Annotated in this window: 106 protein-coding genes, 1 pseudogene and 1 riboswitch (1 of these 108 cut by a window edge); of the genes and pseudogenes, 62 read left to right on the forward strand and 45 right to left on the reverse strand. The window is 73.0% G+C overall.

The genetic code is table 11. The features are described from left to right. Positions 1–268: 268 nt before the first annotated feature. Both AB0F62_RS08825 and AB0F62_RS08830 read left to right on the forward strand, forming a co-directional pair. Positions 269–814: a SigE family RNA polymerase sigma factor gene (locus tag AB0F62_RS08825; RefSeq protein ID WP_361794036.1), complete on the forward strand. Its 546-nt coding sequence runs from the start codon at positions 269–271 to the stop codon at positions 812–814. 16 nt (positions 815–830) lie between these two features. Continuing rightward, positions 831–1544, forward strand: a complete 714-nt coding sequence (locus AB0F62_RS08830; RefSeq protein ID WP_361794039.1) for a hypothetical protein — start codon at positions 831–833, stop codon at positions 1542–1544. Between the two features lie 147 nt (positions 1545–1691). Here the strand turns inward: AB0F62_RS08830 and AB0F62_RS08835 are convergent, their stop codons facing one another. The 5 genes from AB0F62_RS08835 to AB0F62_RS08855 all read right to left on the reverse strand — a co-directional run bounded on the left by AB0F62_RS08835 (position 1692) and on the right by AB0F62_RS08855 (position 10087). Continuing rightward, positions 1692–2798, reverse strand: coding sequence for a CU044_5270 family protein (locus AB0F62_RS08835; protein ID WP_361794042.1), 1107 nt, complete (start codon positions 2796–2798; stop codon positions 1692–1694). Then, positions 2795–3493, reverse strand: coding sequence for an RNA polymerase sigma factor (locus tag AB0F62_RS08840; protein WP_361794045.1), 699 nt, complete (start codon positions 3491–3493; stop codon positions 2795–2797). The genes AB0F62_RS08835 and AB0F62_RS08840 overlap by 4 nt, the downstream gene beginning before the upstream one ends. Positions 3494–3776: 283 nt before the next feature. After that, positions 3777–7154: a S8 family peptidase gene (locus tag AB0F62_RS08845; RefSeq protein WP_361794048.1), complete on the reverse strand. Its 3378-nt coding sequence runs from the start codon at positions 7152–7154 to the stop codon at positions 3777–3779. Positions 7155–7342: 188 nt separating this feature from the next. Next, on the reverse strand, positions 7343–9310 hold the full coding sequence (locus tag AB0F62_RS08850; protein WP_361794051.1) for an Ig-like domain repeat protein: 1968 nt from the start codon (positions 9308–9310) through the stop codon (positions 7343–7345). A gap of 252 nt (positions 9311–9562) precedes the next feature. After that, entirely contained in the window at positions 9563–10087 is a 525-nt protein-coding gene (locus tag AB0F62_RS08855) for a MarR family transcriptional regulator (protein WP_361794054.1), read from the reverse strand. Between the two features lie 160 nt (positions 10088–10247). Between AB0F62_RS08855 and AB0F62_RS08860 the strand changes: the two genes are divergently transcribed. Further along, the gene (locus AB0F62_RS08860) at positions 10248–10823 is read left to right on the forward strand and encodes a TerD family protein (protein ID WP_361794057.1); all 576 of its coding nucleotides are present in this window, start codon (positions 10248–10250) and stop codon (positions 10821–10823) included. 117 nt (positions 10824–10940) lie between these two features. Here the strand turns inward: AB0F62_RS08860 and AB0F62_RS08865 are convergent, their stop codons facing one another. Further along, positions 10941–11555 carry an NAD(P)H-dependent oxidoreductase gene (locus AB0F62_RS08865; RefSeq protein WP_361794060.1) on the reverse strand — a complete coding sequence of 205 codons (615 nt, stop codon included), beginning with the start codon at positions 11553–11555 and terminating at the stop codon, positions 10941–10943. Between the two features lie 114 nt (positions 11556–11669). Here AB0F62_RS08865 and AB0F62_RS08870 point away from each other — a divergent pair, with 114 nt between their 5' ends. Further along, a complete protein-coding gene (locus AB0F62_RS08870; protein WP_361794063.1) occupies positions 11670–12056 on the forward strand; it encodes a helix-turn-helix domain-containing protein in 387 nt (128 codons plus the stop codon). Between the two features lie 169 nt (positions 12057–12225). Here the strand turns inward: AB0F62_RS08870 and AB0F62_RS08875 are convergent, their stop codons facing one another. Together AB0F62_RS08875 and AB0F62_RS08880 are read right to left on the reverse strand one after the other, a co-directional pair. Beyond that, on the reverse strand, positions 12226–12660 hold the full coding sequence (locus AB0F62_RS08875) for a MarR family winged helix-turn-helix transcriptional regulator (protein WP_361794066.1): 435 nt from the start codon (positions 12658–12660) through the stop codon (positions 12226–12228). 56 nt (positions 12661–12716) lie between these two features. Beyond that, complete coding sequence (locus tag AB0F62_RS08880) at positions 12717–15185, reverse strand: SpoIIE family protein phosphatase (protein ID WP_361794069.1); 2469 nt, start codon at positions 15183–15185, stop codon at positions 12717–12719. 153 nt (positions 15186–15338) lie between these two features. Here AB0F62_RS08880 and AB0F62_RS08885 point away from each other — a divergent pair, with 153 nt between their 5' ends. The 3 genes from AB0F62_RS08885 (at position 15339) to AB0F62_RS08895 (ending at position 18035) form a co-directional block, all read left to right on the forward strand. Then, positions 15339–16757: a DUF2252 domain-containing protein gene (locus tag AB0F62_RS08885; protein WP_361794072.1), complete on the forward strand. Its 1419-nt coding sequence runs from the start codon at positions 15339–15341 to the stop codon at positions 16755–16757. Between the two features lie 82 nt (positions 16758–16839). Continuing rightward, positions 16840–17652: a hypothetical protein gene (locus AB0F62_RS08890; RefSeq protein WP_361794075.1), complete on the forward strand. Its 813-nt coding sequence runs from the start codon at positions 16840–16842 to the stop codon at positions 17650–17652. 50 nt (positions 17653–17702) lie between these two features. Continuing rightward, the gene (locus AB0F62_RS08895) at positions 17703–18035 is read left to right on the forward strand and encodes a rhodanese-like domain-containing protein (RefSeq protein ID WP_361794078.1); all 333 of its coding nucleotides are present in this window, start codon (positions 17703–17705) and stop codon (positions 18033–18035) included. Between the two features lie 52 nt (positions 18036–18087). On the opposite strand, the gene AB0F62_RS08900 is transcribed toward AB0F62_RS08895, so the two are convergent. Next, positions 18088–19200, reverse strand: coding sequence for an acyl-CoA dehydrogenase family protein (locus AB0F62_RS08900; protein WP_361794081.1), 1113 nt, complete (start codon positions 19198–19200; stop codon positions 18088–18090). A 211-nt stretch (positions 19201–19411) separates the two neighbouring features. On the opposite strand from AB0F62_RS08900, the gene AB0F62_RS08905 reads away from it, so the two are divergent. The 3 genes from AB0F62_RS08905 (at position 19412) to AB0F62_RS08915 (ending at position 22241) form a co-directional block, all read left to right on the forward strand. After that, positions 19412–20080: a DUF5819 family protein gene (locus AB0F62_RS08905; RefSeq protein ID WP_361794084.1), complete on the forward strand. Its 669-nt coding sequence runs from the start codon at positions 19412–19414 to the stop codon at positions 20078–20080. A 176-nt stretch (positions 20081–20256) separates the two neighbouring features. Beyond that, positions 20257–21564 carry an HTTM domain-containing protein gene (locus tag AB0F62_RS08910; RefSeq protein ID WP_361794512.1) on the forward strand — a complete coding sequence of 436 codons (1308 nt, stop codon included), beginning with the start codon at positions 20257–20259 and terminating at the stop codon, positions 21562–21564. After that, positions 21561–22241: a TrmH family RNA methyltransferase gene (locus tag AB0F62_RS08915; RefSeq protein ID WP_361794087.1), complete on the forward strand. Its 681-nt coding sequence runs from the start codon at positions 21561–21563 to the stop codon at positions 22239–22241. Before AB0F62_RS08910 ends, AB0F62_RS08915 begins: the two co-directional genes overlap by 4 nt. A 45-nt stretch (positions 22242–22286) precedes the next feature. On the opposite strand, the gene paaN is transcribed toward AB0F62_RS08915, so the two are convergent. Then, entirely contained in the window at positions 22287–23963 is a 1677-nt protein-coding gene (gene paaN / locus AB0F62_RS08920; RefSeq protein ID WP_361794090.1) for a phenylacetic acid degradation protein PaaN, read from the reverse strand. A 131-nt stretch (positions 23964–24094) separates the two neighbouring features. Here paaN and AB0F62_RS08925 point away from each other — a divergent pair, with 131 nt between their 5' ends. Genes AB0F62_RS08925 through AB0F62_RS08935 form a run of 3 tightly spaced genes read left to right on the forward strand, consistent with a single transcriptional unit; the run spans position 24095 to position 26997 of the window. Then, on the forward strand, positions 24095–25615 hold the full coding sequence (locus AB0F62_RS08925) for a 3-hydroxyacyl-CoA dehydrogenase (protein ID WP_361794093.1): 1521 nt from the start codon (positions 24095–24097) through the stop codon (positions 25613–25615). A 2-nt stretch (positions 25616–25617) separates the two neighbouring features. Next, complete coding sequence (locus AB0F62_RS08930; protein ID WP_361794096.1) at positions 25618–26235, forward strand: TetR/AcrR family transcriptional regulator; 618 nt, start codon at positions 25618–25620, stop codon at positions 26233–26235. Positions 26236–26268: 33 nt separating this feature from the next. After that, a complete protein-coding gene (locus AB0F62_RS08935) occupies positions 26269–26997 on the forward strand; it encodes a hypothetical protein (RefSeq protein WP_361794099.1) in 729 nt (242 codons plus the stop codon). 45 nt (positions 26998–27042) lie between these two features. Here the strand turns inward: AB0F62_RS08935 and AB0F62_RS08940 are convergent, their stop codons facing one another. Continuing rightward, positions 27043–27585 carry an Lrp/AsnC family transcriptional regulator gene (locus tag AB0F62_RS08940; protein ID WP_361794102.1) on the reverse strand — a complete coding sequence of 181 codons (543 nt, stop codon included), beginning with the start codon at positions 27583–27585 and terminating at the stop codon, positions 27043–27045. A gap of 149 nt (positions 27586–27734) precedes the next feature. Here AB0F62_RS08940 and pdhA (AB0F62_RS08945) point away from each other — a divergent pair, with 149 nt between their 5' ends. The 10 genes from pdhA (AB0F62_RS08945) (at position 27735) to AB0F62_RS08990 (ending at position 37376) form a co-directional block, all read left to right on the forward strand. Further along, positions 27735–28835: a pyruvate dehydrogenase (acetyl-transferring) E1 component subunit alpha gene (gene pdhA, locus AB0F62_RS08945; RefSeq protein WP_361794105.1), complete on the forward strand. Its 1101-nt coding sequence runs from the start codon at positions 27735–27737 to the stop codon at positions 28833–28835. Further along, a complete protein-coding gene (locus AB0F62_RS08950; RefSeq protein ID WP_361794108.1) occupies positions 28832–29857 on the forward strand; it encodes an alpha-ketoacid dehydrogenase subunit beta in 1026 nt (341 codons plus the stop codon). Before pdhA (AB0F62_RS08945) ends, AB0F62_RS08950 begins: the two co-directional genes overlap by 4 nt. Beyond that, positions 29857–31185, forward strand: a complete 1329-nt coding sequence (locus AB0F62_RS08955) for a dihydrolipoamide acetyltransferase family protein (RefSeq protein WP_361794111.1) — start codon at positions 29857–29859, stop codon at positions 31183–31185. Before AB0F62_RS08950 ends, AB0F62_RS08955 begins: the two co-directional genes overlap by 1 nt. 28 nt (positions 31186–31213) lie before the next feature. Next, positions 31214–32122 (forward strand): NTP transferase domain-containing protein, encoded by a 909-nt coding sequence (locus AB0F62_RS08960; protein ID WP_361794114.1) that lies wholly within the window; start codon positions 31214–31216, stop codon positions 32120–32122. Next, entirely contained in the window at positions 32119–33588 is a 1470-nt protein-coding gene (locus tag AB0F62_RS08965; protein ID WP_361794117.1) for a molybdopterin molybdotransferase MoeA, read from the forward strand. Before AB0F62_RS08960 ends, AB0F62_RS08965 begins: the two co-directional genes overlap by 4 nt. Continuing rightward, complete coding sequence (locus tag AB0F62_RS08970; protein ID WP_361794120.1) at positions 33585–34655, forward strand: potassium channel family protein; 1071 nt, start codon at positions 33585–33587, stop codon at positions 34653–34655. The genes AB0F62_RS08965 and AB0F62_RS08970 overlap by 4 nt, the downstream gene beginning before the upstream one ends. Positions 34656–34665: 10 nt before the next feature. Further along, on the forward strand, positions 34666–35637 hold the full coding sequence (locus AB0F62_RS08975) for an NAD(P)H-quinone oxidoreductase (RefSeq protein WP_361794123.1): 972 nt from the start codon (positions 34666–34668) through the stop codon (positions 35635–35637). A 74-nt stretch (positions 35638–35711) separates the two neighbouring features. Continuing rightward, positions 35712–36068: a hypothetical protein gene (locus tag AB0F62_RS08980; RefSeq protein WP_361794126.1), complete on the forward strand. Its 357-nt coding sequence runs from the start codon at positions 35712–35714 to the stop codon at positions 36066–36068. A 90-nt stretch (positions 36069–36158) separates the two neighbouring features. Beyond that, on the forward strand, positions 36159–36755 hold the full coding sequence (locus AB0F62_RS08985) for a PadR family transcriptional regulator (RefSeq protein ID WP_361794129.1): 597 nt from the start codon (positions 36159–36161) through the stop codon (positions 36753–36755). A 57-nt stretch (positions 36756–36812) separates the two neighbouring features. After that, entirely contained in the window at positions 36813–37376 is a 564-nt protein-coding gene (locus tag AB0F62_RS08990) for a bacterial proteasome activator family protein (RefSeq protein ID WP_361794132.1), read from the forward strand. A 159-nt stretch (positions 37377–37535) separates the two neighbouring features. Here the strand turns inward: AB0F62_RS08990 and AB0F62_RS08995 are convergent, their stop codons facing one another. After that, entirely contained in the window at positions 37536–39362 is a 1827-nt protein-coding gene (locus AB0F62_RS08995; RefSeq protein WP_361794135.1) for a protein kinase, read from the reverse strand. 236 nt (positions 39363–39598) lie between these two features. On the opposite strand from AB0F62_RS08995, the gene AB0F62_RS09000 reads away from it, so the two are divergent. Continuing rightward, positions 39599–41140 carry a protein kinase gene (locus AB0F62_RS09000; RefSeq protein WP_361794138.1) on the forward strand — a complete coding sequence of 514 codons (1542 nt, stop codon included), beginning with the start codon at positions 39599–39601 and terminating at the stop codon, positions 41138–41140. Positions 41141–41148: 8 nt separating this feature from the next. Here the strand turns inward: AB0F62_RS09000 and AB0F62_RS09005 are convergent, their stop codons facing one another. From AB0F62_RS09005 to AB0F62_RS09015, 3 genes are all read right to left on the reverse strand, one after another. Further along, positions 41149–42177: a phosphotransferase gene (locus tag AB0F62_RS09005; RefSeq protein WP_361794141.1), complete on the reverse strand. Its 1029-nt coding sequence runs from the start codon at positions 42175–42177 to the stop codon at positions 41149–41151. After that, positions 42174–42542: a pyridoxamine 5'-phosphate oxidase family protein gene (locus tag AB0F62_RS09010; RefSeq protein ID WP_361794144.1), complete on the reverse strand. Its 369-nt coding sequence runs from the start codon at positions 42540–42542 to the stop codon at positions 42174–42176. The genes AB0F62_RS09005 and AB0F62_RS09010 overlap by 4 nt, the downstream gene beginning before the upstream one ends. A 91-nt stretch (positions 42543–42633) precedes the next feature. After that, complete coding sequence (locus AB0F62_RS09015) at positions 42634–43434, reverse strand: carbon-nitrogen family hydrolase (protein ID WP_361794147.1); 801 nt, start codon at positions 43432–43434, stop codon at positions 42634–42636. A 132-nt stretch (positions 43435–43566) separates the two neighbouring features. Here AB0F62_RS09015 and AB0F62_RS09020 point away from each other — a divergent pair, with 132 nt between their 5' ends. Beyond that, positions 43567–44397 (forward strand): maleylpyruvate isomerase family mycothiol-dependent enzyme, encoded by an 831-nt coding sequence (locus AB0F62_RS09020; RefSeq protein ID WP_361794150.1) that lies wholly within the window; start codon positions 43567–43569, stop codon positions 44395–44397. Between the two features lie 15 nt (positions 44398–44412). Here the strand turns inward: AB0F62_RS09020 and AB0F62_RS09025 are convergent, their stop codons facing one another. The 3 genes from AB0F62_RS09025 to AB0F62_RS09035 form a co-directional block, all read right to left on the reverse strand. Next, positions 44413–45717: an MFS transporter gene (locus AB0F62_RS09025; RefSeq protein ID WP_361794153.1), complete on the reverse strand. Its 1305-nt coding sequence runs from the start codon at positions 45715–45717 to the stop codon at positions 44413–44415. Further along, complete coding sequence (locus tag AB0F62_RS09030; RefSeq protein ID WP_361794156.1) at positions 45717–46397, reverse strand: GntR family transcriptional regulator; 681 nt, start codon at positions 46395–46397, stop codon at positions 45717–45719. The genes AB0F62_RS09025 and AB0F62_RS09030 overlap by 1 nt, the downstream gene beginning before the upstream one ends. An 89-nt stretch (positions 46398–46486) precedes the next feature. Next, on the reverse strand, positions 46487–47188 hold the full coding sequence (locus AB0F62_RS09035; protein WP_361794159.1) for a response regulator transcription factor: 702 nt from the start codon (positions 47186–47188) through the stop codon (positions 46487–46489). A 310-nt stretch (positions 47189–47498) separates the two neighbouring features. Between AB0F62_RS09035 and pdhA (AB0F62_RS09040) the strand changes: the two genes are divergently transcribed. From pdhA (AB0F62_RS09040) to AB0F62_RS09060, 5 genes are all read left to right on the forward strand, one after another. Further along, positions 47499–48650: a pyruvate dehydrogenase (acetyl-transferring) E1 component subunit alpha gene (gene pdhA / locus AB0F62_RS09040; RefSeq protein WP_361794162.1), complete on the forward strand. Its 1152-nt coding sequence runs from the start codon at positions 47499–47501 to the stop codon at positions 48648–48650. Positions 48651–48652: 2 nt separating this feature from the next. Continuing rightward, on the forward strand, positions 48653–49627 hold the full coding sequence (locus AB0F62_RS09045) for an alpha-ketoacid dehydrogenase subunit beta (RefSeq protein WP_361794165.1): 975 nt from the start codon (positions 48653–48655) through the stop codon (positions 49625–49627). A gap of 52 nt (positions 49628–49679) precedes the next feature. Further along, on the forward strand, positions 49680–51092 hold the full coding sequence (locus AB0F62_RS09050) for a dihydrolipoamide acetyltransferase family protein (protein ID WP_361794515.1): 1413 nt from the start codon (positions 49680–49682) through the stop codon (positions 51090–51092). A gap of 105 nt (positions 51093–51197) precedes the next feature. Next, complete coding sequence (locus AB0F62_RS09055) at positions 51198–51392, forward strand: hypothetical protein (RefSeq protein ID WP_361794168.1); 195 nt, start codon at positions 51198–51200, stop codon at positions 51390–51392. Between the two features lie 235 nt (positions 51393–51627). Next, positions 51628–53433: an NHL domain-containing thioredoxin family protein gene (locus tag AB0F62_RS09060; RefSeq protein WP_361794171.1), complete on the forward strand. Its 1806-nt coding sequence runs from the start codon at positions 51628–51630 to the stop codon at positions 53431–53433. A gap of 16 nt (positions 53434–53449) precedes the next feature. On the opposite strand, the gene AB0F62_RS09065 is transcribed toward AB0F62_RS09060, so the two are convergent. The 4 genes from AB0F62_RS09065 to AB0F62_RS09080 form a co-directional block, all read right to left on the reverse strand. Next, a complete protein-coding gene (locus AB0F62_RS09065) occupies positions 53450–53671 on the reverse strand; it encodes a hypothetical protein (protein ID WP_361794174.1) in 222 nt (73 codons plus the stop codon). Positions 53672–53801: 130 nt separating this feature from the next. Beyond that, positions 53802–55091, reverse strand: coding sequence for a M18 family aminopeptidase (locus AB0F62_RS09070; RefSeq protein ID WP_361794177.1), 1290 nt, complete (start codon positions 55089–55091; stop codon positions 53802–53804). A gap of 95 nt (positions 55092–55186) precedes the next feature. Beyond that, positions 55187–57016 carry an acyl-CoA dehydrogenase gene (locus tag AB0F62_RS09075; protein ID WP_361794180.1) on the reverse strand — a complete coding sequence of 610 codons (1830 nt, stop codon included), beginning with the start codon at positions 57014–57016 and terminating at the stop codon, positions 55187–55189. 109 nt (positions 57017–57125) lie between these two features. Then, positions 57126–58202 carry an AI-2E family transporter gene (locus tag AB0F62_RS09080; RefSeq protein WP_361794183.1) on the reverse strand — a complete coding sequence of 359 codons (1077 nt, stop codon included), beginning with the start codon at positions 58200–58202 and terminating at the stop codon, positions 57126–57128. A 136-nt stretch (positions 58203–58338) separates the two neighbouring features. Here AB0F62_RS09080 and metG point away from each other — a divergent pair, with 136 nt between their 5' ends. Genes metG through AB0F62_RS09095 form a run of 3 tightly spaced genes read left to right on the forward strand, consistent with a single transcriptional unit; the run spans position 58339 to position 60824 of the window. Continuing rightward, positions 58339–60066, forward strand: coding sequence for a methionine--tRNA ligase (gene metG, locus AB0F62_RS09085; protein ID WP_361794186.1), 1728 nt, complete (start codon positions 58339–58341; stop codon positions 60064–60066). Next, positions 60066–60611, forward strand: coding sequence for a hypothetical protein (locus AB0F62_RS09090; RefSeq protein WP_361794190.1), 546 nt, complete (start codon positions 60066–60068; stop codon positions 60609–60611). Before metG ends, AB0F62_RS09090 begins: the two co-directional genes overlap by 1 nt. 42 nt (positions 60612–60653) lie before the next feature. Continuing rightward, positions 60654–60824: a hypothetical protein gene (locus AB0F62_RS09095; protein WP_361794193.1), complete on the forward strand. Its 171-nt coding sequence runs from the start codon at positions 60654–60656 to the stop codon at positions 60822–60824. Positions 60825–60913: 89 nt separating this feature from the next. On the opposite strand, the gene aspS is transcribed toward AB0F62_RS09095, so the two are convergent. After that, positions 60914–62683, reverse strand: coding sequence for an aspartate--tRNA ligase (gene aspS / locus AB0F62_RS09100; protein ID WP_361794196.1), 1770 nt, complete (start codon positions 62681–62683; stop codon positions 60914–60916). Positions 62684–62791: 108 nt separating this feature from the next. Here aspS and AB0F62_RS09105 point away from each other — a divergent pair, with 108 nt between their 5' ends. From AB0F62_RS09105 to AB0F62_RS09120, 4 genes are all read left to right on the forward strand, one after another. After that, positions 62792–64906 carry a SpoIIE family protein phosphatase gene (locus AB0F62_RS09105; protein ID WP_361794199.1) on the forward strand — a complete coding sequence of 705 codons (2115 nt, stop codon included), beginning with the start codon at positions 62792–62794 and terminating at the stop codon, positions 64904–64906. 66 nt (positions 64907–64972) lie between these two features. Beyond that, the gene (locus AB0F62_RS09110) at positions 64973–65371 is read left to right on the forward strand and encodes an SseB family protein (RefSeq protein ID WP_361794517.1); all 399 of its coding nucleotides are present in this window, start codon (positions 64973–64975) and stop codon (positions 65369–65371) included. 104 nt (positions 65372–65475) lie between these two features. Further along, complete coding sequence (locus tag AB0F62_RS09115) at positions 65476–66429, forward strand: pirin family protein (protein ID WP_361794202.1); 954 nt, start codon at positions 65476–65478, stop codon at positions 66427–66429. A gap of 233 nt (positions 66430–66662) precedes the next feature. Next, entirely contained in the window at positions 66663–66902 is a 240-nt protein-coding gene (locus tag AB0F62_RS09120; RefSeq protein WP_361794205.1) for a DUF397 domain-containing protein, read from the forward strand. Between the two features lie 19 nt (positions 66903–66921). Here the strand turns inward: AB0F62_RS09120 and AB0F62_RS09125 are convergent, their stop codons facing one another. Beyond that, a complete protein-coding gene (locus AB0F62_RS09125) occupies positions 66922–67407 on the reverse strand; it encodes an ATP-binding protein (RefSeq protein ID WP_361794208.1) in 486 nt (161 codons plus the stop codon). Positions 67408–67600: 193 nt separating this feature from the next. On the opposite strand from AB0F62_RS09125, the gene AB0F62_RS09130 reads away from it, so the two are divergent. Both AB0F62_RS09130 and AB0F62_RS09135 read left to right on the forward strand, forming a co-directional pair. Beyond that, positions 67601–68470 (forward strand): helix-turn-helix transcriptional regulator, encoded by an 870-nt coding sequence (locus tag AB0F62_RS09130; protein ID WP_361794211.1) that lies wholly within the window; start codon positions 67601–67603, stop codon positions 68468–68470. A 263-nt stretch (positions 68471–68733) separates the two neighbouring features. After that, positions 68734–69081: an STAS domain-containing protein gene (locus AB0F62_RS09135; RefSeq protein ID WP_361794214.1), complete on the forward strand. Its 348-nt coding sequence runs from the start codon at positions 68734–68736 to the stop codon at positions 69079–69081. A 39-nt stretch (positions 69082–69120) separates the two neighbouring features. Here AB0F62_RS09135 and AB0F62_RS09140 read toward each other — a convergent pair whose 3' ends face one another. After that, a complete protein-coding gene (locus AB0F62_RS09140; RefSeq protein WP_361794217.1) occupies positions 69121–69543 on the reverse strand; it encodes a CBS domain-containing protein in 423 nt (140 codons plus the stop codon). Between the two features lie 120 nt (positions 69544–69663). Here AB0F62_RS09140 and AB0F62_RS09145 point away from each other — a divergent pair, with 120 nt between their 5' ends. Next, positions 69664–69933: a DUF1876 domain-containing protein gene (locus AB0F62_RS09145; RefSeq protein WP_361794220.1), complete on the forward strand. Its 270-nt coding sequence runs from the start codon at positions 69664–69666 to the stop codon at positions 69931–69933. Between the two features lie 34 nt (positions 69934–69967). Here AB0F62_RS09145 and AB0F62_RS09150 read toward each other — a convergent pair whose 3' ends face one another. Further along, entirely contained in the window at positions 69968–71152 is a 1185-nt protein-coding gene (locus tag AB0F62_RS09150; RefSeq protein ID WP_361794223.1) for a magnesium and cobalt transport protein CorA, read from the reverse strand. A gap of 188 nt (positions 71153–71340) precedes the next feature. After that, complete coding sequence (locus tag AB0F62_RS09155; RefSeq protein ID WP_361794226.1) at positions 71341–72096, reverse strand: TetR/AcrR family transcriptional regulator C-terminal domain-containing protein; 756 nt, start codon at positions 72094–72096, stop codon at positions 71341–71343. A gap of 64 nt (positions 72097–72160) precedes the next feature. Between AB0F62_RS09155 and AB0F62_RS09160 the strand changes: the two genes are divergently transcribed. From AB0F62_RS09160 to AB0F62_RS09180, 5 genes are all read left to right on the forward strand, one after another. Next, positions 72161–73144, forward strand: a complete 984-nt coding sequence (locus AB0F62_RS09160) for an ATP-binding cassette domain-containing protein (protein WP_361794228.1) — start codon at positions 72161–72163, stop codon at positions 73142–73144. Beyond that, on the forward strand, positions 73141–73962 hold the full coding sequence (locus AB0F62_RS09165; RefSeq protein ID WP_361794231.1) for an ABC transporter permease: 822 nt from the start codon (positions 73141–73143) through the stop codon (positions 73960–73962). Before AB0F62_RS09160 ends, AB0F62_RS09165 begins: the two co-directional genes overlap by 4 nt. 60 nt (positions 73963–74022) lie before the next feature. Beyond that, a complete protein-coding gene (locus AB0F62_RS09170; protein WP_361794234.1) occupies positions 74023–74265 on the forward strand; it encodes a hypothetical protein in 243 nt (80 codons plus the stop codon). A 78-nt stretch (positions 74266–74343) separates the two neighbouring features. Next, the gene (locus tag AB0F62_RS09175; protein WP_361794237.1) at positions 74344–76884 is read left to right on the forward strand and encodes a SpoIIE family protein phosphatase; all 2541 of its coding nucleotides are present in this window, start codon (positions 74344–74346) and stop codon (positions 76882–76884) included. Between the two features lie 250 nt (positions 76885–77134). Next, positions 77135–78778, forward strand: a complete 1644-nt coding sequence (locus tag AB0F62_RS09180; protein WP_361794240.1) for a glycosyl hydrolase family 18 protein — start codon at positions 77135–77137, stop codon at positions 78776–78778. A gap of 99 nt (positions 78779–78877) precedes the next feature. Here the strand turns inward: AB0F62_RS09180 and AB0F62_RS09185 are convergent, their stop codons facing one another. Both AB0F62_RS09185 and AB0F62_RS09190 read right to left on the reverse strand, forming a co-directional pair. Next, positions 78878–80371 carry a cellulose-binding domain-containing protein gene (locus AB0F62_RS09185; protein WP_361794243.1) on the reverse strand — a complete coding sequence of 498 codons (1494 nt, stop codon included), beginning with the start codon at positions 80369–80371 and terminating at the stop codon, positions 78878–78880. Between the two features lie 171 nt (positions 80372–80542). Further along, a complete protein-coding gene (locus AB0F62_RS09190) occupies positions 80543–81073 on the reverse strand; it encodes a YceI family protein (RefSeq protein ID WP_361794246.1) in 531 nt (176 codons plus the stop codon). A gap of 87 nt (positions 81074–81160) precedes the next feature. Between AB0F62_RS09190 and AB0F62_RS09195 the strand changes: the two genes are divergently transcribed. After that, positions 81161–81667, forward strand: coding sequence for a MarR family winged helix-turn-helix transcriptional regulator (locus tag AB0F62_RS09195; RefSeq protein WP_361794249.1), 507 nt, complete (start codon positions 81161–81163; stop codon positions 81665–81667). Positions 81668–81683: 16 nt separating this feature from the next. On the opposite strand, the gene AB0F62_RS09200 is transcribed toward AB0F62_RS09195, so the two are convergent. The 4 genes and pseudogenes from AB0F62_RS09200 to AB0F62_RS09215 form a co-directional block, all read right to left on the reverse strand. Next, a complete protein-coding gene (locus AB0F62_RS09200) occupies positions 81684–82445 on the reverse strand; it encodes an ABC transporter ATP-binding protein (protein WP_361794252.1) in 762 nt (253 codons plus the stop codon). Continuing rightward, a complete protein-coding gene (cbiQ, locus tag AB0F62_RS09205) occupies positions 82433–83194 on the reverse strand; it encodes a cobalt ECF transporter T component CbiQ (protein WP_361794255.1) in 762 nt (253 codons plus the stop codon). The genes AB0F62_RS09200 and cbiQ overlap by 13 nt, the downstream gene beginning before the upstream one ends. Positions 83195–83196: 2 nt before the next feature. Then, positions 83197–84212, reverse strand: a pseudogene (locus tag AB0F62_RS09210) (energy-coupling factor ABC transporter permease). A 236-nt stretch (positions 84213–84448) separates the two neighbouring features. Beyond that, positions 84449–85012 carry a histidine phosphatase family protein gene (locus tag AB0F62_RS09215; RefSeq protein WP_361794258.1) on the reverse strand — a complete coding sequence of 188 codons (564 nt, stop codon included), beginning with the start codon at positions 85010–85012 and terminating at the stop codon, positions 84449–84451. Positions 85013–85180: 168 nt separating this feature from the next. Further along, positions 85181–85248: riboswitch (cobalamin riboswitch) on the forward strand. Between the two features lie 61 nt (positions 85249–85309). Between AB0F62_RS09215 and AB0F62_RS09220 the strand changes: the two genes are divergently transcribed. Then, positions 85310–85531, forward strand: a complete 222-nt coding sequence (locus AB0F62_RS09220; RefSeq protein WP_361794261.1) for a CbtB-domain containing protein — start codon at positions 85310–85312, stop codon at positions 85529–85531. Positions 85532–85547: 16 nt separating this feature from the next. Further along, on the forward strand, positions 85548–86336 hold the full coding sequence (locus AB0F62_RS09225) for a CbtA family protein (protein WP_361794264.1): 789 nt from the start codon (positions 85548–85550) through the stop codon (positions 86334–86336). Between the two features lie 38 nt (positions 86337–86374). Here AB0F62_RS09225 and AB0F62_RS09230 read toward each other — a convergent pair whose 3' ends face one another. The 8 genes from AB0F62_RS09230 to AB0F62_RS09265 form a co-directional block, all read right to left on the reverse strand. Then, positions 86375–87619, reverse strand: coding sequence for a Tm-1-like ATP-binding domain-containing protein (locus AB0F62_RS09230; protein WP_361794267.1), 1245 nt, complete (start codon positions 87617–87619; stop codon positions 86375–86377). A 40-nt stretch (positions 87620–87659) separates the two neighbouring features. Then, positions 87660–89459, reverse strand: a complete 1800-nt coding sequence (locus AB0F62_RS09235; protein WP_361794270.1) for a SpoIIE family protein phosphatase — start codon at positions 89457–89459, stop codon at positions 87660–87662. A gap of 456 nt (positions 89460–89915) precedes the next feature. Next, the gene (locus AB0F62_RS09240) at positions 89916–90677 is read right to left on the reverse strand and encodes a DUF4118 domain-containing protein (protein WP_361794273.1); all 762 of its coding nucleotides are present in this window, start codon (positions 90675–90677) and stop codon (positions 89916–89918) included. Between the two features lie 41 nt (positions 90678–90718). Next, complete coding sequence (locus AB0F62_RS09245; RefSeq protein WP_361794276.1) at positions 90719–91255, reverse strand: universal stress protein; 537 nt, start codon at positions 91253–91255, stop codon at positions 90719–90721. A gap of 90 nt (positions 91256–91345) precedes the next feature. After that, positions 91346–92431: an ABC transporter ATP-binding protein gene (locus tag AB0F62_RS09250; protein ID WP_361794279.1), complete on the reverse strand. Its 1086-nt coding sequence runs from the start codon at positions 92429–92431 to the stop codon at positions 91346–91348. After that, positions 92428–93282: a molybdate ABC transporter permease subunit gene (gene modB / locus AB0F62_RS09255; protein WP_361794282.1), complete on the reverse strand. Its 855-nt coding sequence runs from the start codon at positions 93280–93282 to the stop codon at positions 92428–92430. Before modB ends, AB0F62_RS09250 begins: the two co-directional genes overlap by 4 nt. After that, entirely contained in the window at positions 93279–94103 is an 825-nt protein-coding gene (modA, locus tag AB0F62_RS09260; protein WP_361794285.1) for a molybdate ABC transporter substrate-binding protein, read from the reverse strand. The genes modB and modA overlap by 4 nt, the downstream gene beginning before the upstream one ends. Continuing rightward, on the reverse strand, positions 94100–94510 hold the full coding sequence (locus AB0F62_RS09265; RefSeq protein WP_361794288.1) for a TOBE domain-containing protein: 411 nt from the start codon (positions 94508–94510) through the stop codon (positions 94100–94102). The genes modA and AB0F62_RS09265 overlap by 4 nt, the downstream gene beginning before the upstream one ends. A 138-nt stretch (positions 94511–94648) precedes the next feature. On the opposite strand from AB0F62_RS09265, the gene AB0F62_RS09270 reads away from it, so the two are divergent. The 6 genes from AB0F62_RS09270 to AB0F62_RS09295 all read left to right on the forward strand — a co-directional run bounded on the left by AB0F62_RS09270 (position 94649) and on the right by AB0F62_RS09295 (position 99460). After that, a complete protein-coding gene (locus AB0F62_RS09270; RefSeq protein WP_361794291.1) occupies positions 94649–95170 on the forward strand; it encodes a molybdopterin-dependent oxidoreductase in 522 nt (173 codons plus the stop codon). Positions 95171–95191: 21 nt separating this feature from the next. Further along, complete coding sequence (locus AB0F62_RS09275) at positions 95192–95596, forward strand: MazG nucleotide pyrophosphohydrolase domain-containing protein (RefSeq protein ID WP_361794294.1); 405 nt, start codon at positions 95192–95194, stop codon at positions 95594–95596. A gap of 50 nt (positions 95597–95646) precedes the next feature. Beyond that, a complete protein-coding gene (locus tag AB0F62_RS09280) occupies positions 95647–96579 on the forward strand; it encodes a LysR family transcriptional regulator (protein WP_361794297.1) in 933 nt (310 codons plus the stop codon). 191 nt (positions 96580–96770) lie between these two features. Continuing rightward, positions 96771–97931, forward strand: coding sequence for an NAD-dependent formate dehydrogenase (locus AB0F62_RS09285; RefSeq protein ID WP_361794300.1), 1161 nt, complete (start codon positions 96771–96773; stop codon positions 97929–97931). A gap of 151 nt (positions 97932–98082) precedes the next feature. Next, entirely contained in the window at positions 98083–98481 is a 399-nt protein-coding gene (locus AB0F62_RS09290) for a DUF1992 domain-containing protein (RefSeq protein WP_361794303.1), read from the forward strand. Between the two features lie 49 nt (positions 98482–98530). Beyond that, positions 98531–99460: a ribonuclease BN gene (locus AB0F62_RS09295; protein WP_361794306.1), complete on the forward strand. Its 930-nt coding sequence runs from the start codon at positions 98531–98533 to the stop codon at positions 99458–99460. Here AB0F62_RS09295 and AB0F62_RS09300 read toward each other — a convergent pair. Together AB0F62_RS09300 and AB0F62_RS09305 are read right to left on the reverse strand one after the other, a co-directional pair. Further along, positions 99446–99874 (reverse strand): hypothetical protein, encoded by a 429-nt coding sequence (locus AB0F62_RS09300; RefSeq protein ID WP_361794309.1) that lies wholly within the window; start codon positions 99872–99874, stop codon positions 99446–99448. The genes AB0F62_RS09295 and AB0F62_RS09300 overlap by 15 nt on opposite strands. Positions 99875–99899: 25 nt before the next feature. Next, positions 99900–100385: an FxLYD domain-containing protein gene (locus tag AB0F62_RS09305; RefSeq protein ID WP_361794312.1), complete on the reverse strand. Its 486-nt coding sequence runs from the start codon at positions 100383–100385 to the stop codon at positions 99900–99902. Positions 100386–100481: 96 nt separating this feature from the next. Between AB0F62_RS09305 and AB0F62_RS09310 the strand changes: the two genes are divergently transcribed. Together AB0F62_RS09310 and AB0F62_RS09315 are read left to right on the forward strand one after the other, a co-directional pair. After that, positions 100482–101777 carry a hypothetical protein gene (locus tag AB0F62_RS09310; RefSeq protein ID WP_361794315.1) on the forward strand — a complete coding sequence of 432 codons (1296 nt, stop codon included), beginning with the start codon at positions 100482–100484 and terminating at the stop codon, positions 101775–101777. A gap of 116 nt (positions 101778–101893) precedes the next feature. Then, complete coding sequence (locus AB0F62_RS09315) at positions 101894–103708, forward strand: APC family permease (protein ID WP_361794318.1); 1815 nt, start codon at positions 101894–101896, stop codon at positions 103706–103708. Positions 103709–103731: 23 nt separating this feature from the next. On the opposite strand, the gene AB0F62_RS09320 is transcribed toward AB0F62_RS09315, so the two are convergent. After that, positions 103732–104487 carry a hypothetical protein gene (locus AB0F62_RS09320; RefSeq protein WP_361794321.1) on the reverse strand — a complete coding sequence of 252 codons (756 nt, stop codon included), beginning with the start codon at positions 104485–104487 and terminating at the stop codon, positions 103732–103734. A gap of 112 nt (positions 104488–104599) precedes the next feature. Between AB0F62_RS09320 and AB0F62_RS09325 the strand changes: the two genes are divergently transcribed. From AB0F62_RS09325 to AB0F62_RS09340, 4 genes are read left to right on the forward strand one after another with little or no spacing between them, the layout of a single operon-like run. Beyond that, entirely contained in the window at positions 104600–105364 is a 765-nt protein-coding gene (locus AB0F62_RS09325) for a response regulator transcription factor (RefSeq protein ID WP_361794324.1), read from the forward strand. Further along, positions 105361–106860, forward strand: a complete 1500-nt coding sequence (locus AB0F62_RS09330) for a HAMP domain-containing sensor histidine kinase (protein ID WP_361794327.1) — start codon at positions 105361–105363, stop codon at positions 106858–106860. The genes AB0F62_RS09325 and AB0F62_RS09330 overlap by 4 nt, the downstream gene beginning before the upstream one ends. A 47-nt stretch (positions 106861–106907) precedes the next feature. Continuing rightward, positions 106908–107306, forward strand: coding sequence for a hypothetical protein (locus AB0F62_RS09335; RefSeq protein ID WP_361794330.1), 399 nt, complete (start codon positions 106908–106910; stop codon positions 107304–107306). After that, positions 107303–107530, forward strand: coding sequence for a hypothetical protein (locus tag AB0F62_RS09340; protein ID WP_361794333.1), 228 nt, complete (start codon positions 107303–107305; stop codon positions 107528–107530). Before AB0F62_RS09335 ends, AB0F62_RS09340 begins: the two co-directional genes overlap by 4 nt. A gap of 124 nt (positions 107531–107654) precedes the next feature. Here AB0F62_RS09340 and AB0F62_RS09345 read toward each other — a convergent pair whose 3' ends face one another. Next, on the reverse strand, positions 107655–108860 hold the full coding sequence (locus tag AB0F62_RS09345) for a pyridoxal-phosphate dependent enzyme (RefSeq protein WP_361794336.1): 1206 nt from the start codon (positions 108858–108860) through the stop codon (positions 107655–107657). 111 nt (positions 108861–108971) lie between these two features. On the opposite strand from AB0F62_RS09345, the gene cbiE reads away from it, so the two are divergent. Beyond that, on the forward strand, positions 108972–110207 hold the full coding sequence (gene cbiE / locus AB0F62_RS09350) for a precorrin-6y C5,15-methyltransferase (decarboxylating) subunit CbiE (RefSeq protein ID WP_361794339.1): 1236 nt from the start codon (positions 108972–108974) through the stop codon (positions 110205–110207). Then, positions 110204–110257: the start of a precorrin-4 C(11)-methyltransferase gene (gene cobM, locus AB0F62_RS09355; RefSeq protein WP_361794342.1), read on the forward strand. Its footprint extends 717 nt past the window's final position; only the first 54 of its 771 coding nucleotides appear in the window; the start codon lies at positions 110204–110206; its stop codon lies off the right edge, out of view. Before cbiE ends, cobM begins: the two co-directional genes overlap by 4 nt.

The following is a 110257-nucleotide window of genomic DNA, read 5'->3' on the forward strand; positions in this document are numbered from 1 at the left end:
CCCGTCGCCGGCGCTCTGGTCGGACTCCTCGCGGGGCTCTACCCCTCCCTGCGCGCCGCCCGCATGGAACCCGTCGACGCCCTCCGCGCCCCTTCGTGAGGCGCGCCGGCCGCCTTCGCGCGATGTCGCTCGCGTCTCTTCCGGGCCGGGGAAGCCCCGGCCCGGAAGAGACGCGGTCTCGCGCCGCGGCGGTCGCACGGCACCTTCCCGATCACGGCCGAGGTGACGACGGCGGGCGGAACGAGAACACGATGGCGGGAACACCACGGTGAACGGCGCGGATGCGGATTTCGAGGAGTTCGTCTCCGCGCGCGGTCAGCGGCTGCTCAAAGTCGCCTGGCTGCTGACGGGTGACGCGCACCTGGCGGAGGACCTGCTGCAGACGGCGCTGGCGAAGGTCTGGCCGAGATGGGGCTCCATCGCCGAGGGGAATCCGGAGGCGTACGTTCGCAAGGCCCTGGTCAACACGCATCTGTCGTGGTGGCAGCGACGCTGGCGCGGTGAGCTGCCGCACGCGCACGACCACCTGACGGCGCTGGCGGGCCCCGGCGCGGCGGCCGGCGACCCCTTCGCCTCCGTGGACCTGGAGCAGTCCCTGTCGGACGCCATACGGCTGTTGCCGCCGCGGCAGCGGGCCGTCGTCGTATTGCGCTATTTCGAGGATCTGAGCGTGGAGGAGACCGCACGAGTGCTGGGGTGCCGGCCGGGCACGGTCAAGAGTCACACGTCCAAGGCGCTGGCCATGCTGCGCACCCGGCTGGTGGCCGTACCGGCCCTGGCGGAGGGCGGTGAGCGGCATGCACAGCGAGCCTGAGAAGGAGCCGCCGCGGATGGAAGCGGATCTCCCGGTACTTCTCGACCGCATCCTGCCCCGACTGACCCTGCCCTCCGATCGGTTGGCGCAGGTCAGACGGCGTGTCCGGCAACGCAGGCGGCGCAGGCGGGCGGCCGCGACCGCGTCGGCGCTCGCCGTGGGATGCGCGGTCGTCGGGACCGTTCTCTGGCCGGCGGCCTTCGGCCCGGGGCACCGCGCCACACCGGATGTCCCTTCCGCGGCGAGTCGGGAGTACGCGCCGGTGCGCCTCCAGGCCCCCCTGGAGGGCGTGACGATGTACCTGCCGACGACGTGGCACGGTCTGTCCCTCAGGGACGGCTACGGAACCGCCGCCGGTTTTGTGTCGTCCCAGGCGCTCCGTTCCCCGGGAACCGGTAGGTGTTCCAGGATCACCGATGCGGTGGTGAGCGAGTGCCCGCCTCTCGCCGGCCTGGACACGGACGGTGTGCTGATCACGTTCCTGCGGAGCGAGGCGGGCGGGAGCGGCGATGCCGTGCTGCCGACGAGAGGGGTGCTCGTCCCCGCCGACGAGCACTGCCGTCTCATCGGCGGCGACGCCCAGATGACCGGCTCGGCGCGGAATGACGCGGCGAACTCCGTGGAGGGCCCTGACATAAGGATCGATGTCTGCCTGAGGAAGCCGTCGGAGGAGACGCTTTCGACGGTGGACAAGATCCTGACCCTGGCGTTCTCCGCGCGCGGCAGGTGACCGCCCGGCGGAAGAAGCGCGGTGGGCCCGGTTCGGCGGCGCGCGGTGAGAGGCCGCCCCGTACACGCGGGGCGGCGGCCTCTTCCGCTCACGGTGAAGGCCGCGAGTACGGGCCGGCGCCGGGCGCCGGCGGGTGACGACGGAATCTCAGGTGGTGTGCCCCGGCGTCTGCCTGATGCCGTCGACGATGGCGCGGGCGGTGATGGCGTCGGTGTAGCGCACGGTGCCGGGCTTCATCGTGACGCCGTACTCGGAGACCTCCTTGACCTGCACCGAGCGCTCGCCGAGGAAGACATGGGTCTTCTTGTCGAAGATCCACTCCTCCCGCGTGCCGCTCGTCTCGTCCAGCCGGGCCACCGCGACGCCGTGGCGGCCGATCGCGTCCTGGGCGTCGTTCACCACGACGACGCCCGGGATCTTCGCGGCCGTCTTGAACAGCGCCGAGTAGAGCTCGGCCGGCGGGTAGCTCTCGCCGAGCAGGTCGCCGATGGTGGTGAAGGCCTGCTGGTCCGGGGTGTTGCCCTGCCCCTTGGTCTCCTTGTAGATCAGCTTCAGCAGCTGGTCGGGGTCGGTGGGCAGGGTGGCCAGGTAGTCGTACGACGGGGCGCCGATGTGCGCCTTGAAGGGGTTGCCCTGCTCGTCGGGCAGGCTCAGGGTCTCGCCCTCGGGGCCGTCGTTGACGGAGGGGTCGATCAGCCAGCCCTTGGTGCCGTCGGCGGACTTCCAGATCTGGCGCTTGTGCAGGGGGTGGCCGGCGAGGCTGCTCTTGTCGTCGACCGTCTTGACGAAGGTCTGGGCCGCCTGGGACTCGATGTAGACGTACTGGCCCGGCTTCATCGTCGGCCGGGATCCCTCCGCCGCCACCAGCGAGATCTGCTCGAGCAGCTGCGGGACGCCCTTGGTGGTCGGCGTGCCGAGCTGCGTGGTCAGCGCCGGCCCGGTGGCGACATCGCCGGGGTTCGCGCCGGCACCGCCGTTCAACGCCGAGCCGACGACGATCGCGCCGGTCGCGGCGAGGGCGGCCACGGGCAGCGCGATCGCCGGACGCGGCAGCCGGAAGCCCCGCCTCCGCGGCCGGGCGGTGCCGGTGCCCGTCGCGTGCTCTTCCCGCCGCAGGTCCTGCTGGATGTGGGCCATCAGACGCTCCTTGTGGAACTGGTGACGGCCCGTCGGCAGATCGCGTCCAGTCTGGGGCAGGAGAGCGGCGCTCTCCTGCCACTCGGCCGGACTCTGCCGGGACTGATTCGCTTTCATCGGTTCCCTCCCGATACGGGCCGGATCGCGTTGATACGGTCTCCTCTTGGCTGTCGATCCGGCCGGCCGGGTTCCCTGTTCCCGGGGACGGATTTCTCCGTGTTCCCCTCGGTCCGCCGCCCGTCGGACCAGACCCGCGCGCCGTCCCGGACGGAGGGATCCGCGAGTTCGGCCTCGGTGAGCTTGCGCAGCTTGGCCCGGGCCCGGGAGAGGCGGGAGCGGACCGTGCCGACGGCGATGCCCAGCGCCTCGGCCGCGGCCGTGTACTCCAGCCCCTCCCACAGGCAGAGGGTCAGGACCTCGCGCTCGGGCCTGCGCAGTGCGGCGAGGGCGCGCAGGGCCGCGGCGATACGCCGCCGGTCGTCGAGCCGGCCCGCCACCTCGTCGGCGTGGTCGGGCAGGGCCGTCTCGGCCCGGGCGGCCGCGATCGCGGCCGCCCGGTAGCGCCGATTGCTGCGGTAGTGGGCGCGAGCGATATTGGTCGCGACGCCCAGCACCCACGGGCGCAGGGAGCCGCCCTCGGCGTCGACCCGGTCGCGCAGCCGCCACGCCTCCATGAAGGTCTCCGCCATCACGTCCTCGGCCGCGGACCAGTCGGCGGTGAGGCGGAAGGCGTGGTTGTAGACGGCGCGGGCATGGCCGTCGTACAACTCGGCGAACGCACGGGGATCCCCGGCCCGTATTCGGGTACGCATGTCTGGGCTCACGCCTGTTAGCTGCCTTCCCTCCCGCCCGGGTTCCCGTGATCCGCGTCACGCGGCGGTCAAGGGGGAGGCCGTGAAACGCCTGCCGGAGTGGCCGGTGCGGTTCAACGGCCGGTCGGCGCACCGCGAGCGGGGCGATGCGGCGCCCACGTCCCGCGGGCCGTGGCGAGTTCACGGGGGAGGCGTGTGTGAGACGGGTCACGGACGGCTCGCGCAGCGCGCAAGCCCCGAGCCGGCGGCCCGGGGCTTGCGCGGGGGAAGGGGAGCGGGGTGGCTACGCGGTGGTGCGGTAGGCGCGGTAGACCGTCTGCTTCACGGTGTTGCCGTGGGCGTCTGTGAGCACGACGCGCAGCGAGACGGTGCCCGGGCGGGCGGGATGGCGCAGTTCGAGCCGCTCGCGGTCGGCGACCTTGGCCGGCTTCCACGTCCTGCCGCCGTCATAGGAGACCGAGAACGCCAGCTTGCGCGCGGTGCGGACGTCGGCCGCGCCCTCGACCGTGAACGGGACGGTGAAGGCCCTACCCGCCTTGGCCGTGCTGGCCGCCCGGAGCTCCGGCGCGAAGCGCACCGCGGACAGCGGCAGCCACGCCATAGTGTCCCCCGGCACGTGGGCGGAGCGGAAGGTCCACTCGGCCGTCACCCGGGTGCTGACCGCGGACAGCGCCGCGGGGCGGGAGACGTCCGTGGTGAGCCGGTAGGCCCGCGCCCCGGCGGGGAGGGTGTGCGTGTCGCCGTTCAGGGGTGTGTCCGAGGTGAACACGCGGGTGCCGTCGGCGTACAGCGCGCTCTTGGCCCTGGTGTAGTCGGAGACGCCCACATGGCCCGCGCCGTCGGAGAACAGCGGCACATAGGCGCTGAAGTCGTCGCCGAGACGGACCGCGCCCGACGCCTCCCCATCCGCGCGGTAGAGGTGCGGACCGAAGACGCCGATGTTGAACCGCTGCGTGTACGACCTGCCCGCGGTGTAGGACCTGGCCCGGGTGACGGTCTGGCTGCCCTCCCACAGCGGATTGCCGTCCTCGCCCGGGGCGCCGTGCTGGTTGACGGCGTACCGCCACTTCACGCCCGGCAGGACGTAGTCGGTGACGGTGCGCGGCAAGGCGCCGTCCTCCGGGAAGAAGTCGAACCAGGAGCCGTTGGGCGTCAGGGGCGCGGCGCTGAGGCTGCCGGTCTTGCCCGCCGCGGGCGCGCCGACGGTGAGGGCGAGCCTGGCGAAGTTCCCGGGGCGCAGCTTCGTGGTGAAGCCGGCGAGGTCGCCGGTGCGGTTCCAGGCCGGCCGGTAGTTCACCGCACCGTGCCGCCACGTCCCGTTGTACTGCGCGAACGCCTCGCCGGCGGGCAGCCGGGCCCCGAGCTGCCCGACCCGCAGGTTGCCGAAGCGGTCCATGGCGTAGGTGGCGGTGTAGCCCGCTCCGTCGATGTCGACGCCGAAGTTGAGTGTGGCGTCGGTGTGCTTCGCCGCGCCGTCGGGCACCGTGATCCGCACGGGCTTGGCCTTGCGGGCGTCCATGACCAGCGTGGTGTCCCGGGTCAGCGCGAACTTCGGGTGCAGCAGCAGGGCCAGCTTCCCGTCGCCGGGGTCCGTCCCGGTGGAGACGCGGCCCTCGAGGGTGTAGCGGCCCTTGGGCAGCCGTACCGTGAACTCCCCGTCCGCGGGGTCGGAGTAGTCCCGCCAGATGTCGCCGTCCAGGCCGTAGACGCCCGTCGTGGAGTCTCCGGTGGGCTTGCCCCGCAGATCCAGGTGCCTGATCGTGAGGTCGTACGACTCGGGCTCGCGGTTCACGCCGACGGCGGTCCGCACGGTGGTGTCCCCGGCGGTCGCGGTCACCGAGCCGCCGAACGCGCCGTCGGCCGTGCCCGCGCGGGTGTCGGCGGTCACGGTGGCGGTGGCGGTGCCGCCCGCCGGGATCGAGAGCCGCTTCGGGGAGACGTCGAACATGCCCTCGGCGGCCGGCTTCCCGTCCTCGCCGAACGCCTCGGTCGCCAGGTCGAGGGTGACGGGCCGGTCGCCGTCGTTGCGGTAGGTGATCTCCTTGGTGACGGGCTCGTCGTCCGTGTGCGGCCACCTGGCGGTGCCGAAGCCCAGCGAGGTGGGGCCGCCGGTCACCTGCTGACGCAGGGCCCGCGCGACGTCGGTGCGCCCGGTGCCCTGCGCGAACGCGGAGAGCCCGGGGGTGGCCGCGGCGGAACCGGTGAGGACGGCCTTGATCCGCTCGCCGGTCCAGTCGGGGTGCTGCTGGGCGAGGATCGCGGCGGCACCCGCCACATGCGGGGTGGCCATCGAGGTGCCGCTCATCGACACATAGCCGTCGGCTGCCGGGTCGCCCTCCACGCCTTCCGCGGCCTTCGCGGCGACGATGTCCACGCCGGGGGCGGTGAGGTCGGGTTTGAGGGAGTCGTCGGCGGCGGGTCCGCGGCTGGAGAACTCGGCGATGGCGTCCGCCCGGTCCACCGCCCCCACGGTGAGCGCGGCGGCGGCGCTGCCCGGGGAACCGATGGTGGCGGCGGTGGGGCCGCTGTTGCCGGCGGCGACGACGAAGAGGGTGCCGGTCTTTTCCGACAGCTCGTTCACGGCCTGCTCGACCGGGTCGGTTTCCGGGGTGTCGTCGCCGCCGAGGCTGAGGTTGACCACCTTCGCGCCCTGGGCGACGGCCCACTGCATGCCGGCGATGATGTCGGAGGCGTTGCCCGAGCCGCTGTCGTCGAGGACCTTGCCGCTGATCAGGCGGGCGCCGGGTGCGACGCCCTTGTACTTCCCGCCCGACCGGGCCCCGGAGCCCGCGACGGTCGACGCCACGTGCGTGCCGTGGCCCACGCGGTCCACGGTGTCCGGTGACGCGGAGAAGTTCTTCTGGGTGCCGACGCGGTCCTCGAGGTCCGGGTGCGTCGCGTCCACCCCGGTGTCCAGCACCGCGACGGTGACGCCCGTGCCGTCGTAGCCGGCCGCCCAGGCGGTGGGGGCGCCGATCTGTGCCGTGCTGCGGTCCAGACTCGCCGAGACCTTGCCGTCGAGCCAGATCCTCTCGACCTTCGCCGAGGTGGCGGCGGCCGCCGACCGCGCGCTCGCGCCGCTGCCGGTGAGGCTCCGCCACAGCTCCGCGGTCTCGGACTTGCGGGCCCGCAGGGCGTCGCCGTTGACGCTGGGCAGGTTCCGGGTGATCCGGGCGCCGGAGTCGGACAGCGCGCGCGCCGCGCCGGAGCCGCCCTCGGCGTAGGTGACGATGAGCGGCAGGTCGGGCCGTGAGGAATCGTCGTATCCGAACCTCACCAGCCGTGTCACGTCGAAGAGTTGCCGGTCGGCGGTGCCGTCCGCGATCAGCCTCTCGGCATCGCGCGGCACGGCGAGGGTGTGCCCGTCGGCCGCGCGGGATATGCGGAAGGCCATGCCCTCCCGGCCCTTGGCCGCCGTGACGCCGACGACCTCGCCGGCGGCGTTCAGGGTCACCCTGTCGCCGGTGACGAGGGTGACCGTCCGCCTGGTGGCGTCGGAGCCCGCGCCGAACACGGCCCCGGGACGCACACCGGTACGGGAGGTGTCGCCGGCCGGCGCGGCCTGGGCGGAGCCGACCGTTCCGCTCAGCAGGGCCGTGGCGACGGCGAGGGCGGTGAGCGGGAGGAACGCCGCAGCCGGCGATCGTTTCTCGTGTCTCAAGGCATGCCTTTCTTTCCGGGCAAGGCGAAGCGGCCGGGTCCTGGCCGCACGACGCGGTCCCCTGTTACTTGTCGGCCGCGCCCGCCGGGTTCCCGGTTTCCCCGGACCGGTTTCCCGGGACTCCCGTTCCCGCCGGGAAAGCGGAAGGGCCCCGCGTCGCGGGGCCCTTCGGTGTCTGCCGGGTCGTGCTACTTGGTGAAGTAGAAGTACTTCCAGGCGCCGTACGTCGTGGAGTTGACGTTGTCGCCGGAGGAGCCGTTGACGTACGAGGCGCGCATCCGCATCCGGTAGCCGGTGTCGTGCGGGCCGAGCAGGGTCACCGTGGACTTGCCGTTGGTGCCGAGCGCGAAGTACTGCGATCCCGCGTCGCGCCACTTGCCCTGGAAGTAGACCTCCAGGTTCAGCCGCTGCGAGCGGTTCTTGTAGTACGTCATGGTCGTGGTGAAGACCGGGTCGGTCTTCCGGTGGAAGTACGCGTACGAGGTCGAGCCGATCTTCGCCGTCTTGTACTGCTGGGAGATCGCCGTGGAGACCTTGACCCTGGCGTAGGCGGTGATCTTCACCGTCTTGTCGGCCGAGCGGGCGTCGCCCTTGAAGACCGCGGTGACGGTGGTGTCGCGGGTCATGTCGACCGTGGCGGACAGGTTGCCCTTGGAATTGACCTTGCCGGTCTTCAGGAGCTTCTTCGGCTTGTCCGAGCCGTAGGGGTCGGCCCAGAGCTCGACCGTGCGGTTCTTGTACGTGGAACCGAGGTGGGCGGTGAAGGACACGTCGGTGCCGTAGTTGTAGACGCTCTTGTTGTGGTTGAGCGTCAGGGTGGTGGCGTTGCGCGACACGGCGACGGTGTCCTTGCCCGACGCCGGGGCGTGGGTGGCGTCACCGGCGTACTGCGCGGTGTAGGTGACGTTGCCGCCGGCCGGCGGCGTGTCGGTGAAGGAGAACGCGCCGGTGGACCCGACCGTCTTCGTACCGAGCGACTTGCCCTTGGGCGAGTCGATGTCGGTGCGGGTGATGGTGACCTTCGAGCCGGACGGGAAGGACCTGTCGGAGGTCAGCTTGCCGGTGACGCTGAGCTTCTTGGCGCGGGTGGCCTTGGCCGGGGCCGAGACGCTCACCTTGACCGGGTAGCGGGCGGCGTCGTTGAGGACGCGCAGGTGGATGCCGCTGTTGCCGTCCGCGATGGCGAACAGCCTGCTGCCGTCGGGGGCCCAGGCGAGGCCCTGGCTGCGGATGGTGTCGCCGCCCGAGGCGTACTGGTCGTAGGTGTAGGTCCGGTAGGGCGTCGTCGTGCCGGGCTTGAAGACGGAGATGTCCGTGTCGTACCAGTTGAACGTGGACACGGCGACCGTGCCGTCCGGTGCGATCGCGGCACCGTTGGGGTTGCCGGCCTCGACCGGGTAACCGCCGGTGCGGGTGAGGTCGTCGGTGTTGATCGCCGTCGCCGCGTAGGGCATTTCGCCGGAGGCGGCGACGATCTTCTTGGCGTCGGCGCTGAGCGCGAAGTCGTTCATGTAGTTCGCGGCCTCGGACGGCATGCCCTCCTTGCGCAGCACGGGGGCTCCGGAGGACACGTCGTACACGGAGAGACCCGACCAGTTGCCGTGGATGCCGAACACGAGGGTGTTCCCGGCCGCCTCCAGTTCGGGGGCGTCGCCGAGGTACAGGCCCGGGAGCTGGTCGAGCGCGATCTCGGGGGTGCCCAGCGAGGGGTCGAAGGAGCCCAGGTGGTGGGCGGTCTCCTGTCGATACGCGAACCAGACCCGTCCGCCCGCGACCGCCAGGGTCTGCGGGTCGGTGTTCTCGCCGATCGGGTGGCGCGCGGCCTCGGTGGCGGTGGACGTCGCGATGGCCACGACGGAGTCGTCACCCGGAACGGCCGCGTAGACGGTGCCGGAGTCGGGCGTGATCGCCAGGTCCCGCACTCCCGGGAGGTTGGGGACGGTCGCCACGACCTTGCCCGCGTAGTCGGTGACGACGACCTTGTTGCCGTCCGGATCGCTGATGTAGACCCGCTGGTGGAGCCCGTCCACGGCGATGTCGCCGTACGAGGAGATCGACAGGGCCGTGCTGGAGTCCGCCGCGGCGGGACCCATGGTGCCCGCGGCTATGGCCGTCGAGCTGAAGAGGACCGCGAGCACGGTCGACATGGTGCGCATGCGCACGTTGTTTCCTACCCCCACGAAGAAACCCGGTGGACGGACCGGGTGATGAGTCGGGCCGCGCGACACCCGAACTCCGTCCGTGTGCGGACGACATGCGGGGCGCGGCTGCATGCGCAGCGTATGTCATCGGTGTGACAGTTGAGGAGGGGATTAACGGGAGTTACCCGCCGCCCGTCGACTTCGCCTCGCGTCACCCGCGCCCGTATCCGCGCCCGTATCCGCGCCCGCCGCGAGCCGTCGGGCGGCTCACCAGCCGACGTGACGTGCGTCCCGCTCGCCGACGGGGGGTTCGCCGCCGGCCTCGGTGAAGGCCTGGAGGGCTTCGACGAGGTGGCGGCGCTGTCCCACCGGCATCGCGTCGACGATGCGGGCGATCTCGGCCCGGCGGCGCTCTGTGACGTCGCTCACGGTGCGCCGCCCGGTCCCGGTGAGGGAGATGACGGTGGTGCGCCGGTCGGTGGGGGAGGCGTCGCGCGCGACCATGTCGATCGCGACGAGGCGGTCGAGCATCCGCAGCGCCGTGGAGGGCTGCACGCCCAGCTCCGCGGCGAGCTGCGAGAGGTTGAGCGGCCCGCGCGTCTCCAGGACGACCAGCATGCGCAGTTGCGGCAGGGTGAGGGCGTCCTCCACCGCGGCGAGCGAGCGGGCGGAGACCGCCACGAGGAGCCGGGAGGCGGTCAGCAGGGCGCCGACCATCTCCTCGGCCTCGCTCCCGGAGCCGTCGGTGCCGGAGGGGGAGCAGTCGTACGGAGCGCGGGAGCCGGTGGCCATGGCTCCTTTCTACCGCTCCCCCGGTCCCGTACGGGCGTGTACGGCACTCAGGTGAAGCGTTGCCGCGGCGGGAACCCGCGCCGAGGCGAAGCCGTTGAACCCATTGGGCAAAGGAATCGTCAAGGGGCGCGGCCCGCGCCGGAATGAGCAGGGAGATCCCATGGGTGTCAGCCTTTCCAAGGGCGGCAATGTCTCGCTGACGAAGGAGGCCCCGGGACTGACCGCGGTCACCGTCGGTCTGGGCTGGGACATCCGTACGACCACCGGCACCGACTTCGACCTCGACGCGAGCGCGCTCCTGGTCAGCGCCGAAGGCAAGGTCGTCTCGGACAAGCACTTCGTGTTCTTCAACAACCTGAAGAGCCCGGAGGGCTCGGTGGAGCACACCGGCGACAACCTCACCGGCGAGGGTGAGGGCGACGACGAGCAGGTGAAGGTGAACCTGACCACCGTGCCGGCCGAGGTCGACAAGATCGTCTTCCCGGTGTCGATCTACGACGCAGAGAGCCGCCAGCAGTCGTTCGGCCAGGTCCGCAACGCCTTCATCCGCGTGGTCAACCAGGCCGACAGCAACGAACTCGCCCGCTACGACCTGTCCGAGGACGCGTCGACCGAGACGGCGATGGTCTTCGGCGAGCTGTACCGCAACGGCGCCGAGTGGAAGTTCCGCGCCGTCGGCCAGGGCTACGCCTCGGGCCTGCGCGGCATCGCGCAGGACTTCGGCGTCAACCTGTGAGGTAGCCGGACGCCCGGCAGCACGGGCGGGTACGACAGAGGGCCGCGTGGCGCATGCCGCGCGGCCCTCTTCCGCTGTGCGGCCGGGCCGTGCGGGCGGGAGGCGCGGACGCGCCGATCAGGCGACGCGCGCCGCGAGCTCCTTGGCCTTGGCGGCGGCCTGCTCGTGGGCCTTGGCGCGGGAGGCGTCGGAGGCCTCGATCAGGCCGGACATGGCCGGGACCGCGCGGGCGAGGGTCAGCTCGGGGACGATGAACTCGACGTTCGTGATGCCGAGGCAGCCCTCCAGGACCTTCTCCAGGTACCTGGTCACGAACTCGAAGTCCTCGCGCGGGGTGCCGGGGCCGTAGCCGCCGCCGCGGCTGGCCACCACGACGACCGGGGTGTCCGCGGCGGAGGGCCGCTCGCCCGCGGTGCGGCCCAGGATGATCACCTGGTCGAGCCAGGCCTTGAGGGTGCTGGGGATCGAGAAGTTGTACATCGGCGCGCTGATCAGCAGGGCGTCCGCCCGCTCGAGCTCGTCGGCCAGTTCGCTGCGCAGCGGGTGCTCGGCGCCGGCCACGTAGTGGGTCGCGTCGATGTGCGGCACGGGCTCGGCGTTGAGGTCGCGGTAGATCACGACGCCTCCCGGGTGCTGGGCCTCCCATTCCTTGCGGAAGGAGTTGGTCACGTCGCGGGACGTGGAAGCGTCGGAAGGCCAGATGGACGAGTCGATGTGCAGCAGCGTGGGCATGGGGGTGCCTCTACTTCCGTAAAGTTCGGAGTGAACAATTCGTTCGGAGCTATTGCTATCATAGGACCTTACTTTTCTGCAGTAGGTGATGACAAGCCGGGTACCCTTGTGTCCATGGGACAGGGGATTGGGCAGGCCGGACACGACGCGCGGCAGTGCGCCAGCGTCGACAACGCGATGACGCGCGTCTTCGCGATCCTCGGAAAGCGCTGGAGCGGCCTGATCGTCTCGGTGCTCACGCAGCAGCCGGCGTACTTCGCCGAGCTGCGTCGCGCCATCCCCAAGATCAGCGAGCGGATGCTCTCCGACCGGCTCACGGAGCTCGGTGAGGCGGGCATCGTGGTCCGCGAGGTGGACCCGGGGCCCCCGCTGCGGGTGAGCTACCGGCTCACCGAGGCGGGGGAGGCGCTCGGTCCGGCTCTGGGGGAGCTGGGTTCGTGGGCCGAGAGGTATCTGCCCGACGGCGCGAGCGCCTGCTCGGAAGGCGGCGCCGGAGCCTGAGGGCGCGAGCGGACGGGGCCGGTCCGGCCTCGGCTCGGCACCCCCGGCCTCGGGACCAACAGCCTCGGCCGCAGGTCAGCAGTTCCGTCTCGAGGTCAACGATCTCGGCCGAGGGCCGGCAGTCCCGGCTTGAGGTCGACAGCCTCGGTCCCCGCTCGGCGACCCCGTCTCAGGCCGGTGGCGCCGCGTCGTTGAAGCGGGTCAGGTAGGCGGCGAACCGCTCCAGGTCGGCGTCCTCCCAGTCCGCCAGCCTGCCGCGCACACTGCGCCGGGCGGCGCGTGTCGCCTCCGCGAGCACGGTCGCTCCCGCCGCGGTCGGCAGCAGCACCTGGACGCGCTGGTCGGAGGGGTGGGTGCGCCGCTCGACGAAACCCAGCCGTTCCAGGGCGGCCACCTGGCGGCTGACCGTCGACTTGTCGAGCAGGAACGCCTCCGCCAGATCCGTGGCCCGGCAGTCCGGCCGGTCGCTCATGTACGCCAGCAGCGTGTACGAGACCAGCGACAGCTGCGGATGCATACGGGCGGCCGAGGCGCGGGCCCGGCGGGCGAACGCGACCAACTCGCGGTGGATGGTCTCGATGGACGCGTCTTTGCGGGCCTGCATGCCTGTAGATTACATCCGGCCGGATCGGGGTGATTTCCGGTCATTCGCTCCAACGGTCAGGTGGGCAGCGGCAACTCGAACCAGACGACCTTGCCGACCGCCTTGCGGCTGGTGCCCCAGCGCCGGGAGAGGTTGCTGACCAGGGCCAGACCGCGGCCCTCCTCGTCTTCGGCGTCCGCGCGGCGCAGCTGCGGCAGGTTGTGGTCGTCGTCGCTGACCTCGACCAGCAGTTTGCCGACCCGCATCAGCCGCAGCGACACCTCGTGCGAGGCGGCCCGCAGCGCGTTGGTCACCAGCTCGCTGACCAGTAGTTCGGTCAGATCGCTCAGGCCCTCCAGCCCCCAGCGCGTCAGTTGCTCACGGGTGAGCGCGCGGGCCCTCCGGACGTCGGACAGGTCCATCGACAGCCGCCACTCGGCGACGTCCTCGGGCGGGATGCCCTGGAAGTTGGCGACCAGCAGTGCCACGTCGTCGCGGCGGTCGTCGGAGTGGACACGGCTGAGGATCTGCTCGCAGACGTCCTCGGGGGTCTGCTGCGGCTCGATGACATTGGAGCAGAGCGCCGCCAGACCGGCGTCTATCCCCTGGCCGCGCACCTCCACCAGCCCGTCGGTGCACAGCACCAGCCAACTGCCGTCCGGTACGGGGATCTCCACCGTCTCGAAGGGCACACCGCCGACCCCGATCGGGGCGCCCTTGGGGATCTGCAGCAGTTCGCTGCGGCCGTCGTGCCGCGCCAGCACCGGCGGGATGTGGCCGGCGTTGGCGAGGGTCAGGGTGCGATGGATCGGGTCGTAGACCGCGTACACGCAGGTCGCCAGATGCTCGGCACCGAGCCGGTGGGCGAGGTTGTCCAGATGCCGCAGCAGCTGCGCGGGCGGCAGGTCCAGCGCGGCCATCGTGATCACGGAGGTGCGGAACTGGCCCATCACGGCCGCCGACAGCAGGCCGTGGCCCATCACATCGCCGACGATCAGCGCCACGCGGCCGCCCGGCAGCTGGATGGCGTCGAACCAGTCGCCGCCGACCTGCGCCTGGCGGTCGCCGGGCATGTAGCGGTGGGCGATCCGCACCCCGGGGATGCGGGGCGGGCGGGTCGGCATCATGCTGCGCTGCAGGGTCGCCGCGGCGCGCGACTCCAGTCGGTGCAGCCGGGCGTTGTCCAGATGCACCGCGCCGCGCGCGGCGACCTCGGCGGCGGTCGCGGCGTCCTTGGCGTCGAAGGGGCGGCGGCCCGGGTGGCGCAGGAAGCACATCCGGCCCAGCACGGTGCCGCGCGCGGTCAGCGGCACGACGATCATCGACCGGTCGGGCAGCAGGGGGCCGAGCCCGGGAACGCCGAGGTCGAGCGCGATGTCCTGGGCGAGCGCGGGATCTATCACCGGTACGAGCAGCGGTTCGCCGAGCCGCGGGGTGGAGTCGGCGGGCAGCGGGATCAGCTCGCCCTCCGGCAGGGCGGCCGCCCAGGTGCCGGGCGTGAGGTCGGTGTGGGCCACGGCCACCCGGCGGGCGACGATCGTGGCCCCGGTGAGGTCGTCCTTCGGCGGATCGGTGTCGGAGAACAGCTGGTCGACGACGAGGATCGCGGCGAAGTCGGCGAACCGCGGCACGGTGACGGAGCACAGCTCCCGGGCGGTCGTCGCCAGGTCGAGGGTCGTGCCGACCTTGGCGCCGGACTCGCGCAGCAGGGCGAGCTGCTCGTCCAGGACGTGGCCGGGGGCGAGCGAGACGGCGGGGGCGGTCACGGGGGCGAGCACCGGGGGCGCGACGTCGCCGCGCGGGCCGGGCAGCAGCTCCCGGCGCGGGGCGGGCCGGGTGGGGCGGGCCGTGCGGCCGGTGGCGGGGTTCGCGGCGGGCGGAGCCGAGGTCGTCCCGTGCTCCTCGGGCAGCACGGGGAGCAGCACCGTGCCGTCCACCTCCACCGCCGGATAGCCCAGGGGCACGATCTGACGGACCATCCGGTCCAGCCGTCCCGCGCTGACCCGGGGGAGCACCGAGCCCAGCCGGCCGGCCAGGTGCTCGGCGTGCGCGGGGTCGGCGACCGGAGCGAGGCGCGGGGTGATGCGGACACCGCCGCGGGCGGTGGTGCCGTCGGCGGTGTAGGGGAGCAGCCGGTCGCCGAGCGCGAGGCGCGGCCCGGTGTCGCGCAGCGGCCGGGCGTTGGCCGCGATCACCAGCAGGCTGCGGCCGGCCGGCTCCATGATGCGGTAGGACCACCACACCACGTCCTTGACGCCGCCGTCGCGGTCCGTGGTCGGCAGCGCGCCGGCCCAGGCGGACCGGGTGAGGTCGTCGAGCACCTCCAGGGCGTCCTGTTCCCCGGGGTGCCGGCCCGCGGTGTGGGGCAGCAGTCCGGCCGCCGGGCGGCCGAACACGCCTTCCCAGCGGTGGCCGAAGAGCTCCTCGGCGCCGCGGTTCCAGTACGAGATGTCGCCGTCGGGGCCGACGCAGAGCACTGCGAGGCGTACGAGCGCGGAGACACCGGTGGCTGCGAGCGGGGTCGTGGTCGTGGGGAGCCTGGTCATCTCGTCCAACGTCGGGCACCTGGGGTTCGGCTGCGGTTCGGCGCGGAAGGCTGAAAGAGCATCAGGGTCGTGTCTTCACCGTCCAGGCAAGCATGAAACATCGGACGCGGTCCGGTAAATGGCTAGATTGCCCCCAGGAGTGACCAACCGGGCATGGCCCATGGGGAGGAAGACCACGTGGAGCAGAGGGTTCCGCATATCGCGGGGTTCGCGAGGTGGCCGCACGACGGTGCTCCCAAGGAGGAGGGCAAGGCGCTGCGGGCGTCGGTGCCGCGCGAGGCGCACGCCGCGTTCGCGCCGGGCGCCGACCGGCCGGGGGCGGTGGCGGCGGTACGGGAGTCCGGCCGGGGGCGCATCCCCGGGCTCGTCCCGCTGCGGGTGGGGCGGATGGCGGCGAGCCCGTTCGCCTTCATGCGCGGCTCGGCCGGGCTGATGGCGGCCGACCTGGCGGGCGGTCCGGTCACCGGCATCGGCGCCCAGATCTGCGGTGACGCGCACGCCGGCAACTTCGGGCTGTACGGGGACCACCTCGGCCGGCTGGTCATGGACATCAACGACTTCGACGAGACCGCGCACGGCCCGTGGGAGTGGGACGTCAAGCGGCTCGCCGCCTCGCTCGTGCTGGCCGGGCGCGAGGCGGGGGCCGGTGAGGACGAGTGCCGCGGCGCCGCCTTCGACGCGGTGGGCGCGTACCGGCGCACCATGCGGCTGCTGGCGAAGATGCCGGTGCTGGACGCCTGGCACGCCATCGCGGACGAGGAGTTGGTCGCCCACGCCGACGCCCGCGACCTGGCGGGCACGCTGCGCCGGGTCGCCGAGAAGGCACGCGGCAACACCAGCGCCCGGTTCGCGGCCCGGGCGACGGAGGAGACCGAGGGCGGCGGCCGCCGCTTCGTGGACGCGCCGCCGGTGCTGCGGCGGGTGCCGGCCGAGGAGGCGGCGGCGGTCGCGGGCGCCCTGTCGGAGGGCGGCTACCTGGCGACGATCGGTGCGGACCGGCGACCGCTGCTGGCCCGGTACGCGGTGCACGACGTGGCGTTCCGGGTGGTCGGGACGGGCAGCGTGGGCACCCGGTCGTACGTGGTGCTGCTCCTGGACCACCTCGGGCAGCCGCTGGTGCTCCAGGTGAAGGAGGCACGGCCCTCGGCGCTGCTGCCGTACCTGGGGAAGTCCGGCTTCGACGCGCCCCCGGTGGAGCACGAGGGACGGCGCGTGGTGCTGGGCCAGAAACGCATGCAGGTCGTCAGCGACAGCCTGCTGGGCTGGGCCGACGTGGACGGACGGCCGTACCAGGTGCGGCAGTTCCGCAACCGCAAGGGCAGCGTCGACCCGGCGGAGCTGCAGGCCGGCCTGATAGACGACTACGCGCGGATGACGGGCGCGCTGCTGGCCCGGGCGCACGCGCACTCCGCGGACCCGCGGCTGATCGCGGGCTACTGCGGCAAGGGCGAGCAGCTGGACGAGGCGATGGCGGCCTTCGCGGTGGCGTACGCGGACCGGACCGAGGCGGACCACGCCGAGCTGGTCGCGGAGGTGCGGGCCGGGCGGATCGCGGCGGAATCGGGCGTCTGAGGGCGCGGGCGGCGGTGTGTTCGGGGCGGGCCGGAGGCCGGACCCTGTGACCGGCGCCCTCCACTCCTCGTAGGCTGGACCGGTGACGAATTCCTCCGGCACCGAGTCGGCCGCCGCATCCACTTCCGAACCCCAGGACCGGCTGGCCCAGGCGGTGCGCGCCGCCGAGCGGGCCCTGATCGAGTTCGAGATCGCGGTGGAGACCTTCAGGGTGGAGGTCGACAACTTCTCGCGGCTGCACCACCAGAAGCTCGGCCCGATGTACGCCCGGCTCGACGAGCTCGACGCACTGATCGCCGAGGCGGTCGCCGCCAAGAGCGGGGACCGCGACGACATCCAGCGCGCCTGGGAGGCGCGCGCCCTCGTGATGCCGATGCCGGGGGTGGAGGAGCTCTTCGAGGGGTTGCTCGGCTCGGACGGGGTCCGGCCCCAGGAGGAGCCCAACCCGCCGCGCCGGGTGCGGCCGGGCAAGGAGGCGCAGCGCCTCTACCGCGAGCTGGTCCGCAAGGCGCACCCGGACCTGGCGCAGGACGAGGCGGAGGTCGAGCGCCGGAGCGAGTTCATCGCCCGGGTCAACGAGGCCTACACCTACGCGGACGAGGAGCGGCTGCGCGAGCTCGCGGAGGAGTGGGAGGCCGGGCCGGTCCCGGAGGAGGAGCAGCCCAGCGAGGCCGAGGTGCTGTACGCGCGGCTGGAGTGGCTGGCACAGCGCAAGGAGCAGCTCGCCCTGCTCGCCGACGAGCTGGAGGGCAGCGCGATCGCCCAGATGATGAAGCTCGCGCCGGACGACCCGGACGGGCTGCTCAACGAGATCGCGGAGAACCTCCTCAACCAGGTGGCCAACCGCGAGGCCCGGCTGGCGGAGCTGGTGCGCTCCTCGAAGGGGTCCGAGTAGCGGGTCGGGTACGTTCGATGTGCACGCCCTGACCGAAGGAGTCCGTTCCCATGTTCTACGCCCAGCTGCCCGCGGTGGACGCCGCGCAGATTCCGGCCGGCGGTTACCTGCTCGACGTCCGTGAGCACGACGAGTGGGACGCCGGGCATGCCGAGGGCGCGGTGCACATCCCCATGGGCGAGGTCGTCGCCCGCATCGAGGAGGTCCCGGCGGACCGCCGGGTGCACGTGGTGTGCCGGGTCGGCGGCCGTTCGGCGCAGGTCGCCCAGTACCTGATCGCGCAGGGGCTCGACGCGGTGAACGTCGACGGGGGCATGCTCGGCTGGGCGGCCGCCGGCCGGCCGCTGGTGACGGACGGCGCGGGCCCGGCCCACGTGCTCTGAAGGCTTCCGCGGGGCCGGGCGCGCGCGTTCGTGGGGGCGTGTCTCCCGGCCCTCAGGCCTCGGCGGCCAGCAGGTCGCCCAGTTCCTCCTCGTGGGCCGCGGCCGGGCCGAGCGAGAGTTCCAGCTGCTTGGCCCAGGCGTGGTAGCGGTGCAGCGGGTAGTCGGTGTCGGCGCCGAAGCCGCCGTGCAGGTGCTGGGCCGTCTGCACCACTCGCCGTACGCCCTCCGAGGCCCAGATCTTGGCGACCGCCACATCGGCGGGCTCCAGCCGCCAGGCGGCCTGCCAGCAGGTGACCTCCATCGCCCGCAGGTCGATGTAGCGGTCGGCGGACTGCATCGCCACCGCCTGGAAGGTGGCCAGCGGGTGCCCGAACTGCTCGCGCTTGCCCGTGTACGCCCCGGTCATGCGCAGGACGGCGGTGCCGAGCCCGAGCGCCAGGGCGCACGTGCCGGTGGTCAGCAGCCGGCGCAGCCGGTCCCAGGCGCCGTCGGCGGTGATCACGTCGCCGGCGGGGACCTGGACCCCGTCCAGCCGCAGCTCGGCGTAGCGCTCCCCGCTGGTCGAGATCTGCTCGGCCGCGATGACCGCCTCGCGGGGGACGAGCGCCAGGACGGTGCGGCCCCCGGGGGCGGAGGCCGGGACGAGGACGAGGTCGGCGTACGGGACCCAGGGGACGGCGGTCTGGACGCCGTCGAGCAGCCAGCCGGGGGCGGCGCCCTTCGTCCCGTCCGCGGGCCGCGCGGTGACGGCGAGCTCCGCCCCGTCGTGGCCGGTGCGGCCCGCGGAGGCGACGGTGAGCACGAGGTCGCCTCTGCCGACCGCGGGCAGCAGCCGGGCCCGCAGCTCCTCGGGGCCGTCGGTCTGTACGGCCAGCGCGGCGGCGCAGGTCTCCAGCAGCGGCACCCGGGCCAGTACGGCCCCTGCCTCGCGCAGCACCAGGCACAGCGCGACCGGGTCGAGCCCGGCCCCGCCGTACGCCTCGTCGAGCACCAGGCCCAGCAGGTCCGCCGCGGCCAGACGGCGCCACAGCGGGCGGTCGAAGTCCTCGGCGACCGCCCCGGCGGTCAGCGCGGGGCTCGGCACGGCGTCGGGTGCCACGCCGGAGAACACCGCCCGTGCCGCCTCGACGGCCGCCGTCTGCTCCTCGCTGAAGCCGAAGTCCATGGCCGGGCCTCCCGGACGAGTCGATTCCGACGGCGATTCCGACGGGGATTCTGACGGTGTGTCAGATTAGACGGGGTGGGCCGGGAAGTCCACATCCGTGGCGCCCGGGGCCCCGCGGATGCCCGCGATGACCGGGACGGCTGTACCGCGTGCGTGTGGCATGAGTACCGTTCCGTGCTGAGCGAAACACGGGGAACAGGAGCGAAGGACCATGGAGCCACCCGAGGAGTCCGGCGGACCGGCCGGGATAGCCGCGCTGTCGCCGCCCGCGCGGGTCGCGGTCGCGCTGGCGCTGGCCGCGGCGGCGGTGGGCGTCGCGGTGCACCTCCTCCTGGTCTTCCTGCACGTCGCGCCGGAGAACACGGCCACCAAGCAGCACGGTGAGCTGGTCGGCAGCTACATCTACCCCGAGTTCGAGCAGAACTGGAAGCTCTTCGCGCCCAACCCTCTCCAGCAGAACATCCACGTGTGGGCGCGCGCCGAGGTCCACAAGGACGACGGGTCGAACGCGGTGACCGGCTGGGTCGACCTCACGGCCATGGACATAGCCGACATCAGGCACAACATCGCCCCCAGCCACACCCAGCAGAACGAACTGCGCCGCGCGTGGACCTTCTACGCCGCCAGCCACGGCGAGAACGGCAAGGCCATCGGCGTGCGCGGCGAGCTGAGCAGGCAGTATCTGCAGCGCATCGTCGAGCACCGGTTCGGGCCCCGGCTCAACGGCGGCGAGGTCGTCCGCGTCCAGGTGCGGACCGGCACCACGGCCGTCGCCGCGCCCTCGTGGAGCCCGGAGAAGATCGACACCCGGACCGTCTTCCGGGTGCTGCCCTGGTGGAGTTCCGACGTGGCGGACGAGAACGAGGAGGGCGCCTCGTGAGCGAGCCCACGATCGAGCCCACGACCGAGCCCACGACCGAGCCGGTGAACCGGGCCGTAGGCGAGCCCGGCGGCGAGTCCGGCGGCGAAACCGTGCCCGTGCCGGCGGCCGGGCCGGTGCGCGCGCCCGCCGCCCGCCGTCCCGTTCCCGCCCCCGTCCCGTCGCCCTTCACGGGACTGCTCGAGGCCACCGCGGGCGGACTCTCGCGCGGCCTCGCCCGCGTCACCGGCACCGTCGTCGGCCCGTACCAGACCGCCGTCGTACGGATCGGCATCTCGCTCGCCTGGCTGCTCTTCCTGCTGCGCGAGTGGCCGCACCGACACGAGCTCTACGGGCCGGACGGCGTGTGGAGCTGGGACCTGGCGAACCGGCTCGTCACCGACAACCACGCCTTCACGGTCCTGCTGTGGAGCAGGGGCGATGTCTGGTTCGAGATCGTGTACGGGGGCGCGATCGTCGCGAGCGCGATGCTGCTGCTCGGCTGGCGTACCCGCACCGCCTCGCTGCTGTTCATGATCGGTGTCCTGTCCCTGCAGAACCGCAGTGTCTTCGTCGGGGACGGCGGAGACAACGTGATCCACCTGATGGCGATCTACCTCGTCCTCACGCGCTGCGGACAGGTCTGGTCGCTCGATTCCCGCCGCCGTGCCAAGGGCCGGGACGGCGACGGTGCGGGGATCGCGCTGTGGATCGTCCTCGGGCTGGTGCTCGCCGTGGCGCAGCTGCTCGGCCGTACCGGCCTGACCTGGACCGAGGGCATGCTGCCCTGGCTGGGCTGGACCCCGTTCCTGTGGGGTTTCCTGCTGCTCCAGGCCCTGTGGTGGGCGGCGCGGCGGTACGCGCCCGGCGAGCCGCGCGCGGTGCTCGACATCTTCGCCAACATCCTGCACGCCGCCGGTCTGCTGGTGATCGTCGTGGAGGTGTGCCTGATCTACGCCACCGCGGGCTGGTACAAGGTCCAGGGTTCGCGCTGGCAGGACGGCACCGCGCTCTACTACCCACTGCACCTGGACGACTTCAGCCCGTGGCCCGAGCTGTCCCACGCGATGGCCGCCAGCGGGCTGATGGTCATGGTGATCACCTACGGCACGGTGATCGTCCAGGTCGCCTTCCCCTTCACGCTCTTCAATCGCCGGGTGAAGAACGTGCTGCTGGCGCTGATGATCGTCGAGCACGCCTCGATCGCGGTCGTCCTCGGACTGCCGTTCTTCTCGCTGGCGATGATCGCCGCCGACGCGGTCTTCCTGCCCAGCGGCTTCCTGCGCTGGGTGGGCGACCGGGTGGCGCGCCCGCTGCGGCGCGGCGGTGGCGGGAAGCGGGAGGGAGAGCCTGCCGAGGGGCCGCAGGACGCGGTCGATGCGCAGGCCGATGCGGGGGCCGATACGAGGTCCGATACGAGGTCCGGTGCAGGGGCCGATACGGAGGCCGGGTCGCCAGGGCCGGGACCGGCCGCCGAGTCCGCCCCCTCTAACCTCGTGGTGTGAGCACCAGCCAGGACGACGCGGCCGAGCCGCTCCAGTACGACGACGGCTTCGGCCCCGAGATCGGGGTAGGGCCGCACCCGCGGCCCTGGCCGGAGGACCCGCGGTACGACCCCGAGCTGCTCGCGCACGGCGACCGCCGCAATGTGGTGGACGAGTACCGCTACTGGACGCGGGAGGCGATCGTCGCCGACCTCGACACCCGCCGCCACGATTTCCATGTCGCCGTCGAGAACTGGCAGCACGACTTCAACATCGGCTCCGTGGTGCGCACCGCCAACGCCTTCCTGGCCAAGGAGGTGCACATCGTGGGGCGGCGCCGCTGGAACCGGCGCGGCGCCATGGTGACCGACCGCTACCAGCATGTACGCCACCACCTTGACGTCGCGGCGCTGGCCGCCTGGGCGGCCGCGGAGGACCTGCCGATCATCGGGATCGACAACCTCCCCGGGGCCGTGCCGCTGGAGACCACCGAGCTGCCCCGGCGCTGCGTGCTGCTCTTCGGGCAGGAGGGGCCCGGGCTGACCGACGAGGCGTGGAAGCACTCCGCCGCGGTCTGCTCGATCGCCCAGTTCGGCTCCACGCGGTCGATCAACGCCGGCGCCGCGGCGGCCATCGCCATGCACGCCTGGATCCAGCGGTACGCGCAGGTCTCGGCACAGCGGCCCCTTCCGGAGTGACAGGGCTGCTCCGGAAGGGGCCGCTGAAGCGGGAACGGGCCGGGATCAGGCCGGGCGGCGCACCTCGATGACCCGGAAGCGGCTCGCGACGAAGGCCCCGTCGCACAGGGCCGCGTTGGCGGCGGGGTTGCCGCCCGAGCCGTGGAAGTCGGAGAAGGCGGCCGTCTGGTTGACGTACACCCCACCGGTCAGGTTGAGCGAGAGCTGCGCGGCCTCGTCCAGGCAGACCTCCTCGATCTGCCCCTCCACCTCGGCGGACGTGGTGTAGGCGCCGACGGTCATGGCGCCCTTCTCCCGCACCGTGCGGCGCAGCAGGTCGACCGAGTCCTTGGTGGAGTCCATGGCGACCGCGAAGGCCACCGGGCCGAAGCACTCCGACATGTAGGCGGCCTCGTCGTCCGGCTTGGCGCCGTCCAGCTTCACGATCACCGGGGTGCGGACCACGGCGTCCGGGAAGTCGGGGTTCGGGACCTCGCGGGAGGCGAGGGCGACCTCGCCGAGCGAGGCGGCGGCCTCCAACCGGGCCTTCACGTCGGGGTTGACCAGGGCGCCCAGCAGGGCGTTGGCCCGGGCGTCGTCGCCGAGCAGCCCGCCGACGGCGGCCGACAGATCGCCCACCAGCTCGTCGAAGCCCTTGTGGCCGTCGTCGGTGGCGATGCCCTCGCGCGGGATCAGCAGGTTCTGCGGGGTGGTGCACATCTGGCCGCTGTACAGGGACAGGGAGAAGGCCAGGTTGGAGAGCATGCCCTTGTAGTCGTCGGTGGAGTCGACGACGACCGTGTTGACGCCGGCCTTCTCGGTGAAGACCTGGGCCTGGCGGGCGTTCTCCTCCAGCCAGTCGCCGAAGGCGGTGGAGCCCGTGTAGTCGATGATGCGGACCTCGGGACGGAGCGCCAGCGTCTTGGCCAGGCCCTCTCCGGGACGCTCGGCGGCCAGGCAGACCAGGTTCGGGTCGAAGCCGGCCTCGGCGAGCACCTCGCGGGCGATCCCGACCGTCAGCGCCAGCGGCAGCACCGCGCGCGGGTGCGGCTTGACCACGACCGCGTTGCCGGTCGCCAGGGAGGCGAAGAGGCCCGGGTAGCCGTTCCAGGTGGGGAAGGTGTTGCAGCCGATCACGAGCGCGATGCCGCGCGGCACCGCGGTGAAGTCCTTGCGCAGGGCCAGCGGGTCACGCTTGCCCTGCGGCTTGACCCACTCCGCCGTGCCCGGGGTGCGGACCTGCTCCGCGTAGGCGTACGTGACGGCCTCGAGGCCGCGGTCCTGCGCGTGCGGGCCGCCGGCCTGGAAGGCCATCATGAAGGCCTGGCCGGAGGTGTGCATGACCGTGTGGGCCAGCTCCGTGGTGCGCGCGTTGATCCGGGCCAGGATCTCCAGGCAGACCAGGGCCCGCCTCTCGGGGCCGGCCTCGCGCCAGGCGGGCATCGCGGCCTTCATCGCGGGGAGCAGCACCTCGACGTCCGGGTGCGGGTACTCCACGCCCAGCTCGATGCCGTACGGGGACACCTCGCCGCCGGTCCAGCCGTCGGTGCCGGGCTGGTCCAGGTCGAAGCGGGTGCCGCGCAGGGCCTCGAACGCGGCCTGGGCGGTCTCGCCGTCCGCGTATGCCTTCGGGTGCTCGGGGTACGGGGACCAGTACTCGCGGGTACGGATCGCCTCGAGCGCCTTGTCGAGCGTCTCGCGATGCTTTTCGACCGACGGGACAGCGGTGAGATCGGCAGCCATGGGGCCAACTCCTCGTCGAGCTGGATTGGGGTGGGCAGGGTGCTGGCTTCACCGCTAGATTAACCGAATGTTCGGTCGGGACAAGGGGGCCCACCGAAGCTGTGGACAACTGGCGAGGAGCAGTGGCGGCGATGAGCGCTCTTGACCGATCCAGCACGATCGCGGTTGTCGGCACCGGCACGATGGGCCAGGGAATCGCCCAGGTCGCGCTGGTCGCGGGGCATGCCGTACGGCTCTACGACGCGGGTCCGGGCCGTGCCGAACAGGCCGAGCGGGCCATCGCGGACCGGCTGGACCGCATGGTGGAGAAGGGCCGGCTGCCCGCCGCCGACCGGGACGCGGCCCGAGGGCGGCTCTCGGCCGCCCGGGAGATCGAGGAACTGGCGGGCGTGTCGCTCGTCGTGGAGGCGATCCTGGAGGACCTGGGCGCCAAGCAGCAGCTCTTCACCGCCCTGGAGTCGGTGGTCGCCGAGGACTGCCTGCTGGCCACCAACACCTCCTCCCTGTCGGTGACCGCCGTCGGCGGCGCCCTGCGCAGGCCCGGCCGCTTCGTCGGGCTGCACTTCTTCAACCCGGCGCCGCTGCTCCCCCTGGTCGAGGTGGTCTCCGGCGCCGCCACCGACGAGGCGGCCGCCCGGACCGCGTACGACACGGCCGCCGCCTGGGGCAAGACGCCGGTGCGCTGCACCGACACCCCGGGCTTCATCGTCAACCGGATCGCCCGCCCCTTCTACGCCGAGGCCTTCCGGCTGCACGAGGAGCGCGTCGCCGACCCCGCCACCATCGACGCGGTGCTGCGGGAGAGCGGCGGCTTCCGGATGGGCCCGTTCGAGCTCACCGACCTGATCGGCCAGGACGTCAACGAGGCCGTCACCCGCTCGGTGTGGGACTCCTTCTTCCAGGACCCCAAGTTCACCCCCTCCCTCGCGCAGCGCCGGCTGGTGGAGTCCGGGCGGCTCGGCCGCAAGAGCGGTCACGGCTGGTACGACCACGCCGAGGGGGCCGCCGCCCCTGCCCCCCACACCGCCGGTCCGGAGAAGCCGCCCGCCGAGGTCACCGTCTGCATGGGCGGCCGCGGCCCGGCCGCGGTGCTGCCGCAGCTGATCGCCGAAGCGGGCATCGAGGTGCTGGACGGCGAGGTCGCCGATCCCGACGACGGGTACATCGAGCTGCCCGGCGGCGGCCGGCTCTACCTGGCGGACGGCGGCCCGGCCACCACGGGTCCGGCCGTCGACTACGTGCAGTTCGACCTGGCGCTGGACTACCGGGCGGCCACCCGGATTGCGATCGCGCCGTCCGATTCCGCGCGCCCGGAGACCGTGCAGGCGGCGATCGGCCTGTTCCAGGCGCTGGGCAAGCGGGTCAGCGTCATCGAGGACGTCCCGGGCATGATCGTCGCCCGTACCGTCGCGATGCTGGTGGACTTCGCCGCCGACGCCGTCGCCCGCGGGGTCGCCTCGCCCGAGGACATCGACGCCGCGATGCGGCTGGGCGTGAACTATCCGCGGGGCCCCCTCGCCTGGGGCGACGAGCTGGGCCCCGTGTGGGTCCGCGAGGTGCTGCGCAACCTCGACCGGGAGTGTCCCGGCGGGCGCTACGCGGCGTCCCGTCTGCTGAACCGGCGCGCGGCGGCCGAGGGGAGGCTGCTGTAATCATGGCCATGGCCCAGCGCGACACCTCCGCCCCCAAGAGGGACACCTACACCCCGGACTCGCTGCTCGCCGTGGCCGTGGAGGTCTTCATCGAGCGCGGTTACGACGGCACCTCCATGGAGCACCTGTCGCGGGCCGCCGGCATCTCCAAGTCCTCGATCTACCACCATGTGCGCGGCAAGGAGGAGCTCCTGGAGCGCGCGGTCGGCCGCGCCCTGGACGGCCTCTTCGGCATCCTGGAGGAGCCCGCCGCCCGCAGCGGGCGGGCCGTGGAGCGGCTGGAGTACGTCACGCGCCGCACCACCGAGGTGCTGATGGCGGAGCTGCCGTACGTCACGCTGCTGCTGCGTGTGCGCGGCAACACCACGACCGAGCGCTCCGCCATGGAGCGCCGCAGGGAGTTCGACCACCGGGTCGCCGACCTGCTGAAGTCGGCCGTCGCGGACGGGGATCTGCGCGGTGACGTGGAGCCCAGGCTCGCGACCAGGCTGCTCTTCGGAATGATCAACTCCATAATCGAGTGGTACCAGCCGCAGACGGCCGGTACCCGGGAGCACGACGACGCTGCGGTCGTGGATGCCGTGGTGCGGCTCGCCTTCGACGGTCTGCGCGTCTCTTGACGCTGGTCCAGACCAGCCCTCACGATCAGGGCCATGCCATTTCTCCCCCGTGCCCGCCTGTGCGCCGCCTCGGCCGCCGTCCTGCTGCTCGCCGGGTGCGGAGGGGGTGACGGCGGCGGGCAGGCCGCCGACGCCACGCCGCCGGAGGACTTCGGATGTCTCACGGCCGCGCAGGCGAAGTCCGGGTCCACCGGCTACGACGACACCGACGACAACCCCGTGGACGCGTGGTTCGCCGGCAAGGGCGACGCCGCCGTCCTGCTGATGCACCAGGCCGACGGGGACATGTGCCAGTGGATGCCGCAGGCCGACCTCCTGGTGAAGGACGGCTACCGCGTCCTGGTCGTCGACTCCAACGGCAGCGAGGTCCCCGAGGTCGTGGGCGGGGTGGCGTTCCTGCGCGGCAAGGGCGTGAAGCACGTCCTGCTCATGGGCGCGTCGAAGGGCGGCACGGCCGTCCTGGAGGGGGCCGCGTCGGTGGACCCGCCGGTCGACGCCGTGGTCGCGCTCTCCGCGCCCGAGACCTACGGGACCATGGACGCGAGCGCCGCGGTGCCCCGGCTGACCGCGCCCGTGCTCTACATGGCGGCGGCGGGGGACACCGAGTTCGCGGACTCCACCAAGGCGCTGAGCAAGGCCACGAAGAAGGCGGCCGAGAACCGGCTCGACATCGTCGGCGGACCCCAGCACGGCGTGGGCATGCTCACCTACGACCCCAATTGGGCCACTGTGACGGCCTTCCTGAGGAAGTACGCCGGATAGCCGGGTGGGGGGATGTGCGGGCGGGGCCGGCGGGCGGGGTCGCCGTCAGTCGGTCAGTACCCGGTCGGTCTCCTCGAAGACCAGCAGCGTGCGGCTGCTGAGCACCTCCGGAACCGCCTGGATGCGGGTGAGCACCAACTCCCGCAGGCTGCGGTTGTCGGGAGTGTGTACGAGCAGCAGCACGTCGAAATCGCCGCTCACCAGGGCGATGTGCGCGACCCCCGGCAGCTCCAGCAGCTTCTCGCGCACGGTGCGCCAGGAGTTCTGCACGATCTTCAGGGTGATGTACGCGGACGCGCCGTGGCCCGCGCGTTCGTGGTCGACCCGGGCCGTGAAGCCGCGGATGACCCCGTCCTCGATCAGCCGGTTGATCCGGGCGTAGGCGTTGGCACGGGACACGTGCACGCGCTCGGCCACGGAACGTATGGACGCCCTGCCGTCCTCCTGCAGATAGCGCAGGATCGCGCGGTCGATCGCGTCCAGCGGACGCACCGCAGCCGGAGCCTGTTCCGGCGCCGCCGCCTGGGGTCCCGGGGGGCCGCCCCGAGAAATTTGGGAATCCGTCACGCCCCCGAGCCTCCCTAGCATGGACGTACTGGCTCCATCTCACGGTGTGCAGAACCGTTTGTCCACAGGCGGGACGCACCTGTAGCCAAAATGCCTCCGGCGACCGAACAATCGGTAGGGGAGCGACACCCGCTCCCTCGTTCGAACACGCCCACGAGGAGGTGCTCGCGATGACCGTCCTGGACCAGCACGTCTGGCAACCCCGCACCGACCCGGCGCCGCTGCTGCCCGACCCTGAGCCGTACCGACTGCTCGGCACCCCCGAGGCAGGCGCGCTCGACGCCGGGCTGCTGACCACGATGTACGGACAGCTGGTGCGCGGCCGCCGCTACAACCGGCAGGCCACCGCGCTCACCAAGCAGGGCAGGCTGGCCGTCTACCCGTCCAGCACCGGCCAGGAGGCGTGCGAGATCGCCGCCGCGCTGGCACTGGAGCCCCAGGACTGGCTCTTCCCCAGCTATCGCGACACCCTGGCCGCCGTCGCCCGCGGCGTCGACCCCGTGGAGGCGCTGACGCTGCTGCGCGGTGACTGGCACACCGGCTACGACCCGCGCGAGCACCGGGTCGCCCCGCTCAGCACGCCGCTGGCCACCCAGCTGCCGCACGCCGTGGGCCTGGCGCACGCGGCCAGGCTCAAGGGCGACGACGTCGTCGCGCTCGCCATGGTCGGCGACGGGGGCACCAGCGAGGGCGACTTCCACGAGGCGCTGAACTTCGCCGCCGTGTGGCGCTCCCCGGTCGTCTTCCTCGTCCAGAACAACGGCTTCGCCATCTCGGTGCCGCTCGCCAAGCAGACCGCCGCCCCGTCGCTGGCCCACAAGGCCGTCGGCTACGGGATGCCCGGGCGGCTCGTCGACGGCAACGACATCGCGGCCGTCCACGCCGTGCTCACCGAGGCCGTGGCCCGCGCCCGTGAGGGCGGCGGCCCGACGCTGGTGGAGGCGATCACCTACCGGATGGACGCCCACACCAACGCCGACGACGCCACCCGCTACCGGGAGGACGCCGAGGTCGAGGCCTGGCGCGAACACGACCCGATCGCGGTGCTCGAGCGGGCCCTGCGCGAGCGCGACCTGCTCGACGATGCGATGGTCCGCGACACCGCGGAGGACGCGGAGCGGATGGCCGCCGCGCTGCGCGAGCGGATGAACGAGGACCCGGTCCTCGACCCGATGGACCTGTTCGCACACGTCTACGCCGAGCCCACCCCGCAGCTGCGCGAGCAGGCCGCGATGCTGAGGGCCGAGCTGGAGGCCGAGGCACAGTCATGAGCACCGCCACCACCGCGACCCCCGTGGCCGCCGGACGCAAGCCGGCCACCATGGCCCAGGCGCTCAACCGCGCGCTGCGCGACTCCCTCGCCGAGGACCCGTCGGTCCACCTCTTCGGCGAGGACATCGGCACCCTCGGCGGCGTCTTCCGGATCACCGACGGGCTCGCCAAGGAGTTCGGCGACAGCCGGTGCACCGACACCCCGCTCGCCGAGGCCGGCATCCTCGGCACCGCCGTGGGCATGGCGATGTACGGCATGCGCCCCGTGGTCGAGATGCAGTTCGACGCCTTCGCCTACCCGGCGTTCGAGCAGCTCGTGAGCCATGTCGCCAAGATGCGCAACCGCACGCGCGGCGCCATGCCACTGCCCCTCACCATCCGCGTGCCCTACGGCGGCGGCATCGGTGGCGTCGAGCACCACAGCGACGCCTCCGAGGCGTACTACGCGCACACCCCCGGTCTGCACGTCGTCACCCCCGCCACGGTGGCCGACGCCTACGGGCTGCTGAGGGCCTCGATCGCCTCCGACGACCCGGTGATCTTCCTCGAGCCCAAGCGGCTGTACTGGTCCAAGGCCGACTGGTCCGCGGACGCGCCGGAGGAGGTGGCCCCCATCGGCCGGGCCGTCGTCCGCCGCAGCGGCCGCTCCGCGACGCTCATCACCTACGGCCCGTCCCTCCCGGTCTGCCTGGAGGCGGCGGAGGCCGCGGTGCAGGAGGGCTGGGAGCTGGAGGTCGTCGACCTGCGCAGCCTGGTGCCCTTCGACGACGAGACGGTCGCCGCCTCGGTGCGCCGCACCGGCCGTGCGGTCGTCGTCCACGAGTCCTCCGGGTTCGGGGGCATGGGCGCCGAGATCGCCGCGCGGGTCACCGAGCGCTGCTTCCACCACCTGGAGGCCCCGGTGCTCCGGGTCGCCGGCTTCGACATCCCCTACCCGCCGCCGATGCTGGAGCGGCACCACCTGCCCGGCGTCGACCGCATCCTCGACGCGGTCGGGCGCCTGCAGTGGGAGGAGGCGTGATGGCCGTCGTCCGCGAGTTCGCCCTCCCCGACCTGGGTGAGGGGCTGACCGAGGCCGAGATCGTGCGCTGGATGGTGCAGGTCGGCGACGTCGTCGCCATCGACCAGCCGGTCGTCGAGGTCGAGACGGCCAAGGCCGTGGTCGAGGTGCCCTGCCCCTACGGCGGCGTGGTCACCGCGCGCTTCGGCGAGGAGGGCCAGACCCTCGACGTCGGGCGGCCGCTGCTGACGGTCGCTGTCGGCTCCCCCGACGAATCCGGCGCCCCCGCTTCCGCCACCCCGGCCGCCTCGGCCGACGGCGACTCCGGGTCCGGCAACGTGCTGGTCGGCTACGGCACCAGCGGCCCCGCGGCCCGGCGCCGCCGGGTTCGCCCCGCGCCGGCGGCCGTCGCTCCGCTCCCGGTGACGGCGCCCGTCCCCGTCCCCGTGGCCGTGGTCGCCGCGCCGGTCCGGCACGAGGGTCCCGTCGCCGTTATCTCCCCGCTGGTGCGGCGCAGGGCCCGTGAGCACGGTCTCGACCTGCGCGCGCTGACCGGGTCCGGCCCCGAGGGCCTGATCCTCCGCACCGACGTGGAACGGGCCATCACGGCCGCCGCGGCACCGGTCGCGGCCCCCGCCCCCGCCCCCGTCGCGGCCGCCGAGGGCACCCGCATCCCGCTGCGGGGCATCCGCGGTGCCGTGGCCGAGAAGCTCGGGCGCAGCCGGCGGGAGATCCCCGACGCCACCTGCTGGGTCGACGCCGACGCGACGGAGCTGCTGGCGGCACGGGCGGCGATGAACTCCTCGGGCGGGCCCAAGGTCTCGGTCCTCGCGCTGTTCGCGCGGATCTGCACCGCGGCCCTCGCCCGCTACCCGGATCTCAACTCCACGGTGGACACCGAGCGCGGCGAGATCGTCGTGCTGCCGGAGGTGCACATCGGCTTCGCGGCGCAGACCGATCGCGGTCTGGTCGTACCGGTCGTCCGGGACGCCCACCGGCGCAGCACCGAGGAGCTTTCGGCGGAGATCGGCCGGCTCACCGAGGCGGCCCGCTCCGGCGGACTGACCCCGGCCCAGCTGACCGGCGGCACCTTCACGCTCAACAACTACGGGGTGTTCGGAGTCGACGGCTCCACGCCGATCATCAACCACCCCGAGGCCGCGATGCTCGGTGTCGGCCGGATCACCCCCAAGCCATGGGTGCACCAAGGCGAGCTGGCGGTGCGTCAGGTGGTCCAGCTGTCGTTCACCTTCGACCACCGGGTGTGCGACGGCGGCACGGCGGGCGGCTTCCTCCGCTTCGTCGCGGACTGCGTGGAACAACCGGCGGTGCTGCTCCGGGCGGTGTGAACGCGTCACGGTGGGCGATACTCCGGGCATGACTCCGGAGCCGCGTGAGCCGCGTGACCACTCATCGCCGCGTTCGCCGTACCAGCAGCCCTACGACGCGGTCGTCCTCGCCGGCGGCGCCGCAAGGCGCCTCGGCGGGGCCGACAAGCCGGGCCTGCCGGTCGCGGGACGCGCGCTGATCGACCGCGTCCTCGACGCGTGCGCGGGCGCGGCCACGACCGTGGTCGTCGGCCCGCGCCGGGCCACCGTCCGCCCCGTGGAGTGGGCCCGAGAGGAGCCGCCGGGCGGGGGCCCGCTGCCCGCGCTCTCCGCCGGGCTGCGCGGCGTCACCGCGGACGTCGTGGTGGTGCTCGCCGCCGATCTGCCGTTCCTCTCGCGTACGACGGTTGCCTCGCTGCTCGCGGCCCTGCGCGAGGAGGACGGCGACGGGGTCGTGCTCACCGACCCCGAAGGCCGTGACCAGACGCTGGCGGCCGCCTACCGCACGGAGGCGCTGCGCCAGCACCTCGCGCTGATCGCCGCCGAGCACGGGACCCTCACCGGGCTGCCGTTGCGGCTGCTCACCGGCGAACTCGCCCTGCGGAGGCTGCCCGACCCGACCGGCCGGGCCTCCTTCGACTGCGACACCTGGGACGACCTCTCCACAGCCCGGGCCCGTATCAGGGAGCATGGGGGCGTGTTGGATGAATGGATTGCCGCAGCCAAGGCCGAACTCGGCATCGACCTCGACGTCGACATCCGTCTGCTTCTCGATCTCGCCCGCGACGCCGCGCACGGCGTCGACCGTCCCGCCGCGCCGCTGACCACCTTCCTGGTGGGCTACGCGGCGGCCACGGCCGGCGGTGGCGAGCAAGCCGTCGCGGAGGCCGTCAGGCGCGCCTCCGCGCTGGCCGAGCGGTGGGCGAAGGAAGCGGAGAGCGGGGACCCGGGCGCATGAACGTGCCTGCTACGGCGGGCGGCGCCCGGGACAGGGGTGCCGGTGACGCCGTCACCGGGGACGCCGCCGACGACGAGTTGGACGCGGCGCTCGCCCTGGCCGACGGACGGTCATCCCCGGGCGACCCCGGCAACCCCGGCGACCCCGATGACCTCGGCGGCCTCCGCGACCCCCACGGGCCCGGGCGGCCCGGACGGGACACCACCCGTCACGACCCCGGGCAGCCGCCCTCCGGCGGTGCCCGCACCGGAGTACGGTCGCCCCTGCCGCGCCCCCACGGCGGCGGACACCACGACCTGCCGTGGCCGCAGGCGCGCCGGATCGCCTGGCACGCGGCGGGCCCGCTGGGGCGGGTGACGCTGCCGCTCGCCGAGGCACTGGGGCACGCGTTGGCCGAGCCGCTGACCGCGCTCGTCGACCTGCCCTCCTTCGACACCTCCGCGATGGACGGCTGGGCCGTGGCCGGCCCCGGCCCGTGGCGGCCGGAGGGCAGCGTCCTGGCCGGCCAGCGCGCCGCGGGCCCGCTGCTCGACGGCCACGCGACCGTCATCGCCACCGGAGCCGCCCTGCCCTCCGGCGCGACGGCGGTGCTGCGCAGCGAGCACGGGCGGATCACCGACGACGGGCTGCTGCACGCGACAAGGGGCGGACCGGAGCCCGGACAGGACGTCCGGCCCCGCGGTCAGGAGTGCCGCGGGGGCGACGAGTTGCTGGCGACCGGCGTGCCGGTCACCCCGGCGGTGCTCGGCCTCGCCGCGGCGGCGGGATACGACCGGCTGGCCGTCACCGCGCGGCCCTCGGTCGAGATCCTCGTGCTGGGCGACGAGTTGCTGGACGTGGGCACGCCGGGCGGCGGCCGGGTGCGGGACGCGCTCGGCCCGCTGCTGCCGGGCTGGCTCACCGCGCTGGGGGCCGGGAAGGTCTCCGCGCGACGGCTGAAGGACGACGCCGGCCTGCTGGAGGACGCCGTCACCGCGTCCACCGCCGATCTCGTGGTGACCACGGGCGGCACCGCGGGCGGCCCCGTCGACTTCGTCCACCCCGTACTGGCCCGGATGGGCGCCCGGTTGCTGGTCGACGGCGTCGCCGTCCGCCCCGGACACCCGATGCTGCTGGCCGAACTGCCCGGCGACGGCGGCCATCTGGTGGGCCTGCCGGGGAACCCGCTGGCCGCCGTCTCCGGGGTGCTGACCCTCGCCGTCCCCCTGCTGCGCGCCCTCGCGGGCCGTACGGCCCCGGGGGCGTACGAGGCACGGCTGACCGGCGACGTGCCCGGTCACCCCACCGACACCCGTCTGGTGCCGGTGATCCTCGACGAGGAGTCGCAGGCGGCCCCGCTGCGGTTCAGCGGTCCCGCCATGCTGCGCGGCATCGCGGCGGCGGACGGCATGGCCGTCATCCCGCCCGGCGGAGCCGCCAAGGGCGACCGCACCGCCGTTCTGGAGACGGGCTGGGGGCGGCTGTGAGGGAAGCGGGCCGCGGCCGCGACCGCGCGGGCCAGTCGGGCGCCGTCGTCCACCTGCCCCGCAAGAAGGCCGCCGGCCCGCTGCGCCAGGTGGTCCGGCGGCTCGTGATGGCGTTGTTCGTCCTGGTGCTGACCGTGTTCATCGTGTACGTGGACCGGGAGGGCTACCACGACAACGCCGGCGGCCCGATGACGCTTCTGGACTGCGTCTACTACGCCACCGTCACGCTCTCCACCACCGGTTACGGGGACATCGTCCCCTACAGCGCGAGCGCCCGGCTCACCAATGTGCTCCTGGTGACCCCGCTGCGCGTGCTCTTCCTGATCATCCTGGTCGGTACCACCCTCGAAGTGCTCACCGAGCGCACCCGCGAGCAGTACCGGCAGCAGCGCTGGAGGTCCACCGTGCGCGACCACACCGTCATCGTCGGGTTCGGCACCAAGGGCCGTTCCGCGGCCAAGACACTGACCGGCCACGGCGTCCCCGCCCAGCGGATCGTGGTGATCGACCCCGAGCCCAAGGCGGTGGAGGCCGCGGTCGCGGCGGGCTTCACCGGCGTCATCGGCGACGCGACCCGCAACGACGTCCTGCTGCGCGCCGAGATCCAGCGGGCGAAGGAGCTGATCATCGCGGCGCAACGGGACGACACCGCCGTACTGGTGGCCCTCACGGCCCGTCAGCTCAGCAGGCGGATCTCGATCGTCGCCTCGGTGCGGGAGGAGGAGAACGCGCCCCTGCTGCGCCAGTCCGGTGCCGACTCCGTCGTCACCAGCTCCGGAGCGGCGGGACGGCTGCTCGGGATGTCGATGCTCAGTCCGAGCGCCGGCGAGGTGATGGAGGAGCTGATCAGCTACGGCAGCGGCCTCGATCTGATCGAGCGCCCGGTCACCAAGGCCGAGGCGGGACTGTCCCCGCGCGAGGTCGGCGATCTGGTGGTGGTGGTCAAGCGCGGTCACCGGCTGCTCGACCACGACAACCCGGAGGCGAACCCCCTTCAGCTGACCGATCGGCTCATCGCCATCCACAGGACGAGTCAGCAGGACCCGTCCCACGTCCCGCAGGGGTAGCGTCGGCCCCATGCATGCGATCACCATCCCCGAACCCGGCGGCCCCGACGCGCTCGTCTGGGCCGAGGTCCCCGATCCCGTACCCGCCGAGGGCGAGGTGCTGGTCGAGGTCGCCGCGACCGCCGTCAACCGTGCCGACCTGCTGCAGCGGCAGGGCTTCTACGACCCGCCGCCCGGCGCGTCCCCCTATCCGGGCCTGGAGTGCTCGGGCCGCATCGCCGCGATCGGCCCCGGGGTCAGCGGCTGGACCGTGGGCGAGGAGGTCTGCGCGCTGCTCGCGGGCGGCGGCTACGCCGAGAAGGTCGTCGTCCCCGCCGGGCAGCTGCTGCCGGTGCCGAAGGGAGCGGGGATCATCGAGTCCGCCGCCCTGCCGGAGGTCGTCTGCACCGTCTGGTCCAACGTCTTCATGATCGCCCACCTGCGTCCCGGCGAGACGCTGCTGGTGCACGGCGGTTCCAGCGGCATCGGCACGATGGCGATCCAGCTGGCCAAGGCGGTCGGTGCCAAGGTCGCGGTCACCGCGGGCAGCGAGGACAAGCTGGCCGCCTGCCGCGCGCTGGGTGCGGACCTCGGCATCAACTACCGCGAGCAGGACTTCACGGCCGAGGTGCGCGAGGTGTTCGGCGGCGCCGACGTCATCCTCGACATCATGGGCGCGAAGTACCTGGGCCGGAACGTCGACGCCCTCGCGGTGAACGGCCGGCTGGCCGTCATCGGCCTTCAGGGCGGGGTCAAGGGCGAACTCGACCTCGGCAGGATGCTGGCCAAGCGGGCGGCGATCACGGCCACCTCGCTGCGCGGGCGGCCACTGGAGGAGAAGGCGGCCATCGTGGCGGCGGTGCGGGAGCACGTCTGGCCCCTGCTGGAGTCCGGCACGGTGCGCCCGGTGGTGGACCGCACGTTCCCGATGCGGGACGCGGCGGAGGCGCACCGGGTGGTCGAGGCCAGCACGCACGTCGGCAAGGTGCTGCTCACCGTGTGAGCCGCTCCCGCGCGGCGGGTGGGCCCGGGTGCGACGACTGGCCGCCGGTGACGCTCCGTGTGACGCTTGGGAGCATGGAGTTGCGGAAGGTGGTCGTCGCGGCCACGGCGACCGGAGTCGTCCTCCTGGTCACCGGCGCGGCGGCCCCGCCCGCCCCGACCCCGGCGGCCTCGTCCGGGCCCGCCGGGAGCGGGCCCGGCGAGGGGCGCAGGCACCCCGGCCGGGCGGAGGCGCCGAGCTCTCCCGGCGTGGACGCCCCGGAGCCCTCCGCGCCGATCCCCGTTCACATCGAGGAGCCGCAGGATCAGGGGCCGGCCGCCGTCCGGGCGCCCGTGGGGCGGGTGCCGGAGGTGCTGCCGCTCGGTGCCGGGCTGGTGCTGATCGGGCTGGGCCTGGGCTTTCTCGCCCTGCGGCTGCGCCGCGGCCGCTGAACCCCTGGCACCTCTTGCGCCCGCCTGCGCCTTGCCCATGCCCTGGCCACGTCTTGCCCGCCGGCTGCATACTCGGTATACGTTCGCGACATGTCCATCCGACACGGCTTGCTCGCCCTCCTGGAGGGTGGTCCCCGGTACGGCTACCAGCTCCGCACGGAGTTCGAGTCGCGTACCGGATCGACCTGGCCGCTCAACGTCGGCCAGGTGTACACGACGCTGGGCAGGCTGGAGCGCGACGGCCTGGTCGCCCCCGCGGGCGAGGACGGCGCGGGGCACGCCCTGTACGCCATCACGGACCCGGGCCGCGCCGAGTTGCACGCGTGGCTGGGGCGCCCCGTCGAGTCGGCGAATCCGCCCCGCGACGAGCCGGCCATCAAGCTGGCGATGGCGGTCTGCTCGCCGGGAGCCGACCCGGCCGCGCTCATCCGGTCGCAGCGGGAGCGCACCTCCGCCGCGCTGCGGGAGTGGACGCGGCTCAGGGACCGCGCCGGGACGGACGGGCGGGACCGGCGGGACCGGCCGAACGGGCCGAACGGGCCGGAGGAGACGGCCCGGCTGCTCGTGCTGGAACGGCTGATCCTCGCGGCCGAGGCGGAACTCCGCTGGCTCGAACTCTGCGCGGACCGGCTGGCCGACGGCCGCGCGGCCGTTCCGTCCGCGAGCGATGGCGGCCGGGAGGGGTAGCGGGGGCCGACGGGGGGCACAAAAAACGGAGAGGCGCCGGTGCGCGACAATGGCGGCATGGAGATGCCGATGAACGAACGGTCGCAGGAGAGCCCGCAGGTCCTGGTCGTCGGCCCGGACGGGATGGCCCTCGGCGGCGGCGGACACGCCGGCCGCGCCGAAGAAGGCGACGAGCAGCGCGAGGTGCCCGTGACGGAGATGGTCGAACAGCCCGCGAAGGTCATGCGGATCGGCAGCATGATCAAGCAGCTCCTGGAAGAGGTCAAGGCGGCGCCCCTGGACGAGGCGAGCCGGGTGCGCCTGAAGGAGATCCACCACAGCTCGGTGAAGGAGCTGGAGGCGGGGCTCGCTCCCGAACTCGTCGAGGAACTGGAGCGGCTCTCGCTGCCCTTCGCCGAGGACGGCGTGCCGAGCGACGCGGAACTGCGGATCGCCCAGGCGCAGCTGGTGGGTTGGCTGGAGGGCCTCTTCCACGGCATCCAGACCGCCCTGTTCGCCCAGCAGATGGCCGCCCGCGCCCAGTTGGAGCAGATGCGCCGCGCCCTGCCGCCCGGTGTGGGCCACGACGGCGACGAGGACGGACAGGCTCCGGGCGGCGCGCGCACCGGCCCGTACCTCTGATCGGTCGGCGGCGGGACGGTACGTACGCGTAGGTACAGACGGCGGGGACCCGTGGGGTCACCCGCCGTCCTTCGTTGCCGCCGGTCTGCCGGTCTGCCGGTCTGCCGGTCTGCCGGTCTGCCGGTCTGCCGGTCCGCCGGGGGCGGCCGGCGGGCCCGCTCAGCCGCCCTTGCCGGTGGACACCCAGATGGTGATCTTGTCCTTGGCCGGCTTCAGGGTGTTCAGGCTCTTGGGCTTCTGGTCGACGACCGCGCCCTTCCCGTAGATCTGCTCGTTGCGGTACTTGATCTCGTAGCGCCACCCGGCCGCGTCCATGCAGGACTTCACCGAGTCGATGTACTTGGTGAAGAAGTCCGGCATGTTCACCGCGTCCGGGTCGTCGTCCAGATAGCCCTTGGTGGCCTCGGTGCAGCGGGAAGGATCGATCGTACGGGTCTGGTCGGCCTCGCTGACGCCCGGCTCGGGTTCGTCGGCGCCCCCCGACGACGAGGACGTCTCGCCGCGGTCGGTGGCCGGAGCGCTGCCCCGGGAATCGTAGGTGGGCGTGCCGCCGGTGCCGTCGGGGTCCTGGTTGCCCCCCGGGTTGCCCAGCCAGATGATGACGCCGACCACGATCACCGCGATCACGGCGACCGTGGCGCCGATGGCGACGACCGCCGTCGAGGCCCCGCCGCCCCTGCGGCCGCCGCCGGCCGGGGTGCCGGGGCGCATCGTGTACGGCGGGGAGGCGTGCTGCTGCACGGCGTGCGGGTGCGGCTGGTGCGGGGAGTGCGGGGAGTTCTGCGGGTATCCGTAGGACGGGCCGGGCGGCGGGGTGCGTGCGGGACCGCCCTGGCCGCCGGTGCCCCAGCGCTGCTGGGGCTGCGGCTGGTGCTGGGGCTGGTGCTGGGACTGGTGTTGGGACTGCGGCTGGTGCTGGGACTGGTGTTGAGGCTGCGGCTGGTGCTGCGGATAGGGCGCCGGGGGCTGGTACGGCGTCCGCACGTTCGGCGGCGGGGTGCGCAGATCCCCCTGCACCGGCGGGAAGACCGCCGAGGAGACCTCCTCGCCGCGGCCGCGGGGCCGCGGCCCCCCGCCGATGATCAGCGGTGTGGTGCCGGCTCCGTGCACCGGGGCGGCGACCCGGTCCGCCTCGTCGCGCATGGCGTCGGCGGTGGGGAAGCGTTCGGCGGGGTTCTTCTTCAGGGCGCGCGCGACGAGCGCGTCGACACCCGGAGGCACGGCCCGGTTGAGTTCCGACGGGGCCTGCGGAACCTCCTGCACATGTTGGTAGGCGATGGAGAGCGGCGAGTCGCCGTCGAACGGCAGGCGCCCGGTGAGCAACTCGAAGAGCAGGCAGCCCACCGAGTACAGGTCGGACCGCTCGTCCACACCCCGTCCCAGCGCCTGTTCCGGCGACAGGTACTGCGGGGTGCCGACCACCATGCCGGTCTGGGTCATCGACGAGACGCCGGACTGCATCGCGCGGGCGATGCCGAAGTCCATCACCTTCACCACGCCGCGCTTGGTCAGCATGACGTTGCCGGGCTTGATGTCCCGGTGCACCAGCCCCATGCTGTGGCTCTCGGAGAGCGCCGCCAGCACGTCCGCGGTGATCTTCAGCGCCTTCTCCGTGGGCATCGCGCCGAACCGCGCGATGTCCTCGTCGAGCAGCGTGCGCAGCGGCTTGCCCTCGACGTACTCCATGACGATGTACGGCACGAGCGCGCCGTCGACGGTGTCCTCGCCGGAGTCGAAGACCGAGACGATGTTGGTGTGGTTGAGCTTGGCGACGGCCTGCGCCTCACGCCGGAACCGCTCGCGGAAGGACTGCTCCCGGCCGAGGTCCGTGTGCAGTGTCTTGACGGCCACCGACCGGTCCAGCACTGTGTCGTGTGCCAGGTGCACCGCGGCCATGCCGCCCTGACCCAGCAGGTCGCGGAGGACATAGCGACCGCCACCGACCGAACGCCCCGAATGAGTGCCCCGCGTGCCGTCCCCGCTCATCCGCACCCGTCCCCTTGACGTTCCCCCTGAGCGCACCGCGCGTACGCACAAGACAGTTGTCCCGATCCTGCCCGCCCAGTCTGCCCGACGGCCTGGACAGGTCAAGTTCGTTGACCTGTTCGTCACCGGATGCGTATGAATCCCTTCACCGGTGGCACGGGCGCGCGTCCACCGCGGAACGCGGTAGCGTGGTGCGCTGGAGGACCCTGTACGGCGACGATCGACGGCGAGGACTGATGGCACAGACGACAGCCGCCGGGGGCCCTGAAGAGCCCTCTGCCGACGGCCGGGGCGTGCCCGACTCGCCCGAGCAGTGGGGCGCCGGAGGCCTGGTCGGTGACGGCCGCTACCGGCTCACCCGCCGCCTCGGCCGCGGCGGCATGGCCGAGGTGTTCGCGGCCGAGGACGTCCGCCTGGGGCGGACCGTGGCCGTGAAGCTGCTCCGGTCCGACCTCGCCGAGGACCCGGTCTCCAAGGCCCGCTTCACGCGCGAGGCGCAGTCGGTCGCCGGGCTCAACCACCACGCGGTGGTCGCGGTGTACGACTCGGGCGAGGACATCACAGCGGGCGGCACCGTGCCGTACATCGTGATGGAGCTGGTCGAGGGCCGCACGATCCGCGAGCTGCTGCTCGGCTCCGACGAGCCGCCGCCGGTCGACCAGGCCCTCATCATCGTCTCGGGCGTGCTGGAGGCGCTGGCGTACAGCCACGCGCACGGCATCGTCCACCGGGACATCAAGCCCGCGAACGTGATCATCACCAACACCGGCGCGGTGAAGGTGATGGACTTCGGCATCGCCCGGGCGCTGCACGGCGCCTCGACCACCATGACGCAGACCGGCATGGTCATGGGCACCCCGCAGTACCTGTCGCCGGAGCAGGCGCTCGGGAAGACGGTCGACACCCGCTCCGACCTGTACGCGACGGGCTGCCTGCTCTACGAACTGCTCGCACTGCGCCCGCCGTTCACGGGCGAGACCCCGCTGTCGGTGGTCTACCAGCACGTCCAGGACGAACCGCGCCCGCCGTCCGAGACGAGCGGCCGGGTGCCGCCGGAGCTGGACGGGCTGGTGCTGCACGCGCTGGCCAAGCACCCGGACGACCGCTTCCAGACCGCCGAGGAGATGCGCGGCGTCGTCCAGTACGCGCTGACCATGCTCACCGAGCAGGGCGGCCACACCGGCACGTGGAACACCGGGTTGGTGCCCGCCCCGGCCGCGCCGACGGCGCCCATGGGCGTCCCGCCCCAGTACGGGCAGCACTCCCAGCACACCACCGCCGAACTGCAGCCCCCGCTGCTGCTCGGACCGCCCGGCGGCGACGGCGGTGACCGCGGTTACGGCGACGGACGCCCTCCGGGCGGGGGCGGCCGCTGGGTCAAGCCGGCGCTGTTCGTGGTGGCGGCGGTGCTCGCGGTCGCGCTCGGCATCTACTTCGCCGCCTCCAACACGGGCGAGAAGAAGCCCCCGGCGGAGAAGGTGACGCCGACTCAGTCGCAGCCGGAGAAGCCGACGTCGCAGCCGACCGAGGACGATTCCACGGGCGGTACGCAGGACAGCACCGGCGGCTTCACGGAGAAGCCGACCCCCACCTCGACCCCGTCGTACACGCGGCCGACCTCGGAGGCGCCCGCGACCTCCGCGCCGCCGACCAAGGAGCCGAGCGCCCCGGCCACCTCCGCGCCGCCCACGCCGACGCCGTCCGAGACCCCGTCCGAGTCCGCGAGCGGCGGCACGGCCGGCACCGAGGGCGCGGACGCCGGTGCGGTCGGCGGCTGACCGCCGGGTCAGCCCGTGAAGGCCTCCCGCACGGCCTCGTACGCCGCGGTCCACCAGACGACCAGGGCGGACGAGGCCGGGAAGAGGGGATCGGTTCTTCGGTCGTCGAGGACGTAGCGCCAGCGCAGCATCCAGAAGTCGTTGAGCCGCTCCCACCACACCCGGTGCACGGCCGCGGCCAGTTCGTCCTCGGGCACGGCCGCGGCGTCGCGGTAGGCCCGGGCGTAGGCGCGGATCTTGTCCAGGTCGAGGGCGCCGCCGGGCTGTACGAAGAAGATCACGGCGGCCCGTACCGCCTCCTCGGCGCGCGGCTGCACGCCGAGCCGGTCCCAGTCGACGATGGCGACCGGTTCGTCCTCGCGGTAGAGCAGGTTGAGCGGGTGGAAGTCGCCGTGCACCCAGCCGGAGACCGGTCCGGCGGCGTCCGGGGGGCGGCGGTGGGCGTGACGTTCCAGCAGGGCGCGCCGCTCCAGCAGCCGGTGCTCGGCCAGTTCGTCGAAGGTCTCGCGCGGCGCGCGGGCGCGTACCCGCCGCAGCAGGGCCGCGATCAGCGCGTACGTCAGTTGCGGGTCGGCGCTGGCGTGCCGGCCCGGCTCGGGCGCGGGCTGCACCCGGGCCAGCGTGGAGTGGACGAGACCGAGGAGCGCGCCCAGGCGGCCGGAGTCGGCCGCGGTCAGTTCGCTGCCGTCGCGGTGCCGCCCCTCGACCCACGGGTAGAGGGCGTAGCAGCGGCCGCCGAGCACGGCCACGGTGCGGCCGTCGGCGTCGGGGAGCGGCGGGGCGACGGGCAGGCCCACCTCGTCCAGGCGCTGGGTCGCGCGGTGCTGGCGGGCGATGACGGCGGTGTCGCTGGTGGCGCCGTCAACGTACAGCTTGAGGAAGTAGCGGCCGCGGGTGGTGGCCAGCCGGAATCCCCGGTTCAGCAAGCCCTGGGCAACGGGTTCGCAGGACAGCGGGGCGCCGGCGTCCGCGTATCGGCGCAGCAGGGTGTCCAGAGTCCCGGCGGAGGGCGGCGCCGTCGCCGAACTCCCGATCACCTGGCAGATGCTAGATCATTCCGGTGGTGGACTCGCGGGTCGAGGCGTACGTACACATGGCCCGGGGCTCGGCTTGTATCGTTTTGAGGCTCTGTGCCGAAGAGCGCCCGCTGGGCTGTCGAGGGTTCGAAGGCCTCGGCCGTCCCGAGGAACTGCACCGCCCAGCCCGCGTCCAGGTCGTCCGCCTGGTAGGCGACGACCGTGCCCTCCACGCCCCATGAGCGCTCGGTGCGGATCAGCACGGAGCCGTCGGCGACGACGTGCCGTGCCACGGCGATGTACGGCAGGGCCCCCCGCGTCAGCGCCAGCCGCCCGTACCGAACCCTTCCCAGCAGCGCCAGCGCAGCGCGCCCCTCGAATTCCATGGGCACCACCTTGCCGGGCCGGCCCCCCGGAGGCGCAGAGCACTCCGCCCCCACCTCCGGGGCCGATGGTCCCTGATGGGGCCATACCGCCTCAACCGGCAGAATCCGGTACCGGCAGGCCCAGCACGCGGTCGCGCAGCACGGGGAAGTCCGCCCGCGTCTTCGTGACGAGGCCGGGGTCGAGGTCGGCGGTGAGGACCTCCTCCCCCGGGCCCGCCTCGGCGACGACGGCTCCCCACGGGTCGACGACGACGCTGTGCCCGGCCAGCTCCACCCCGGCGTGGGTGCCCGCGGTGCCGCAGGCCACCACATAGGCCTGTGCCTCGATCGCGCGGGCCCGGGCCAGGAGCGTCCAGTGCTCGCGGCGCCGCTCGGGCCAGCCGGCCGGGACGACCATGATCGTGGCGCCGGCGTCCACCAGCAGCCGGAACTGCTCGGGGAAGCGCAGGTCGTAGCAGGTGGCGAGGCCGACCGGGACGCCCTGGACGTCGGCGGTGACGATGCGGTCGCCGCCGCTCATGATCACGGCCTCGCCGCGGTCGAAGCCGAAGCGGTGGATCTTGCGGTAGGTCGCGCGCAGTTCGCCGTCGGGGGAGAAGAGCAGCGAGGTGTTGTAGAGCGCGCCGTCGGCGGCGCGCTCGACGATCGACCCCGCGTGCAGCCAGACGCCCGCGTCGAGCGCGGCGGCGCTCATGATCTCCGCGGTGGGACCGTGGACCGGCTCGGCCTCTGGCTGGAAAAGATCGGCCGCGAAGGCGCCGACCGGCCACAGTTCGGGCAGAACGACCAGGTCCGACCCGGCTTGTTCGCGGACGAGCGCCGCGACCCGTTCACGCCGGGCGGGTACGGCTTCGCCGGGGTCGACGTCGATCTGGAGCAGGGAAACGCGCACAGTACCACCGCCCATGAGTTCGGCACGTTCTGACGGGCCTACGATCGTCACACGAAAGCACTCCCGTGGTGTCACTGCGCAGCGTAATTTAAGGCGCACACCACGACCGCGCACCGACCGTCGAGGGGTCCCGTGACCGGCACCGTCCACAGCCAGATCCAGCCGTACATCGACGCCTGGACCCACTCCATAGAATCCATAGCCGAGTTGGTCCGCCCCGTTCCGGCGGGCGCCTGGAACCGGCCCACCGAGTGCCCGTACTGGTCCGTGCGCGACGTCGTGTCGCACGTGATCGGGTTCGAGTGCGAGCTGCTCGGCGACCCGCGGCCCATCCACACGCTCCCCAGCGACCTGCGGCACATGACCACGGAGCACGCCCGTTACGTCGAGGTGCCGGTCGACAAGCGGCGGCACCACACCCCGCCGGAGGTGATCGGCGAACTCGACTACACGATCATCCGCCGTTCCCGGCAGCTGCGGAACGAGACCCGCGGCGCGCAGGACACCGTCCGCGGCCCCATGGGCAGGGAGATGACCCTCGGGGAACTGCTCAAGTGGCGGGTCTTCGACGTGTGGGTGCACGAGCAGGACCTGCGGCGCGCGCTCGCCGAGCCCGGCAACCTCGACTCGCCGGGCGCCCTGCTGGCCCGGGACCACATCCTGGCCGAGCTGCCGAAGGCGGTCGCCGGGCGCGCGGGCGCCCCGGCCGGTTCCGCCGTGGTGTTCGACGTCCACGGCGAGCTGGAGTTCATGCGCACCGTCCGGGTCGACACCGAGGGAAACGGCACCATCGACGGCAGCGTCTCGCTCGGTCCCGCGGTCACGATGACCATGGACTGGGAGACCTTCGTACGGCTGACCTGCGGCCGCACCCGCGCGCACGCGGTGGAGGACCGGCTGAAGGTCGAGGGCGATCAGGCGCTCGCCGACGCGATCCTGGCGAACATCGCCGTCACGCAGTGACGCCGGAGGGAGCGTTCATGTCCCGGCGGGGACGTGGACGCTCTCGACGCGGCTGACGGCGATCCGCTGCCGCTCCAGCCGTGCCGCCCGTCCGCGCAGCCGCAGGATCTGGACCAGGCCCACCGCCTGCAGGACGAAGACGCTGCTCCAGGCCACCCGGTAGTCGCCGCCGGCGGCGTCCAGCAGGACGCCGATGGCCAGCAGCGCGGCCATCGAGGCGGTGAAGCCGCCGATGTTGACGATGCCGGAGGCGGTGCCGAAGCGCTCGGGCGGGTTCGCCGGGCGGGCGAAGTCGAAGCCGATCATCGACGCCGGACCGCAGGTGCCCAGCACGACGCAGAGCAGCACCAGCAGCCACAGCGGGGCATGGTCCGCGGGCCAGGCCAGGACCACCGCCCACATCGCGGCGGTGGCCCCGACGACGCCCAGGGTGAGCGGCATCCGGGCGCCGTGGTGGCGGCCGATGATCTGCCCGAAGACCGTCCCGAAGACCATGTTGGCGATGACGACCACCGTCAGCAGGGTGCCGGCGGTCTCCCGGGACAGCCCCTGCGCCTCGACGAGGTACGGCAGGCCCCACAGGAGCAGGAAGACCATCCCGGAGAACTGGGTGGTGAAGTGCGTCCACATCCCCAGCCGGGTCCCCGGCTCCCGCCAGGCGGCGGCGATCTGCCGCTTCACGTATCCCCGCCCGCGGTGCTCGGCGGGCGCCGGCTCGAAGCCCTCGGGGTGGTCCTTCATGAAGACCAGCACCAGGACGAGGACGAGGGCGCCCCCGAGGGCCGTGCCGACGAAGGTGGAGGTCCAGCCCGCGGAGTGCAGCAGCCGGGCGAGCAGCACGGTGCTCAGGAGGTTGCCCGCCACTCCGAACAGCGCGGCGCCCTGCGCGATCATCGGCCCCCGGCGGGCCGGGAACCAGCGCGAGCCCAGCCGCAGCACGCTCACGAACGTCATGGCGTCGCCGCAGCCCAGCACCGCGCGGGCGGCCAGGGCGGGGCCGTAGGCGTGGGAGAGGGCGAAGCCGAGCTGGCCCGCGGTGAACAGGACGATCCCGATGGTCAGCACCTTCTTGGTGCCGAGGCGGTCGACCATCAGGCCCACGGGTATCTGCATGCCCGCGTAGACCAGCACCTGCAGGATCGAGAAGGTGGACAGCGCCGAGGCGCCGATGTGGAAGCGCTCCGCGGCGTCGATCCCCGCGACGCCGAGGCTGGTGCGGTGCACGACCGCGACCGTGTAGACGAGGGTTCCGATGCTCCAGACGGCGACCGCCCGGGTGCCGCCGGGCGGTTCACCGGTCGGGGTGCCGATCGACGCCATTACTCCCCCCGGGCCAGGTGGCTCACCCAGCTGACGTGCCGTTCGACCAGCGCTGCCGCCAAGACGGCGTCCCCCGCGCGCAACGCGTCCAGGATCTCGGTGTGTTCGGTGATGTTCTTGGCGATCCGGCCCGGCTCGGCGTGCATCGTCGCGACCCCCATGCGCAGCTGACGATCCCTCAGCTGGTCGTACAGGTGGGAGAGGATGCGGTTGCCGGCGGCGCGCACGATCTCGGCGTGGAAGCAGCGGTCGGCCGCGGCGAAGGCGGCGAGGTCGCCGGCCTCGGCGTGGCCGCGCTGTTCCTCAAGCAGCTCCTCCAGGCGCGTCACCAGGCGCTCCGGGGCGGGCACCACCTTCGTCACGGCGTGGCGCTCCACGAGCAGCCGGGTCTCCACGACGTCGGCGATCTCCTGCGCGGAGACCGGCAGCACCAGGGCGCCCTTCTTCGGGTACAGCTTCAGGAGGCCCTCGGCCTCCAGGCGCAGCAGGGCCTCGCGGACGGGGGTGCGCGAGACGCCGACCGCCTCGGCGAGTTCGCCCTCGCTCAGGAGGGTGCCGCCCTCGTAGCGGCGGTCGAGCACGGCCTGCTTGACGTGGGTGTAGACCCGCTCGGCGGCGGGTGGCTGCTTGACGGCCGGCTCGGCGGTGGTGCCGGCGGTCGCGACGGGGCTCCGGGTCATGATGCGCACATCATAGATACAAGACGTATGCGGCCGCAGCGGGCATCCGGCATACGGACTGGTACGTGGGTGGCCCCGGGTCGCCCGGGTCAGGATCCGGGCGGTCCGGACCCCGTCCCCGTGCCGGAGGCCCCGGAGCCTCCCGGGCGCAGCCGGGCGACATAGGCCGCGGCCTGGGTGCGCCGCTGCATGCCGAGCTTGGCGAGCAGGGAGGAGACGTAGTTCTTGACCGTCTTCTCCGCCAGGTGCAGGCGGTCGCCGATCTGCCGGTTGGTGAGCCCCTCGCCGATCAGGTCGAGGATCCGCTTCTCCTGGTCGGTCAGGTCGGCGAGGCGGTCCTCCTGCCGTTCCCCGCCCCCGCCGCGCAGCCGTTCCAGGACCCGTGCGGTGGCGACCGGGTCGAGGAGCGACCGGCCGCCGGCCACGTCCCGCACGGCGCCGACCAGGTCGCTGGCGCGGATGTCCTTCAGGACGTAGCCCGAGGCGCCCGCCATGATCGCGTCGAAGAGGGCCTCGTCGTCCGCGTAGGAGGTGAGCATGAGGCAGGCGATCCCGGGCTGCGAGGACCGGATCTCCCGGCAGACCTCGACCCCGCTGCCGTCCGGCAGCCGGACGTCCAGCACCGCCACGTCGGGTTGTACGGCGGGGATCCGGGCCAGTGCCTCGGCGGCCGTGCCGGCCTCGCCGACGACCTCGATCCCGTCCTCGGCGGAGAGCAGCTCGTGCACCCCGCGCCGGACGACTTCATGGTCGTCCAGTAGGAAAACCGTGATACCCGACTTTTCGGTCACAAGTTCAGCGTTGCACACACGACCCGCGTCGACCTCTTACGCAGAATCGATCCTCGGGATACCGTGCCGTTGTCCCGGTGGCCTGCGAGAACGCCCATTTACTAGGAAATCAAAACAAAACCGCAGGTAGAACACCCTTCGCGCGAAAGCGGGAGGTGTGGGTAACGTTCACTTCGCAGGGCTGCCTGCCGGGTCTACCAACACTCCCGGCTCGGCCGTGCCGCACACACCCCGTGCGCCGCGACGAGTCGGGCAGGAGCCGCACTGGCCGCCGGCGGATCCCGGGGGCCGGACAGACGGAGGAGCAAGCGTGAGCGTGAAGAGCACTGCCGCGAAGCCCCGTACGCCCCGTACGGGCACGCGCGGTGGAGCGAAGCGCCGTGAGGGCGAGCCGGAGCTGGTACAGCTCCTGACCCCCGAGGGCGAGCGCGTCCAGCACAGTGAGTACTCCATCGACCTGAGCCCCGAAGAGCTGCGCGGTCTGTACCGGGACATGGTCCTGACCCGCCGGTTCGACGCGGAGGCCACCTCCCTGCAGCGGCAGGGCGAACTGGGTCTGTGGGCGTCGCTGCTGGGCCAGGAGGCCGCACAGATCGGCTCGGGACGGGCCACCAGGCCGGACGACTACGTCTTCCCCACCTACCGCGAGCACGGCGTCGCCTGGTGCCGCGGGGTGGACCCGGTCAACCTGCTGGGCATGTTCCGCGGGGTGAACCACGGGGGCTGGGACCCGAACGAGAACAACTTCCAGCTCTACACGATCGTGATCGGCTCCCAGACGCTGCACGCGACCGGCTACGCGATGGGCATCAGCAAGGACGGCGCGGACTCCGCCGTCATCGCCTACTTCGGCGACGGTGCCTCCAGCCAGGGCGACGTCGCGGAGGCCTTCACCTTCGCCGCCGTCTACAACGCCCCCGTGGTCTTCTTCTGCCAGAACAACCAGTGGGCGATCTCCGAGCCCACCGAGAAGCAGAGCCGCGTGCCGATCTACCAGCGCGCCGCCGGCTTCGGCTTCCCGGGCGTGCGGGTGGACGGCAACGACGTCCTCGCCGTCCTCGCGGTCACCCGCGCCGCCCTGGAGCACGCCCGCTCCGGCCAGGGCCCGATGCTCGTCGAGGCCTTCACCTACCGCATGGGCGCCCACACCACGTCCGACGACCCCACCCGCTACCGCCTCGACGAGGAGCGCGAGCAGTGGGAGCACAAGGACCCGATCCTGCGGCTGCGGGCCTACCTGGAGAAGGACGGCATCGCCGACGAGGCGTTCTTCGCCGGGATCGAGAAGGAGAGCGAGGTGCTGGGCAAGCGGGTCCGCGAGGCCGTGCGCGCGATGCCCGACCCCGACCCCATGTCGATCTTCGAGAACATCTACGCCGACGGGCACGCGCTCGTCGACGAGGAGCGCGCCCAGTTCGCCGAGTACCAGGCGTCCTTCGCCGACAGCACGGAGGGTCACTGACCATGGCAACGATGACCATCGCCAAGGCCCTCAACGAGGCACTGCGCAAGTCCCTGGAGACCGACCCCAAGGTCGTCCTCATGGGTGAGGACATCGGCAAGCTCGGCGGAGTCTTCCGGATCACCGACGGCCTGCAGAAGGACTTCGGCGAGCAGCGCGTGATCGACACCCCGCTCGCGGAGTCCGGCATCGTCGGCACCGCGATCGGCCTGGCCCTGCGTGGCTACCGCCCCGTCGTGGAGATCCAGTTCGACGGTTTCGTCTTCCCCGCGTACGACCAGATCGTCACCCAGCTCGCCAAGATGCACGCGCGCGCCCTGGGCAAGATCAAGCTCCCGGTCGTCATCCGCATCCCCTACGGCGGCGGCATCGGCGCCGTCGAGCACCACAGCGAGTCGCCCGAGGCGTACTTCGCGCACACCGCGGGCCTCAAGGTCGTCTCCCCGTCGACCCCGCAGGACGCCTACTGGATGCTGCAGCAGGCGATCGACTCCGACGACCCGGTGATCTTCTTCGAGCCCAAGCGCCGCTACTGGGACAAGGGCGAGGTCGACACCGACGGCATCCCCGCCCCGCTGCACAAGGCCCGCACCGTCCTGGAGGGCACCGACCTCACCCTGGCCGCGTACGGCCCGATGGTGAAGGTGTGCCTGGAAGCGGCCGCCGCGGCTGCCGAGGAGGGCCGTAGCCTGGAGGTCGTGGACCTGCGGTCGCTGTCCCCGCTGGACTTCGACGCCGTCCAGGCGTCGGTGGAGAAGACCCGCCGCCTGGTCGTCGTGCACGAGGCGCCGGTGCAGCTCGGCATGGGCTCGGAGATCGCGGCCCGCATTACCGAGCGCTGCTTCTACCACCTCGAGGCCCCCGTGCTGCGGGTCGGCGGCTTCCACGCCCCGTACCCCCCGGCCCGGGTGGAGGAGGAGTACCTGCCCGGCCTGGACCGGGTGCTGGACGCCGTCGACCGCTCGCTGGCGTTCTGAGGAGAGGGTTGTGACGACAGTGGCAGCACCGCAGCGCTTCCGTGAGTTCAAGATGCCGGACGTCGGCGAGGGACTCACCGAGGCCGAGATCCTCAAGTGGTACGTCAAGCCGGGCGACACCGTCACCGACGGCCAGGTCGTCTGCGAGGTGGAGACCGCCAAGGCCGCGGTCGAGCTCCCGATCCCGTTCGACGGGGTGGTGCACGAACTGCGCTTCCCCGAGGGCGAGACGGTCGACGTCGGCACCGTGATCATCGCCGTCGACACCGGCGAGGGCGAGGGCGCGGAGCCCGCCGTCCCGGCCGCCGCCGAGCCCGCCGCGCCGGCGCCCGCCGCGGAGCCGGAGCCGGAGCAGAAGCGGCAGCCCGTCCTGGTCGGCTACGGCGTCGCCGCCTCCTCGACCAAGCGCCGGCCCCGCAAGAAGCCCGCCGTCCCGGCGCAGTCCGGTGCGCAGCAGGCCCTCCAGGGCGAGCTGAACGGCCGTGCCCCGGCGCCCGTCCCGGCGCCCGTCCCGGCGGCGACGTTCGCCCCCGCCGAGGTGCGGCCGCTGGCCAAGCCGCCGGTGCGCAAGCTCGCCAAGGACCTGGGCGTGGACCTGGCCTCGGTCACCCCGACCGGGCCCGATGGCACCATCACCCGCGAGGACGTCCAGCGGGCGGTGGCCCCCGCCGCCGCGCCGGCCGCCCCCGCGCAGGCCCCGGCCGCCCCGGTGGCGGTACCGGCGACCGCGACCGCTCCCGCCGCCCCGGCCCTTGCCGCGGCCCCGCTGGAGACCCGCGTGCCGATCAAGGGCGTCCGCAAGGCCACGGCCGCGGCCATGGTCGCCAGCGCCTTCACCGCGCCGCACGTGACGGAGTTCGTCACCTTCGACATCACCCGGAGCATGCGGCTCGTCCAGGAGCTGAAGACGGATCCGGCCTTCGCCGGTCTCAGGGTCAGCCCGCTGCTGCTGGTCGCCAAGGCCCTGCTGGTCGCGATCCGCCGCAACCCGGAGGTCAACGCCGCCTGGGACGAGGCCAACCAGGAGATCGTCCACAAGGGCTACGTCAACCTGGGCATCGCCGCGGCCACCCCGCGCGGTCTGATCGTCCCCAACATCAAGGACGCCCAGACCAAGACCCTGCCCGAACTGGCATCCGCCCTCGGCGACCTGGTCGCCACGGCCCGCGAGGGCAAGACCTCGCCGGCCGACATGCAGGGCGGCACGGTCACCATCACCAACGTCGGCGTCTTCGGCGTCGACACCGGCACGCCCATCCTCAACCCCGGGGAGTCCGCGATCCTCGCCTTTGGCGCGGTCAAGGAGCTGCCCTGGGTCCACAAGGGCAAGGTCAAGCCCCGCCAGGTCACCACGCTCGCGCTCTCCTTCGACCACCGCCTGGTCGACGGCGAGCTCGGCTCCAAGGTCCTCGCCGACGTCGCGGCGATCCTGGAGTACCCCAAGCGCCTGATCACCTGGGCCTGATCCGCCTCGGCCACGGCAACGGGAAGGGCCCGGACATTTGTGCGTCCGGGCCCTTCCCGCGCGTGTCGCCCCCACCCGGGCGCCGATTTGTGACGTCATACGGCCATGGCGGTATCCATCTCCGTGGTCCTGCTCCTGATCGTGATCACGCTCATCCTGCTGCGCGCGAAGTCGCTGAAGGTCTCCCACGCCATCCTGTGCGTCCTCCTCGGCTTCTGCCTCGCCGGCTCCAGCCTCGCCCCCACCATCCACTCCGGCCTCGTCGCCACCACGGACGTCGTGAACGAGCTGAGGCCCTGAGCCCCCGTACCGCCGGACCTCCCGGCGGACTCCGCCGTCCGGCGCGGGTATGACGGGAAGGGCCCGGGCAAGCTGCTGCCCGGGCCCTTCCACCACTGAACCGTCCCTGCCACTGCGGGAACGCGGGGCGCAGCGGGATCACCCGGGCGGACGCCGCGGTTCGTGTCCTCCGCGGAGAGCCTGTACGGGCCGCACGGCTGTGATCGCCCCGCGTGCGGGGTGGCATCCTTGCAGCATGAACGACGCCGCCCCCGCTCCCCGCCGTGCCCGTGTCCGCGCCCCCGAGCTCGTCGGCAAGGGCGGCTGGATCAACACCGGCGGTCAGGACCTCACCCTTGCCGACCTGCGGGGCAAGTGCGTCATCGTTGATTTTTGGACCTTCTGCTGCATCAACTGCCTCCACGTCCTGGACGAGCTGCGCGAGCTGGAGGAGAAGCACCGCGACACCGTGGTGATCGTCGGTGTGCACTCGCCGAAGTTCGTGCACGAGGCGGAGCACCAGTCCGTCGTGGACGCCGTGGAGCGGTACGGGGTGCACCACCCGGTGCTGGACGATCCGGAGCTCGCGACGTGGAAGCAGTACGCCGTGCGGGCGTGGCCCACGCTGACCGTGATCGACCCGGAGGGCTACGTCGTGGCCCAGCACTCCGGGGAGGGGCACGCACACGCGCTGGAGGCACTGGTCACCGAGCTGGAGGCGGAGCACGCGGCCAAGGGGACGCTGCGCCGCGGGGACGGGCCCTATGTGCCGCCGGAGCCGGTGGCGACGGACCTGCGGTTCCCGGGTAAGGCGCTGCGGCTGCCGTCGGGGAACCTGCTGGTCTCGGATTCGACCCGGCACCAGCTGGTGGAGATGGAGCCGGACGGCGAGACGGTCGTGCGGCGGATCGGCGGGCCGGGGGACTTCAACGAGCCGCAGGGGCTGGCGCTGCTGCCGGACGGCAGCGTGGTCGTCGCGGACACCGTGAACCACCGGCTGCGGACGTTCGACCCGGCGAGCGGGGCCCTGGAGACGGTGGCCGGCACCGGGAAGCAGTGGTGGCAGGGCTCGGCGACCTCGGGCCCGGCGGCCGAGGTCGACCTGTCGTCGCCCTGGGACGTGGCGTGGTGGGACGGCAGGGTGTGGATCGCCATGGCCGGCGTTCACCAGCTGTGGACGTACGACCCGGCGGACGGGACGGTCGCCGTGGCGGCGGGCACGACCAACGAGGGGCTGGTCGACGGGCCGGCGGAGGAGGCGTGGTTCGCTCAGCCGTCGGGCCTGGCGGCGGCGGGCGACCGGCTGTGGGTCGCGGACTCCGAGACCAGCGCGCTGCGCTGGGTGGAGCGGGGCGCGGACGGCCGGGGGTACGCGGTGCGTACCGCCGTCGGCACCGGGCTGTTCGACTTCGGGCACCGCGACGGTGCCGCGGACCAGGCGCTGCTGCAGCATCCGCTCGGGGTGACCGCGCTGCCCGACGGTTCGGTCGCGGTGAGCGACACCTACAACCACGCGCTGCGCCGCTTCGACCCGGCGACCGGCGAGGTCACCACGCTCGCCACGGATCTGCGCGAGCCGTCCGGCGCGGTGCTGGACGGCGGGGAGATCGTGGTGGTGGAGTCCGCCCGGCACCGGCTGACGCGGCTGCGCCTGCCGGAGGAGGCCGTACGGGTGGAGGCCGCCGCGCACCGTACGCAGCGGCCCGCGACGGACGTGGCGCCGGGGCCGCTGCGGCTGGACGTGGTGTTCACCGCCCCGGCCGGCCAGAAGCTCGACGAGCGCTACGGCCCCTCGACGCGGCTGCTGGTGAGCGCGACGCCGCCGGAGCTGCTGCTGGAGGGTTCCGGCAAGGGCACGGACCTCTTCCGTGACGTCGTCCTGAGCGGGGACGTCACCGAGGGGGTGCTGCACGTGTCCGCGATGGCCGCGTCGTGCGACGACGATCCGGACAACGAGTTCCCGGCCTGCCATGTGCACCAGCAGGACTGGGGAGTCCCCGTGCGGCTGACGGCCGGAGGGGACACCCGGCTCGCCCTGGTCCTCGCCGGAATGGACGCCTGACGCTCCCTTACACCCGTCACACGTGCGGGTAGTTGCGGGCGCGTTCGTCCATCACCGGCATCGGTTCCACGACCCGGCGCTTCTTGAAGATGCTGATGTACGCGGCCAGTCCGATGACGCCGACCGCCATCATGATCAGGCCGACCAGGTCGAGGTTGACCCCGGCCATGTGCCAGTCGGTCGCGAAGGTGAGGATGGCCCCCACCGCGATCAGGACGATGCAACCGCCGATGCCCATGATGTCCGCCTCCGAACGGGGTTGGGTCTACGGACTCGTGGAACTCGTGTACCCGGGGACGGACATCTCATGACCGGTTCCCGTGCGTGGGGTCCGCCGATGACGGGCGGACCCCACGCACGGGCGCGGATCAGCCCTCCAGGAACGCCTTGAGCGCGCTCGCCAGCAGGAACGGGTCGTCGGCGCCACACAGTTCGCGCGCGGAGTGCATCGACAGGATCGGCACGCCGATGTCCACGGTCGTGATGCCGTGCCGGGCGGCCGTGATGGGGCCGATGGTGGTGCCGCAGGGCATGGCGTTGTTCGAGACGAAGGACTGCCAGGGCACGCCGGCCCGTTCGCAGGCGGCGGCGAAGACGCCCCGCCCGGTCCCGTCGGTGGCGTAGCGCTGGTTGACGTTGACCTTGAGGATCGGGCCGCCGTTGGGCATCGGGCGGTGCGTCGGGTCGTGCTTCTCCGCGTAGTTGGGGTGCACGGCGTGGCCGGTGTCGGCGGAGACGCAGACGGTGCCGGCGAAGGCGCGGGCCCGGTCCTCGTGGCCGCCGCCGCGGGCGAAGACGGTGCGCTCCAGGACGTTGCCGAGCAGCGGGCCGGCGGCGCCGGTGTCGGACTCGCTGCCGGTCTCCTCGTGGTCGAAGGCGGCCAGCACGGGGATGTACGGCAGGTCGGCCCCGGCGACTGCGGCCAGCGCGGCGGTGCCGGCGTGCACGGAGAGCAGGTTGTCGAGGCGGCCGGCGGCGAGGAACTCGCGGTCGCGGCCGAGGTAGGCGGGCGGCTGGACGTCGTGGGTCATCAGGTCCCAGCCGACGATGTCGGCGGCGGCGATGCCGCTCTCCTCCGCGAGGTACGCCATCAGGGCGCCCTCGTCGACCTCGCCGAGGCCCCAGATCGGCTGCATGTGGCGCTGCTTGTCGAGCTTGAGGCCGTTCTCGTTGACGCCCCGGTCCATGTGGACGGCGAGCTGCGGCACCCGCAGCAGCGGCCGGTCGATGTGGACCAGCCTCGTCGTGCCGTCCCGCAGGACCAGCCGGCCGGACAGGCCCAGGTCGCGGTCGAGCCAGGTGTTGAGCAGGGCGCCGCCGTAGATCTCGACGGCGATCTGCCGCCACCCGAAGGAGCCCGAGTCGGGACGCGGCTTGACGCGCAGATTGGTCGAGTCGGTGTGCGCGCCGACCACGCGGAACGGGGTCGCGGGGCTCGCGCCCTCGGGCACGTACCAGGCGATGATCGCGCCGCCCCGCAGCACGTACTTGCCGCCCGCCTCGGCGCCCCAGGCCTCGGTCTCGGCCACCTGCTGGAATCCGGCCTTCTCCAGGCGCGCGGCGGCGTTCGCGACCGCGTGGTACTGCGAGGGGCTGGCGGTGAGGAAGGCGGCGAGGTCGTCGGTGTGGCCGCGACCGAAGTGGGGCTGAGGGTTCATGCTTCAAGCATAAGGAAGCGGGACGGCCCGCCCCTCGGGGGAGGAGCGGGCCGTCGTTGCCGTATCGGTCCCGGCCGGAACCGGTCAGGACGGGGTCAGAACGCCTCTTCGGGGAGGTCCATGACGTCGAGGGTGACGCCCTCGGCGACGGACCGCGCGACGGAGACGTGCGGCAGGATCTCGGCGGCGAAGTGCTTCGCGGCGGCGATCTTGCCGGTGTAGAAGGCGGTGTCCTTGGCGGCGGCGCCGGCGGCCAGCTTCCCGGCGGCGACGGCGGCACCCTTCAGCAGCAGGTACGCGACGACGACGTCACCGGAGGCGAGCAGCAGGCGGGTGGTGTTCAGGCCGACCTTGTAGATGGACTTGACGTCCTGCTCGGTGGCGGCGAGGTCGGTCAGCATCCTGCCGACGATGGCCTCGAGGTCCACGGCGGCCTTGGCGAGCTGCTCGCGGGCGCCGGCCAGCTCGTCGCCGCCGGTGGCGTCGGCGAGGAAGTTCTTGATCTCCTCGGAGAGGGTGGTCAGCGCGGCGCCCTGGTTGCGGACGATCTTCCGGAAGAAGTAGTCCTGGCCCTGGATCGCGGTGGTGCCCTCGTAGAGGGTGTCGATCTTGGCGTCGCGGATGTACTGCTCGATCGGGTACTCCTGCAGGAAGCCGGAGCCGCCGAAGATCTGCAGGGACTGGGCGAGCTGCTCGTAGCCCTTCTCGGAGCCGTAGCCCTTGACGATCGGCAGCAGCAGGTCGTTCAGCGCCTCGAGGGCCTTGGCCTCCTCGCCGGCCGCCTCGGCGACGGCGAGCGCGTCCTGGACGGAGGCGGTGTAGAGGACCAGGGCGCGCATGCCCTCGGCGTAGGCCTTCTGCGTGAGCAGGGAGCGGCGCACGTCGGGGTGGTGGGTGATGGTGACCTTGGGCGCGGACTTGTCCATGAACTGCGCGAGGTCCGGGCCCTGCACGCGCTCCTTGGCGTACTCCAGCGCGTTGAGGTAGCCGGTGGAGAGGGTGGAGATCGCCTTCGTGCCGACCATCATGCGGGCGAACTCGATGATGCGGAACATCTGGCGGATGCCGTCGTGCTTGTCGCCGATCAGCCAGCCCTTGGCGGGGTGCTTGTCGCCGAAGGTCATCTCGCAGGTGTTGGAGGCCTTCAGGCCCATCTTGTGCTCGACGTTCGTGGCGTAGACGCCGTTGCGCTCGCCCAGCTCGCCGGTCTCGAAGTCGAAGAGGTACTTCGGGACGAGGAAGAGGGACAGGCCCTTGGTGCCGGGGCCGTGGCCCTCGGGGCGGGCGAGGACGTAGTGGAGGATGTTCTCCTCCATGTCGTGCTCGCCGGAGGTGATGAAGCGCTTCACGCCCTCGATGTGCCAGGAGCCGTCCTCCTGCTCGACGGCCTTGGCGCGGCCGGCGCCCACGTCCGATCCGGCGTCGGGCTCGGTGAGGACCATGGTGGAGCCCCAGGTCTTCTCGACCGCGATCCCGGCAATCTTCCGCTGGACCTCGTTGCCCTCCTCGAAGAGGATGCGGGCGAAGGCCGGGCCGGAGGAGTACATCCACAGGGCCGGGTTGGAGCCGAGGATCAGCTCCGCGTACGACCAGATCAGGGACGGCGGGGCGGTGGTGCCGCCGATGCCCTCGGGCAGGCCCAGGCGCCAGTACTCGGAGGCCATGAAGGCCTTGTAGCTCTTCTTGAAGGAGTCCGGCACCGGGGCGGTGTTGGTCGCCGGGTCGAAGACCGGCGGGTGGCGGTCGGCGTCCGCGAAGGATTCGGCGAGCTCGTTCTCCGCGAGGCGCGCGACCTCGGACAGGATGTCCTTGGCGGTCTCGACGTCCATCTCGGCGAACGGGCCGGTCCCGTACAGCGTGTCGCGTCCGAGGACCTCGAAGAGGTTGAACTCGATGTCGCGAAGGTTTGACTTGTAGTGGCCCATGGCGACGGCTCCGTCGGGATCGGTCGGACAGCGGGAAGGGTCGCAGTCCTCGCAGCTTTATCACTTACCAGTCGGTAATGATGCTACCCGTCGGTAATAAAAACAACCCCTATCCGGCCGGATGTGACCCAGGCCCTTCGGCCTCCGGAGGAGCGCCCGGTTCCTGGTGCCGCAGTTCGTCCAGGGCCCCGAAGGCGGCGGCCGCGATCGGCACCGCCAGCAGCATCCCGAGGATGCCCGCCAGGCTCGCCCCCGCCGTGATCGCCAGCAGCACCAGCGCGGGGTGCATGTGCACCGTGCGGCTCTGCACGATCGGCTGCAGCACGTGCCCTTCCAGCACCTGCACCGCCAGCACCACCCCCAGGGCCCACACGCCGATCACCCACCCCCGGTCGGCGAGGGCGACGAGCACCGCCACGGCGCCGGAGATGAACGCCCCCAGATACGGGATGTAGGCGCCGACGAAGACCAGCGCGGCCAGGCCCGCCGCCCCCGGCACCCGCAGGATCAGCAGGCCGATGCCGATGAGCGTGGCGTCGATCAGCGCGATCACCGTCGTGCCCCGCATGAAGCCCTGGACCGCCGCGAAGGCGCGGTGGGCGATCCGCTCCAGCAGGGGGCCGGTGCCGTGCGGGGCGGCTTCGCGCAGCAGTGCGGGGAAGCGGGCGCCGTCGCGCAGGAAGAAGAAGGTCAGCAGCAGCGCCAGCACGGCGGTCGCGATGAGCTGTCCGACGATGCTGATGCCGGACACCACTCCGGAGGCGGCGCGGGCGCCGTACTTGGTGGCGAAGGACTTGAGGCTGTCGATGGTGTCGTTCAGCGAGGTCCCCGACGCGCCCAGGCGCGGCAGCAGTTTCCGGGCCGCGTCCTTGAGCGAGGCCACGATCTCGTCCCCGGTCTCCACCAGGCTGTGGACGACCACGAACCCCGCGCCCGCGACGAAGACCACCAGCGCCACGCAGGTCAGCGCCGCGGCCGCCGACCGCTGCACCTTGACGGCCCGCATCCGCCGGTAGAGGGGGCCCAGCAGGGCGCTGCCCAGCAGGGCCAGCAGGACGGGGGTGACGACCGCCGCGAAGGTGACGACCAGCCAGACGACGAGCGCGCCCACGCCGGCCACCAGCAGCACGACGGCGCACCACGCGGCCGTCCGTCGCGCGGAGGCCGGCAGAAGGGGCGCGTCCACCCGGCCAGCGGATCATGGGGGCCCCGCTGTCCGCATGCCGGGAAAGGCGAACGGGTGGACCTTCACGGTCGGATACGATATTGACGGTCCGTAGAGGAAATCCTCACCCACAGTAGCGACTTGGGAGCAGCCGGCAATGGCTCGACACCTCATCACCAGCGCCCTTCCGTACATCAACGGGATCAAGCACCTGGGCAACATGGTGGGGTCCATGCTCCCGGCCGACGTCTACTCCCGTTACCTGCGCCAGCGCGGCCACGAGGTCCTCTACATCTGTGCCACCGACGAGCACGGCACGCCGGCCGAGCTCGCCGCGCAGGAGGCCGGTCTGCCGGTCGGCGAGTTCTGCGCCCAGCAGCACGACGCGCAGAAGGCGATCTACGACGGCTTCGCGCTCTCCTTCGACTACTTCGGCCGCAGCTCCTCGGCCCAGAACCGGGAGATCACCCAGGCGATCGCGCGGGAGCTGAAGGAGAACGGCTTCATCGAGGAGCGCGCCATCCGCCAGGTCTACTCCCTGGACGACGAGCGCTTCCTGCCCGACCGCTACATCGTCGGCACCTGCCCGCACTGCGGCTACGACAAGGCCCGCGGCGACCAGTGCGAGAACTGCACCCGCGTCCTGGACCCGACCGACCTGATCGAGCCGCGCTCCGCGATCAGCGGCAGCAGCCGGCTGGAGGTCCGTGAGACCAAGCACCTCTTCCTGCTGCAGTCCAAGCTCTCCCACGAGGTCGAGGCCTGGGTCGACGAGCACGGCAAGGACTGGCCGACGCTCGCCTCCTCCATCGCCCGCAAGTGGCTGACCGAGGGCCTGCAGGACCGCGCCATCACCCGCGACCTCGAATGGGGCGTGCCGGTGCCGGCCGACACCTGGCCGGACCTGGCGGCCGAGGGCAAGGTCTTCTACGTCTGGTTCGACGCGCCGATCGAGTACATCGGCGCCACCAAGGAGTGGTCGGACGCCGCGTCCGAGGGCGAGACCCGCGACTGGCGCTCCTGGTGGTACGACGTCGACAGCGACGTCCGCTACACCGAGTTCATGGCCAAGGACAACGTCCCCTTCCACACGGTGATGTTCCCGGCGACCCTGCTGGGCACCCGCGACAAGTGGAAGAAGGTCGACTACGTCAAGGCCTTCAACTGGCTGAACTACTACGGCGGCAAGTTCTCCACCTCGCAGCGGCGCGGCATCTTCACCGACGCCGCCCTGGAGATCCTGCCCGCCGACTACTGGCGCTACTTCCTGATCGCGAACGCGCCCGAGTCCGACGACACCTCCTTCACCTGGGAGCACTTCGCGGCCTCGGTCAACAAGGATCTCGCCGACACCCTCGGCAACTTCGTCAACCGGGTGCTGTCCTTCTCCCGCAAGCGCTTCGGCGACGAGGTGCCCGCGGGCCGGGAGGCAGGGGAGGCCGAGCTGCGCCTGGGCGGGCAGATCGCCGAACTCCTCGCCGAGTACGAGCGCCACATGGAGGACCTGCAGTTCCGCAAGGCCGCGCAGGCGCTGCGCGCCCTGTGGAGCGCCGGCAACTCCTACCTGGAGGAGAAGGCCCCCTGGCTGGAGATCAAGACGGACGCCGACGGCGCCGCCTTGACGCTGCGCACCGCCATGAACCTGATCCACCTCTACGCGGTCGTCTCCGAGCCCTTCATCCCGGCCACGGCCGCCGCCATGCGCGCCGCCTTCGCCCTGACGGACGACACCGCCGTCTGGGTCACCCCCGAGGAGGCCCGCGCTCTGGCCGCCGTCCCGGCGGGCACGGCCTTCACCGTGCCGCCGGTGCTCTTCGCCAAGATCACCGAAGAGGACCTGGACGGCTACCGCGAGCGCTTCGGCGGGGAGCCGGAGGCGGCCTGATGCCCACCGCGGCCAAGGACAGGTCCCCGCTGCTGGTGCTGATGGCGGTGGGCCTGCCCCTGGTACTGGTGGTGGCCGCGGTGATCCTCGCGGTCTCGCTGACCGGCTCCGACGACCGCCGCTCCGGCGCGGCCCCGGGCCCGGACGGCGCGTGCCGCGGCAGCAACGTCACGCTGGCGGAGGCCGCCGGCCGCTTCGGCCTGCGCCTGCCGGACGACCCGCAGGACGTGCACTACCTCGCGCAGGCCGGCGGGCTGTCCGGCGAGTACGACCTCGAACTGAGCTTCCGCACCAATGCCGCCGGCCTGAAGCAGTTCCTGGCCGCCTCCGGCTTCCCCGCGCTCGGCCCGGATGTGCAGGCCCTGCGCGTGGGCGAACCCGACGCCGACCCGTGCCGCCCGGCCGCCGGAGGCCTCCCGCACGCCCGCTACGCCGGCGACCACGTGCCCGCCGGCGAGGACCACGGTGCGTACAGCCGGGGCGTCGCCGTCGACGACAGCGACCCGGCCCGCCCGGTGGTGGCCCTCGTCGCCCTGGACGGCTGAGCGTCGGGCCCGTCGCCTCCGCCCGCCCGCGTGCGAATATGCATGCAGGGTCGCGTTCTGCTGCCCCGTCTCTGGGAACTCCGGGGCGATCTCACCGCCTACGACGCGGCGTACGTGGCCGCCGCGGAGGCGTACGGCTGCCCGCTCCTCACCACCGACGGACGGATGGCCCGGGCCTCTGGTATTCGCTGCGCGGTCGAGGTCGTCGGCTGACGGTGGGACGGCGCGCGACGCGGGCATGACGCCGATGGGCCCGGAACCGCGAGGTTCCGGGCCCATCGGCGCGTGGTGTCGCTCGGCCGTCAGGCCTTCTTCTCCGGCGGCAGACGCAGCGCGAGGTGCAGCTCCTTCAGCCGTGCCTCGTCGACCGTGCTCGGGGCGCCCATCAGCAGGTCCTGGGCGTTCTGGTTGAGCGGGAAGGCGATGGTCTCGCGGATGTTGGGCTCGTCCGCGAGCAGCATGACCATGCGGTCGACGCCCGGGGCGATGCCGCCGTGCGGCGGGGCGCCGAAGTGGAAGGCGCGGAGCATGCCGCCGAACTCGTGCTCGACGGTGTCCCGGTCGTAGCCGGCGATCTCGAAGGCCTTGTACATGATCGCGGGCTCGTGGTTCCGGATGGCACCGGAGGACAGCTCGACGCCGTTGCAGACGATGTCGTACTGCCAGGCGAGGATGTCCAGCGGGTCCTTGGTCTCCAGCGCCTCCAGGCCGCCCTGCGGCATGGAGAACGGGTTGTGGGAGAACTCGATCTGGCCGGTGTCCTCGTTCTTCTCGAACATCGGGAAGTCGACGATCCAGCAGAAGCGGAAGACGTTCTCCTCGAACTGGCCGGCCCGCTTCGCGGCCTCGACCCGGACGGCGCCCATGATCTTGGAGACCTCGTCGAACTCGCCGGCGCCGAAGAAGATCGCGTGGCCGGGCTTGGCGTCGACGGCGGAGAGCAGCGCCTTGACGTCGTCCTCGGTGAGGAACTTGGCGATCGGGCCGGTGAGGGTGAGGTCGTCGCCGACCCGCACCCAGGCCAGGCCCTTGGCGCCCTGCTCGACGGCGTAGTCGCCGAGGTTGTCGAAGAACTTGCGCGGCTGCTCGGCGGTGTCCGGCACCGGCAGGGCGCGGACGTGCTTGCCGGCGAAGGCCTTGAAGCCGGAGTCGGCGAAGACCGACGAGACGTCGACCAGCTCCAGGCGGGCGCGCAGGTCGGGCTTGTCGTTGCCGTACTTGACCATCGACTCGCGGAACGGGATCCGCGGGAAGGGCGAGGTCACGTGGCGGCCGCCGCCGAACTCCTCGAAGAGGTCGGTCATGACCTTCTCGATGACCCCGAAGACGTCCTCCTGCTCGACGAAGCTCATCTCGACGTCGAGCTGGTAGAACTCGCCGGGCGAGCGGTCGGCGCGGCTGTCCTCGTCGCGGAAGCAGGGCGCGATCTGGAAGTAGCGGTCGAAGCCCGCGATCATCAGCAGCTGCTTGAACTGCTGCGGGGCCTGCGGGAGCGCGTAGAACGTGCCCGGGTGCACGCGGGAGGGCACCAGGAAGTCGCGGGCGCCCTCGGGCGAGGTCGCCGAAAGGATCGGGGTGGCCAGCTCGTTGAAGCCCAGCGCCGTCATCTCGCGGCGCAGGAAGCTGATGACCTGGGTGCGCAGCATGATGTTGCGGTGCATGCGGGCGCGGCGCAGGTCGAGGAAGCGGTTGGTGAGCCGCATCTCCTCGTTCGCGTTGTCCTCCGGGAAGACCGGGAACGGCAGCTGGTCGGCGGCGCCGAGCACCTCCAGCTCGGTGACCTCGACCTCGACCTCGCCGGTGGGCAGGTCGGGGTTGACGTTCTCCCCCGAACGGGCGACGACGCGGCCGTCGACGCGGAGCACCGACTCCTTGGACTGGTGGCTCAGGGCCTCGTACGCGGGCGAACCCGGGCGGGCGACGAGCTGGACCACCCCGTAGTGGTCCCGGAGATCGACGAACAGGATGCCGCCCAGATCCCGGCGATTGTGCAGCCAACCACTCAGGCGCACTTCCGCGTCTACGTCGGTGGCGCGCAGCTCACCGCAGGTGTGGGACCGGTACCGATGCATCGTTCATCCAAGTCGTCTGATTTCGGGGATGAGGCCTCCCCAGTCTACGGGGGTACGCGCGCCCGACCCCATTCGTATGAAAGCCGCGGAAAACCATAAACTATGCGAATGCGCATCGAGGACGTGCTGGCCGCGCTCGGCACGGGCGTCTGGCGCTGGGACAGCGCCACCGACATGGTGGAGCTCGACGCCGCGAGCGCCGGGCTGATAGGCCTTTCGCCGCAGCCGCAGAAGGTCCACTCGGGAGTGACCCGGGCCTGCTACCACGTCTCCGACTACGTGGACATGGCGGCGGCGGTCGCCCTGGCGATAGCCGAGGGCACCGCGTCGGAGTCGCTGCTGCGCGTGGTCGGGGAGGACGGCCGGATCGTCCGCACCGTGGTGATGCGCACCTTCGGGCTCCCCTCCTCCGCCGGCCGGCCGGAGGAGATCGTCGGCACGCTGCAGGAGGCCCCCGCGGGGTACGGCCTCCCGGGTGCGGGCACCGGCACCCGTTCCCCGGCGACGGCCCCGGCCGCCCCCGCCGACTGGCGGCGGGCCCGCGAGGCGTTCCTGCTGGACGCGGGCCGGGCGCTGGCGGAGGCGGACAGCACCGAGGAGGTGCTGCGGGTGGCCGCCCACCTGTCGATGCCGGGGTTCTCCCCCGACCGCCTCGCCGTCTTCGGCGTCCAGGGCGACCGGCTCCGCGCCATCGGGTTCCACGGGCAGCGGCCGGGTGACGAGACGCCCTTCGTGGACATGCCGCTGGCCACGGAGTACCCGGCGGCGGTCGTGGTGCGCACCGGCCGGGCGGTGTACCTGCCGAGCCCGCAGGCGTACGCGGAGCGCTTCCCCGCGACCTGGCCGCTGGTGCGGGACTTCGGGCGGTCGTCCTGGGCGTATCTGCCGCTGGTCGTCGCCGGCCGCACGATCGGCGCGTGGATGGCGGGGTTCCGCGAGCGCGTCGCCTTCACCCCGGACGAGCGGTCGGTGCTGACCACGGTCGCCCGGATGCTCGCCCAGGCACTCTCCAGGGCGCATCTGCACGAGTCCGAACGGGAGCTCTCCGACGGGCTGCAGCGCGCGATGCTGCCGGGGCGGCGGCCCGAGGTCGAGGGGATGACGCTGACCGCGCGCTATGTGCCGACCGGCGGCGGGCTGCAGGTGGGCGGCGACTGGTACGACGTGATCGACCTGCCGTCGGGGCGCACCGCCCTGGTCGTCGGCGATGTGCAGGGCCACGACGTCCGCGCGGCGGGCGTGATGGGCCAGCTGCGGGTCGCGCTGCGGGCGTACGCCGCCGAGGGGCACCGCCCGGACGCGGTGATGTCCCGGACCTCCCGCTTCCTGGCCGGGATCACCGCCTGCTCCGGGGACCGCGAGGACGACCGGTTCGCCACCTGCATCTACATCGAGGCCGATCCGGTGAGCGGCACCCTGGACGTGGTGCGCGCCGGGCACCTGGATCCCGTGGTGAGGCTCGCCGACGGCACGACGATCATCCGGCGCACGGCCGGCGGCCTCCCGCTGGGCATCGCCCCCGACTCCGACTACCCGACCACCCGGCTCACCCTGGAGCCCGGCGAGACGATGCTGCTCTGCACGGACGGGCTGATCGAGACCGGCGGCCACGACCTGGGCACCGGATGGCAGCGGCTGCGCTCGGTGCTGGAGAGCGGCCCGGCCGACGACGACGGGCTGGAGGGGCTGGCGGACACGCTGGTCGAGGCGGTGCACGGCCCGGCCTCGCATCATCTGACCGGCCCGCTCGCCGACCGCCGCGAGGACGACATCGCGCTGCTGCTGGTACGCCGCGACCCCGTCGGGGCGGTCGGCGAGGAGCCGGTGCGGCGCAGTGTGCTCACGGTCGCCCAGACCGACCCCCGGCAGATCCGGGCCGCCCGGGAGGAGGTCCGCGCGCTGCTGCACGACTGGACGTCCGGGGACCAGATCGACGCGGCCGTGCTGCTCGTCTCCGAGCTGGTGACCAATGTGCTGCTGCACACCGACGAGGACGCGGTGCTCGGCGCGCAGCTGCTCGGGGTGCCGGGCGTGCGGCGGCTGCGGATCGACGTGACCGACCGGAGCGACGACATGCCGCACCGCCGCACCCCGGGCGAGATGGCCTCCTCCGGGCGCGGGTTGCTGCTCCTGCAGGAGATGGCGGACGCCTGGGGCGTGGATCCGCTGGGCGACGGCAAGGCGATCTGGTTCGAGCTGCACGAGGAGCCCATGGCGGGCTAGCGGCCCGATACCCTGTGTGCCGTGTACGGCTATGACCAGAACACCACGGCAGGGGCCGCGCCGCCGATGGGCGGGGCGCAGATGGGCGCGGGCTACCCCGAGCCGTCACCGCCCTCGCTGGCGGACGCGGTGCGCGCCTTCACGACGGGCTCGATGTCGGCCGAGGACTTCCAGGCGGTCTTCGCCACGTCGAAGGTGTACTGCCCGCGCGGCGACAACCCCGGTTTCCTGGCGCTGCACGACACCCAGCAGCCGGTGATCCCCATGTTCTCCTCGCTGAAGCAGCTGCGCCGGTACGCGGGCAAGGAGTCCAAGTACTTCGTCATCACGGGTGCCGAGGTGCTGGACCTGCTGCCGACCGGCTACGGCTTCGTGCTGGACATGGAGGGCGAGCACCGGATGGTGTTCGACGCGAAGGCGGTCGAGCAGATGGTGGAGTTCACCATGCGGCGGATGTACGGCTGATCCGGCCCTCTCCCCTCGTAAACCGGACAAAGGCCGGGGAACGGTTGCGGGAAGTTCAGCGTTCAACTATGTTGAACATTGAACAATCCGAGGAGGATCTGGCCATGCCTGCAGTGACCGTCGAGAACCCGTTGACCCTGCCGCGCGTTCACGCCCCCGCCGACGCGGTGCAGCGTCGTGCGCTGCAGGTGGCCACCGCTCCGAGCGGCTTCGAAGGGGAGGGCTTCCCCGTCCGCCGCGCCTTCGCGGGCATCGACTACAAGAACCTCGACCCGTTCATCATGATGGACCAGATGGGCGAGGTGGAGTACGCGCCCGGCGAGCCCAAGGGCACGCCCTGGCACCCGCACCGCGGCTTCGAGACCGTCACCTACATCATGGACGGCGCCTTCATCCACCAGGACTCGCACGGCGGCGGCGGCACCATCACCGACGGTGACACGCAGTGGATGACGGCCGGCAGCGGGCTGCTCCACATCGAGACCCCGCCCGAGTCGCTGGTCATGAGCGGCGGCCTCTTCCACGGGCTGCAGCTGTGGGTCAACCTGCCCGCCAAGGACAAGATGATCGCGCCGAAGTACCAGGACATCCGCGGCGGCAACGTCAAGCTGCTGGCGTCCGAGGACGGCGGCGCGCTCATCCGGATCATCGCCGGCGAGATCGACGGCCACCAGGGCCCGGGCGCCACGCACACCCCGATCACCATGCTGCACGTCTCGGTGAACCCGGGTGCGCAGCTCACGCTGCCCTGGCGTTCGGACTTCAACGCGCTGGCGTACGGCCTGTCCGGCCGCGGCACGGCGGGCCCGGAGGGCCGGCCCTTTCGCATGGGGCAGGCGGTGGTCTTCGGGCGCGGCGACTCGCTCACGATTCGCGCCGACGAGACCCAGGACTCGCGCAGCCCGAACTTCGAGGTCGTCCTGCTGGGCGGGCAGCCGATTCGCGAGCCGATGATGCAGTACGGACCGTTCGTGATGAACACCCACGCCGAACTCGCGCAGGCTTTCGAGGACTTCCAGGCCGGCAAGCTCGGCACCGTTCCCGCCGGTCAGGAGTGACGGCGGCGGCTTCGGGGAGCTCCGGCATCAAACGGCCCCGCCCGGGAATCCGATTCCCGGGCGGGGCCGTTCCGTGCGGTGGGAGCAATTCCGCCGGGTGGTTCGTTGGGGTGTTCATTGGCTGCTGCATTCACCCTGAGTGACTGCACGTGCACTTGCACGTGCAGATGCACGGGACTTCGTCTCTGGCTATCATCTCCCCTGTTCTGTAGGGCACTTACCTGGAGAGAAGCATGCGCCACACGTACAACGGCATGGCCGCGTCCGATCTCCTCGGAGTGGAGTGGCAGAAGAGCCGGCACAGCAATGCGAACGGCCAGTGTGTAGAGCTGGCGGCGCTGCCGGACGGTGACGTGGCGGTGCGCAATTCGCGTTTTCCGGACGGACCGGCGCTGATTTATACGAAGGAAGAGATCGAATCCCTCATCGTGGGGATGAAGAACGGGGAGTTCGATCATTTTGTGGCGAACTGACCCCGGTCGCCGCAGAGGCTCAATGTGACATGCCGTCGTTCTCCGCGGGCATCCGGAACAGGGCCCAGACGACTTTGCCCGTGCCGGTCAGCGGATGCCAGCCCCAGGTCTCGCTGAAGGACTCCACCAGATGCAGCCCGCGCCCGGACTCGGCCACGAAATCGGGGGCCTTGGTGACGGGTCCGTGGCAACTGGGATCACGTACCGCGCACACTACGCGCGTTGACCATCTGACCAGGCTGAGCCGGACGCACCCGTGGGCCGCGTCGTCGGGAAGCGCGTAGCGCAGGGCGTTGGTCACCAGCTCCGAGGCGACCAGTTCGATGCCGTCCTGGAGTTCTTCCAGATCCCAGGCGCGGAGCGTCGTCCGCGCGAATCTGCGTGCGTCACCGACGGCTTCGAAGCGCGGCGGCAGCGGGCAGGAGGTGGCGCTCGACGACGAAAGGCGCTCCGGAACCAGCCCATTCCATAAAGGCTGGACCCCGGCCGAGCTCTCAGTCCACATGCGCACCACCCGGTATCGGCACGTACGTCATCGTCCCGTACGGCCGGTGGCCGATGCAAGGGGCGGATGCACGTGCATTTGCATGGCGCGGGGCGGATGATGCGGGAGTGGCGATCGAGAGTGACCGATCGAGTACTGAACGCAGTGCGAAGGTGGCAGACTGCTGGATGCCACGGGGAGAAGGTAGGCGCAAATGACCACAGTTCAGTCAGGAAGCGGATCCATGGTGCGCCGCATCCTCCTGGGCTCGCAGCTGCGAAGGCTGCGCGAAGCCAAAGGCATCACCCGTGAGGCCGCGGGCTATTCGATTCGCGCCTCCGAATCGAAGATCAGCCGAATGGAGCTCGGGCGTGTGAGCTTCAAGGAGCGTGACGTGGCCGACCTCCTCACCCTCTACGGGATCACGGACGACGTGGAGCGCTCGGCGCTGCTCGGCCTGGTGCGCGAGGCGAACGTCGCCGGCTGGTGGCACGGCTTCGGCGACGTCCTGCCGGCCTGGTTCCAGACGTACGTGGGGCTGGAGGAGTCCGCCTCGGTCATCGGCACCTTCGAGACGCAGTTCGTGCACGGTCTGCTGCAGGCCGACGACTACAGCCGGGCCGTCATCGTGCTGGGGCACCCGGACGCCCCGGCGGACGAGGTGGAGCGCCGGCTGGACCTGCGGCACAAGCGGCAGAAGCTGCTCGGCTCGGAGCGCGCCCCGGACATCGTGGCGGTGATGGACGAGTCCGTGGTGCTGCGCGGGTTCGGCGGCCGCGAGGTGATGCGCGCGCAGATCGCGCACCTGGCCGAGGTGTCGGAGCAGCCGAATGTGACGGTACAGCTGCTGCCGCTGGAGTTCACGGGGTATTCCGCGGGTGCCAGCGGTACCTTCACGCAGCTGAGCTTCCCGGAGTCCGATGTCTCGGACGTCGTGTACGTGGAGCAGCTCACGGGCGCGATGTACATCGACAAGCGGGACGAAGTGGACCAGTACCGCGTCGTGATGGGGAAGCTGCGTGCGGACGCCCTGTCACCGGACGCCACGAGGGACCGGCTGAAGGCCATCCTCCGCGACATGTGACCACCCCAGAAAGCGTCGTGACAACGCGTCAACGCGGCCGCGTCACGGGGTGCCCCGGGAAAGGGGAGGCGGATTGACGGGGGGACGGTCCACGTCGGACTTCACCGCGGCCGGGCGGACCCACGATCCGTTACGACCGTCGGCGCCCCCCTCTGAGCCCCCTCTGAGCACGCATTATGCAGCTCTTCGTAGATCTCACCAGATCGAGTGAAGTGGACCTTGACATATCGGTCGGCTGATCGGCCCGGTGATCTCATGCTGCGGTGAACCCGTACCTGCGCACCTACACGAGCGACGGGTGCGTCGTGGTGGAACTCAGCGGGGAGATCGACATCGTGGCGGCGATGGCGATCACTCCACCGCTCGACGCGCTCACCCGCGCCCCGGGCCCCGGCCTCGTCGTCGACCTGGGCCCCGTGGACTTCATCGACTGCTCCGGGCTGACCGTCCTGTGCCGGGTGCGCGGCCGCGTCCACGCCCACGGAGGGCAGGTGCAGTTCGTCTGCGCCCGGCCGCCGACGCTGCGGATCCTGCGGGCCACCGGGCTGATGAGGGCCTTCCGGCCGGTGCCGAGCGTGGACGAGGCGCTCGCCCGTATCGGGCGGCCGTGACCGCCCCGCCCACCCGGCGCCGGGATGCTCCTGCGGATGTCAGTCGGTGCAGATGGCCGAGACGAACTCGGCGACCCGTTCCTGCGGCAGGTGGCGTGCCACGTCGGCCTCGCTGATCATGCCGATGAGCCGGTGGGCCGGGTGGTCGATCACCGGCAGCCGGCGCACCCGGTACTCCTCCATCAGCTCCAGGACCCGGTCGATCTGCTCGTCCCCCTCGATGATCTGCGGCCGGCCGATGGCCAGCTCCCCGCAGGAGACCTCGGACGGGTCGCGCCCCTCCGCGACGCACTTCAGCACGATGTCCCGGTCGGTGACGATGCCGACCAGCACGTCGTCGTCCCCGCAGATCGGCAGCGCGCCGATGTCCTGTTCGCGCATGATCCGGGCGGCGTCCGTGAGGGTCTCCCGCTCGCCGACGCACATGGCGCCGGGGTGCATGATGTCCAGTGCTGTGGTCATGACGGCGCCTCCCTGTGGCGTGGGCCCTTTCTCCCTTCGTCCATCCTCACCCTGGTGGAGTAGTTCCGCGATAGGGAGCACGCTGGAAGGAGACACCGGTACCGCTGGAGGTGTTCCGTCATGCAGACCCTCGTCGGATGGCACATCGAGATGGACTTCCGGGAGGAGGGCGCCAAGACGCGGGCCGCCGCGCTGCTCCGCCTCCCGGACGGTACGGAGGTCAGGTCGCACGGGCTCGCCAACCGGCACCCCTCCGACCCCGAGCAGGAACGGGTGGGCGAGGAGCTCGCGGCGGCCCGGGCGCTCAACGACCTCGCCCGTCAGCTCCTCGGCAAGGCGGCGCACGAGATCGAGGAAGTCACCCACATGCCCGCGCACCCCAGGATCTGAGCGCCGTGCGGGGCCGCCCGGCGGGGGCGGCCCCTCACAGCCAGCCGCGCCGCTTGAAGACCAGGTAGAGGCTGACGCAGACCATGCCCATCAGCAGGATCGCGAAGGGGTACCCGAGCAGCCAGTGCAGCTCCGGCATGTGGTCGAAGTTCATGCCGTAGATCGTGCCGACGAGCGTGGGCGCGAAGAGGATGGCGGCCCAGGCGGAGATCTTCTTGATCTCCTCGTTCTGCTCGAAGCCCGCCTCCGCCAGCGCGCGCATCTCGGCGTTCTGCTGCTGCGCGACGAGCGTCGCGTTGAGGGTGAGCAGGTCGCCGAGCGCCTGCCGGAAGCCGTCGACGCGTTCGATGGTGTGCGTGACGTGGTCGGCGACGTCGCGCAGATAGCGCTGCAGCTCCTCGCCGGTGCCGTACTTCTCGAAGCCCGCCTGCAGGCCCTCCAGCATGGGGGTGAGCGGGCGGGTGGCGCGCTGGAACTCCAGCACCTCCTGGGAGAGCTCGTAGATCCGGCGGGAGACCTGCGGGTCGCCGCCGAAGACCTGGATCTCGCTCTCCTCCATGTCCTTCTCGACCCCCGCGACGACCGGCGCGTAGCCGTCGACGACCGTGTCGAGTATCGCGTAGAGCACCGCCTCGGGCCCGAGCGTGAGCAGTTCGGGGTTGCCCTCCATGCGGCGGCGCACGGCGGACAGGTCGGGCGCGGCGCCGTGGCGGACGGTCAGCACGAAGCCGGGGCCGACGAAGATGTGCAGCTCGGCGAAGTCGACCTCCTCCGGAGCGTCCAGGTACCGGGCGGCGCGGAGCACGACGAAGAGGGTCTCGCCGTAGCGCTCCAGCTTGGGGCGCTGGTGGGCCTGGATGGCGTCCTCCAGGGCCAGCGGATGCAGGTCGAACTCCTTCGCCAGGGAGACCAGCTCGGCCTCGCTCGGGCGGTAGAGCCCGATCCACGCCATCGCGCCGGGCTCGGCGCGCAGTTGCGCGTACGCCTCCGCGAGCGAGGCGGGCGTCGAGATGCGGCGGCCGTCGCGGTACAGGGCCGCGTCCATCACGCTGCTCACGGTCACGGCGGCCGTGTCCGCGATCCGCGGTTCCAGGGGGAGGCCCTCCGTTCCGGCCGGCGGCGCCGAGGGCGCGACGGGGCCGGCGGACCTCGCCGTCCTGGACCTCTCCTTCGCCGAGTTCCTCAGTGCGCGCAGCGTGCGCAGTCGACGCCCGGACACCGGCGGCACCCCCCTTCTTCGGGCCTTGCGAGCAGCGTAGCCCGAGCGCGCCGGGGAACGGCCGGGGCCGCACCGCACCGGGTCCCCGGGGCCCGGAATGCGGGCCCCGGGCCCGGGGGTTGCGCGGGCCCGGGCGGTCGCGGGCGCGGGGCGGGCGGCTGCCCCGAGCCGGCGCGGCCCGGGGCCGGTCAGGCGTCCGGGCCGGGGCTCCCGTCGCGGCCTGCGCCGCGCCCGTACGCGTCCAGGATGCGGCCGATCGCGCGCTCGAAGTAGGCGTCCATGTCCACCGCCGGCCCCGCGTTCGCGAGCGCCGCGGCCACGCGAGGGTACGCGCCCCCGCCGATCCGGTCCGTCAGGTACGCCATGCGCGCCGCCTGCTCCTCCAGCGGCGTCCACGGCAGTGCCCGGGCGCGCTCCTCCATGGCCACCTCGTTGCTCACGTACGTCATGACGGCGCCGTGGACCATCGCGAGCAGTTCCATCTTGGTGGCGTCGTCCTCGTCGAGCCCCTCCAGGGCGGCGAGGCAGTGCTCCAGGTAACGCAGCCCGTTGGGGCTGAAGCCGTGGACGGAGGTGTACAGCCGCGGCACCCACGGGTGGCGGCGCAGCAGGTCGCGACTGGCCCGGGCCAGTGCCATCAGGTCCGCGCGCCAGTCGCCGGAGTGCCGCTCCGGCAGCTCGTACTCGCCGGTGACGGCGTCGACCATCAGCTCGTGCAGATCCTCCTTGCGCGGCACGTAGTTGTAGAGCGACATCGTGCCCGCCCCGATCTCGGCCGCCACGCGCCGCATCGACACCGCGTCGATGCCCTCGGCGTCGGCGATCCGCACCGCCGCCGCGGCGATCTCGGTTCGGCTGTGGGCGGGCCGCGGGCCCCTGGCCGCCCGTTCCGGGCGGGTCCAGATCACCTCGGGGGCGGCGGGTCGCCCGGTGCTGGCTGGCATCGATCATCACCTCGTCCACCATGGTAGTTACGTACGGCGTACGGAGTGGGGTATGGTGTCGCGCATGGAAACCACGTACGCTGTACTGAGTGAGGGTCTGGAGAAGGGCTTCGGCGGTGTGCGCGCCGTGCGCGGGCTCGATCTGGCGGTGCCCGCGGGGAGCGTCTGCGGTCTGCTCGGGCCGAACGGGGCGGGGAAGACCACGGCGATGCGGCTGCTGACCACGTCGCTCGTCCCCGACGCGGGCACCGCGCGGGTCGCCGGGCACGACGTGGTGCGGGAGCCGGCCGCGGTGCGCCGCGCCATCGGCGTCACCGGTCAGGAGACCGCGCTGGACGAGGAGCTGTCCGGCCGGGAGAACCTGCGACTGTTCGCCCGGCTGCAACGGCTGCGCGGCGCCCCCGGCCGGGCGCGGGCCGACGAACTCCTCGCCGGGGCCGGTCTGGAGGAAGCCGCCGACCGGCCCGTGCGCGGCTACTCCGGCGGCATGCGGCGGCGTCTCGACCTCGCGGTGAGCCTGCTCGCCCGGCCCCGGGTGCTCTTCCTCGACGAGCCCACCACCGGGCTCGACCCGACCGCGCGGGAGGGCGTCTGGCGGGCGGTGCGCGCGCTCGCCGACGAGGGCACGACGGTGCTGCTGACCACGCAGTATCTGGAGGAGGCCGACCGGCTCGCCGACGACATCGCCCTGGTGGACGGGGGCCGGGTCACCGCCCGTGGCACCCCGGCCGAGCTCAAGGCCCGCATCGGCTCCTCCGCGGAGGTCGTGGTGGGCGAGGCCGGAGCGGTGGCCGGCGCGGCCGTCGTGCTGCGGTCGCTGACGGGCGCGGAGCCGGTGCTGGACCACGAGCGGCGCACGGTCGGCGTGGTGAGCGACGACCCGGCGCTCACGCTGCCGCGCATCGTCCTCGCCCTGGACGCGGCCGGCGTCCCGCTGGTGGACGCGAGCCTGCGGCCGCCCACCCTCGACGAGGTGTTCCACCGGCTGACCGGGGACGCCGTCGTCGGCACCACGAACCCCGATCCCGCGAAGGAGAACGCCGCATGACCACGCTCGCGCACGGAAGGGCCGTCGGGGCCGCGGCCGACGGATGGGCGATGCTCGGCCGCCATCTGCTGAGGGTGCGCCGGGCTCCCGGGCTGTTCGTCCTCACCCAGGCCATGCCGCTGATGCTGCTCCTCTTCTTCGGCTATGTCTTCGGCAGCGCGCTCACCCTCCCCGGGGACGGCGGGTACCGCTCCTACCTCCTGCCGGGGCTGTTCACCGCCGTCGCCGCCGGTGGGCTCATGACCGGGATGATGCAGGCCGCGCAGGACGCGCAGCGCGGGGTGGCCGACCGCTTCCGCACCCTGCCGATCAGCAGGGCCGCGGTGCCGCTCGGCCAGGCCGCCGCCGATGTGCTCGTCACCGCCGCCGGGCTGGTCCCGCTCGCCCTGGTCGGGTGGGCGGTGGGCTGGCGCGTCGAGGCGGGCCCGGGCCCGGTGCTCGGCGCGTACGGCCTGCTGCTGCTCTTCCGGTTCGCCATGTGCTGGGCCGGGATCCACCTCGGGCTGCTGCTGCGCGACGAGGAGGCGGCGGCCCAGCTCGGCAGCGCCACCTTCGTCCTGCAACTCGTCTCCGGCGCCTACGTCCCCACGTCGGGCATGACGGGCTGGCTGCGCGCCGTCGCCGAGTGGAATCCGCTCAGCGCGGTGGCCGCCGCCTGCCGCGGGTTCTTCGGCGGACCGGCCGCCGGGCTCGCCGACGTCCCGGGCGCGGCGTGGCCGATGACCCACCCGGTCGCGGCCTCCACGGGGTGGTCGCTGGCGCTGCTCGCGGTCTTCGTCCCCCTGGCGATACGGCGGCACGCACGCGGCGGGCGCTGACCGGGGCCGACGAGTAACCTGATTCGCGGGGGCCGCGGGGGCCGTACTCCGGAGGTCTAGATGGACGACCCGGTGCTCGTCGGCCGGTCTCTCCTCGCGCCGCTCTTCCCCGCGGGGGCAGTCGGCCGGCTCGTCCGTACCAGGGCGCCCGGGGGCGGCATCGGAGCCGGACCAGGGGAGATGATCGACTTTTTCCAGGACCCGTCCTCGCCGGGCACGCACCCGCAGCCGCTCGCCCTCCCCTCCCGCGCCGGGCACGATCCCGGGCCCACCGCCACCGGCGTGTTCCCGCGCATCCCGTGATGCCGTGAGGGGCGTTCGCCGAGTGGGAAGAACGGTGAGCGGAGCGTAACGTTGCGGGCGGATACGGAGTGGCTGGCCATGGGGACACCCGAGGAACGCGTGGACGCGGGCGTGGCGGACGCCGTCACGCTGCTGCTGGACGCCGAGGGGCGGCTGCTGAGCTGGCCTCCGGCCGCCGAGCGGCTGCTCGGCCGGCGGGCCGCCGACGTCCTGGGTGCCCCCGCGGTGGACCTGCTCGCCCCGGAGGACGCGGGGCGGCCGCAGGAGATCGCCGAGCGCTGCCGCGCCGAGGGCGGCTGGACGGGTGTGCTGCGCCTGCGCCGTGACGACGGGATGCGGGTCACGCTGGGCGTGCGGGTGGCCGGGCTGCCGGAGGACATCGGCGTCTCGCCCGTGCGCTGGATGGTGCTGGCCGCGGAGTCCGGCCGTACCGCTCGGTCCGCCGGGTCGCGGATGACCCCGGCGATGCTGGAACGGATCGCCGGCCAGACACCGATCGGGCTGGCCGTGGTCGACACCGAACTGCGCTGCGTGTGGGCGAACGCCGCGCTGGAGCGCTTCGGCGGCGGTCCCTTCCAGGAGCGGCTGGGACGCCGGCTCGGGGAGATCCAGCCGGGCCTGAACGCCACGGTCCTGGAGGCGCAGATGTGCCAGGTCCTGGAGACGGGCGTGCCGGTGATCGACTACGAGCACGTCGGCCGCTTCCGCACCGACCCGCGCCGCGAGCAGGCGCACTCGATGTCCTTCGTGCGGCTGGAGGACGAACGCGGCGTCCCGGTGGGCGTCTGCTACTCCGTGGTCGACATCAGCGACCGCTGGCGGGCCAGGCGGCGGCTTTCCCTGCTCGACCGGGCCAGCGAGCACATCGGCCGCACCCTCGACGTCATGCACACCGCGCAGGACCTGGCGGACGTGGTCGTGCCCGACCTCGCCGACTATGTCGCCGTCGAGTTGCTGGAGTCGGTCATCAAGGGCGCCGAGCCGCAGCCCGGCCCGCTGGGCGACGCCGTCGCCGTGCCGCTGCGCCGGGCCGGGATGCGGGCGGCCCGCCAGGGTGAGCCCGAGCCGGCGTTCGGCATCGGGGCCGTCTCCGCCTACCGGGAGGACACCCCGCCCATCCGGTGCCTGACCGACGGCAGCTCCTGGCTGAGCCCGCGACTGGATCCGCTGGAACCGGAGTGGGGCGCCCGGCTGCCGGCCGGCCGCTCGCACCACTTCGGCGAACTCGGGCTGCACACCGCGATGGTGGTGCCGATCCGCGCCCGCGGGGTGACCCTCGGTGTGACGCTCTTCTTCCGGCTGCGCCGCGCCGACCCCTTCGACGGGGAGGACCTGAGGCTCGCGGAGGAGGTCGTGGCCAGGGCCGCGGTCTGCCTGGACAACGCGCGCCGCTACACACGCGAGCGGGACGCGGCGCTCGTCCTGCAGCAGAGCCTGCTGCCGCACACCTTCCCGCCCCAGGACGCGGTCGAGGTCGCCACCTACTACCGGCCGGCCGACGAGTTGTCGGGGGTCGGCGGCGACTGGTTCGACGTCATCCCGCTGTCCGGGGCGAGGGTCGCGCTCGTGGTGGGCGAGGTGGTCGGCCACGGCATCGAGGCGGCCGCGACGATGGGCCAGCTGCGCACGGCGGTGCGGACCCTGGCCGATCTGGACCTGCCGCCGGAGGAACTGCTGGCGCACCTGGACGACCTGGTCGTCCAGGTCGCCCGGGAGGCCGGGGAGACCGCCACCGTCGGGGTCGGCGGCAGCGCGCTCGGGTCGAGCTGCCTCTATGTGACATACGACCCGGTCAGCCGGCACTGCGTCATGGCCAGCGCCGGCCACCTGCCGCCCGCGGTGCTGCGGCCGGCCGGCGACGGGTGCGGCTCCGGCGGCGGGGAGGCCGTCCGCTTCCCCGAGCTCCCGGTCGGCCCCGCGCTGGGCCTGGGCGGACTGCCCTTCGAGGCCGCCGATCTGAAGCTGGACGAGGGCAGTGTCCTCGCGCTGTACACGGACGGTCTGGTCGCCCCGGCGGAGGGCGCGAGCGAGACGCAGGACAGCGGACGGAGCCGGCTGCGGGCCGCCCTGGAGGCCGAGGACCTCCCGCTGGACGCGCTGTGCCGCGGCGTCGTGGACGAACTGGCCCCCGCCCGTCCGCACGACGACGTGGCGCTGCTGCTGGCCAGGACCCGCTGCCTGGACATCGGCCGGGTCGCGTCCTGGGACCTGCCCGCCGATCCCGCGATCGTGGGCCGGGCCCGGGAGATGTCCACCCGTCAGCTGGAGGCCTGGGGGCTGGGCGATCTCGCCTTCACCACCGAACTCGTCGTCAGCGAGCTGGTCACCAACGCGATCCGGCACGGTTCCGGTCCCATCCGGCTCCGGCTGATCCTGGAACGCGCCCTCATCTGCGAGGTCTCGGACGCCAGCAGCACCTCGCCGCATCTGCGGCATCCGCGCACCACCGACGAGGGCGGTCGCGGGCTCTTCCTCATCTCGCAGTTCGCCCAGCGGTGGGGCACCCGCTACACGGACGACGGAAAGATCATCTGGGCGGAGCAGTTCCTCGACGGTCACGGCCCCGAGGTCGGGCTCAGCATCGGCATCGACACGGTCACGGTGGGCGAACCGGCCTGACGCCGCTTCCGGCCCTCCGTACCCCTCCCTCCGCGCGGCGCTCGCCGTGCTTTTTCGTTCACCCGTACGCCCGGTGACGGTCGGTGGGGGTGGTTCTCACGCCGAGGGGTCCGAGATGGTCCAGACCTATTGACCGCATGGTCCAGACCTTTCTACCCTGCCAGTGAACTGTGGTGGGCATGACATGGACGTCAACCGCCCACCAGGCGGCACTGGTTTCCCCGTCGGCCCCCCACTCGAGGAGCACCCCTTGAGCACTGGAGACACCCCACGCACTCCACGCACCAGACGCATCAGGACCACAGCCGCCGCGGGGCTCACCGCGCTGCTGCTCCCGTTCGCCGCGCTCGTCGGCCTGGCCACCCCCGCCCATGCCGCGGGAACCACCGCCACGTACACCAAGACCCAGGACTGGGGAACGGGGTTCGAGGGCAAGTGGACGGTCACCAACAGCGGTACCTCGGCCATCAGTAGCTGGACCGTCGAGTGGGACTTCCCCGCCGGCACCTCCGTGACCTCGGCCTGGGACGCCGACGTGACCGGCTCCGGCAACCACTGGACCGCCAAGAACAAGAGCTGGAACGGCACGCTGGCCCCGGGCGCCAGCGTCAGCTTCGGCTTCAACGGAACCGGTGGCGGCAGCCCCAGCGGCTGCAAGCTCAACGGCGGTTCCTGCACCGGCGGCGGAGGCGACCCGACCCCGACCCCGACGCCCACCCCCACTCCGACGCCCACGCCGACCCCGACGCCGACCCCGACTCCGACCGGTCCCGCGGGCAGCAAGATCCGCCTCGGCTACTTCGCCGAGTGGGGCGTCTACGGCCGCAACTACCACGTCAAGAACCTGGTGACCTCCGGCTCGGCGAGCAAGCTGACCCACATCAACTACGCCTTCGGCAACGTCACCAACGGCCAGTGCGCGATCGGCGACTCCTACGCCGACTACGACAAGGCCTACACCGCCGACCAGAGCGTCGACGGCGTCGCCGACACCTGGGACACCGGGGCGCTGCGCGGCAGCTTCAACCAGCTCCGCAAGCTGAAGAAGATGTACCCGAACATCAAGATTCTCTGGTCCTTCGGCGGCTGGACCTGGTCCGGCGGCTTCGGCCAGGCCGCCGCCAACCCGACGGCCTTCGCCAACTCCTGCTACAACCTGGTGGAGGACCCGCGCTGGGCCGATGTCTTCGACGGCATCGACATCGACTGGGAGTACCCCAACGCCTGCGGTCTGTCCTGCGACACCAGCGGGGCCTCGTCCTTCAAGACCCTGATGTCCGCGCTGCGCACCAGGTTCGGCTCCAACAACCTGGTCACCGCGGCCATCACCGCCGACGGCACCAACGGCGGCAAGATCGACGCCGCCGACTACGCGGGTGCCGCCCAGTACGTCAACTACTACAACGTGATGACGTACGACTACTTCGGCGCCTTCGACGCGGACGGCCCGACGGCCCCGCACTCCCCGCTCACCTCCTACAGCGGCATCCCGATCGCCGGCTTCTACTCCGACGCGGCGATCCAGAAGCTGAAGAGCAAGGGCATCGCGTCGAACAAGCTCAACCTGGGCATCGGCTTCTACGGGCGCGGCTGGACCGGCGTCACGCAGTCGGCCCCGGGCGGTTCCGCGACCGGTGCCGCTCCCGGCACGTACGAGGCGGGCAACGAGGACTACAAGGTCCTCAAGAACACCTGCCCGGCCACCGGCACCGTGGCGGGGACCGCGTACGCGCACTGCGGCAACAACTGGTGGAGCTACGACACCCCGTCGACCATCGCGGGCAAGATGACCTACGTGAAGAACCAGGGCCTCGGCGGTGCGTTCTTCTGGGAGTTCAGCGGCGACACGAGCAACGGTGAGCTGATCACCGCGATCAACAACGGTCTGAGCTAGGCGTCGGGAGCCGGGCCGTACGGGCCGGAGGGGCGGGGTCGTGACCGTCTCTCCGGCCCGGTCCGTCCGGGTTCCCGTGCGGTCGGCGGCCGGTGGTCCTCAGCTGTCGCAGCGGGCGCCGTCGAGCGTGAAGGCGGTGGGCGCGGAGGCGGTGCCCTGCCGGGTGCCGACGAGCCCGAAGGTCACTGAATCGCCCGCCCGCACCGTCCGGTTGTACTCCTTGGCCCGGGCGGTGACCGTCCCGCCGCGCTGGGAGAAGTCGGCGTCCCACATCTGCGTCACCCGCCGGCCGTCGGAGTAGGTCCAGCCGACGGTCCAGTCGCGGAGGTCCACGCGGGAGGTGAGCGTGACCGTGGCCTGGAAGCCGTCGTACCACTGCTCGACCACGTCGTAGGCGATCGTGCAGGACGGCGCCGGATTCTCCGTGGCGTGGTGCGGGGGCTTCGCGGACCCTCCGGTGCCGGCGTCGTCCGAGGCGTCACCATCGGCGGCCGGGATCGTGTGCTCGGCGGCGGAGGGCTCGATCTCCTCGGGGAACCGCGCGTCCCCCGGGGCATCCGGCGCGCCGGACGCGCCCGGGGTGGGCAGCGGGGGGAAGCCGGGTCCTCCGGGAGCGGCGCCGTCCTTGCCGCCCTGCGCCGTCGGCGCGGCCTCGGCGGACTGCGGTGCGGAGTCGTCGGCGGTGACCAGGACGGTCAGGCAGACCACGGCGGCGAGCAGCGCGACCGCGGCCGCGACGGCCCCCCTGCCGCCGGGTACGCGGTTCCTCGACCGGGCGGTACGCGAGCTACGCGAGGTCCGCGCGGCACGCCGGGACCGGGGCGGCGCGACGGCGGCCTGTCCGGCCGCCCGGCGCCGGGCCTCCAGATAGGCCGGGCCCGCCCAGCCGAGTACCCCTTCGGCCAGCGCCTCGCCCAGTGCTCCCCCGTGCGGCGCCAGGCACACGGCCGTGCGCGCGCAGTCGGCACACCGGCCCAGGTGCCGGCGCAGATCCTCCGGCGCCGCCTCGTCCGGCATCCGGCTGGCCGCGTCCAGCAGCCCGGCGTACCCCTGGCACTCCTCGGAGGGGGGTTCCTCCTGGTGGGAACGGAGGCAGCGGTCCCGGAAGTCGTCGCGGGCCCGGTCGATCTCCCGCTGCGCCGCGGTGACGTCGACGCCGAGCGCGCGGGCGGTCGCCGCCGTGGGGCGGCACTCCACCTCCGTGAACCACAGCAGCGCGGCGTCCGGCTCCGTCATGTGCCGCAGTCCGCGCAGGGCAGGCGGCTCGGGGCGGGTGGCCCTGCCCCGGCGCGCGGCGCGTTCCGCGTTGAGCCAGATGCGGAACTCCGGCTGCAGGCTGTCCCCCTCGCCCCGGGCCTGCCAGTCCGCGGCGGTGTCCCGTACGGCGGTCAGCAGCAACGGCAGCGCCGGCAGCCCCGGTACGAACGCGGGGTCCATCGCGCCGGGCGCCTGGTCCAGGCCCCGGTCGAAGGCGTCGGCGGCCAGACGTCCGCCGTCCTCGGGGGTGAGCGTGCACAGCTGGGCGAAGCACAGCGCTTCCGCCCAGTACTCGGACAGCGGTACGGCCTCGGGGACCGGGGCTGCGGCAGTCATCGGGCGGAGAACCAACCCTTCGGCGTCGGGAGGCGGCTGCGCCTGCGCCTTGTGGTGCCGGGAGCCTTTCACGGTTTCCACACAAGTGGCAAGGCGCGACTTCGTTTGCCGATGGGGTAGTTGGGGCGTGAGCGGGACTGTGCGGTTCTGCTCCTACGTGACCGGCGCCGATCAGTCCCGGTGGACGAAGCGGGCGGTGACCGAGAGGGTCGCGGCGCCCTTGATCATGCCCATCCGGTTCCACGTGAGCCCGAAGTCGGCCCGGTCGACGAGTGCTTCGACGGCGAGCACGACGGTTTCGGCGGAGGAGGTCTCGACGCGGCCGGTGAGGGTGACCGGACGGGTGTTGCCGCGGACGGTCAGTTCGCCGTCGGCGGAGAGGGCGCCGTCGGTGCCGGCGGTGACCCGGTGGGCGGTGAAGACGATCGACGGGTGGGCGGCGGCGTCGAGGAAGTCGGCGGAGCGCAGGTGGGTGTCGCGCTGCTTGTTCCCGGTGTCCAGCGATGCGGCGCCCACGGTGAGGGTGCCCTGCGCGGTGCCGTCGGCGGCGAGTTCGCCCGTGCCGCCGACCTCGCCGAACGTGCCCTTCACGGTGGCCATGCCCCACATCGTGCGGTGGGCGAGCCGTACGGCCGAGCCCGTGGGGTCGAGGGTCCAGGTGCCCGTGCGCAGCCCGGTGGGGGTGGTCGTCGAGTCGGTCATGGGATACCGCACCCTTCGGTAGCTCAATAGCTCGCCAGATATTAAGTAGCCAGTTAGACAATAGCTGGCGTTGGTACCCTGGGCAATGTGACGGCGGAGATCCACGCGGAGACGGACGGCCGGTGCCCGGACACCGCCGACCTGCACCTGCTCGCGCGATGGGACGCGCTCCAGTCGGGCTTCCGGCGGATCACGGACCAGTTGCTGGCGGACGTCGAGGCACGCTCGGGGCTGGCCCCGTCCTCGTTCCAGGCGCTGTGGTTCCTGATGACCACGCCGGAGCGGTCGGCGCCCATGTACCGGCTCGCGGGCACGCTGGGCTTCACTACGGCGGGCACCACCAAGGTCGCCGACCGCCTCACGGAGGCGGGGCTCATCGAACGCCGCCCCTGCCGGGAGGACCGGCGCGTCACCCTGGCGGTGCTGACCGAACGCGGCCTTCAGGTGGCGATGACGGCGGCGCTCACCCTGGCCGACGCGCTGCGCGAGCGCGTGGTGGGGCCCCTCGGCGGCGCGGAGCGCTTCGACGCCCTTACGGACGCGGTCACCGCGGTCGACCCGGAGCCGCCGTCCGGGCCCCCGTGCGGGGGCTGAGACCGGGAAGCGGGGCTCAGGCCCGGACGGTCACCGAGCGGGGGTCGAAGCCGTAGGGGAGTTCGAGGCGGTGGGCGCGCATCAGGGCCTCGTCGGAGAGGAGTTCCTGGGTGCCACCGTCGGCGACGACGGTGCCGCCGCTGAGGACGACCGAACGCGGGCACAGCTCCAGGGCGTACGGCAGGTCGTGGGTGACCATCAGCACCGTGACGTCCAGCGAGCGCAGGATGTCGGCGAGTTCGCGGCGGGAGGCGGGGTCCAGATTGGAGGAGGGCTCGTCCAGGACGAGGATCTCCGGCTCCATGGCGAGGACGGTCGCCACCGCCACGCGGCGGCGCTGGCCGAACGAGAGGTGGTGCGGGGGCCGGTCGGCGAAGTCGGCCATGCCGACCCGCTCCAGCGCCTTGCGGACGCAGGCCTCCAGCTCGGCACCGCGCATGCCCGCCGCGGCCGGGCCGAAGGCGACGTCCTCGCGGACGGTGGGCATGAAGAGCTGGTCGTCCGGGTCCTGGAAGACGATGCCGACCCGGCGCCTGACCTCCGCCACGTTCTTGCGCTCGCCGACCGGGAGACCGGCGACGGTCACGGAGCCCGCGCCGGCCTCGAGGATGCCGTTGAGGTGCAGCACGAGGGTGGTCTTGCCGGCGCCGTTGGGGCCGAGGAGGGCGACCCGCTCGCCGCGCGCGATGGTCAGGTCGACGCCGAACAGCGCCTGGTGGCCGTCGGGATAGGCGTAGGCGAGGCCCTTGACCTCGAGCGAAGGAGTCACAGGAACCATCCCATCAGGCAGACCGGCAGCGCGGCGGCCGGGAGCGCGGCCGCGTACGACCACTGGGCGCGCGAGGCGGTGACGTCGTCGATCACCGGCATGCTGCCGGCGTAGCCGCGGCTGACCATGGCCAGGTGTACGCGTTCGCCGCGCTCGTACGAGCGGATGAAGAGGGCACCCGCGGACTTGGCGAGCACCCCCCAGTGGCGCGGGCCCCGCGCCTCGAAGCCACGTGAGGCGCGGGCGATGCGCATGCGGCGCATCTCGTCGGTGATGACGTCCCCGTACCGGATCATGAACGAGGCGATCTGCACCAGCAGCGCGGGCAGCCGCAACCGCTGCAGGCCGAGGATGAGTTCGCGCAACTCGGTGGTGGAGGCCAGCAGCACGGAGGCGGCGACGCCGAGGGTGCCCTTGGCCAGGATGTTCCAGGCGCCCCACAGGCCGTGCACGCTGAGGGACAGACCCAGCACCTCGGTGCGCGGTCCCTCGGCGACGAACGGCATGAGGAAGGCGAAGGCGACGAACGGCACCTCGATCAGCAGCCGCCGCAGGAGGAAACCGGCCGGGACGCGGGCCACGGCGGCGACCGTGGCCAGCAGTACGGCGTACAGGCCGAAGGCCCACACCGCGGTGTGCGGTGTGGACACGACGACCAGGACGAAGCAGAAGACCGCGGCGATCTTGCACTGCGGGGGCAGCCTGTGGACCGGCGAGTGCCCGTGCCGGTAGAGCCGGTGGGCGTGCCCCGCTCCCACGGCTAGCTCTCGTCCGTCCGCGGGCGGCGGCGGACGAGCCAGAAGACCCCGGTGCCGAGCGCGAGGGTGGCGCCGACGCCGATCACACCGGCCAGGCCGCCGGACAGCCGGGGGTCGCCGACGTCCTTGGCCTGGTAGTCCGCCAGCGGGGAGTCCTTGGCGGCGTGGTCCTCGGCCTTCTTGTCGATGCCGTGGTCCGCGGCGACCTTCTCCAGGCCGTCCGGGCTGGCGGAGGCGTAGTAGCTGACGAATCCGGCGAGCACCAGGGCGGCGATCAGGCCGGCGATCCACAGCGGCCGTATGCCGCCGCGCTTGGGGGTGGTGGTCACGGCCGCCATCAGACGGTCGCCTCCTTGAGCTCCAGCGGGCGGCGCAGGTCACGGGCGCCGTGGACGAGGTCGGGGCGGACGGCGATGACGGCGCCCACCGTCGCCGCGGTGATCACCGCCTCGCCGATGCCGATCAGGACGTGCACACCGACCATGGCGGTGAAGACCTTGCCGAGCGACACGTCGGCCGTCCCGCCCAGCGCGTAGATCCCGGTGAAGGCGACCGCCGCGGCCGGGACGGAGATCAGCGCCGCGACGAAGGCCGCGCCCGTCACCCCGCCGCGTCCGTTCGGCAGCACCTTGACCAGTCCGCGGAAGAGGGCGTAGGCGACGATCACGGTCACGATCGCCATGTCGGTGATGTTCACGCCGAGCGCGGTGAGGCCGCCGTCGGCGAAGAGCAGGCCCTGGATGAGCAGGACGACGGACACGCACAGCACCCCTGTATAGGGGCCGACGAGTATCGCCGCGAGCGCGCCGCCGAGGAGGTGGCCGCTGGTGCCCGCGGCCACGGGGAAGTTGAGCATCTGGACGGCGAAGATGAACGCCGAGACGAGTCCGGCCAGTGGTGCGGTGCGCTCGTCGAGTTCGCGCTGCGCGCCGCGCAGGCTGACCGCGACGGCTGCGGCCGCGACTGCGCCGGTCGCCACCGACACCGGGGTGTCGATGAATCCGTCGGGTACGTGCATGGAGGGCTCCGCTCCGGGGTTGGCGTGGGCGTGGACGTGGGCGAAATGGAACGCTCAATCATAGAGTCTTATTGCGACATGTTTGCAAGAGCCTGACCAAAGCTGGCGCGCATTGACGGCATGTGTCCGTCGCCTCTTCACCCGCGCTTCATCGGCGATTTCCGGCCGTTGTCCGGCCGTTGTCCGGCCGGCGTCGCGCTCGTTCGCCTCCTCGCGGGACCCCGTCCTCCGGCCGCTCAGACCAGCGGCCGTCCCGCCCGCAGATTCCAGCGGCCGGACCGCCCGCTGAATTCCGTGACCGTCAGCGGGGGCACGTCGATCCGCCAGAAGGACGCCTCGGGCGCGCCCAGGGCCCGTACCGCGCAGGCGCGGACGATCTCCGGTTCGACGACGGCGAGCACCCGGCCCGGCGTCGCGGCGAGTCCTTCGAGCCATGCCCCGACGCGGGCGCACAGATCGCGCAGCGACTCGGCGTCGTGCGGCGCGGCGTCCGGGTCGGAGAGCCAGGCGGCGACGGCCTCCGGCTCCTCGGCGCTCACTTCGGCCAGGGTCCGTCCCCGCCAGCGTCCCAGCGCCCATCCGGCGGGGGCCGACTCCTCGGCCGCGAGGCCGAGCGACTCGGCGGTCGCACGGCAGCGCACGGTGGGTGAGACGAGCACCGCCGCCGCGGAGGGCAGGGAACCGGCCGAGGCGCGGGCGGCCTCCAGCGCGTGCGCGTCCGGCGGCACGTCGTCGTCGAAACGGGCCTCGCGCAGCGCCGCGTTCACCACCGGTGAGATCAACATCACCCGGGTCGTCATGCGTCCTCCTCGCTCCCCGGCGACCGCTCGGAATCGCCGACTGCCGCTGCGCGCCCGGCCGATCGGCCGTCCGGACGCGGCTCCCGCGCATGCCGGGGCGCCCACACGCGCCCTTGGCCGGATGGCCGGATCGCGGTACCGTCACGACGACATTCACGACGACACGGCGGAAGTCCGGTGCAAATCCGGCACGGTCGCGCCACTGTAAGCCCGGTACAGCGCCAGGCAAGTCAGACCCGCAGTCGTCCGACAGAGCTCCACCGACCGGGACGCGAGTTCCCACCAGGAGGTCATGCCATGGCGCAGTCCGCCGCCCCGCCGGCCGTCGCCCCTTCCGCCACCCCCGTGGCCCTGCCGATCCGGGCGATCCTGCCCTGGGCGGTCTTCTTCGGCGTCCTGATGCTGGTCCTGCTCTACTTCGTGGGCGCCGAGCAGGGGGCCACGTCCCTGCTGTCCGGCGAGAACGTCCACGAGTGGCTGCACGACGGACGCCACCTGCTCGGCTTCCCCTGCCACTGACAGGGGCGCCGCACCGATGAACCCCGCCACCCCCGTCAACTCGGTCACCGTCAGACAGTTGCTGCTCCGGGGCATGCTGGCCGGCCTCGCCGCCGGCGTGCTCGCCCTGGTCGTCGCCTACCTGCTGGGCGAGTCCCGGGTCGACGCCGCCATCGCGTTCGAGGAGTCGCACGCCCACGAGCACGGCGGCGCCGAACCGGTCAGCCGGGCCCTGCAGTCCACCGCCGGGCTCGCCACCGGCCTCCTCGTGTACGGCGTGGCGCTGGGCGGCATCGCCGCCCTCGCCTACTGCTTCGCCCTCGGGCGGATCGGCCGCTTCGGCCCGCGGCCGACGGCGCTGCTGCTGTCGGCGGCCGCGCTGATCGCGGTCTACGTCGTGCCCTTCCTGAAGTACCCGGCCAACCCGCCGGCCGTCGGCGACCCCGACACCATCGGCAAACGCACCACGCTGTACTTCCTGATGATGGTGCTCAGCGTGCTGCTCGCGGTCGCCACCGTGATCCTCGGCAAGCGCCTCGCGCCGCGCCTGGGCAACTGGTACGCGACCGTGGCCGCCGGTGGCTTCTTCGTCCTGGCCGTGGGGCTCGCGTACGCGTTCCTGCCCGCGATCAACGAGGTGCCGGAGCACTTCCCGGCGGCCCTGCTGTGGCAGTTCCGCCTGGCGGCGCTGGCGATCCAGCTGACGCTGTGGACCTCCTTCGGGCTGGTCTTCGGCCATCTGGCCGGACGCCTGCTGGACCCGGCCCCGGCCGGTGCCGCCACCGGGCGCGACACCCTGGGCGCCGGAACGGCCGCCTCCGTCTAGGCGTTCGCGCACGGCGGACCGAAACGCCCGTACGACGCTCAGCGCGTCGTGCGGGCTTTTCCGTGCGCGGCGATGAGCGTGTGCAGCCGGTCCGCCGCGGCGCGGCCGAAGGCCGGGTCGTTGATGTGCGTGTCGTACTCGGAGAGTTCCACCCGGCTGCCGCGCAGTTCCTCGCGCAGGGTGCGGAACAGGACGCCGTCCACGGCGCGGTCGTGGTAGAGCCCGCCCGGGGCCCCGAGGGTGGACAGCCCGCGCAGCGGCAGCAGGAGCGTGGCCGGGCCGGTGGCCGCGCGCAGCTTCGCGGCGACCTGGCGGCCGAGTTCGGCGCACTCGGCGGCGGAGGTGCGGATCACGGTGACCGACGGGTTGTGGACGTGGACGTGGCGGGCCCTGAAGCGGTCCGGCAGCGAGGCGAGCGGGCCGAACTTGACCATGTCCAGCGCTCCGGGACTCACCACCTGGGGCAGGCCCGCACGGCCCGCCGCGCGCAGCCGGTCGGGTCCGGCGCCGAAGGCCCCGCCGACCAGGTCGTCGGCGAGCTCGCTGAGCGTCAGGTCCAGCACGCCGCTGAACAGGCCCTCCCCCACGAGCGCCTCCAGGGAGCGGCCGCCGGAGCCCACGGAGTGGAAGACCAGTACCTCGTAGCCGAGTTCGGTGAGCCGTGCGCGGGCGGCGTCGACCCCCGGGGTCGTCACCCCCGCCATGCTCGCCGCCACCAGCGGCCGGTCCCCCGCCGGGGCCGCGGTCGTGCCGGCGAAGCCCCTGGCCATTCCGGCGATGGCGTCCGCGGCGTTGGCCAGGATCGGCGCCGACACCCGGTTGACGCCCGCGATGTCGACGACGCTGTACATCATGGCGATGTCGGTGGAGCCGACATAGGGGGAGACGTCGCCCGCGGCCATCGAGGAGACCATCAGCTTCGGCACGCCGAGCGGGAGCGCCCGCATCGCGCGGGTCGCGATCGAGGTGCCGCCGCTGCCGCCGATGGCCAGGACGCCGTGCAGCCGCCCCTCGCCGTGCAGCCGGCGCACCACGCGCGCCGCGCCCTCGGCCATGACGCTCACCGCGGCGCCCCGGTCGCCCGCCTTGCGCAGGCGTTCGGCGTCCGCCCCCACCGCGCCCGCCACGACGGTGCGCGGGATGTCCGGGGTCACCAGGGGTTCGCCGGCGACGCCCGCGTCGATGAGCACGACCTCGACCGCGTGGCGCAGCAGGCGGTCCCGCAGCCAGCCGTACTCCGTACCCTTGGTGTCCAGCGTCCCCAGCAGCGCAACCACCGGCATGGAGCCCAGTGTTGGGGGAAGCCGCCCGGGTGACAAGGCCTCAGGCCGGGAGCACGGGGCGCAGCAGCAGGAGCGCGGTGTCGTCGGTGCGGTCGAGGGCCGGGCCGTCGTGGTGGACGAGGACCTCGGCGAGGTCGTCGAGCGGGAGCCGGCCGCGCGAGGACAGGACGACGGCCAGCGCGGCGATGGCCTCGTCCAGGTCCCGGCCCGGGGTCTCGATCAGGCCGTCCGTGTACAGCGCGAGCACCGCGCCGCGGGGCAGGGCCAGCGTGGTGGTGGGGTATTCGGCGCGCGGGTCGATGCCGAGCAGCAGTCCGGGCGGCTGGGCCAGGATGTCGGTGCGGCCGTCGGGGAGGCGCAGCAGGGCCGGCGGATGGCCCGCGGACGCCAGCCTCAGGACGCCTTCCGCGAGCTGGACGTGGGCGTAGAGGCAACTGGTGAAGAGCCCGGTGTCGAGTTCGTCGAGCAGCCGGTTGGTGCGGGAGAGCACCTGGTCGGGGGAGGCGCCCGCGGTGGCGTGCGCGTGCACGGCGGTGCGTACCTGGCCCATCAGCGCGGCGGCGTTGACGTTGTGTCCCTGGACGTCGCCGATGACGGCGGCGACGCAGGTGTCGTTCAGCCGGATCAGGTCGTAGAAGTCGCCGCCGACCTCCATGCCGCTGCTGGTCGCCGGCAGATAGCGGGCGGCGACCTCCAGGCCGGGCACCGAGGGCAGGGTGTGCGGCAGCAGCCCGGACTGCAGGCTGTGCGCGAGCTGGTGCTTGGCGTCGTAGATCCGCGCCCGGTCCAGGGCCTGGGCGATCAGCCCGCTGAGCGAGGTCAGGGCGGCCCGCTCATCGGCGGGGAAGGAGCGCTGACGTGCGAACGCCAGGACGCAGGCGCCCACCGGGCGGCCGGAGGCGATCAGCGGCAGGAAGGCCCATGCCGCCATGTCCGACAGCAGCTCCAGGCCCTGGTAGGCCCGGACGAGGTCCTCGGGGGAGCTGTAGAAGCTGGGGACGCCGGTGGTCAGCGCCCTGGTCGCCGGGAGGTGCGCGGTGAGCGCGGTGCCGTCCAGGGCCGCCATGGCCTCGGGCCGGTAGCCGCGGTCGCCGATGACGCGGAGCCGCCCGCCCTCCGCGACGCACAGCACGAAGGCGTCGGCGCCGATGGCGGCCGGGAACATCTCGGCGACCAGGCGGACGACGTCGTCGACGCCGACGGCCTCGGTGAGGGCCGTCGCCAGGTGCATGAGGTGGTAGATCGCCCCGATGCGGATCGGCACGGCGGATTCGTCGTAGGACGCGGCCCGCGGGCCGGGATGGTCGTGGGCGTCGGCGGGGGAGATGCGCACGCTGACGCCGGTCGCGTCCGGGTAGAGCTGGACGAGCAGCCAGTGGTCGGGCGGCCGCAGAGCCGTGAAGGAGACGGGCTGCCCGCTGAGCACGGCGGCGCGGTAGCGGTCCTCGTGGGCGGGGTCACGCAGCCAGTGCAGGCTTTCCCACGGCAGCGTGCCCACGAGCCGGTCGACGGGAAGGCCGACGAGCTCGGCCGCCCGGGGGCTGACGTAGGAGATCCGTCCGTCGAAGTCGAGCGCGCAGGCGCCCTCGGGGAGCCGCCGGGCCCAGTCCGCCGCCGCCAGTGCCTCGTCCGGGCCCACCGGAGCCGCCCGCGAGGAGCGCAGCACCCGCGGCTCGGGTCCCGGCATGATCGCCTCGCCGCTCGCCTCGGCACGCATGAGCTGGTCGGCGAGGCAGTCGCAGGCGTGCCCGACCAGCGCGCGCTCCTCGGGCGACGCCTCCGCGGGGCGGGGGTGGGACCAGATGAGCAGGAGGCTGCCGCGCGCGGCCTCGCCGTCCATGACGGGGGCGGGACCAGGGCCAGGTCGTACGGCATCACCAGGGCCGTGCGCGGATAGCGGTCGGCCAGTTCCTCCCGGGAGCCGACCCGGATCACGTGGCCCTCGCGTATGGCGTCGCCGATCGGGGTCGCACGCTCCAGGGGGAGACGGGACCAGGGTGCCGACAGCTCCCGCGGCGCCCCCGTGACGACCTCCAGGCCCAGCACCCGCCCTCCGGGCATGAGCAGGAAGACAGCGCCGACATGGGCACCCGTCTCGCGCACCACTTGGGCGAGCGCCTGGTCCAGCAGCTCCCGCGCGGGGGCAGTCACCACCATGTGTGGCTCCACCATCGGGCCGACAACCACCTCTATGTGGACGATACGCCTGTCCTCGGCCCCTCCTCTCGTCAGACGGCCTCCCGCCCCGGCGCCTCGGCCTGTGCCCGCCGCCGTTCCGTCGGGTCGGCGGGCCGGGTCAGCGCGCCGGGGTGGTCGCCGTGGTGCCGATGGCGCTGCCGGCCTGGTCGGCGAGGGTGACGGCGACCAGGCGGGCCTGGCGGGAGGGGACCGCCCCGGGGGTCGGCCGCATCATGAAGCGGCCGTGGAAGCGCCCGTTGTGGAAGACGCGGAGCTCGACCTCCTCGTCCGGCAGACCCAGTACGTCCGCGTCCCAGGGCCGGCGGCCCCGCAGCACGGTGCCGTCCTGCTCCAGCCGCGGCGGGTGCCCGACCAGGGTGCCGTACTCGAACCGGCAGCCGCGCAGCTGGAGCAGGCTGACCAGCTGGTCGCGCACATGCTCCACCACGACGTAGGGGGACACCGCGTCCTGGGCCAGTCGCGCCGTCTCGTGGATGCGGGTGAGGTGGTCGGCGTCGGTGACGGCCACGACCGCGAGCCGCCTGGTGCGCGCCGCGAGCCGGGAGACGGCCAGGGCGACGACGAGCAGCAGCGCCGCCGTCGCCATGTCGCCCGGGCCGCTGATGGCGAAGCGCTCGTAGGGCCGGGTGAAGAAGAAGTCGAACCAGACGGCCGCGGACAGCGCGGCGAGCGCCCCGGCGCGGCGGCTGCCGAGGACGGCCACCGCCACGACCGCGACCACCAGCACCAGGGCCACGTGCGTGTTCGACACCTGGGCGCGGAAGGGCACCAGCGCCAGGCATGCCAGCGGCGGCAGGAGCAGCGCGGCGGGCAGGGCGAGCCCGGCCGGGTGGGGGACGGGGAAGGAAGAGCGAGTCATGACCATCGCCTCCGTATGAGGGGCCCGCCGCGGCCCCGGGGTCACCGCAGCGGCGCGGCGGCGTGCAGGGGCAGCCGCCAGGCGTTGCGGCGGTGCACGTCCTCGAGGACCTCGTGGAGCGGGGAGCGGGGCACGGCGAGCACCGGGCAGCCCGCGTGGACGAGGCAGTGCCGGGCCACCGACGGGGTCAGCAGCCGGCGCAGCCGGCCGCGCCGTCCGGCCCCGACCACCAGTACGTCGTCCGGGCGGTCCGCGACATGGGTCAGCGCCCATCCCGCGGGGCCGCGGACGACCAGGGCGCGGACCGCGAGGTCCGCCGGGAGGCCGCCGAAGGCGGACTCCAACGAGTCGACCAGCTGCCGCCGGGCCCGGTCCTGCCATTCGCGCAGCAGCGGCGGGCAGGGGGAGCGCCGGTAGGCGAACTCCCCGCCCGGCGGTTCCCAGGCGAGGACGGTGACCAGTACGGCGCCCGTACGGCGTGCCTCGGCGGCGGCGTGGTGCAGCGCCGTGAGGCTGCCCAGCGAGCCGCTGACCCCCACGACCACGCGGTGGTTTCCGGCGTCTTCCATGCCTTCCATGGAAGACCCGGGCGCGCCGCGCGCGGGCCGTGTTGTCGCGGTCTTGTCGCCGGACGGCGCACTCCTGACGCCGTCCTGACCCGCCGGGTCTCAGGCCGGATAGGCGTGCGTCTGGGCCGCCTTGACGGTGGCCCAGACCTCGGCGCCGGGGTGCAGCCCGAGTTCGGCGGTGGCCACGGCGGTCAGATCGGCGGCGAGCGGGAGTTCGCCGGTGACGTCCACGCGGATCTGGTCGCCGTGCGATTCCAGGCCGGCCACCCGGCCCTGCCAAAGGTTTCGGGCGCTCGATCCGGTGGGGCGGTCCCGGTGGAGGGTAACGGCCCCAGGCGGGAAGGCCACGAAGGCGGGGCCGGACAGCTTCTCGGTGGTGGTGATGGCCGGTCCGCCGTCGATCCGTACGGTGTGCCCCTCGGCCCGGCCCCGGTAGAGGTTGAGGCCGACGAGGTGCGCGATGTAGTCGGTGCGCGGACGGCGGGCGATCTCGGCGGGGGTGCCCTCCTGCACGGAGCCGCCGTGCTCGATGACCACCAGCCGGTCCGCCAGCACCATGGCGTCCAGCGGGTCGTGCGTGACCAGGACGGCCACCGCCTCGAAGTCCGCCAGGTGGCGGCGGAGCCGGGAGCGCACCTCCAGGCGGGTGCGGGCGTCCAGCGCGGCCAGCGGCTCGTCCAGGAGGAGCAGCCGGGGCCGGGTGGCCAGCGCCCGGGCGAGGGCGACGCGCTGCGCCTGGCCGCCGGAGAGCCGGCGGGGCCGGGCGGCGGCGTGCTCGGCCAGGCCCATCCGCTCCAGCCAGGCCGCGGCCTCGGCGCGGGCCCGCGCCTTGGGAACGCCCTGGCAGCGCGGGCCGAAGGCGACGTTGTCCAGCGCGGACAGGTGTGGGAAGAGCAGGTAGTCCTGGAAGACCACGCCGACGGGGCGGGTCTCGGGCGGTGTGCCGTCCAGGGCGGCGCCGTCCAGCCGCAGGTGGCCGGCGGTGAGCGGGGTCAGCCCGGCCAGGGCCCGCAGCGCGGTCGTCTTGCCCGCACCGTTGGGTCCGAGCAGGGCGAGCACCTCGCCGGGCGCGGCGGTGAGCGTCACATCGAGGCGGAAGCCGCCGCGGTCGACGACCAGCCGGGCGTCCAGGCCGTCGGTTTCCGGGCCACCGGTGGCCGGGGCCGCTTTGTCCGGGGAGGTCATGGCGTGGTCATCCAGCGGTCGCGCAGTCCGGCCAGGACCGCGATCGAGACGGCGAGCAGCACCAGGCTCAGCGCGATGGCGGCGGCCGGGTCGCTCTGCAGGGCGAGGTAGACGGCGAGCGGCATCGTCTGGGTACGGCCGGGGAAGTTGCCCGCGAAGGTGATGGTGGCGCCGAACTCGCCGAGCGCCCGCGCCCAGGCCAGGACGGCCCCGGCGGCGATGCCCGGGGCGATCAGCGGCAGCGTCACCCGGCGGAAGGCGGTGAAGCGGGAGGCGCCGAGGGTGGTGGCGGCCTCCTCGTACCGGGGATCGGCGGCCCGCAGGGTGCCCTCGACGCTGATGACCAGGAACGGCATCGCGACGAAGGCCTCGGCGACGACGACCCCCGCGGTGGTGAAGGGCAGCGTCACCCCGAACCACTGGTCCAGCCATCGCCCGGCGATGCCGTTGCGGCCGAGCGCCAGCAGCAGCGCGACACCGCCCACGACGGGCGGCAGCACCAGCGGCAGCGTCACCAGGGCGCGGACCAGCCCTCGCCCGGGGAACTCGGTACGGGCCAGCAGCCAGGCCAGGGGCACGCCCAGCACCAGCGTCACGGCGGTGGCGAGGGTGGCGCAGATCAGGGAGAGCCGCAGTGCCTGCCACACCCCGGGGCTGGTGAGCTGCGCGGGCAGTTCGCTCCACGGGGTGCGGATCAGCAGCCCGGCGAGCGGCAGCACCAGGAAGGCGAGGCCGAGCAGGGCGGGCAGCAGCAGCGGCAGGGGCACCGGGGAACGGTGCCCCTGCCGGCGGCCGGTGCGGCGCGGCCGGGACTCGACGAGTTCGGGCGCGCCGCCACTGGGTTCCGTCACGGGTTGAGGAAGCCCGCCTCGCCCAGCACCTTCCCGCCCTGGTCGGACCGGACCAGGGCGATGAAGGCCTTGGCGGCCTCGGCGTTGGGCGCGTCCTTGAGCAGGACGATCGGGTAGTCGTTGACGGCCCCGGCGGACTCGGGGAACTCCACGCCCTCCACCTTGCCGCCGGCGGCCTTCACATCGGTCTTGTAGACCACGGAGGCGTCGACCTCCTTCAGTTCCACCTTCGTCAGGGCGCTCTTGACGTCCTGCTCGTAGGAGACCGGGGTGAGCTTCAGACCGGCGGAGTCCAGCGCCTTCTGCGCCGCGGCGCCGCACGGCACCTCCTTGGCGCACAGGGCGACCTTGAGCCCGGACTTGGTGAGGTCCTTGAGGGTGGCGACGTCCTTCGGGTTGCCGGGGACGACCGCGATCTCCAGCTGGTTGCGCACGAAGGTCGCGGGCTCGCCGGCCGCGTCCTTCGCGTCGGTGACGATCTGCATCGTCTTGGGGGAGGCGGCGGCGAAGACGTCGGCGGGGGCACCGGAGGTGATGCTGGCGGCGAGCGCGTCGCTGCCGCCGAAGTTGAAGGTGACCTTGGTGCCCGGGTGGGCCGCCTCGAACTGCTTGCCCAGTTCGGTGAAGCTCTCCTTGAGGGAGGCGGCGGCGAAGACGGTGACCGTGCCCTTCAGGCCGCCCGCGGAGGACGCGCCCGCCGAGGACGAGGCGGAGGCGCCGGCGGAGTCGCCGGAGGACGAACAGGCGCTCAGGGCCAGCAGCACCGCGGTGCCTCCGACGGCCAGCTGAAGGGTCCGGCGGTGCGTGGGACGGGTCGTCACTGGGCTGCTCCTCCGAGTCTCTGTGGTCTCTCGACGACCACGTTGGTCGACTTGACGACGGCGACCGCCGGGACGCCGGGCTCGAGCTTCAGCTCCTCGGCCGACTCCCGGCTGATCATGGACACCACGCGGAACGGGCCGGCCTGGATCTCCACCTGCGCGGAGACGTCGCCGAGGATCACCTCGGTGACGATGCCCGAGAAGCGGTTGCGGGCCGAGGAGCCGGTGCGCTCGCGTTCCGTTCGGTTGAACTCGCGGGCGAACGCGGCCAGTTCGGGACCCTCGATGATCCGTCGCCCCTGCTCGTCGCGCTCCGCCCGCAGCCGCCCGCCGTCGACCCAGCGCCTGAGGGTGTCGGCGCTCACGCCCATCAATGCGGCTGCCTCGCCGATCCGGTAGGTGTGCATGCATCGATCATAGTGACGCAGATGCGAGTCGGAAGGCTCTTTCCAGATCTCATCAGCGGGATCTTTCGGCATGCAGGGTCGCATGTGCGTTTTCGTGGCCGCCGTGGGTGGGTACGGTCATGCGGGAGGTGGAAGCCCGTGACCGTGTCCGTTCCCGCGCCGCCGCCGAAGCTCGCCGGCTTCACGTTGAGCGGTGATCTCGCCCGTCCCGTGCCGCTGACGGTGCCCGACCTGTGGGGCTGGCCCCAGCACCGGGTCCGGGTGAGCTTCGAGTGCCAGACCAGCGGCGTGCAGCACCACCGTTTCGAGGGCCCGCTGCTGCACGAGGTGCTCTGCTCGGCCGGTCCGGCCTTCGACCCGGGCCGCCGCAAGGACCGGTTGCGCTTCCTCATCGCCGTCACCGGGGCGGACGGCCATCACGCGCTGCTGACCTGGGCCGAGATCGACCCGGACTTCGGACGGGCTCGCGTGCTGCTGGCCACCCGGATCGACGGGGCCCCGCTGGACGCGCACGGACCGCAGCTGGTGCTGCCCCAGGACCGCTGCGGCGCCCGGCACATCAGCGGGATCACCGCCATCAGGGTGGACGGCGGCTACGGCGGCGGCCCGGCCGCCACCCCGGCTCCGGCCCCGGCGGACGGACGCGGTGGGGGCGTCTGAGCAGGCACTACGATCGGCGGAATGCGACCTTCCCCCGCCGGCCTGGTCCGTGAGTTCCACACGGCCTTCGGCCTCGACGTACGCCCGCACCCGACCGAGATCACGCCGGAGCACGCCGCGCACCGGCAGGATCTGCTCGCCGAGGAGGTGGCCGAGGTCGCCGAGGCCTCCGAGGCCGGCCCCCTCGACCACCTCGCGCACGAACTGGCGGACGTCGTCTACGTCGCGTACGGCACCGCGCTGGTGCACGGCATCGACCTCGACGAGGTGATCGCCGAGATCCACCGCGCCAACATGAGCAAGCTCGGCCCCGAAGGCCGCCCGACCCTGCGGGCCGACGGCAAGGTCCTCAAGGGCGAGCACTACCGCGCCCCGGACGTCGCGTCGGTGCTCCGCGCCCAGGGGTGGACGCCCGCCGGGGAGTAAGAGGCCGCGCGGGCTCTCACACGGCGCCGCCGCGTGTGCGACCGTGAGCCATGCTGCTTCGCCAACTGGAGTACCTGGTCGCCCTCGCCAGGGAACGGCACTTCGCCCGCGCCGCGGACGCCTGCTTCGTGTCGCAGCCCTCGCTGTCGGCCGGCATCCGCAAGCTGGAGCAGGAGCTGGACGTGCCGATCGTGCGGCGCGGCCGGCGCTTCGAGGGGCTGACCCCGGAGGGCGAGCGGGTGCTGCTGTGGGCGCACCGCATCCTGGCGGAACGGGACGCGCTGCGGCAGGAACTCTCCGAGATGCGCGGCGGGCTGACCGGCACGCTGCGGCTCGGCGCGATACCCACCGCGCTGACCGCCGCCTCCCTCCTGACGACGCCGTTCTGCGAGCGTCACCCGGGGGTGCGGGTCAGCCTGGAGTCGCTGTCCTCGCGGGAGATCAGCGACCGGCTCGCGGAGTTCGAACTCGACGTCGCGATGACGTACCTGGACGACGACGCCCTGCGGCACGTGCGCCGCTTCCCGCTCTACGAGGAGCGCTACCTGCTGCTCACCCCCGGGGACGGGCCGCTCGCGGCGCGCCCGTTGGCCCGCTGGGCGCAGGTGGCCGCGCTGCCGCTGTGCCTGCTGTCGCCCCGGATGCGGAACCGCCGGATCATGGACGACTGCTTCGCCGCGGACGGGGTCACCGCGTCCCCGGCCGTCGAGACCGACTCGGTCGCGGGGCTGTACGCGCATCTGGCCGGTTCCGGCGGGCGCTGGTCGAGCGTCATCTCCCATGCCTGGCTGCACATGTTCGGGGTGCCGGTGGGGATGCGCGTGGTGCCGCTGGAGGGGCCGGCGCACGGTCCGCGGGTGGGGCTGGTGATCGCCGACCGGCGGCCCGAACCCGTGCTGGCGAGGGCGTTGCTGGGGGTCGCCCGCCAGGCCCGGGTGCGCGACGCGCTGGACGCGCTGGTGGAGACGCATCTGGGCCGGTGAGCGCACCGGGAACGGCGTGGCGAACGAGCCGGCGAAGGGGCCGGCGAAAGACCCGGCGAAGGGCCCGGGGGTGCGGTGATAGGAGCGGGCTATCCCGCCATAGCGACGTTCGCTTTGACCCCCCTGCGGCCGGGCCGCGACCGTGAAGTGACCTTCCGTACCGTCCACTTCACGGATGAGGAGCCGCAGTCATGGCAAAGGTGCTATGCGTCCTGTACGACGACCCGGCCGAGGGCTACCCGACCACGTACGCCCGTGACGACCTGCCGCGCATCGACCGCTACCCCGGCGGTCAGACCACCCCCACGCCGCAGGCGACCGACTTCACCCCCGGCGCGCTCCTGGGCAGCGTCTCGGGCGAACTCGGCCTGCGCCGCTTCCTGGAGGAGCGCGGCCACACCCTCGTCGTCACCTCCGACAAGGACGGTGCCGGTTCGGTCTTCGACCGCGAGTTGGCCGACGCCGACGTGGTCATCTCCCAGCCCTTCTGGCCGGCCTACCTGACGCCCGAGCGCATCGCCGCGGCAAGGAACCTGAAGCTGGCCGTCACGGCGGGCATCGGCTCGGACCACGTCGACCTGGACGCGGCCGTCGCGCGCGGCATCACCGTCGCCGAGGTGACCTACTGCAACAGCATCAGCGTCGCCGAGCACGTGGTGATGATGACGCTGTCGCTGGTGCGCAACTACCTGCCCGCCCACCGGGTCGTCCTGGACGGCGGCTGGAACATCGCGGACTGCGTGGCCCGGTCGTACGACCTGGAGGGCATGCACGTCGGCACGGTCGCCGCGGGCCGGATCGGGCTGGCGGTGCTGCGCCGGCTGGCGCCCTTCGACGTGAAGCTGCACTACACCGACCGGCACCGGCTGCCGGAGGCCGTGGAGCGGGAGCTCGGGCTGACCTGGCACGAGAGCGCCGCCGACATGGTGCCGCACTGCGACGTCGTGACCGTCAACGCCCCGCTCCACCCGGAGACCGAGGGCCTCTTCGACGACAAGCTCATCGACACCATGAAGCGGGGCGCCTACCTCATCAACACCGCGCGGGCGCTGATCGTCGACCAGGACGCCATCGGCCGGGCGCTGCGGGACGGGCGGCTGGCGGGCTACGCGGGCGACGTCTGGTACCCGCAGCCGGCGCCCGCCGACCACCCCTGGCGCACCATGCCGCACCACGGGATGACCCCGCACATCTCCGGTTCCTCGCTGTCCGCCCAGGCCCGGTACGCGGCGGGCACCCGGGAGATCCTGGAGTGCTGGCTGGACGGCCGGCCGATCCGGGACGAGTACCTGATCGTCGCCGGCGGGGCGCTGGCGGGCACGGGGGCGCACTCGTACTCCATCGGCGGCTGAACGGGCCCCGGGCCCCGACCCGCAGGGCGCGCGGGTCGGGGCCCGGCCGGCGCCGGGGCCGGGGCCGTGCCGGCTCCGGCGCGGACCTCGCCCCCACCCCACCCCACCCCTCCCCTCCCGCGTCGGGCCGGCGGGAGGGAGAATCGACCTCATGACGGAGCGCAAGCCACCTGGCGTCCCCTTCGAGTCCTGGGTCGACAAGCAGATCCGGGAGGCGACGGAGCGCGGCGCCTTCGACGACCTGCCCGGCGCCGGGAAGCCGCTGCCCTCGTTGGACCGGCCCTACGACGAGCTGTGGTGGATCCGGGAGAAGATGGCCCGCGAGGGGCTGTCGCACCTCCCGGCCAGCCTCAGGCTGCGCAAGGAGGTGGAGGACGCGATGGAGGCCGCCTCCCGCGCCCCCTCCGAACGCGAGGTGCGCCGCATCGTCGAGGAGGTCAACGACAAGATCCGCACGGGGATCCGTACCCCGATGGACGGCCCGCCGCTCAATCTCGTCCCGTACGACGTGGAGGACGTCCTCGCGCGGTGGCGCGCCGAGCGGGGCTGACCGGCGGGTCGCGGTTGCGGGGCCCGGCCGGCTGAAAAATAGTCGGACTGTGACAGGGCGGCCACGGGTCAGGATTCCGGAAGGGCTCCGTGCGCGGTTCGCGGGCCTGCCGGGCCGGGCGCGCGCCCTGCGGACCGACGCGGAGCGACGGTTCCCGATCATCACCCGGCTCGGTTCCCGGCTGCTGACCGTCAACGTGCTGGACGCCGGCACCCGATTGGCCGCGCAGGTCTTCCTGACCGCGGTGCCGCTGCTCTTCGTCATCGCCTCCCTCGCGCCGGAGCACCTGCGCAGGGAACTGCTGGACTCGCTGGTGCGGGTGCTGGGGCTCTCCGGCCCCTCCCGGGAGCAACTGCGCTCGGTCTACGTGTCCGACCCGGGAAACCTGCGGCAGACGGTGGGCGTGGTGGGCACCCTGATGGCGCTGCTGTCCGCCACCGCGTGCAGCCGGGCGATGCAGCGGGTGTGCGAACGCGCCTGGCGCATGCCGAAGTCGGCGGCGAGGATCGCGGTGTGGCGCTGGTTCGCCTGGGTGTGCGCCGCGCTGTTCTACGTGGCGATCCAGGGGCCGCTGCGCGAGGGTTTCGGTGCCGGTCTCTGGCTCGGCGTTCCGCTGTCCCTGGTGAGCGCGGTGGGCATCTGGTGGTGGACCCAGCATCTGCTGCTGGGCGGCCGGATCGGCTGGTGGCCGCTGCTGCCGGGCGCGCTGCTCACGGCGGTCGTCCTGGAGGCCGCGGTGTTCGCGGCGCCGCTGTACGTGCCGACCGCCCTGAACCGCAGCCTGCGGGCGTACGGCTCGCTGGGCTCGGTGTTCACGCTGCTGTCCGGGCTGATCGCGCTGTGCGTCGTGGCGACCGTGTGCATCACCGTGGGCGCGGTGATGCACGGCGACCACCCCGGGGACGGCCGGGCCGTCCCCGCCCCGCCCGGTGGGAAGGGCGGGGCGGGGGAGGTGGGACGGGGGTCAGGCGGCCGGTGAGCGCTCCGGCTTGTAGTGGGCGAGCGCCCAGATGATGAAGATGTCCAGCGCGATCAGGATGATCGACCAGAACGGCAGGTAGGGCAGGTACAGGAAGTTCACGATGATGCCCAGGCCCGCCAGGACGACACCCATGACGCGCGACCAGAGCGCGGCGCCGCTGAGCAGTCCGGTGCCCGTGACCACCAGGAGCACCCCGAGGACCAGGTGGATCCATCCCCACCCGGTCAGGCTGAACTTGTAGACGTAGTCGCCGACGCGTGCGTACACGTTGTCCGCGGCGATCCCGGAGATGCCCTGGAAGATCGCCAGAACGCCGTCGACGAGCAACAGGACGCCGGCGAAGGTGACGCCGCCGTAGACCCAACCGTTCCGGTGGTTCCCGGTCTTGGGTGTCGTGCCGGTGGCTGCCATGGCTGCCTCCTCGGGTGATGGTGCTTCAGTGCCGCAGCGCCCGCTCCACCTGGGCCTTGACCGTGCCCGTCAGATCGCGGTTGCTGCGTACCGTGGCCTCGCCGGACTTCTGCGGGGCCACGTCGGCGACGTTGACCACGGCGGCGTCGAGGAGGTTCCCGCTGGCGTCGCGGAAGGTCACCTCGACGGTGTACGTGGCCTGCTTGTCGCCGCTGTTGGTGGCCGTGACCTGGGTCGTGGCCTTGCCGCCCTCGATGGACACGGCGCCGAGCGCGACGTCGTCCTTCGCGTTGACGCCGTTCTTGATCTTCGCCAGCTGGGACTGCGCGGCGGCGGTCGCCGAGGCGACGGCTTCCGCGCCCTCGGACACCAGCGAGGACGCGGCGGACGCGGCTTTCGACGCCTTCTCGGCGGGGGTGCTGTCGCTGTCCGAGCAGGCGCTCGCGGTGAGCGCGACGGCGGACAGTGCGACCGCCGCGCACACCGCGCGGCCCCGGTACGGCCTCGTCATTCCCTACCTCCACAGACTCATGCGCCTCAAATGGCACATAACTCACCATACGTATTAAATTGCCGTGTCGCGTGGTGAAGGAGAGGCGGCGGTGGCATGGCAGACGCAACGCCCGAAGGGCGCGACGATCTTGCCGAGCTGCGCGCCCGGCTGTCGGCACTGGAGGCGCGGGAGACCTCTCCCGCGGGCGCCGGACCGCAGGCCGCGCCGCCCCGCCGCCGGCAGCCCGTGCGGGCCTTCTTCTCGGCCCTGTTCATCGTCGTGGCCTGCGTCTTCGTCCCGCTGAGCGCGCTGGCCGTCTGGGTCGACTCCGAGGTCGGCGACACCGACCGCTACGTCGCCACCGTGGCGCCCCTGGCGAGCGACCCCGCCGTGCAGAACGCCGCGGCCAATCGCATCACCTCCGTGGTGATGCAGCAGATCGACCTCAAGCGCCTCCTCGACGACGTCGCCCCCCAGGACCGTCCCCGCCTCGACGAACTGCTGAACCGCCTCTCCGGCCCGCTGACCAGCGGCATCCAGAGCCTGGTGCACTCCACGGCGGAGAAGGTCGTCCGGAGCGACGTCTTCGAGACGGTGTGGACCGACGCCAACCGCCGGATCCACGACTCGCTGGACAAGGCGCTGACCGGCCAGGGGGGCGGCGCGGTCAAGCTCACCAACGACACCGTGGCCGTCGACCTCGCCCCCGTCATCGACCGGGTCAAGCAGCGGCTGGTCGACGCGGGCCTCACCATCGCCGCGAAGATCCCCGAGATCCACACCGACTTCACCGTCGTGCGCTCGGACAAGGTCGGCAAGATCAGGACCGCCTTCCGGCTGCTGCAGCTCGCCGGTTTCTGGCTGCCGATCGTCACCGTCGTCCTCGCGGCCGCGGGGGTGCTGCTCGCGATCCGCCGCCGGCGGGCCCTGGTCGCCGCCGCGCTGGGCTTCGCCGCCGCCGCGCTGGTGCTGGGCGCGGCACTGACGGTCTTCCGGGCGATCTACCTCGACGCGCTGCCCGCGAGCGTCGACCAGCAGGCCGCCGGGACGGTCTACGACACCCTGATCCGCTTCCTGCGCGCCACCGTCCGCGCCGTCTTCGTCCTCGGTGTCGTCGTCGCGCTGGGCGCCTGGCTGAGCGGGCCCGGCCGCCACGCCCGCCGGGCCCGCGGGGTGTGGGAGTCGGTGCTGGGCGGCGCGGGCGACGCGGCGCACCGGGTCGGACTGCGGACCGGGCCCGTCGGCCCGTGGCTCGTCCGACACAAGCTCCTGGTCGGCTGGATCGTCGTCGCGGCCGCGGCCCTCGCGCTCGCCTTCTGGTCCTATCCGACCGCCTGGGTCGTCCTCGGGCTGGCGCTCGCCGTCGTCTTCGTCCTGGCCGTCGTGGAGTTCCTGGCCCGGCCCGACTGACGCTCACCCGATCGCCCGCCCCGCGCTGCGCCGGGCAGGCCCTCGCCGGAGGCTGACGGGAGAGCCCGCCGGCGGAGGAGACCAGCCATGAGCCACACCCATCCGGCGGGCGGGCGATGACCTTCGGGCTGGCGCGCCGCCAGGTGCGGCCGCGGGTGCCGCTGCGACACGGCGAGGGGGACCGCTCCCTGCTCACCAGCGTGCAGGGGCTCGCCGCACTGTCGCTGGACGCCCTCAGTTCGGTGGCGTACGGCCCCGAGGCCATCGTGGTCGTGCTGATCGCCGCAGGGACCGCGGCGCTGACCGCGACCCTGCCGATCATGCTGGTCATCGCGGGGCTGCTGGTCGTCCTGGTGATCTCCTACGGCCAGGTCATCGCCGTTCACCCGGACGGCGGCGGCTCCTACGCCGTGGCCAAGAAGGACCTCGGGCGGCGGGTGAGCCTGCTGGCGGCGGCCAGTCTGGTCGTCGACTACATCCTCACCGTCGCCGTGAGCCTGGCCGCCGGCGCCGCCAGCCTCGCCTCCGCGTTCCCCTCCCTCACCCCGTACCTGCTGGAGATCTGCCTCGGCGGACTGGCCCTGCTGACGGTGGTGAACCTGCGGGGCGTCGCCGACAGCGCGCGGGTGCTGATGCTGCCCGCGGCGCTGTTCGTGCTGTGCGTCGGCGGGATCGTCGTCGCCGGCCTGCTGCGCGACCACCCCGTGGCCGTCGTCGGCACCCCGCAGCCCGTCCACGCCACGGAGGCGCTGAGCGTGCTGCTGGTCCTGAAGGCCTTCTCCTCCGGCTGTTCCGCCCTGACCGGGGTGGAGGCCATCGCCAACGCGGTGCCCTCCTTCCGGCCGCCCAAGGTGCGCCGCGCCCAGCGCACGGAACTGATGCTCGGCGCGCTGCTGGGGCTGATGCTGATCGGGCTGGCCTTCCTCATCCGCCGGGACGAGGTCGCCCCGCGCGGCGGCGTGACCCTGCTGGCCCAGCTGACCGCGGGCTCGTTCGGCACCGGGTGGCCGTACTACGTCAGCAACCTGCTGGTCACCCTCGTCCTCGGGCTGGCGGCGAACACCAGCTTCGGCGGCCTGCCGGTCCTGATGAGCCTGCTCGCCCGCGACAACCGCCTGCCGCACGTGTTCGGGCTGCGCGCCGAGCGGCCCGTCTACCGCTACGGCGTGGTCGCCCTGGCCGTGGTGGCGGCGCTGCTGATCATCGCCGTCGACGCGCAGACGCAGCGGCTCATCCCGCTCTACGCCATCGGGGTGTTCACCGGCTTCACCATCAGCCAGACCGGGCTCGTCCGGCACTGGGCCGGCCTGCGCCCGCGCCGGTGGCAGGCGCGTGCGGCGCTCAACGGCCTGGGCGCGCTGCTGACCGCGCTGGCCGGGGTGATCCTGGTGACCACCAAGTTCACCGAGGGCGCGTGGATGGTCGTCATCGTGGTGCCGCTGCTGATGCTGCTCTTCGCCCGCATCGAGCACTACTACGACGAGGTCGGCAGGGAACTCGGCCTGGGCACCGTCCCCGACCGGCCGCGGCGCACCGACAGCCTGGTCATCGTCCCGCTCGGCGGGGTCAGCCGCCTCGCCCGGCACGCGCTCACCGCCGCCATCGCCCTCGGCGACGAGGTCGTCGCGGTCACCGTGGAGCCGGACCCGGACAAGGCGCGGGAGCTGCTCGACACCTGGGCCCGCTGGCAGCCCGGCGTCCGCCTGGACGTCATCGAGAGCCCGCACCGCTCACTGGTGCTGCCGATCCTCTCCTACGTCCGCCGCATGTCGCGGGACGGCCGGCAGATCGCCGTCCTCATCCCCGAGGTCCAGCCGCGCCACGCCCGCTACCGCATCCTGCAGAACCAGCGCGGTGTCCTCCTCGCCACGATTCTGCGCTCCAGGACCGACGCCGTCGTGTGCCTGCTGCCGTACCGGCTGGACGTCTGAGGGGCGTGTGCGGCGCGGTGCGGTCAGCCGGCGCGGGTGACGGCGAGGGGGAGGGTGGCGTGGCCCGAGCCGCGCGACTCGAAGGAGGCGTCCTGGGGGAGGCCGGTGACGACGCCGTAGACCCCGATGGTGGTGCGTCCGGCCGGACCGGTGGCCAGGGCCCGGAGGCGGTACCGCTCGGTGCGCACGCCGCCGCGGGGCAGCGGGGTGCCGCCGGTGGTCACGTAGAGGACGCCCGCGTCGGTGGCGACGTGCAGCGGGTGGTCGCGCCAGGCGCCGGTCGCGGGGTCCCGGCGCTGCAGGACCAGCGCGGGGTCGCGCGGGGCCTCGTCGACCCAGTACGGCTCCATCGTCAGGCCCGTGGCGAACCGCGGGAAGTCGCGGGCGGTGTCGTTGCGCAGGGTCACGGTGAACTCGCGGGCCGCGCCGCCGCGGACGGGGCGCAGCACTCCCCCGGCGGTCGCCACGGAGACGGTGACCTCCGGCAGGACCGGGCGGGCGATGCGGGGCGCGCTGGTCCGGGGCGCGGCGGTGGTGCGCCGCGGGGTGGCGGACGGGGGCCGCGACGCGGACGCGGAAACGGATGGGGACGGGGCGGCGGAGGAGGAGCCGGAGGGCGCCGCCGTGGCGGACGGCGCCGCCGTGGAGGGGCTCGCCGTCGGAGCGCCGCCGGCCGTGGCCGCGCGTGGGCCGCAGCCCGTCGCGAGTCCCGCCGCGAGCGCGGTCGCGGCCACCGTCGTCACCAGTGCCGTGCCCGTCCGTCCCGTTCCGCGCCCCATGGTCCCCACCCCGTTCTCGGCTGTCGTTGCGCCGCACCGTAACCGGGCCGGTGAGCCCCGCCACCCGCAGGGGCCTCTTTGTGATCAAGCCGTTGCGCTTACCATCGCCGCCGTGAGAACCGATGCGCACAAGGGCGGCCGGGTCCTGGTCGCCGACGACGACGCTGCCATACGCCGGTCCCTGGAGCGGGGACTGCGGCTGGACGGCTTCTCGGTGAGCCTGGCCGACGGCGGGAGGGCCGCGCTCGCCGCCGTACGGGACGGGGCACCGGACGTGGTGGTCCTGGACATCTCCATGCCCGACCTCAGCGGGATCGAGGTGTGCCGCGCGCTGCGCGCGCAGGACAACGACGTCCCCGTGCTGATGCTCTCCGCCCTGGACGAGCCGGCCGACCGGGTCGCCGGGCTCCAGGCGGGCGGGGACGACTACCTGGTCAAGCCGTTCGCGCTGCAGGAACTGGTGCTGCGGCTGCGGGCGCTGCTGCGCCGCCGTCCCCCCGCCGCGAGCGGCCGGGTGCGTGCCGGGGGCCTGCTGATCGACCCGGCGACGCGGGACGCCCGGCTGGACGGGGAGCCGCTGGCCCTGACCCGGCGGGAGTTCGAGCTGCTGGAGGTCTTCGCGCGCAACGCCGGGCTGGTGCTCACCCGCGACCAGCTGCTGGACCGGGTCTGGGGTTACGACTTCGACGTGCGCACCGACGCCGTGGACACCTTCGTCAGCTACCTGCGGCGCAAGATGGAGGCCGGCGGCCGGGCGCGGATCCTGCACACGGTGCGCGGCGTCGGCTTCGTCCTGCGGGACGACCGCGCCGGCGGGGACGACCGCGCCGGCGGGGACGACCGCGCCGGCCGGGACGATCGGGGGAGTCGTTCGTGAGGCTCTCCACGCGGGTCGCGCTCGCCGTGGGCGTGGTCGTCCCGCTGCTCGTGCTCGCCTCCGGGGCCTTGCTCGTCCGGCTGGTCGCCGCCGACCTGCACGCGCAGCAGGACACCCATCTGCGGGAGCGCGCCACGGCCGTCGCCGCGGATGCCAAGGCCCTGCTGCGGGCCACCGCCGCGGACCGCCCGGCGGCCGAACAGGCGCGGACGCGCAGGCTTTTCAGCTCCGCGCTCGACGTGGGGATCCGGCTGACCGGCCCCGAGGGCACCGTGTCGGGCGGCCCTCAGCCGGACCCGTCCGCGACGCTGCCCGCCCGCGCGCCCTCCCCGGTCACGATCCGGGCCGGCGGCACCCGCTGGCGCGTGCTGTCGGTGCCGGTGAACGGCGGCCGCAAGGGCGTCCGCGGCACCCTGTGGCTGTTCTCGCCCGACGCCGCCACCGAGACCCAACTGCGCCAGGTGCGCCGCCGCGTGGTCACGGTGGCGCTGCTGGCCGCGCCCCCGTCCGGGCTGCTGGCCTGGGCGGCGGCGGGCCGTGCCGTCCGCCCGCTGCGCCGCCTCCAGCAGCGCGCGAGCGGGCTCGACCCGCGCGTCAGCGCCGTACGCCTGGACCACACCCCGGCCCGGATCACCGAGGTCGACGACCTGGCGCGCACCCTGCAGACCGTGCTCGCCCGCTACGACGAGCAGGCCGCCAGGACCGGAGAGGCCCTCGCGACCGCCCGCTCGTTCGCCGCGGTCGCCTCCCACGAACTGCGCAACCCGCTGATGAGCATGGGCACCAACCTCGACATCCTCGCCGGTCACCCGGACCTGCCGGACGCCGAACGTCGCGAGGTCGTCGACGACCTGCGCGATGAACACGCCCGAGTCCTCGGCCTGCTGGTCATGCTGCGCGCCCTCGCCCAGGGCGACCTCGTGGAGGAGGACGCCTTCGGCCCGGTCGACGCGGCCGAGCTCGTCGACGCCTCCGCGGCCGATCTGACGCGCCGCCACCCCGGGGCACGGGTGACGGTGACCACCGCGCCCGGACTGCTCGTCCACGGCTGGGAGCAGGGGCTGCGCTCGATGACCGACAACCTGCTGACCAACGCCGCCGTCCACGGCCGCGCCCCGGGAGGGGCGCCCGACATCGAGGTGACCCTGCGGCGCGGGCGGGACGAACGGGCCCCGGCCGTCGTCCTCACCGTCGACGACCACGGCCCCGGCATCCCGCCCGAGGCACGGGCGGCTGTCTTCGCCCGCTTCCACCGGCGTGCCGACAGCCCCGGTTCCGGGCTCGGACTGACCCTGGTGGCGCAGCAGATCGCGCTGCACCGGGGGGCGATCACCGTCCTGGACCGGCCGGACGGCGCGCCGGGCACGCGGTTCGAGATACGCCTCCCGCTCGGCGGCGTCCGCGACACCGAGCCGGCGACCCTGCCGCTGCTCCGCCGCGACTGGCTCTCCGAACGCGGCGGTGGGCCACAAGGTTTCCACAAAGACGCTCCCTAACGTCCGTCGCGAAGGCGCTCGGCGCTTCCGACCCGAAGGAGCACGTCATGCGACGCCGCACCACCGTCGTGGCCCTGGCCACCGTCGTCACCCTGCTGGGCCTCGCCGGCCCGGCCACCGCCGACAGCGGCGGCACCCCGGCCCCGGCCGCCACCCCCACCGGGGACGGGGCCAAGGCCCTGTGCAAGCGCGCCGGGAAGATCGACGCGCGCATCGACCGGGCCCTGAAGCGGCTGAACGGGCCGGTCACGCGGCGCGGTTCGATCGAGCGGCTGGAGAAGCGGGTCGCCAACGCCCGGGCCGCCGGGCACGACGAGATCGAGACCTACCTCGACGACCGGCTGACCTTCCGCAAGTCCCTGGTGCCGACGCTGGAGAAGCGCCGCACCGACCTCGCGCGGGTGCGCAGCTGGTGCGCCTCCCACGACAACGGCGCCGCCTCGTGATCCGCCGTCTCGCGGCACTGGCCGTGGCCGCGGCGGCCTGCGCGGGAGCGCTGACCGCTTGCGGCCCGTCCGGCGGTTCCGCCTCGGCCCCGACCGCGCCCGCCACCGCGCCCGCGGGTGACGCCCCGGCCCCTGCGGCGCCCTCGGGGTTCGCCCGCATCGTCGACGACGCGGAGAGCGCCGCCGCCGCGGCGGACTCCGACGCGGCCCGCGGGGACGACTGACGCTGCCGACGCCACCGCCCCGGCCCCGGCCCCGCCTACGACCGGCGGGTCAGCGGCGCCGGATGCCCGCGTGGAAGTCCGGGGTCCTGCGCGTGCCGCGGTCGACCGGTGCCGCGTTCCCGCCTCAGGGGCCGGGCGGGGCGGACTCCAGGCGGGCGCGGACGGTGGCCCAGTCCGGCGCGACCGGGGCCGCGCGCAGGGAACCCACCCCGAGGTCCTTGAAACCGCTGGACGTCGACACGCACACCACCGGCCCGTCGAAGCGGGCGGCGCCGTACTGGCGGAGCCCGGCCAGCCCGGCGGCGGAGGACAGCTCCGTCCACAGGCCCGCGCGGGCCAGCTCGGCGCGGGCCGCGGCCAGTTCGGCGTCCGTGACGAGCAGCGCCTCGCCGTCGCTGTCGCGTATCGCCCGCACCGCGCGGTAACTCCCCACCGAGCAGGCGATGGAGTACGCGTCCGTCGCGCCGACCGGCACGGAGGCCGCGGGCCGTCCCCCGCGGATGGCGGCGGCGAGCGGGCCGCCCGCGGCCGGCTCGCAGCTGAACAGGCGCGGGACGCCGGGGGCGAGGCCGAGGCGGCGGAGCTCGGCGAAGCCCTTGCCGATGCCGAAGAGCAGCTCCCCGTACCCGGTGGGGACGAACACCGCCGCCGGGACGCCGACGTCCCCGAAGATCTCGTACGCGACGGTCTTGTACCCCTCCGCGCCGAACGGGTGCCCGGTGTGGGTCAGGGTGGAGTTGCTGACCGGGTGGAGGCCGTACTCCTCGCTGATGCGCCGGACCAGCGGCCAGCGCGCCTCCACCGGGACGGGCAGCACGACGGCGCCGTAGGCGTGCAGGAAGGAGAGGACCGCGGGGGGCGCCTGCGGGGAGGTGAGGACGACGCAGCGCAGCCCGGCGCGGGCGGCGTAGGCGGCGGCGGATGCGCCGTGGTTGCCCGAGGAAGCGACGACCACGCCGGGCGCGCCCGTCGCGAGGGCGGCACTGACCGCGCAGCGGTTGAGGCGGTCCTTGTGGCTCCACGTGGGGTTGCGCGACTCGTCCTTGACCAGGACGCCGCGGCCGAGGTCGACCAGCGGCGTACGCCCTTCACCCAGCCCCGGCGCCGCGAGCGGTGGCAGCAGGGGCGCCCAGTGGTCGAGGCCGGCGCCCCGGGCGGAGTCGAACAGGCCGGCGGGCGTGCGGGCGTAGGCGTAGTCGACCTCGACCGGGTAGGAGACGGTGTCCGTGCTCGTCCGCGGACAGCCCTCGGTCAGCGGCGGCCACAGGGGATAGGCGATCGCGGGGTCGCCGAGCGAACGCTGGCCGGTGGCCAGGGAGTCCGTTGCCATGGTTCGAGCGTAGAGGCCCCGGGCCCGGGGATCACCCGGTACGTCTCGTAGAGTGCGGGTGCTGTGCCCGACTGTTCCCGCCGATGCCCGCCGACTTCCGAGGTGCCCCTGATGGACGACGCGTCCGCCCCCGTGGCCGTCGTCGGCATCGGCGCCGACGGCTGGGCGGGGCTGACCGCGGCGGGACGGCGGACGCTCGCCGGGGCCGAGGTCGTCATCGGCGGGCCGCGGCAGCTGGAGCTGCTGCCGTCCGAGGTGACCGCCGAACGGATCCCCTGGCCGTCGCCCCTGCGGCCGGCCGTGCCGGGGTTGCTCGCGGCCCACGCCGGGCGGCGGACGGCCGTCCTGGCCAGCGGGGACCCCATGTTCCACGGCATCGGGCGGACGCTGAGCGAGGTGCTGGGCGCCGACCGCCTGCTCGTGCTGCCGCACCCCTCGTCCGTGTCCTACGCGTGCGCCCGGCTCGGCTGGGCGGTGGAGGACACCGAGGTGGTCAGCCTGGTCGGACGTCCGCTGCCCGCGCTGGCGGGCGCGCTGCACGACGGGCGCCGGGTGCTGGTGCTGAGCCGTGGCGCGGACAGTCCCGCCGAGGTGGCCGGGCTGCTGCGCGAACGGGGCTTCGGTGCCAGCCGGTTGCGGGTGCTGGAGCAGCTGGGCTCGGCCCGCGAAGTGGTCCTGGACGGTACGGCCGACGACTGGCCGCATCCGCCCGGAGACCCCCTGAACATCGTCGCGGTGGAGTGCGCCGCGGCGCCGTCCACGCCGCGGCTGGGGCTCGTCCCCGGGCTGCCGGACGCCGCGTACGAGCACGACGGGCAGCTCACCAAGCGCCATGTACGGGCCGCGACCCTGGCCGCGCTCGCGCCCGCGCCCGGCGAGCTGCTGTGGGACGTGGGCGGCGGCTCGGGCTCGATCGCCGTCGAGTGGATGCGGGCACACCGCGCCTGCCGCGCGGTCACCGTCGAACGCGATCCCGTCCGCGCCGAGCGCATCGTACGGAACGCGGCGGCGCTCGGCGTCCCCGCGCTGCGGGTGGTGACCGGCGCGGCCCCGGCGGCGCTGGACGGACTGCCCGTGCCCGACGCCGTCTTCGTCGGCGGCGGGCTCACCGCGCCCGGCCTCCTGGAGACCTGCTGGGCGGCCTTGCGGCCGGGCGGGCGGCTGGTCGCCAACACCGTCACGCTGGAGTCCGAGGCCCTGCTCGCGCAGTGGTACGCCCGGCACGGCGGCGAACTCGTCCGGCTCGCCGTCGCGCACGCCGCCCCGGTCGGCGGCTTCACGGGCTGGCGCCAGGCCATGCCCGTCACCCAGTGGTCCGCCGTCAAACCCGTGGGAGCGCAGCCATGACCGTCCACTTCATCGGTGCGGGACCCGGTGCCGCCGACCTGATCACCTTG

Source organism: Streptomyces sp. NPDC026673 (assembly GCF_040638135.1).
Taxonomy (GTDB): Bacteria; Actinomycetota; Actinomycetes; order Streptomycetales; family Streptomycetaceae; genus Actinacidiphila.

Coding starts and splice junctions, on each gene's coding strand:
- AB0F62_RS08830 (WP_361794039.1), top strand. CDS start 831: ATGGAAGCGGATCTCCCGGTACTTCTCGACCGCATCCTGCCCCGACTG.
- AB0F62_RS08835 (WP_361794042.1), bottom strand. CDS start 2,798: ATGAAAGCGAATCAGTCCCGGCAGAGTCCGGCCGAGTGGCAGGAGAGC.
- AB0F62_RS08840 (WP_361794045.1), bottom strand. CDS start 3,493: ATGCGTACCCGAATACGGGCCGGGGATCCCCGTGCGTTCGCCGAGTTG.
- AB0F62_RS08850 (WP_361794051.1), bottom strand. CDS start 9,310: ATGCGCACCATGTCGACCGTGCTCGCGGTCCTCTTCAGCTCGACGGCC.
- AB0F62_RS08855 (WP_361794054.1), bottom strand. CDS start 10,087: ATGGCCACCGGCTCCCGCGCTCCGTACGACTGCTCCCCCTCCGGCACC.
- AB0F62_RS08860 (WP_361794057.1), top strand. CDS start 10,248: ATGGGTGTCAGCCTTTCCAAGGGCGGCAATGTCTCGCTGACGAAGGAG.
- AB0F62_RS08865 (WP_361794060.1), bottom strand. CDS start 11,555: ATGCCCACGCTGCTGCACATCGACTCGTCCATCTGGCCTTCCGACGCT.
- AB0F62_RS08870 (WP_361794063.1), top strand. CDS start 11,670: ATGGGACAGGGGATTGGGCAGGCCGGACACGACGCGCGGCAGTGCGCC.
- AB0F62_RS08875 (WP_361794066.1), bottom strand. CDS start 12,660: ATGCAGGCCCGCAAAGACGCGTCCATCGAGACCATCCACCGCGAGTTG.
- AB0F62_RS08880 (WP_361794069.1), bottom strand. CDS start 15,185: ATGACCAGGCTCCCCACGACCACGACCCCGCTCGCAGCCACCGGTGTC.
- AB0F62_RS08885 (WP_361794072.1), top strand. CDS start 15,339: ATGGCCCATGGGGAGGAAGACCACGTGGAGCAGAGGGTTCCGCATATC.
- AB0F62_RS08895 (WP_361794078.1), top strand. CDS start 17,703: ATGTTCTACGCCCAGCTGCCCGCGGTGGACGCCGCGCAGATTCCGGCC.
- AB0F62_RS08900 (WP_361794081.1), bottom strand. CDS start 19,200: ATGGACTTCGGCTTCAGCGAGGAGCAGACGGCGGCCGTCGAGGCGGCA.
- AB0F62_RS08905 (WP_361794084.1), top strand. CDS start 19,412: ATGGAGCCACCCGAGGAGTCCGGCGGACCGGCCGGGATAGCCGCGCTG.
- paaN (WP_361794090.1), bottom strand. CDS start 23,963: ATGGCTGCCGATCTCACCGCTGTCCCGTCGGTCGAAAAGCATCGCGAG.
- AB0F62_RS08925 (WP_361794093.1), top strand. CDS start 24,095: ATGAGCGCTCTTGACCGATCCAGCACGATCGCGGTTGTCGGCACCGGC.
- AB0F62_RS08930 (WP_361794096.1), top strand. CDS start 25,618: ATGGCCATGGCCCAGCGCGACACCTCCGCCCCCAAGAGGGACACCTAC.
- AB0F62_RS08935 (WP_361794099.1), top strand. CDS start 26,269: ATGCCATTTCTCCCCCGTGCCCGCCTGTGCGCCGCCTCGGCCGCCGTC.
- AB0F62_RS08940 (WP_361794102.1), bottom strand. CDS start 27,585: ATGCTAGGGAGGCTCGGGGGCGTGACGGATTCCCAAATTTCTCGGGGC.
- pdhA (WP_361794105.1), top strand. CDS start 27,735: ATGACCGTCCTGGACCAGCACGTCTGGCAACCCCGCACCGACCCGGCG.
- AB0F62_RS08950 (WP_361794108.1), top strand. CDS start 28,832: ATGAGCACCGCCACCACCGCGACCCCCGTGGCCGCCGGACGCAAGCCG.
- AB0F62_RS08955 (WP_361794111.1), top strand. CDS start 29,857: ATGGCCGTCGTCCGCGAGTTCGCCCTCCCCGACCTGGGTGAGGGGCTG.
- AB0F62_RS08960 (WP_361794114.1), top strand. CDS start 31,214: ATGACTCCGGAGCCGCGTGAGCCGCGTGACCACTCATCGCCGCGTTCG.
- AB0F62_RS08965 (WP_361794117.1), top strand. CDS start 32,119: ATGAACGTGCCTGCTACGGCGGGCGGCGCCCGGGACAGGGGTGCCGGT.
- AB0F62_RS08975 (WP_361794123.1), top strand. CDS start 34,666: ATGCATGCGATCACCATCCCCGAACCCGGCGGCCCCGACGCGCTCGTC.
- AB0F62_RS08980 (WP_361794126.1), top strand. CDS start 35,712: ATGGAGTTGCGGAAGGTGGTCGTCGCGGCCACGGCGACCGGAGTCGTC.
- AB0F62_RS08985 (WP_361794129.1), top strand. CDS start 36,159: ATGTCCATCCGACACGGCTTGCTCGCCCTCCTGGAGGGTGGTCCCCGG.
- AB0F62_RS08990 (WP_361794132.1), top strand. CDS start 36,813: ATGGAGATGCCGATGAACGAACGGTCGCAGGAGAGCCCGCAGGTCCTG.
- AB0F62_RS08995 (WP_361794135.1), bottom strand. CDS start 39,362: ATGAGCGGGGACGGCACGCGGGGCACTCATTCGGGGCGTTCGGTCGGT.
- AB0F62_RS09000 (WP_361794138.1), top strand. CDS start 39,599: ATGGCACAGACGACAGCCGCCGGGGGCCCTGAAGAGCCCTCTGCCGAC.
- AB0F62_RS09010 (WP_361794144.1), bottom strand. CDS start 42,542: ATGGAATTCGAGGGGCGCGCTGCGCTGGCGCTGCTGGGAAGGGTTCGG.
- AB0F62_RS09025 (WP_361794153.1), bottom strand. CDS start 45,717: ATGGCGTCGATCGGCACCCCGACCGGTGAACCGCCCGGCGGCACCCGG.
- AB0F62_RS09030 (WP_361794156.1), bottom strand. CDS start 46,397: ATGACCCGGAGCCCCGTCGCGACCGCCGGCACCACCGCCGAGCCGGCC.
- AB0F62_RS09045 (WP_361794165.1), top strand. CDS start 48,653: ATGGCAACGATGACCATCGCCAAGGCCCTCAACGAGGCACTGCGCAAG.
- AB0F62_RS09050 (WP_361794515.1), top strand. CDS start 49,680: ATGCCGGACGTCGGCGAGGGACTCACCGAGGCCGAGATCCTCAAGTGG.
- AB0F62_RS09055 (WP_361794168.1), top strand. CDS start 51,198: ATGGCGGTATCCATCTCCGTGGTCCTGCTCCTGATCGTGATCACGCTC.
- AB0F62_RS09060 (WP_361794171.1), top strand. CDS start 51,628: ATGAACGACGCCGCCCCCGCTCCCCGCCGTGCCCGTGTCCGCGCCCCC.
- AB0F62_RS09065 (WP_361794174.1), bottom strand. CDS start 53,671: ATGGGCATCGGCGGTTGCATCGTCCTGATCGCGGTGGGGGCCATCCTC.
- AB0F62_RS09070 (WP_361794177.1), bottom strand. CDS start 55,091: ATGAACCCTCAGCCCCACTTCGGTCGCGGCCACACCGACGACCTCGCC.
- AB0F62_RS09075 (WP_361794180.1), bottom strand. CDS start 57,016: ATGGGCCACTACAAGTCAAACCTTCGCGACATCGAGTTCAACCTCTTC.
- metG (WP_361794186.1), top strand. CDS start 58,339: ATGGCTCGACACCTCATCACCAGCGCCCTTCCGTACATCAACGGGATC.
- AB0F62_RS09090 (WP_361794190.1), top strand. CDS start 60,066: ATGCCCACCGCGGCCAAGGACAGGTCCCCGCTGCTGGTGCTGATGGCG.
- AB0F62_RS09095 (WP_361794193.1), top strand. CDS start 60,654: ATGCAGGGTCGCGTTCTGCTGCCCCGTCTCTGGGAACTCCGGGGCGAT.
- aspS (WP_361794196.1), bottom strand. CDS start 62,683: ATGCATCGGTACCGGTCCCACACCTGCGGTGAGCTGCGCGCCACCGAC.
- AB0F62_RS09105 (WP_361794199.1), top strand. CDS start 62,792: ATGCGCATCGAGGACGTGCTGGCCGCGCTCGGCACGGGCGTCTGGCGC.
- AB0F62_RS09110 (WP_361794517.1), top strand. CDS start 64,973: ATGGGCGGGGCGCAGATGGGCGCGGGCTACCCCGAGCCGTCACCGCCC.
- AB0F62_RS09115 (WP_361794202.1), top strand. CDS start 65,476: ATGCCTGCAGTGACCGTCGAGAACCCGTTGACCCTGCCGCGCGTTCAC.
- AB0F62_RS09120 (WP_361794205.1), top strand. CDS start 66,663: ATGCGCCACACGTACAACGGCATGGCCGCGTCCGATCTCCTCGGAGTG.
- AB0F62_RS09125 (WP_361794208.1), bottom strand. CDS start 67,407: ATGTGGACTGAGAGCTCGGCCGGGGTCCAGCCTTTATGGAATGGGCTG.
- AB0F62_RS09130 (WP_361794211.1), top strand. CDS start 67,601: ATGACCACAGTTCAGTCAGGAAGCGGATCCATGGTGCGCCGCATCCTC.
- AB0F62_RS09140 (WP_361794217.1), bottom strand. CDS start 69,543: ATGACCACAGCACTGGACATCATGCACCCCGGCGCCATGTGCGTCGGC.
- AB0F62_RS09145 (WP_361794220.1), top strand. CDS start 69,664: ATGCAGACCCTCGTCGGATGGCACATCGAGATGGACTTCCGGGAGGAG.
- AB0F62_RS09155 (WP_361794226.1), bottom strand. CDS start 72,096: ATGCCAGCCAGCACCGGGCGACCCGCCGCCCCCGAGGTGATCTGGACC.
- AB0F62_RS09160 (WP_361794228.1), top strand. CDS start 72,161: ATGGAAACCACGTACGCTGTACTGAGTGAGGGTCTGGAGAAGGGCTTC.
- AB0F62_RS09165 (WP_361794231.1), top strand. CDS start 73,141: ATGACCACGCTCGCGCACGGAAGGGCCGTCGGGGCCGCGGCCGACGGA.
- AB0F62_RS09170 (WP_361794234.1), top strand. CDS start 74,023: ATGGACGACCCGGTGCTCGTCGGCCGGTCTCTCCTCGCGCCGCTCTTC.
- AB0F62_RS09175 (WP_361794237.1), top strand. CDS start 74,344: ATGGGGACACCCGAGGAACGCGTGGACGCGGGCGTGGCGGACGCCGTC.
- AB0F62_RS09185 (WP_361794243.1), bottom strand. CDS start 80,371: ATGACTGCCGCAGCCCCGGTCCCCGAGGCCGTACCGCTGTCCGAGTAC.
- AB0F62_RS09190 (WP_361794246.1), bottom strand. CDS start 81,073: ATGACCGACTCGACGACCACCCCCACCGGGCTGCGCACGGGCACCTGG.
- AB0F62_RS09200 (WP_361794252.1), bottom strand. CDS start 82,445: ATGGTTCCTGTGACTCCTTCGCTCGAGGTCAAGGGCCTCGCCTACGCC.
- AB0F62_RS09215 (WP_361794258.1), bottom strand. CDS start 85,012: ATGACGACCCGGGTGATGTTGATCTCACCGGTGGTGAACGCGGCGCTG.
- AB0F62_RS09220 (WP_361794261.1), top strand. CDS start 85,310: ATGGCGCAGTCCGCCGCCCCGCCGGCCGTCGCCCCTTCCGCCACCCCC.
- AB0F62_RS09225 (WP_361794264.1), top strand. CDS start 85,548: ATGAACCCCGCCACCCCCGTCAACTCGGTCACCGTCAGACAGTTGCTG.
- AB0F62_RS09230 (WP_361794267.1), bottom strand. CDS start 87,619: ATGCCGGTGGTTGCGCTGCTGGGGACGCTGGACACCAAGGGTACGGAG.
- AB0F62_RS09235 (WP_361794270.1), bottom strand. CDS start 89,459: ATGGACGGCGAGGCCGCGCGCGGCAGCCTCCTGCTCATCTGGTCCCAC.
- AB0F62_RS09240 (WP_361794273.1), bottom strand. CDS start 90,677: ATGACTCGCTCTTCCTTCCCCGTCCCCCACCCGGCCGGGCTCGCCCTG.
- AB0F62_RS09245 (WP_361794276.1), bottom strand. CDS start 91,255: ATGGAAGGCATGGAAGACGCCGGAAACCACCGCGTGGTCGTGGGGGTC.
- AB0F62_RS09250 (WP_361794279.1), bottom strand. CDS start 92,431: ATGACCTCCCCGGACAAAGCGGCCCCGGCCACCGGTGGCCCGGAAACC.
- AB0F62_RS09265 (WP_361794288.1), bottom strand. CDS start 94,510: ATGCACACCTACCGGATCGGCGAGGCAGCCGCATTGATGGGCGTGAGC.
- AB0F62_RS09275 (WP_361794294.1), top strand. CDS start 95,192: ATGCGACCTTCCCCCGCCGGCCTGGTCCGTGAGTTCCACACGGCCTTC.
- AB0F62_RS09280 (WP_361794297.1), top strand. CDS start 95,647: ATGCTGCTTCGCCAACTGGAGTACCTGGTCGCCCTCGCCAGGGAACGG.
- AB0F62_RS09285 (WP_361794300.1), top strand. CDS start 96,771: ATGGCAAAGGTGCTATGCGTCCTGTACGACGACCCGGCCGAGGGCTAC.
- AB0F62_RS09290 (WP_361794303.1), top strand. CDS start 98,083: ATGACGGAGCGCAAGCCACCTGGCGTCCCCTTCGAGTCCTGGGTCGAC.
- AB0F62_RS09300 (WP_361794309.1), bottom strand. CDS start 99,874: ATGGCAGCCACCGGCACGACACCCAAGACCGGGAACCACCGGAACGGT.
- AB0F62_RS09305 (WP_361794312.1), bottom strand. CDS start 100,385: ATGACGAGGCCGTACCGGGGCCGCGCGGTGTGCGCGGCGGTCGCACTG.
- AB0F62_RS09310 (WP_361794315.1), top strand. CDS start 100,482: ATGGCAGACGCAACGCCCGAAGGGCGCGACGATCTTGCCGAGCTGCGC.
- AB0F62_RS09315 (WP_361794318.1), top strand. CDS start 101,894: ATGACCTTCGGGCTGGCGCGCCGCCAGGTGCGGCCGCGGGTGCCGCTG.
- AB0F62_RS09320 (WP_361794321.1), bottom strand. CDS start 104,487: ATGGGGCGCGGAACGGGACGGACGGGCACGGCACTGGTGACGACGGTG.
- AB0F62_RS09335 (WP_361794330.1), top strand. CDS start 106,908: ATGCGACGCCGCACCACCGTCGTGGCCCTGGCCACCGTCGTCACCCTG.
- AB0F62_RS09345 (WP_361794336.1), bottom strand. CDS start 108,860: ATGGCAACGGACTCCCTGGCCACCGGCCAGCGTTCGCTCGGCGACCCC.
- cbiE (WP_361794339.1), top strand. CDS start 108,972: ATGGACGACGCGTCCGCCCCCGTGGCCGTCGTCGGCATCGGCGCCGAC.